At 60.2% G+C, this 109,306-nt stretch carries 115 protein-coding genes and 3 pseudogenes; 56 read left to right on the top strand and 62 right to left on the bottom strand.

What is annotated here, in order from left to right; all coding sequences use genetic code 11:
• Positions 1 to 133: 133 nt before the first annotated feature.
• Positions 134 to 3,145 (top strand): Tn3 family transposase, encoded by a 3,012-nt coding sequence (locus tag B9N72_RS12805; protein ID WP_085276269.1) that lies wholly within the window; start codon positions 134 to 136, stop codon positions 3,143 to 3,145.
• Between the two features lie 10 nt (positions 3,146 to 3,155).
• Positions 3,156 to 3,515 carry a Tn3 family transposase post-transcriptional regulator TnpC gene (tnpC, locus tag B9N72_RS12810; RefSeq protein ID WP_085276270.1) on the top strand — a complete coding sequence of 120 codons (360 nt, stop codon included), beginning with the start codon at positions 3,156 to 3,158 and terminating at the stop codon, positions 3,513 to 3,515.
• Here the strand turns inward: tnpC and B9N72_RS12815 are convergent.
• Both B9N72_RS12815 and merR (B9N72_RS12820) read right to left on the bottom strand, forming a co-directional pair.
• Complete coding sequence (locus B9N72_RS12815) at positions 3,503 to 4,459, bottom strand: site-specific integrase (protein ID WP_143477796.1); 957 nt, start codon at positions 4,457 to 4,459, stop codon at positions 3,503 to 3,505. The two genes, tnpC and B9N72_RS12815, sit on opposite strands and share 13 nt — an antisense overlap.
• Before the next feature lie 53 nt (positions 4,460 to 4,512).
• Positions 4,513 to 4,920 carry an Hg(II)-responsive transcriptional regulator gene (gene merR, locus B9N72_RS12820; RefSeq protein ID WP_085276272.1) on the bottom strand — a complete coding sequence of 136 codons (408 nt, stop codon included), beginning with the start codon at positions 4,918 to 4,920 and terminating at the stop codon, positions 4,513 to 4,515.
• A 71-nt stretch (positions 4,921 to 4,991) separates the two neighbouring features.
• Here merR (B9N72_RS12820) and merT point away from each other — a divergent pair, with 71 nt between their 5' ends.
• From merT to merA, 4 genes are read left to right on the top strand one after another with little or no spacing between them, the layout of a single operon-like run.
• Positions 4,992 to 5,342: a mercuric ion transporter MerT gene (gene merT, locus B9N72_RS12825; RefSeq protein WP_085276273.1), complete on the top strand. Its 351-nt coding sequence runs from the start codon at positions 4,992 to 4,994 to the stop codon at positions 5,340 to 5,342.
• A 13-nt stretch (positions 5,343 to 5,355) separates the two neighbouring features.
• Positions 5,356 to 5,631, top strand: coding sequence for a mercury resistance system periplasmic binding protein MerP (gene merP / locus B9N72_RS12830; RefSeq protein ID WP_085276274.1), 276 nt, complete (start codon positions 5,356 to 5,358; stop codon positions 5,629 to 5,631).
• Between the two features lie 15 nt (positions 5,632 to 5,646).
• Positions 5,647 to 6,069: an organomercurial transporter MerC gene (gene merC / locus B9N72_RS12835; protein ID WP_085276275.1), complete on the top strand. Its 423-nt coding sequence runs from the start codon at positions 5,647 to 5,649 to the stop codon at positions 6,067 to 6,069.
• 36 nt (positions 6,070 to 6,105) lie between these two features.
• Positions 6,106 to 7,794 (top strand): mercury(II) reductase, encoded by a 1,689-nt coding sequence (gene merA, locus B9N72_RS12840; protein WP_085276276.1) that lies wholly within the window; start codon positions 6,106 to 6,108, stop codon positions 7,792 to 7,794.
• A gap of 225 nt (positions 7,795 to 8,019) precedes the next feature.
• Here the strand turns inward: merA and B9N72_RS12845 are convergent, their stop codons facing one another.
• From B9N72_RS12845 to mtnP, 14 genes and pseudogenes are all read right to left on the bottom strand, one after another.
• Entirely contained in the window at positions 8,020 to 8,712 is a 693-nt protein-coding gene (locus B9N72_RS12845; RefSeq protein ID WP_085276277.1) for a hypothetical protein, read from the bottom strand.
• A pseudogene (locus tag B9N72_RS12850) lies at positions 8,709 to 8,903 on the bottom strand (heavy-metal-associated domain-containing protein); the annotation flags it as partial. The pseudogene B9N72_RS12850 and the gene B9N72_RS12845, both read right to left, overlap by 4 nt.
• 417 nt (positions 8,904 to 9,320) lie before the next feature.
• Complete coding sequence (locus tag B9N72_RS12855) at positions 9,321 to 10,334, bottom strand: IS110 family RNA-guided transposase (RefSeq protein WP_085276279.1); 1,014 nt, start codon at positions 10,332 to 10,334, stop codon at positions 9,321 to 9,323.
• A 231-nt stretch (positions 10,335 to 10,565) separates the two neighbouring features.
• Complete coding sequence (locus B9N72_RS12860; RefSeq protein WP_085276280.1) at positions 10,566 to 10,991, bottom strand: hypothetical protein; 426 nt, start codon at positions 10,989 to 10,991, stop codon at positions 10,566 to 10,568.
• Positions 10,992 to 10,999: 8 nt separating this feature from the next.
• Positions 11,000 to 11,695 (bottom strand): cytochrome c biogenesis CcdA family protein, encoded by a 696-nt coding sequence (locus B9N72_RS12865; RefSeq protein ID WP_085276281.1) that lies wholly within the window; start codon positions 11,693 to 11,695, stop codon positions 11,000 to 11,002.
• Positions 11,685 to 11,954 carry a glutaredoxin family protein gene (locus tag B9N72_RS12870; protein ID WP_085276282.1) on the bottom strand — a complete coding sequence of 90 codons (270 nt, stop codon included), beginning with the start codon at positions 11,952 to 11,954 and terminating at the stop codon, positions 11,685 to 11,687. The genes B9N72_RS12865 and B9N72_RS12870 overlap by 11 nt, the downstream gene beginning before the upstream one ends.
• On the bottom strand, positions 11,951 to 12,373 hold the full coding sequence (locus B9N72_RS12875; RefSeq protein WP_085276283.1) for a heavy metal-responsive transcriptional regulator: 423 nt from the start codon (positions 12,371 to 12,373) through the stop codon (positions 11,951 to 11,953). Before B9N72_RS12875 ends, B9N72_RS12870 begins: the two co-directional genes overlap by 4 nt.
• Before the next feature lie 10 nt (positions 12,374 to 12,383).
• Complete coding sequence (locus B9N72_RS12880) at positions 12,384 to 12,647, bottom strand: thioredoxin family protein (RefSeq protein WP_085276284.1); 264 nt, start codon at positions 12,645 to 12,647, stop codon at positions 12,384 to 12,386.
• A gap of 89 nt (positions 12,648 to 12,736) precedes the next feature.
• Positions 12,737 to 13,285 (bottom strand): DoxX family protein, encoded by a 549-nt coding sequence (locus tag B9N72_RS12885; protein WP_085276285.1) that lies wholly within the window; start codon positions 13,283 to 13,285, stop codon positions 12,737 to 12,739.
• The gene (locus B9N72_RS12890) at positions 13,285 to 14,076 is read right to left on the bottom strand and encodes an HvfC/BufC N-terminal domain-containing protein (RefSeq protein WP_085276286.1); all 792 of its coding nucleotides are present in this window, start codon (positions 14,074 to 14,076) and stop codon (positions 13,285 to 13,287) included. Before B9N72_RS12890 ends, B9N72_RS12885 begins: the two co-directional genes overlap by 1 nt.
• Positions 14,051 to 14,914 carry an MNIO family bufferin maturase gene (gene bufB, locus B9N72_RS12895; protein WP_085276287.1) on the bottom strand — a complete coding sequence of 288 codons (864 nt, stop codon included), beginning with the start codon at positions 14,912 to 14,914 and terminating at the stop codon, positions 14,051 to 14,053. The genes B9N72_RS12890 and bufB overlap by 26 nt, the downstream gene beginning before the upstream one ends.
• An 11-nt stretch (positions 14,915 to 14,925) precedes the next feature.
• Positions 14,926 to 15,201 carry a BufA1 family periplasmic bufferin-type metallophore gene (locus B9N72_RS12900; protein ID WP_234985940.1) on the bottom strand — a complete coding sequence of 92 codons (276 nt, stop codon included), beginning with the start codon at positions 15,199 to 15,201 and terminating at the stop codon, positions 14,926 to 14,928.
• Between the two features lie 93 nt (positions 15,202 to 15,294).
• Positions 15,295 to 16,017, bottom strand: a complete 723-nt coding sequence (locus tag B9N72_RS12905) for a TVP38/TMEM64 family protein (RefSeq protein WP_085276288.1) — start codon at positions 16,015 to 16,017, stop codon at positions 15,295 to 15,297.
• A gap of 148 nt (positions 16,018 to 16,165) precedes the next feature.
• Positions 16,166 to 17,038 (bottom strand): S-methyl-5'-thioadenosine phosphorylase, encoded by an 873-nt coding sequence (mtnP, locus tag B9N72_RS12910; protein ID WP_085276289.1) that lies wholly within the window; start codon positions 17,036 to 17,038, stop codon positions 16,166 to 16,168.
• Positions 17,039 to 17,231: 193 nt separating this feature from the next.
• Here mtnP and B9N72_RS12915 point away from each other — a divergent pair, with 193 nt between their 5' ends.
• From B9N72_RS12915 to B9N72_RS12935, 5 genes are all read left to right on the top strand, one after another.
• The gene (locus B9N72_RS12915; protein WP_085276290.1) at positions 17,232 to 18,395 is read left to right on the top strand and encodes an FAD-dependent oxidoreductase; all 1,164 of its coding nucleotides are present in this window, start codon (positions 17,232 to 17,234) and stop codon (positions 18,393 to 18,395) included.
• Positions 18,376 to 19,332, top strand: coding sequence for an HD-GYP domain-containing protein (locus B9N72_RS12920; protein WP_234985941.1), 957 nt, complete (start codon positions 18,376 to 18,378; stop codon positions 19,330 to 19,332). The genes B9N72_RS12915 and B9N72_RS12920 overlap by 20 nt, the downstream gene beginning before the upstream one ends.
• Before the next feature lie 109 nt (positions 19,333 to 19,441).
• Positions 19,442 to 20,056, top strand: a complete 615-nt coding sequence (locus B9N72_RS12925) for an RNA polymerase factor sigma-70 (protein ID WP_085276291.1) — start codon at positions 19,442 to 19,444, stop codon at positions 20,054 to 20,056.
• Positions 20,053 to 20,274: an anti-sigma factor family protein gene (locus B9N72_RS12930; protein WP_200810937.1), complete on the top strand. Its 222-nt coding sequence runs from the start codon at positions 20,053 to 20,055 to the stop codon at positions 20,272 to 20,274. The genes B9N72_RS12925 and B9N72_RS12930 overlap by 4 nt, the downstream gene beginning before the upstream one ends.
• 114 nt (positions 20,275 to 20,388) lie before the next feature.
• A complete protein-coding gene (locus B9N72_RS12935; RefSeq protein ID WP_085276292.1) occupies positions 20,389 to 20,613 on the top strand; it encodes an SHOCT domain-containing protein in 225 nt (74 codons plus the stop codon).
• A gap of 57 nt (positions 20,614 to 20,670) precedes the next feature.
• Here B9N72_RS12935 and B9N72_RS12940 read toward each other — a convergent pair whose 3' ends face one another.
• On the bottom strand, positions 20,671 to 21,123 hold the full coding sequence (locus tag B9N72_RS12940; protein WP_085276293.1) for a hypothetical protein: 453 nt from the start codon (positions 21,121 to 21,123) through the stop codon (positions 20,671 to 20,673).
• Between the two features lie 206 nt (positions 21,124 to 21,329).
• Here B9N72_RS12940 and B9N72_RS12945 point away from each other — a divergent pair, with 206 nt between their 5' ends.
• The 9 genes from B9N72_RS12945 (at position 21,330) to B9N72_RS12985 (ending at position 32,410) form a co-directional block, all read left to right on the top strand.
• Positions 21,330 to 21,968 (top strand): TIGR04282 family arsenosugar biosynthesis glycosyltransferase, encoded by a 639-nt coding sequence (locus B9N72_RS12945; RefSeq protein WP_085276294.1) that lies wholly within the window; start codon positions 21,330 to 21,332, stop codon positions 21,966 to 21,968.
• A 61-nt stretch (positions 21,969 to 22,029) separates the two neighbouring features.
• Positions 22,030 to 23,067: a methyltransferase domain-containing protein gene (locus B9N72_RS12950; protein WP_085276295.1), complete on the top strand. Its 1,038-nt coding sequence runs from the start codon at positions 22,030 to 22,032 to the stop codon at positions 23,065 to 23,067.
• A 34-nt stretch (positions 23,068 to 23,101) separates the two neighbouring features.
• Positions 23,102 to 24,193, top strand: coding sequence for an inorganic phosphate transporter (locus B9N72_RS12955; protein WP_085276296.1), 1,092 nt, complete (start codon positions 23,102 to 23,104; stop codon positions 24,191 to 24,193).
• A gap of 27 nt (positions 24,194 to 24,220) precedes the next feature.
• Positions 24,221 to 25,201: an arsenosugar biosynthesis radical SAM (seleno)protein ArsS gene (gene arsS / locus B9N72_RS12960; RefSeq protein ID WP_085276297.1), complete on the top strand. Its 981-nt coding sequence runs from the start codon at positions 24,221 to 24,223 to the stop codon at positions 25,199 to 25,201.
• Positions 25,198 to 27,339 carry an FAD-dependent oxidoreductase gene (locus B9N72_RS12965; RefSeq protein WP_085276298.1) on the top strand — a complete coding sequence of 714 codons (2,142 nt, stop codon included), beginning with the start codon at positions 25,198 to 25,200 and terminating at the stop codon, positions 27,337 to 27,339. Before arsS ends, B9N72_RS12965 begins: the two co-directional genes overlap by 4 nt.
• Positions 27,336 to 28,013 carry a TIGR04283 family arsenosugar biosynthesis glycosyltransferase gene (locus tag B9N72_RS12970; protein ID WP_085276299.1) on the top strand — a complete coding sequence of 226 codons (678 nt, stop codon included), beginning with the start codon at positions 27,336 to 27,338 and terminating at the stop codon, positions 28,011 to 28,013. Before B9N72_RS12965 ends, B9N72_RS12970 begins: the two co-directional genes overlap by 4 nt.
• A 481-nt stretch (positions 28,014 to 28,494) precedes the next feature.
• The gene (locus tag B9N72_RS12975) at positions 28,495 to 30,039 is read left to right on the top strand and encodes a SulP family inorganic anion transporter (protein WP_456107094.1); all 1,545 of its coding nucleotides are present in this window, start codon (positions 28,495 to 28,497) and stop codon (positions 30,037 to 30,039) included.
• A gap of 10 nt (positions 30,040 to 30,049) precedes the next feature.
• Positions 30,050 to 30,907: a universal stress protein gene (locus B9N72_RS12980; RefSeq protein ID WP_085276301.1), complete on the top strand. Its 858-nt coding sequence runs from the start codon at positions 30,050 to 30,052 to the stop codon at positions 30,905 to 30,907.
• A gap of 243 nt (positions 30,908 to 31,150) precedes the next feature.
• The gene (locus B9N72_RS12985; protein WP_085276302.1) at positions 31,151 to 32,410 is read left to right on the top strand and encodes a putative Na+/H+ antiporter; all 1,260 of its coding nucleotides are present in this window, start codon (positions 31,151 to 31,153) and stop codon (positions 32,408 to 32,410) included.
• 107 nt (positions 32,411 to 32,517) lie between these two features.
• On the opposite strand, the gene B9N72_RS12990 is transcribed toward B9N72_RS12985, so the two are convergent.
• A complete protein-coding gene (locus tag B9N72_RS12990) occupies positions 32,518 to 33,774 on the bottom strand; it encodes an IS4 family transposase (RefSeq protein ID WP_143477797.1) in 1,257 nt (418 codons plus the stop codon).
• A 176-nt stretch (positions 33,775 to 33,950) separates the two neighbouring features.
• On the opposite strand from B9N72_RS12990, the gene B9N72_RS12995 reads away from it, so the two are divergent.
• Positions 33,951 to 34,226, top strand: a complete 276-nt coding sequence (locus B9N72_RS12995; RefSeq protein ID WP_456107095.1) for a hypothetical protein — start codon at positions 33,951 to 33,953, stop codon at positions 34,224 to 34,226.
• Between the two features lie 405 nt (positions 34,227 to 34,631).
• Here B9N72_RS12995 and B9N72_RS13000 read toward each other — a convergent pair whose 3' ends face one another.
• The 6 genes from B9N72_RS13000 to hyfB are packed head-to-tail and all read right to left on the bottom strand — an operon-like array spanning position 34,632 to position 41,841.
• Positions 34,632 to 35,201, bottom strand: coding sequence for an NADH-quinone oxidoreductase subunit B family protein (locus B9N72_RS13000; RefSeq protein WP_085276304.1), 570 nt, complete (start codon positions 35,199 to 35,201; stop codon positions 34,632 to 34,634).
• Entirely contained in the window at positions 35,201 to 36,748 is a 1,548-nt protein-coding gene (locus tag B9N72_RS13005; RefSeq protein ID WP_085276305.1) for a hydrogenase large subunit, read from the bottom strand. The genes B9N72_RS13000 and B9N72_RS13005 overlap by 1 nt, the downstream gene beginning before the upstream one ends.
• Before the next feature lie 3 nt (positions 36,749 to 36,751).
• Positions 36,752 to 38,206 carry a hydrogenase 4 subunit F gene (locus B9N72_RS13010; protein WP_085276306.1) on the bottom strand — a complete coding sequence of 485 codons (1,455 nt, stop codon included), beginning with the start codon at positions 38,204 to 38,206 and terminating at the stop codon, positions 36,752 to 36,754.
• 1 nt (position 38,207) lies between these two features.
• The gene (locus tag B9N72_RS13015; RefSeq protein WP_085276307.1) at positions 38,208 to 38,867 is read right to left on the bottom strand and encodes a formate hydrogenlyase; all 660 of its coding nucleotides are present in this window, start codon (positions 38,865 to 38,867) and stop codon (positions 38,208 to 38,210) included.
• A gap of 2 nt (positions 38,868 to 38,869) precedes the next feature.
• A complete protein-coding gene (locus B9N72_RS13020) occupies positions 38,870 to 39,802 on the bottom strand; it encodes a respiratory chain complex I subunit 1 family protein (RefSeq protein ID WP_200810939.1) in 933 nt (310 codons plus the stop codon).
• Between the two features lie 11 nt (positions 39,803 to 39,813).
• Entirely contained in the window at positions 39,814 to 41,841 is a 2,028-nt protein-coding gene (gene hyfB, locus B9N72_RS13025; RefSeq protein WP_085276309.1) for a hydrogenase 4 subunit B, read from the bottom strand.
• Positions 41,842 to 42,209: 368 nt separating this feature from the next.
• Between hyfB and B9N72_RS13030 the strand changes: the two genes are divergently transcribed.
• The 3 genes from B9N72_RS13030 (at position 42,210) to B9N72_RS21760 (ending at position 45,999) form a co-directional block, all read left to right on the top strand.
• The gene (locus B9N72_RS13030) at positions 42,210 to 45,296 is read left to right on the top strand and encodes a transglycosylase domain-containing protein (protein WP_085276310.1); all 3,087 of its coding nucleotides are present in this window, start codon (positions 42,210 to 42,212) and stop codon (positions 45,294 to 45,296) included.
• Positions 45,297 to 45,406: 110 nt separating this feature from the next.
• Positions 45,407 to 45,616: a DUF2970 domain-containing protein gene (locus B9N72_RS21755; RefSeq protein WP_159453036.1), complete on the top strand. Its 210-nt coding sequence runs from the start codon at positions 45,407 to 45,409 to the stop codon at positions 45,614 to 45,616.
• A gap of 32 nt (positions 45,617 to 45,648) precedes the next feature.
• On the top strand, positions 45,649 to 45,999 hold the full coding sequence (locus B9N72_RS21760; protein WP_085276312.1) for a YkgJ family cysteine cluster protein: 351 nt from the start codon (positions 45,649 to 45,651) through the stop codon (positions 45,997 to 45,999).
• Positions 46,000 to 46,219: 220 nt separating this feature from the next.
• On the opposite strand, the gene B9N72_RS13045 is transcribed toward B9N72_RS21760, so the two are convergent.
• From B9N72_RS13045 to B9N72_RS13070, 6 genes are read right to left on the bottom strand one after another with little or no spacing between them, the layout of a single operon-like run.
• A complete protein-coding gene (locus B9N72_RS13045; protein ID WP_159453037.1) occupies positions 46,220 to 46,993 on the bottom strand; it encodes a class I SAM-dependent methyltransferase in 774 nt (257 codons plus the stop codon).
• A complete protein-coding gene (locus tag B9N72_RS13050; protein WP_085276314.1) occupies positions 46,950 to 47,711 on the bottom strand; it encodes a YoaK family protein in 762 nt (253 codons plus the stop codon). The genes B9N72_RS13045 and B9N72_RS13050 overlap by 44 nt, the downstream gene beginning before the upstream one ends.
• Positions 47,689 to 48,510: a spermine/spermidine synthase domain-containing protein gene (locus B9N72_RS13055; protein WP_085276315.1), complete on the bottom strand. Its 822-nt coding sequence runs from the start codon at positions 48,508 to 48,510 to the stop codon at positions 47,689 to 47,691. Before B9N72_RS13055 ends, B9N72_RS13050 begins: the two co-directional genes overlap by 23 nt.
• Entirely contained in the window at positions 48,507 to 48,806 is a 300-nt protein-coding gene (locus B9N72_RS13060) for a hypothetical protein (protein WP_085276316.1), read from the bottom strand. Before B9N72_RS13060 ends, B9N72_RS13055 begins: the two co-directional genes overlap by 4 nt.
• Positions 48,803 to 49,252, bottom strand: a complete 450-nt coding sequence (locus B9N72_RS13065) for a GNAT family N-acetyltransferase (protein WP_085276317.1) — start codon at positions 49,250 to 49,252, stop codon at positions 48,803 to 48,805. The genes B9N72_RS13060 and B9N72_RS13065 overlap by 4 nt, the downstream gene beginning before the upstream one ends.
• Positions 49,249 to 49,440: a CopG family transcriptional regulator gene (locus B9N72_RS13070; RefSeq protein ID WP_085276341.1), complete on the bottom strand. Its 192-nt coding sequence runs from the start codon at positions 49,438 to 49,440 to the stop codon at positions 49,249 to 49,251. Before B9N72_RS13070 ends, B9N72_RS13065 begins: the two co-directional genes overlap by 4 nt.
• Positions 49,441 to 49,901: 461 nt before the next feature.
• On the opposite strand from B9N72_RS13070, the gene B9N72_RS13075 reads away from it, so the two are divergent.
• Positions 49,902 to 52,178: an NADP-dependent malic enzyme gene (locus B9N72_RS13075; protein WP_085276318.1), complete on the top strand. Its 2,277-nt coding sequence runs from the start codon at positions 49,902 to 49,904 to the stop codon at positions 52,176 to 52,178.
• Positions 52,179 to 52,302: 124 nt separating this feature from the next.
• Here B9N72_RS13075 and B9N72_RS21765 read toward each other — a convergent pair whose 3' ends face one another.
• The 4 genes from B9N72_RS21765 to B9N72_RS13085 are packed head-to-tail and all read right to left on the bottom strand — an operon-like array spanning position 52,303 to position 54,187.
• The gene (locus tag B9N72_RS21765) at positions 52,303 to 52,539 is read right to left on the bottom strand and encodes a WGR domain-containing protein (protein WP_143477800.1); all 237 of its coding nucleotides are present in this window, start codon (positions 52,537 to 52,539) and stop codon (positions 52,303 to 52,305) included.
• Between the two features lie 23 nt (positions 52,540 to 52,562).
• Positions 52,563 to 52,844, bottom strand: a complete 282-nt coding sequence (locus B9N72_RS20840) for a hypothetical protein (protein ID WP_143477801.1) — start codon at positions 52,842 to 52,844, stop codon at positions 52,563 to 52,565.
• Between the two features lie 51 nt (positions 52,845 to 52,895).
• Positions 52,896 to 53,690 carry a fused MFS/spermidine synthase gene (locus tag B9N72_RS13080; protein WP_143477802.1) on the bottom strand — a complete coding sequence of 265 codons (795 nt, stop codon included), beginning with the start codon at positions 53,688 to 53,690 and terminating at the stop codon, positions 52,896 to 52,898.
• A gap of 35 nt (positions 53,691 to 53,725) precedes the next feature.
• Complete coding sequence (locus B9N72_RS13085; protein ID WP_159453038.1) at positions 53,726 to 54,187, bottom strand: GNAT family N-acetyltransferase; 462 nt, start codon at positions 54,185 to 54,187, stop codon at positions 53,726 to 53,728.
• Positions 54,188 to 54,428: 241 nt separating this feature from the next.
• Between B9N72_RS13085 and B9N72_RS13090 the strand changes: the two genes are divergently transcribed.
• Positions 54,429 to 56,192 carry a SulP family inorganic anion transporter gene (locus tag B9N72_RS13090; protein ID WP_234985942.1) on the top strand — a complete coding sequence of 588 codons (1,764 nt, stop codon included), beginning with the start codon at positions 54,429 to 54,431 and terminating at the stop codon, positions 56,190 to 56,192.
• Positions 56,193 to 56,198: 6 nt separating this feature from the next.
• Here the strand turns inward: B9N72_RS13090 and B9N72_RS13095 are convergent, their stop codons facing one another.
• Both B9N72_RS13095 and B9N72_RS13100 read right to left on the bottom strand, forming a co-directional pair.
• The gene (locus B9N72_RS13095) at positions 56,199 to 56,396 is read right to left on the bottom strand and encodes a ribbon-helix-helix protein, CopG family (protein ID WP_085276322.1); all 198 of its coding nucleotides are present in this window, start codon (positions 56,394 to 56,396) and stop codon (positions 56,199 to 56,201) included.
• Between the two features lie 363 nt (positions 56,397 to 56,759).
• The gene (locus B9N72_RS13100) at positions 56,760 to 57,107 is read right to left on the bottom strand and encodes a hypothetical protein (protein WP_085276323.1); all 348 of its coding nucleotides are present in this window, start codon (positions 57,105 to 57,107) and stop codon (positions 56,760 to 56,762) included.
• 88 nt (positions 57,108 to 57,195) lie between these two features.
• Between B9N72_RS13100 and B9N72_RS13105 the strand changes: the two genes are divergently transcribed.
• The 3 genes from B9N72_RS13105 to rpsK all read left to right on the top strand — a co-directional run bounded on the left by B9N72_RS13105 (position 57,196) and on the right by rpsK (position 60,261).
• The gene (locus tag B9N72_RS13105) at positions 57,196 to 58,206 is read left to right on the top strand and encodes a beta-ketoacyl-ACP synthase III (RefSeq protein ID WP_327078290.1); all 1,011 of its coding nucleotides are present in this window, start codon (positions 57,196 to 57,198) and stop codon (positions 58,204 to 58,206) included.
• Positions 58,207 to 58,365: 159 nt separating this feature from the next.
• A complete protein-coding gene (gene fabF / locus B9N72_RS13110; protein WP_085276325.1) occupies positions 58,366 to 59,604 on the top strand; it encodes a beta-ketoacyl-ACP synthase II in 1,239 nt (412 codons plus the stop codon).
• Positions 59,605 to 59,865: 261 nt separating this feature from the next.
• Positions 59,866 to 60,261 (top strand): 30S ribosomal protein S11, encoded by a 396-nt coding sequence (gene rpsK / locus B9N72_RS13115; RefSeq protein ID WP_085276326.1) that lies wholly within the window; start codon positions 59,866 to 59,868, stop codon positions 60,259 to 60,261.
• Positions 60,262 to 60,530: 269 nt separating this feature from the next.
• Here the strand turns inward: rpsK and B9N72_RS13120 are convergent.
• The 4 genes and pseudogenes from B9N72_RS13120 to B9N72_RS13135 form a co-directional block, all read right to left on the bottom strand.
• Positions 60,531 to 61,607: pseudogene (locus B9N72_RS13120) on the bottom strand (IS5 family transposase).
• A gap of 378 nt (positions 61,608 to 61,985) precedes the next feature.
• Positions 61,986 to 62,198, bottom strand: a complete 213-nt coding sequence (locus B9N72_RS21630) for a GDCCVxC domain-containing (seleno)protein (protein WP_085276327.1) — start codon at positions 62,196 to 62,198, stop codon at positions 61,986 to 61,988.
• 7 nt (positions 62,199 to 62,205) lie between these two features.
• Complete coding sequence (merP, locus tag B9N72_RS13130; RefSeq protein WP_085276328.1) at positions 62,206 to 62,481, bottom strand: mercury resistance system periplasmic binding protein MerP; 276 nt, start codon at positions 62,479 to 62,481, stop codon at positions 62,206 to 62,208.
• 12 nt (positions 62,482 to 62,493) lie between these two features.
• Positions 62,494 to 62,841: a mercuric ion transporter MerT gene (locus B9N72_RS13135; protein ID WP_085276329.1), complete on the bottom strand. Its 348-nt coding sequence runs from the start codon at positions 62,839 to 62,841 to the stop codon at positions 62,494 to 62,496.
• Positions 62,842 to 62,917: 76 nt separating this feature from the next.
• On the opposite strand from B9N72_RS13135, the gene merR (B9N72_RS13140) reads away from it, so the two are divergent.
• From merR (B9N72_RS13140) to B9N72_RS13190, 11 genes are all read left to right on the top strand, one after another.
• Positions 62,918 to 63,316, top strand: a complete 399-nt coding sequence (merR, locus tag B9N72_RS13140; protein WP_085276330.1) for an Hg(II)-responsive transcriptional regulator — start codon at positions 62,918 to 62,920, stop codon at positions 63,314 to 63,316.
• A gap of 133 nt (positions 63,317 to 63,449) precedes the next feature.
• Positions 63,450 to 63,845 carry a hypothetical protein gene (locus B9N72_RS13145; RefSeq protein ID WP_085276331.1) on the top strand — a complete coding sequence of 132 codons (396 nt, stop codon included), beginning with the start codon at positions 63,450 to 63,452 and terminating at the stop codon, positions 63,843 to 63,845.
• 18 nt (positions 63,846 to 63,863) lie between these two features.
• Complete coding sequence (locus tag B9N72_RS13150) at positions 63,864 to 64,235, top strand: hypothetical protein (protein ID WP_085276332.1); 372 nt, start codon at positions 63,864 to 63,866, stop codon at positions 64,233 to 64,235.
• A 424-nt stretch (positions 64,236 to 64,659) separates the two neighbouring features.
• Positions 64,660 to 65,655, top strand: coding sequence for a DNA-binding protein (locus B9N72_RS13155; protein ID WP_085276333.1), 996 nt, complete (start codon positions 64,660 to 64,662; stop codon positions 65,653 to 65,655).
• 34 nt (positions 65,656 to 65,689) lie between these two features.
• Positions 65,690 to 66,091 (top strand): antitoxin Xre-like helix-turn-helix domain-containing protein, encoded by a 402-nt coding sequence (locus B9N72_RS13160; RefSeq protein ID WP_085276334.1) that lies wholly within the window; start codon positions 65,690 to 65,692, stop codon positions 66,089 to 66,091.
• Positions 66,092 to 66,152: 61 nt separating this feature from the next.
• Positions 66,153 to 66,599 (top strand): hypothetical protein, encoded by a 447-nt coding sequence (locus B9N72_RS13165; protein WP_085276335.1) that lies wholly within the window; start codon positions 66,153 to 66,155, stop codon positions 66,597 to 66,599.
• A 307-nt stretch (positions 66,600 to 66,906) separates the two neighbouring features.
• Complete coding sequence (ureC, locus tag B9N72_RS13170; protein ID WP_085276781.1) at positions 66,907 to 68,607, top strand: urease subunit alpha; 1,701 nt, start codon at positions 66,907 to 66,909, stop codon at positions 68,605 to 68,607.
• 196 nt (positions 68,608 to 68,803) lie between these two features.
• Positions 68,804 to 69,301 (top strand): urease accessory protein UreE, encoded by a 498-nt coding sequence (gene ureE, locus B9N72_RS13175; RefSeq protein WP_085276782.1) that lies wholly within the window; start codon positions 68,804 to 68,806, stop codon positions 69,299 to 69,301.
• Entirely contained in the window at positions 69,298 to 69,981 is a 684-nt protein-coding gene (locus B9N72_RS13180) for an urease accessory protein UreF (RefSeq protein ID WP_085276783.1), read from the top strand. Before ureE ends, B9N72_RS13180 begins: the two co-directional genes overlap by 4 nt.
• A 41-nt stretch (positions 69,982 to 70,022) precedes the next feature.
• Positions 70,023 to 70,658 (top strand): urease accessory protein UreG, encoded by a 636-nt coding sequence (gene ureG / locus B9N72_RS13185; protein WP_085276784.1) that lies wholly within the window; start codon positions 70,023 to 70,025, stop codon positions 70,656 to 70,658.
• Positions 70,651 to 71,235 (top strand): HupE/UreJ family protein, encoded by a 585-nt coding sequence (locus tag B9N72_RS13190; RefSeq protein ID WP_085276785.1) that lies wholly within the window; start codon positions 70,651 to 70,653, stop codon positions 71,233 to 71,235. Before ureG ends, B9N72_RS13190 begins: the two co-directional genes overlap by 8 nt.
• A 77-nt stretch (positions 71,236 to 71,312) precedes the next feature.
• Here B9N72_RS13190 and B9N72_RS21440 read toward each other — a convergent pair.
• Positions 71,313 to 71,435 (bottom strand): annotated as a pseudogene (locus B9N72_RS21440) (IS30 family transposase); the annotation flags it as partial.
• Between the two features lie 32 nt (positions 71,436 to 71,467).
• On the opposite strand from B9N72_RS21440, the gene B9N72_RS13195 reads away from it, so the two are divergent.
• The gene (locus B9N72_RS13195; RefSeq protein WP_085276786.1) at positions 71,468 to 72,379 is read left to right on the top strand and encodes a TPM domain-containing protein; all 912 of its coding nucleotides are present in this window, start codon (positions 71,468 to 71,470) and stop codon (positions 72,377 to 72,379) included.
• A 312-nt stretch (positions 72,380 to 72,691) separates the two neighbouring features.
• Here B9N72_RS13195 and B9N72_RS13200 read toward each other — a convergent pair whose 3' ends face one another.
• From B9N72_RS13200 to B9N72_RS13220, 5 genes are all read right to left on the bottom strand, one after another.
• The gene (locus tag B9N72_RS13200) at positions 72,692 to 74,047 is read right to left on the bottom strand and encodes an MFS transporter (RefSeq protein ID WP_085276787.1); all 1,356 of its coding nucleotides are present in this window, start codon (positions 74,045 to 74,047) and stop codon (positions 72,692 to 72,694) included.
• Between the two features lie 83 nt (positions 74,048 to 74,130).
• Entirely contained in the window at positions 74,131 to 74,835 is a 705-nt protein-coding gene (locus B9N72_RS13205; RefSeq protein ID WP_085276788.1) for a fumarylacetoacetate hydrolase family protein, read from the bottom strand.
• Between the two features lie 42 nt (positions 74,836 to 74,877).
• Positions 74,878 to 75,534, bottom strand: a complete 657-nt coding sequence (maiA, locus tag B9N72_RS13210) for a maleylacetoacetate isomerase (protein ID WP_085276789.1) — start codon at positions 75,532 to 75,534, stop codon at positions 74,878 to 74,880.
• 12 nt (positions 75,535 to 75,546) lie between these two features.
• Positions 75,547 to 76,740, bottom strand: coding sequence for a 3-hydroxybenzoate 6-monooxygenase (locus B9N72_RS13215; protein ID WP_085276790.1), 1,194 nt, complete (start codon positions 76,738 to 76,740; stop codon positions 75,547 to 75,549).
• Positions 76,741 to 76,777: 37 nt separating this feature from the next.
• Positions 76,778 to 77,821 (bottom strand): cupin domain-containing protein, encoded by a 1,044-nt coding sequence (locus B9N72_RS13220; RefSeq protein WP_085276791.1) that lies wholly within the window; start codon positions 77,819 to 77,821, stop codon positions 76,778 to 76,780.
• Positions 77,822 to 77,995: 174 nt separating this feature from the next.
• Here B9N72_RS13220 and B9N72_RS13225 point away from each other — a divergent pair, with 174 nt between their 5' ends.
• A complete protein-coding gene (locus tag B9N72_RS13225) occupies positions 77,996 to 78,904 on the top strand; it encodes a LysR family transcriptional regulator (protein ID WP_085276792.1) in 909 nt (302 codons plus the stop codon).
• 3 nt (positions 78,905 to 78,907) lie between these two features.
• Here the strand turns inward: B9N72_RS13225 and B9N72_RS13230 are convergent, their stop codons facing one another.
• Positions 78,908 to 79,810 carry a LysR family transcriptional regulator gene (locus B9N72_RS13230; RefSeq protein WP_085276793.1) on the bottom strand — a complete coding sequence of 301 codons (903 nt, stop codon included), beginning with the start codon at positions 79,808 to 79,810 and terminating at the stop codon, positions 78,908 to 78,910.
• Between the two features lie 107 nt (positions 79,811 to 79,917).
• Between B9N72_RS13230 and B9N72_RS13235 the strand changes: the two genes are divergently transcribed.
• Positions 79,918 to 80,625 carry a DsbA family protein gene (locus B9N72_RS13235; RefSeq protein WP_085276794.1) on the top strand — a complete coding sequence of 236 codons (708 nt, stop codon included), beginning with the start codon at positions 79,918 to 79,920 and terminating at the stop codon, positions 80,623 to 80,625.
• A gap of 133 nt (positions 80,626 to 80,758) precedes the next feature.
• A complete protein-coding gene (locus tag B9N72_RS13240) occupies positions 80,759 to 81,370 on the top strand; it encodes an NAD(P)-dependent oxidoreductase (protein WP_085276795.1) in 612 nt (203 codons plus the stop codon).
• A 179-nt stretch (positions 81,371 to 81,549) separates the two neighbouring features.
• Here the strand turns inward: B9N72_RS13240 and B9N72_RS13245 are convergent, their stop codons facing one another.
• Together B9N72_RS13245 and cadR are read right to left on the bottom strand one after the other, a co-directional pair.
• Complete coding sequence (locus tag B9N72_RS13245; protein WP_085276796.1) at positions 81,550 to 83,256, bottom strand: ClcB-like voltage-gated chloride channel protein; 1,707 nt, start codon at positions 83,254 to 83,256, stop codon at positions 81,550 to 81,552.
• A gap of 66 nt (positions 83,257 to 83,322) precedes the next feature.
• Positions 83,323 to 83,811, bottom strand: coding sequence for a Cd(II)/Pb(II)-responsive transcriptional regulator (gene cadR, locus B9N72_RS13250; protein ID WP_085276797.1), 489 nt, complete (start codon positions 83,809 to 83,811; stop codon positions 83,323 to 83,325).
• Between the two features lie 80 nt (positions 83,812 to 83,891).
• On the opposite strand from cadR, the gene B9N72_RS13255 reads away from it, so the two are divergent.
• The 3 genes from B9N72_RS13255 to B9N72_RS21770 all read left to right on the top strand — a co-directional run bounded on the left by B9N72_RS13255 (position 83,892) and on the right by B9N72_RS21770 (position 86,590).
• Entirely contained in the window at positions 83,892 to 86,216 is a 2,325-nt protein-coding gene (locus B9N72_RS13255) for a heavy metal translocating P-type ATPase (RefSeq protein ID WP_085276798.1), read from the top strand.
• 105 nt (positions 86,217 to 86,321) lie between these two features.
• Entirely contained in the window at positions 86,322 to 86,462 is a 141-nt protein-coding gene (locus tag B9N72_RS21445; RefSeq protein WP_234985979.1) for a hypothetical protein, read from the top strand.
• Positions 86,459 to 86,590 carry a double zinc ribbon domain-containing protein gene (locus tag B9N72_RS21770; protein ID WP_407681303.1) on the top strand — a complete coding sequence of 44 codons (132 nt, stop codon included), beginning with the start codon at positions 86,459 to 86,461 and terminating at the stop codon, positions 86,588 to 86,590. The genes B9N72_RS21445 and B9N72_RS21770 overlap by 4 nt, the downstream gene beginning before the upstream one ends.
• Before the next feature lie 152 nt (positions 86,591 to 86,742).
• On the opposite strand, the gene B9N72_RS13265 is transcribed toward B9N72_RS21770, so the two are convergent.
• Entirely contained in the window at positions 86,743 to 87,237 is a 495-nt protein-coding gene (locus tag B9N72_RS13265; RefSeq protein ID WP_327078295.1) for an Lrp/AsnC family transcriptional regulator, read from the bottom strand.
• Positions 87,238 to 87,352: 115 nt separating this feature from the next.
• Here B9N72_RS13265 and B9N72_RS13270 point away from each other — a divergent pair, with 115 nt between their 5' ends.
• Positions 87,353 to 88,384 carry a histone deacetylase family protein gene (locus B9N72_RS13270; protein ID WP_085276800.1) on the top strand — a complete coding sequence of 344 codons (1,032 nt, stop codon included), beginning with the start codon at positions 87,353 to 87,355 and terminating at the stop codon, positions 88,382 to 88,384.
• Positions 88,385 to 88,552: 168 nt separating this feature from the next.
• Positions 88,553 to 89,035 (top strand): GNAT family N-acetyltransferase, encoded by a 483-nt coding sequence (locus tag B9N72_RS13275; protein ID WP_085276801.1) that lies wholly within the window; start codon positions 88,553 to 88,555, stop codon positions 89,033 to 89,035.
• A gap of 182 nt (positions 89,036 to 89,217) precedes the next feature.
• Here the strand turns inward: B9N72_RS13275 and B9N72_RS13280 are convergent, their stop codons facing one another.
• A complete protein-coding gene (locus B9N72_RS13280; RefSeq protein ID WP_085276802.1) occupies positions 89,218 to 90,891 on the bottom strand; it encodes a methyl-accepting chemotaxis protein in 1,674 nt (557 codons plus the stop codon).
• A gap of 512 nt (positions 90,892 to 91,403) precedes the next feature.
• On the opposite strand from B9N72_RS13280, the gene B9N72_RS13285 reads away from it, so the two are divergent.
• From B9N72_RS13285 to B9N72_RS13300, 3 genes are all read left to right on the top strand, one after another.
• Positions 91,404 to 92,438 carry a Glu/Leu/Phe/Val family dehydrogenase gene (locus B9N72_RS13285; protein ID WP_085276803.1) on the top strand — a complete coding sequence of 345 codons (1,035 nt, stop codon included), beginning with the start codon at positions 91,404 to 91,406 and terminating at the stop codon, positions 92,436 to 92,438.
• A 178-nt stretch (positions 92,439 to 92,616) separates the two neighbouring features.
• A complete protein-coding gene (gene murI, locus B9N72_RS13290; protein WP_234985980.1) occupies positions 92,617 to 93,408 on the top strand; it encodes a glutamate racemase in 792 nt (263 codons plus the stop codon).
• Between the two features lie 71 nt (positions 93,409 to 93,479).
• Positions 93,480 to 93,827: a LysR substrate-binding domain-containing protein gene (locus B9N72_RS13300; protein WP_234985981.1), complete on the top strand. Its 348-nt coding sequence runs from the start codon at positions 93,480 to 93,482 to the stop codon at positions 93,825 to 93,827.
• 129 nt (positions 93,828 to 93,956) lie between these two features.
• Here the strand turns inward: B9N72_RS13300 and B9N72_RS13305 are convergent, their stop codons facing one another.
• From B9N72_RS13305 to B9N72_RS13325, 5 genes are all read right to left on the bottom strand, one after another.
• Entirely contained in the window at positions 93,957 to 94,181 is a 225-nt protein-coding gene (locus B9N72_RS13305) for a formate dehydrogenase subunit delta (protein WP_085276806.1), read from the bottom strand.
• A 15-nt stretch (positions 94,182 to 94,196) separates the two neighbouring features.
• Positions 94,197 to 95,042, bottom strand: a complete 846-nt coding sequence (gene fdhD, locus B9N72_RS13310; RefSeq protein WP_085276807.1) for a formate dehydrogenase accessory sulfurtransferase FdhD — start codon at positions 95,040 to 95,042, stop codon at positions 94,197 to 94,199.
• Positions 95,039 to 97,894 carry a formate dehydrogenase subunit alpha gene (gene fdhF / locus B9N72_RS13315; RefSeq protein ID WP_085276808.1) on the bottom strand — a complete coding sequence of 952 codons (2,856 nt, stop codon included), beginning with the start codon at positions 97,892 to 97,894 and terminating at the stop codon, positions 95,039 to 95,041. The genes fdhD and fdhF overlap by 4 nt, the downstream gene beginning before the upstream one ends.
• Before the next feature lie 123 nt (positions 97,895 to 98,017).
• Positions 98,018 to 99,556: a formate dehydrogenase beta subunit gene (locus tag B9N72_RS13320; protein WP_085276809.1), complete on the bottom strand. Its 1,539-nt coding sequence runs from the start codon at positions 99,554 to 99,556 to the stop codon at positions 98,018 to 98,020.
• Positions 99,553 to 100,032, bottom strand: coding sequence for a formate dehydrogenase subunit gamma (locus B9N72_RS13325; RefSeq protein ID WP_085276810.1), 480 nt, complete (start codon positions 100,030 to 100,032; stop codon positions 99,553 to 99,555). Before B9N72_RS13325 ends, B9N72_RS13320 begins: the two co-directional genes overlap by 4 nt.
• Before the next feature lie 313 nt (positions 100,033 to 100,345).
• Between B9N72_RS13325 and B9N72_RS13330 the strand changes: the two genes are divergently transcribed.
• Positions 100,346 to 101,455 carry a substrate-binding domain-containing protein gene (locus B9N72_RS13330; protein ID WP_234985982.1) on the top strand — a complete coding sequence of 370 codons (1,110 nt, stop codon included), beginning with the start codon at positions 100,346 to 100,348 and terminating at the stop codon, positions 101,453 to 101,455.
• A gap of 66 nt (positions 101,456 to 101,521) precedes the next feature.
• On the opposite strand, the gene B9N72_RS13335 is transcribed toward B9N72_RS13330, so the two are convergent.
• From B9N72_RS13335 to B9N72_RS13360, 6 genes are all read right to left on the bottom strand, one after another.
• Positions 101,522 to 102,244, bottom strand: a complete 723-nt coding sequence (locus tag B9N72_RS13335) for an aquaporin (protein WP_085276812.1) — start codon at positions 102,242 to 102,244, stop codon at positions 101,522 to 101,524.
• Between the two features lie 3 nt (positions 102,245 to 102,247).
• Positions 102,248 to 104,086 (bottom strand): arsenical pump-driving ATPase, encoded by a 1,839-nt coding sequence (gene arsA / locus B9N72_RS13340; protein ID WP_234985983.1) that lies wholly within the window; start codon positions 104,084 to 104,086, stop codon positions 102,248 to 102,250.
• A 20-nt stretch (positions 104,087 to 104,106) separates the two neighbouring features.
• Entirely contained in the window at positions 104,107 to 104,469 is a 363-nt protein-coding gene (gene arsD / locus B9N72_RS13345; RefSeq protein ID WP_085276813.1) for an arsenite efflux transporter metallochaperone ArsD, read from the bottom strand.
• A gap of 13 nt (positions 104,470 to 104,482) precedes the next feature.
• Positions 104,483 to 104,962 (bottom strand): arsenate reductase ArsC, encoded by a 480-nt coding sequence (locus B9N72_RS13350; RefSeq protein WP_085276814.1) that lies wholly within the window; start codon positions 104,960 to 104,962, stop codon positions 104,483 to 104,485.
• A gap of 4 nt (positions 104,963 to 104,966) precedes the next feature.
• Positions 104,967 to 105,338, bottom strand: coding sequence for an ArsR/SmtB family transcription factor (locus B9N72_RS13355; RefSeq protein WP_085276815.1), 372 nt, complete (start codon positions 105,336 to 105,338; stop codon positions 104,967 to 104,969).
• Positions 105,339 to 105,598: 260 nt separating this feature from the next.
• Positions 105,599 to 106,852, bottom strand: coding sequence for an Hsp70 family protein (locus tag B9N72_RS13360; protein ID WP_085276816.1), 1,254 nt, complete (start codon positions 106,850 to 106,852; stop codon positions 105,599 to 105,601).
• 435 nt (positions 106,853 to 107,287) lie between these two features.
• On the opposite strand from B9N72_RS13360, the gene B9N72_RS13365 reads away from it, so the two are divergent.
• From B9N72_RS13365 to B9N72_RS13375, 3 genes are all read left to right on the top strand, one after another.
• A complete protein-coding gene (locus B9N72_RS13365; RefSeq protein WP_085276817.1) occupies positions 107,288 to 108,058 on the top strand; it encodes an ABC transporter substrate-binding protein in 771 nt (256 codons plus the stop codon).
• A gap of 164 nt (positions 108,059 to 108,222) precedes the next feature.
• Positions 108,223 to 108,912: an ABC transporter permease gene (locus B9N72_RS13370; protein ID WP_085276818.1), complete on the top strand. Its 690-nt coding sequence runs from the start codon at positions 108,223 to 108,225 to the stop codon at positions 108,910 to 108,912.
• The coding region (locus B9N72_RS13375; RefSeq protein WP_143477830.1) for an ABC transporter permease subunit at positions 108,909 to 109,306 on the top strand (398 nt) is incomplete at its 3' end. The genes B9N72_RS13370 and B9N72_RS13375, both read left to right, overlap by 4 nt.

Here is a 109,306-nt window from a genome sequence, read left to right on the forward strand (position 1 = left end):
GGGGTATGACCGGGATGAAGCCGAATTTCCCCCATGCAACATCATAACCAGTTGATATTGTTTGGTTGTTGTCGCCAGATATGACAACGTGGCATTATGCCAATCGTTTGCTGTTAGTCGCGCTGGAGGCTGTATGGCGTCGGTTGAACGTACTGCATACCCCATCTTCTCTCCCTCCTACGGTCCCAAGGAGTTAAAGCAGCACTTTTCTCCTGAGGAATACGAGGTTGAGTGGGTGAAAACCAAAACCCCATCAGCTTCGTTGCGGCTGGGCCTTGCCGTCCTGCTGAAGAGCTTCCAACACTTGCGATACTTCCCTGCGATTGATGAAATCCCTGTGCCTATCATCGATCATATTCGCGATGCCTTCGGTTACAGCAAGCGTGTGCAAGTTGACTACTCGGGGAAGCACACGCTCTACCGTCATATGGCGGCAGTTCGTGATTATCTGCAGGTCTCCCCAGCCTATGGGCACGCGGCAACAGAGGCTGCACAGAAGTGCGCCTACTCTGCTGCAGAGCTCCTGGACCAGCGGGTTGACATCATCAATGCCGTGATCGAAGGCTTGGTAAGCCAACGCTTTGAGCTGCCGGCGTTTCGTACGCTGGATGAGCTCGCCGAACGTGTGCACGCAGAGCTCCAGGGACGAATTTTCAGTACCGTCTTCGGACGGCTCTCCCCCAGCCACATCACGACCCTTACGACGTTGCTTCAGACCGATAGTCTTCAGCGTCGGCAAAGCGAGTACAACGACCTGAAGAAGTCGGCCAAGCGATCGACTCGCAAGCACCTTGAGATGCTGGTCGATCATCTGGACTGGCTCGAGTCGCTCGGCAAAATGGACGGCATATTCGCCGGGGTGCCGGATACAAAGGTCCGCCACTTTGCAAGCCAAGCGCAGGCTTATGATGTTTCCGAACTACGTGAATGTACCGAGCCCAAGCGGTACACCCTCATGCTGGCACTGATTCACCGGATGCAGGTTCGCGCCCGTGATCAGCTCACCGAGATGTTCCTGCGCCGGGTCACCACGATTCACAAGCGGGCAAAGGAAGAGCTGGAGCAGATCCAGACCAAACAGCGTGGCCAGGTTGAGCGCCTGATTGGCACGCTCGATAGCGTAATGGCCATTCTCGAGCAAGAGCCGGACGACACTAAGGCCGGTGGCCAGATTCGGGAATACCTGGTACCGGTGGGTGGCATCAATCAGATTCGCCTGTCTTGCGCTCAGGTGCAGGCCACCAGCGGCAGCAATTACCTACCCTTGGTCTGGAAACACTTCAAGAGCCATCGTTCGATTTTGTTCCGCCTAGTCAGTCTTATTGAGATTCTCCCCACCAGCCAGGATACGGCCTTAGTGGACGCACTGGATGTCATCCAAACCTATCACGACAAGCACCGGATTGAATGGATCGATGAAAACGTTGACCTGTCGTTTGCATCGGACCGTTGGCGCAAGCTGCTACTCCAGTCGCTAGGGCACGGGGTTGGTGTAAATCGGCGCGTCCTGGAGGTCTGTGTTTTCTCCTATCTGGCGGATGAACTGCGCTCTGGAGACCTCAGCGTGACGGGCTCCGAAGAGTTTGCCGATTATCGCGAGCAGCTGCTGCCTTGGGAGGAGTGTGAGGCGTTGCTGCCGGCCTATTGCGAGAAAATTGGACTGCCGGCCAATGCCGAGTCGTTCGTGAGCGGTCTGCGTGAATGGCTGACCGAGACCGCACAGCAACTCGACGACAAATTTCCCACATGCCGTGGTGACGTGGCGCTCGACGCCAACGGTGAGCCGGTTTTGCGGAAAGTCACCGCCCGGGAAATACCGCCTTCCGCGATTTCGCTGCAGAACGCGCTGACCCAGCGTATGCCGGCACGACACATTCTGGATGTGCTGGCCAATATTGAGCACTGGATGGGTTTTACCCGTCACTTCGGACCACTCTCCGGCAACGAGGCCAAATTAAAGCAGCCGGCCGAGCGCTACCTGATGACCATCTTCGCCATGGGCTGCAATCTTGGCCCTACCCAGGCGGCCCGGCACCTGGCCAACAGTAACGTGACCGCCCACATGCTCTCGTTCGTGAACCGTCGCCACCTCTCGCTGGAGAGCCTGGAGGCCGCTCAACGGGAGCTGAACGAGGTCTACCTGCGGCTCGACCTCCCCAAACTCTGGGGCGATGGCAAGACGGTGGCAGCCGACGGTACCCAGTACGACTTCTACGACGAAAACCTGCTGGCCGGCTACCATTTCCGCTACCGCAAGATGGGGGCTGTCGCCTACCGGCATGTGGCCAACAACTACATTGCCGTGTTCCGGCACTTCATCCCGCCCGGCGTGTGGGAGGCCATCTATGTGATCGAGGGCCTGCTGAAGGCAGGACTGAGCGTCGAGGCGGATACGGTGCACGCGGATACGCAAGGCCAGTCTGCCACCGTTTTCGCCTTCACCCACTTGTTGGGCATCAAGCTGATGCCGCGAATTCGCAACTGGAAAAACCTGACCCTGTACCGGCCCGACAAGGCCACCAAATATCAGCATATCAACCGCCTGTTCGACGAGTCGGCGGATTGGGATCTCATTGAGAAGCATTGGCAGGATTTGATGCAGGTGGCGCTCTCGATCCATGCCGGCAAGATTTCCTCGGCCACACTGCTGCGCAAATTGGGCTCCTACAGCCGCAAGAACCGCCTGTATTTCGCTGCCCAGCAACTTGGCAATGTGGTGCGCACGGGCTTTCTGCTGGAATGGGTTGGCAGTCGTGAGCTGCGCCAGGAGGTGACCGCCAACACCAACAAGATCGAGTCGTACAACGGCTTCGCTAAGTGGCTGTCCTTTGGTGGTGATGTCATTGCCGTCAACGAGCCGGACGAACAGCAGAAGCGCCTTCGTTACAACGACCTGATCGCTTCGGCACTCATTCTGCAGAACACGGTGGACATGATGCGCACGCTCAATGTCCTGGAACGGGAGGGCTGGAAAATTTCTGAAGAAGATGTGTCCTTCCTGAGCCCCTACCAGGTCAGCCATGTGAAGCGCTTTGGTGAGTACAACCTGAAGCTCAAACGGCCCCATGAAGCATGGATTCACGATGACACTTTCCAGCAGGCGGTGGCCATCGCTCGGCGTCAGCGCCACACGACGCCAACGTAAGGGAGATGACATGGATCTGCCAGAACCGACCTTTCAGGTGACGCCCTATGGCGACGTCGATGCCAAGCGACTCGAGTCGTTACGTGACAGCTTTGACACGACATCGTTGCTGAAGCTGGTCGACAGGCTGGATGGACTACAAGCCCGGCTAAAACCTATCGGCGGCATCCGGGACGATCTGCTCCGGCTGCATGGCATGGCCCACACGGTACTGAATGGCAACCCGTTGTCTCGGCCATCAGGTGATCTGGATATCTGGGAGGAAGCCGCCGAACTGGCGAACGAGTTCCGTGACCTAGCGAAGGTTTTCCTGCAGGCAGCCGAGCAAGTGGAGCCGTTGGCTGAGTTGAGGCCAGATCAGGGCGATTGAGACGGCAATGACGGCAGGCTGCGCTCTATGCGCTGACGTGCAAAAGGATCGGCGCCATCGATGTAGCGCATCGCCGACTTCACGTCCTTCCAGCCGACGTACTCCATCAGGGTTTTGACATCCCAGCCGTTGGCATTGGCCCAGCCGGCGAAGCCGCGGCGCAGGGAGTGGCTGCTAAAACCTTCCGGAGCGGACAGATCCGCTTGGGCAAACAGGCTGCGCATCAGCTTAATGAGGCTGTTGATGTGCAGCCCCGTTTCGCGTACGTGCCCCCAGCGATCGATGCCACGAAACACCGCCCCGTTGGTTAGCCCCGCCACCGTGATCCAGTCGGTGTAGGCTGTCACCGGACAGAGCAGCGAGAGCGCCGGCACCTTGTAGGTTTTCCCTTGTAGCTGGCGGTCACCCTTGCTCTGCGGGAGGAAGCAGCGCATGCCCTGTTCGGGTTCCAGCTCGACATACTCGACCTGTAGGCGCACCAGTTCATCCCCGCGGAAACCGCGCCAGAAGCCGAGCAACAGTAGGGCTTTGTCTCGTGTGTGGCGCAATTCCATTGCCAGATCTTGTCGGCTCTTTGCCAAGCCGATCGCCTGATCCAGCCAGTCGACGACCTGGGCCAGGTGGTCGATCTGCAGCGGCTTGGCTTGCTGTTCCTGTGTGGGGTGAAGCGTCTGGATGCCCTTGAGGGCTTTACGCACCACCGGCGCTTTAGTCGGGTCGGGAAAGCCTTGCTCGACGTGCCATTGGGCGATGGCGGCCAAACGTTGTCGTAGGGTGTTGATCGCCAGGGATTCGGCGTAGTCGACTAGATAGCGAGCGATGCTATCGGCGGTCGCCGGCAGAAAACCGCCCCATTCGACTTCGAAGTGGCGGATGGCGGACTGATAGCTGCGCCGGGTGTTCTCTCGGGTGGCCGCGGCAAGGTAATCATCTAGTTTAGTCATAAGGGAGCTCACAGAATTCGGAAAAATAGCACGCTGAGTCGAACTCCCCTCGTTCAACCGCCGTGCAACGCATCGATCAGCGGACAGGACACATGACCCTGCTGCGCGCAGCATTCGCTGACCAGTTTTGACAGCACCATCTCCATCCGCGCGAGGTCGGCTAGGCGGGCGCGCACGTCGGCGAGTCGCACGGCGGCCAATTCAGCCGCCTCACTGCAATGAGTGCCGTCCTCCAACTTCAGCAGTTCACCTATCTCATCCAGGCTGAAGCCCAGGCGCTGGGCCGATTTCACGAACTTCACACGTGCCACGTCCACCTCGCCATAGCGGCGGATACTGCCGTAGGGCCGGTCCGGTTCGAGCAGTAAGCCCTTGCGCTGATAGAACCGGATCGTCTCGACATTGACCCCGGCCGCCTTGGCAAAGGCACCGATGGTCAGGTTCTCCAAATCTTCTTTCATGTCGCTTGACTCCGTACCTGACTACGGAACTAACGTTAAACCATCAAGTAAAAACTCGAAAGGATAATTTCATGTCAGAACCGCAAAGCGGGCGTGGCCCCCTTGTCACCGGCGGGCTGGCCGCCATCCTCGCTTCGACCTGCTGCCTGGGGCCGCTGGTTCTGGTCACCTTGGGGTTCAGCGGGGCCTGGATCGGTAACCTGACCGTGTTGGAGCCGTACCGTCCGCTCTTCATCGGCGCGGCGTTGGTTGCGCTGTTCTTTGCCTGGCGGCGTATCTTCCGACCGGTCGCAGCCTGCAAGCCGGGCGAGGTCTGTGCAATTCCACAGGTGCGCACCACCTACAAGCTCATTTTCTGGATCGTGGCCGCGTTGGTCGTGGTCGCGCTCGGGTTCCCCTACGTGTTGCCTTTCTTCTATTGATCAGGAATCCACCATGAAAAAGCTGCTTGCTGCCATCGCATTTGCTGCCGTCGTAACCCCGGTTTTGGCTGCCACGCAAACTGTCACCCTGGCGGTGCCCGGCATGACCTGCTCCGCCTGCCCGATCACGGTTAAGAAAGCGCTCTCCAAGGTCGAAGGCGTGAGCAAGACCGACGTGAGTTTTGAGAGGCGCGAGGCCGTCGTCACCTTCGATGACGCCAAAACCAGCGTGCAGAAGTTGACCAAGGCAACTGCGGACGCGGGCTACCCGTCCAGCGTCAAACGCTGAGTCTGGAGTGATGCCATGAAACCGATTGCGCGTATCACCGACAAGGCCGGGGCACTCGGTGCCGTCCTCTCGGCGATGGGCTGCGCCGTCTGTTTTCCTGCGCTCGCCAGCCTGGGTGCGGCCATCGGCCTGGGCTTCCTGCAGGAATACGAAGGGCTGTTCATCTCCAAGCTGCTGCCGCTGTTCGCCGCCTTGGCCTTGCTGGCGAATGCGCTGGGCTGGCTGCGCCACCGGCAATGGCACCGCAGCCTGCTCGGCATGATCGGACCGGCCATCGTGTTCGCCGGAACGGTCTGGTTGCTCGGTCACTGGTGGACGGCTCGCCTGGTGTACACCGGCCTGGCGTTGATGGTCGGCATCTCGATCTGGGATCTGGTGTCGCCGGCGCATCGCCGTTGTAGCCCGGACGGCTGCGAGTTGCCCGCGAAGCACGGCTGACCGTCTTGGTCACAACAAATTGAGAGGAACAACTATATGACACAGTTGAAGATCACCGGAATGACCTGCGACTCGTGCGCGACCCACGTCAAAGAGGCGCTGGAAAACGTGCCCGGCGTGCAAGCGGCGGAGGTGTCCTACGCCAAGGGCAGCGCCCGGCTCACCATCGAAGCCGGCACGTCCCCTGATGCCCTGATTGCCGCCGTCGCTGGGCTCGGCTATCGCGCAGCGCTGGCCGACGCTCCAGCTGCTCCGGTGCCAGGTGGACTGTTAGACAGGGTAAAGGAATGGGTCGGCGGGGGCGACAACAAGGCCGGCCACATCGGCGATGGGATGCATATCGCCGTCATCGGCAGCGGCGGGGCCGCGATGGCGGCGGCGCTGAAGGCCGTCGAGCAAGGCGCACGGGTCACGCTGATCGAGCGCGGCACCATCGGCGGCACCTGCGTCAACGTCGGCTGCGTACCGTCCAAGATCATGATCCGTGCTGCCCATATCGCCCATCTGCGCCGGGAAAGCCCGTTCGATGGCGGCATGCCACCCACACCGCCGACGATCCAGCGCGAGCGGCTGCTGGCGCAGCAACAGGCGCGAGTGGATGAACTGCGCCATGCCAAGTACGAAGGCATCCTGGAGAGCACCCCGGCCATCACCGTGCTACACGGCGAGGCCCGTTTCCAGGATGGTCGCCACATTACGGTGCGCATGAGCAACGGCGGCGAGCGCGTGGTAGCGTTCGACCGCTGCCTGATCGCCACCGGCGCCAGCCCCGCGATTCCGCCTATTCCTGGTCTGAAGGACGCCCCCTACTGGACCTCCACCGAGGCGCTGGCCAACGACACGCTCCCCGAGCGACTGGCCGTGATCGGGTCGTCGGTCGTTGCCCTGGAGCTGGCACAAGCCTTTGCCCGGCTGGGTAGCCAAGTCACGATCCTGGCGCGCAGCACGCTGTTCTTCCGCGAGGACCCGGCCATCGGCGAGGCCATAACAGCCGCGTTCCGCGCCGAGGGCATCGAGGTATTGGACCATACCCAGGCGAGCCAGGTCGCCTATGCGGACGGGGAATTCGTGCTGACCACCGAACACCGCGAAGTACGCGCCGACCAGCTGCTGGTCGCCACCGGCCGTGCGCCGAATACTCGCTCCCTGAATCTCGAAGTGGCAGGTGTCGAGGTCAACGCCCAGGGGGCCATCGTCATCGACCGCGGCATGCGCACCAGTGCGCCACACATCTACGCCGCCGGCGACTGCACCGACCAACCGCAATTCGTCTATGTCGCGGCAGCAGCCGGCACCCGTGCGGCGATCAACATGACCGGCGGCGACGTGGCGCTGGACCTGACGGCGATGCCGGCAGTCGTGTTCACCGATCCGCAGGTGGCGACGGTGGGCTACAGCGAAGCAGAAGCGCACCACGACGGCATCGAGACCGACAGCCGGTTACTCACGCTGGACAACGTCCCGCGTGCGCTCGCCAACTTCGACACACGCGGCTTCATCAAGCTGGTGGCCGATGCCGGCAGTGGGCGCTTGATCGGCGTGCAGGCGGTGGCCCCGGGGGCGGGCGAGCTGATTCAGACGGCAGCGCTGGCCATTCGCAGCCGCATGACGGTGCAGGAACTGGCCGACCAGTTATTCCCGTATCTCACGATGGTCGAGGGACTGAAACTCGCGGCGCAGACCTTCAACAAGGATGTGAAGCAGCTATCCTGCTGCGCCGGATGAGGGAAAGGAGGTTTCGATGAACGCCTACACGGTGTCGCGTCTGGCCCAGACGAGCAAAACACGCAGCAGTCCCCGGCTTGGGCCGTAGCAGCGTCTTGCCGTTGCTGCACTCGTAGTAGAAGTGACCGGCGTCCGTGGGCATGGTTTCCATGCTTGGCGAAGCCGCAGTGCGGGCAGGTCAAGACGGACTCAAGAATGACGGGGCCCATCGGGGACGACCCATTCTCAGAAGTGGTGGCGCATGCCCAACAACACCGAGGTGTCGTGGCGGTTGTTGAGGTCGTGCACAACCCCACCCTCAATCACCCATGGTCCGTCGATGTGCTGCAACCCGACCGTGAGTTGCTGGGTCATGTTCGATCCTTTGTGCCGGCGCCCGCCGAGTTCCAGCACCGACATCCACCAGGCGCGCTCGCCAGGATTCAGGCGGTATTGCCACGACAGGTCATAGCGGGCGCTGGCTGGATTACCGTTGCCGCGTCCGACTGCCACCAGGTCGGCGTCGATTTCGTGTCGCTCGCGGAACCAGGTGGCGATCGTGCCGAGCTGCGCTCGCGCATGGCCGTCATGATCCAGCACCGCTCCGCCGAGCAAGGACCAGCGCGCGGTGCCGACATTGGTGTCAGCCGACCAGAGCTGGTGGCGATAGAACGCCATCGGATCGCCGGCACGTTGTCCGCTGCCGCCAGCGATGCGGTATGGAAGGGCGAACATGAGGGTCTGGGTAGCGGACAGACCGTAGGCGAACTCCGTGGTGAGCTGGGTCGTATCCGCGTCGCGGTCGTGTTCCAGCAGCGGCCGCACTACACTGCCTCCCTGTTCCAACGGCAGCGCCACGAAGGCGCGCAGCCCCATGGCCGATGCGGGCAGCGCGGCCGTGCCGACGATCAGCAGCAGGGCAATGGGAATGGCCCTCATGGCCGGCCCTCCTCACTGTGCACGCGAGCGGCGCCTGGAGTAAAGCCGGCGTCGCGGATGATCTTCTTGTACTGCTCGATGTCGGGCTGCTGGCCGGGCTTTAGTTCGATGCGGGCGCGGTGCGCATCGAGATCGACCTCCGCCTTGGCGACTCCCGCCGTCTTGCCGAGGTTCTTTGACAAGCCGTAAACACAAAAGGGACACCCATTAGCCGGCCCAAGTCAAGCGAACGCACAAACCCATGGCGGCGCCAGCCGCCTGTTTTCAATCTCTTCATCCACCGCTTGCAGTTGCCGATCACGCCCGTTTCTTCAAATCATGGCTGCGACGAATCGCGCCAGACACCCATCAGGATCAAGCGAGCGGCAATGAAACTGCCTGTCGCCCTGGCGGCTTCGCCGCCCCAGAAGAACGTTGGTGCCGCAGCGTGTCCAATGGGTTCATCACAGACCCGTGGTTGCCGGTTCCCCGGCGCCAATCCTTGGCTGGCTCACGTTGCGGGCGATCCGCTTGTACTGCAAATCGGTGACGGCGGCACGACATCCCATTCAGACCAAATGGCTGTCACTCCAGTCCCCAAATCCGGGCTTGCCGGCCGCCGTCGTTACTCATGCAAAGCAGCGCGTCACGTCAAACGGTTTGCGCTCCTTCAGAATGTGGAAGCAGGCTCGCGCCAGCTTGTGCGCCAGCGCCTTGATCGCCACCACGTTGTTGGTCTTCGCCTTCTTCCGTTCGTAGAAACGCTTCGCTTCGGCGCAGTAGCGCAGCGCAAAGTTGGCCGCCTCGACGAACGCCCAGGCCAGGTACTTGTTGCCGTTCTTGGTGTTCCCCTCTCCTTTTTTCTTGCCGTTGCTGGTGCGCACGCTGTCGACGCAGCGGGCGTAGGAAGCAAAGTTGCCGGCGGCGGCAAAGCGATCAATCGGTCCCGTTTCGAGCAGGATCGTGGTTGCCAGCACCTGGCCGATGCCCGGCACGCTGGTGAGGAGTCCGTACTCCGTTCGCGCCCCCACCTTTTCTTGCAGACGCTTTTCAAGAAGATCGATTTGCGCGGAAAGCGTGGCAATGACCGCCACGTTGGTTTTGACCGCCAGCGCCACATCTTCCGGCCAGGGCATTCGATCGACGGCATCGGCCGTCAATTGCTTCACTTGATTGCTGCTGATACGGGCACTCTGTTGGCGGGCGGTGATGTTCTCGACAGCAAGGATGTGCGTGGTGCGACTGCGCACCAGTTGCATGCGCTTCCTGGCCAGATCACGCACGGCGCGTTGCTCCGGCGCCAGGATCGTTCCCGTCGGCAGAATCCCCAGCCGCAGCAGGTGTGCAAGGTAGCGCGCATCGGTTTCGTCGCCGCTGTGCTTGAGTCCTTCGTATTTCTTGATTGCCGTGGTGTTGGCCAGATGCACTTTGAAGCCCGCCGCTTGCAAACCATCGACCAGCCAGTACCAGTTGAAGGTCGATTCGACCACGACCCCCGCCAACTCCTCGCGCCAGGGCGAGAGCAATGCCAGAATCTTCGCCAAGTCGTTGGGCAACCGTTTCTCCGCCACGACTCGGTCTTCTTCATCCGTCACGGTCACCACACTGTTGTTCGAGTGCAGGTCAATTCCGCTATATTTCATTTCCGGCCTCCGATGGTTATTGCAAGTTCGCAAACTCACTTTAACCCCGCCGCAACTGCGGCGGCGGGAGGCCGGCTAGATGATTTTCAGGTCAGGCCCTGCACGTCGATGTCCACGACCTGTATCGGTGTGCCCCAGGCCAGCAGCGGTAGCCATAGGGCCAGGCCAGCCAATCCCGCTTTCAATGTCAACTTGCGCATGGGAACCTCCATCGCTTTCACCACCAGTGGTTCAGTAGCCCAGCCAGATGCGTATCGGCAAGGCGAGATAGGCCGTGAGGAAGCCGATGCCCCAGATGGCGAGCGACAGCCAGAACAGGCGCACGCTCAGGCGCTGTGCTCGCTGACAGGCCGCGGCCAGGGTTGGATCGGCCGGGCAGGCTCGACCTGTGCGAAAAGTGGCATAGCCGGCCAACGCCAGAAGCATGGCCGAACCGGCGAACAGCCAGGCTTTGTGCGCAGCCAGGGTGACCAACAGGGGGAGCGCACTGGTCATCGTGGCCACGGTCGCGCCGAGGCCGATGGAAACCAGCAGGATCGGCACCGCACAGCAGACCAAGGTGCCCGACGACGACAGCAGCGCAAGCCAGTGTAGCGTCGTGCCCCGCGCAGTGGATTCCGAGGGGGAGCTGGATGGGTGCGCTTGGCCAGATGTCATGATCGCTCCTATCCCGCCAGCGCCGGCACGAAAACAAAGTAGGCGTTGAGCAGGTAGAGGCCGGTGAACATCAGCAGGATGCCCCCTGCCAGCTCGAAAGATCGCCGGAAACGCCCCAGCGGTCTCAGCTGTTCCATCCACCCCACCGCCGAGGCCGCAAGCGCAAGCGGAATGGCGCGCCCCACGGCAAAACTGGCCAGCATTGCCATCCCCAGAACGGGAGAGCCGCCAGCGGCCGAAGCGCCCAGCAGCACGACCAGCGCCGGCGTGCACGCCGGGTAGACTGCAACCGAGAACGGCACACCCAAGGCGAACGCCCCCCACGCCGTTTTGGCGCGCGCGGCTTTGAATCCGAAGGCAGGCAGGGAAAGCTTGAACCATCCGGTCCACAGCAGACCCAGCCCGATCAGCCACGGCCCGAGAACGAGCCCCCAGTAACGGCCCACCAGCGTCTCTACCCACTGACCGCCGAAACCGGCCAGCAGGCCGAGCAGCGCGTGCGCGCCAATCATGCCGGCGAGGAACATCAGGCCGTAGCGGGCGGCGTCCTTCGGTGACCTGGCACGGATCACATAGGCGAGCGGCACCGGAAGCGCCGCGAGCACCAAGGGATTGAGGCTGAAGAACAGGCCCGCCAGCAGGCTGACGCCGCTTGCGCCCAAGGCGCCCTGCGCCACGGCCTGCCGCAGTGCTTCAAGCTCCATGACCCTGCACTCCCCGGCGATGCCGTAATTCGGTTGCGAGCTGTGTGGGTGTGGGCAGCGTGGTGAACACCAGTTGGCCGTCGATGGCGAGCGCCGGCAGCGTCAACACGCCCAGTTCGACCGCGCGGTCGAGCGAGTCGAGCACGTTGATTTCACACCACTCCACGCCTGTCGCGGCCATTTCGGCGGCAGCCTCGAGATCGGCCTTCGTGGCGGTGCACTTGGTGCAACCCGGCGCATAGAACAGTTCGACTTTCACGACGCACGCTCCATGTCGTCATCGACCTGTTCCAAGGCGGCCAGGATCGGGCAGTCATCGACTGACTGCGTGCCGTCGGCACATTCGGCGATCAGCCGGTCGAGCGCGGCGGACATCACCTGCATGGCGCGAATCTTGGTTGCAAGCTGAAGCTTCTTCTCGATGGCGCGCTGCCGCACATCGTTGCAACAGGCTCTGTCGCTCTGGCGTAGATGCAGCAACTCGCGGATTTCCGTCAGCGTGAAGCCGCAGGCCTGGGCGTGCTGAATGAAGCGGACGCGGCGCACCGCATCCTCCTCATACAGTCGGTAGCCGCTGTCGGTCTTGGCTGCGGGGGCGATCAACCCCTCGCGCTCATAGTAGCGCAGCGCGTCCACGCTGATGTCGCCCGCCTGGGCCAGCTTGCCAATGGTCAACATAGCGCAGCGCTCAAGGCTGACCCAGACCGGCAGCGCGCAGACTCGCTTCGTCTATGCCGCGTCCTGCGCAACAGCCGGCCAGTTGACCATTGATCGCCACGGCCGGTACCGAGCGCACGCCGAGCGCCTTGGCCTGCTTTGCCACGGCGACATCGCGCATGTCGAGCACATCGACCTCGCACGACGGGCAGGCCAGCCCTTGCACCAGGGACACGACGTCTGTGAAGGTCGGGCAACCGGCGCTGAACACTTCCACCTTGCGTTTCATTGACATTTCCAGGCTCCTTCAATCATGGGGTAGGATCACGCGGAGATGCCACGTTCCCCACGCTTGAAGGATAAACCTTGGAGTAAGCTCCAGGGTCAAGTGGATTTTTCCTGCGGATTTTCCTTGTCGCCGGTGAGTGGAAAGCGATCATCGTGGCGCAGCCAACGTGGCATAACCCAGCGCTGTAGGGCGGCATCGATCGACAGTTTGCCCGGGCCGTAAACGGTCAGCGCGAGCAGCATCATGCCCCAGATCTTGTGGTCGACGAAGCCGTTGCCCCAGAAATCGGCCCAGATGCCGTTTGGCCACAGTTCCGGGTACGAGATCACGGCGACGATGTTGTAGACGAACAGGAAGGCTGCAGCCGGTCTGCCCAGCAGGCCAAGCCCGAGCAACCATGGGAACACCAGTTCGATAAAGGTGCCGAGTGGCGCTGCAAACTCCGGCGGCAACAGGGGGACGTGGTATTCGTTTTGGAATAGCGCCAGGGTGCTGTCCGGGTCATCCCACTTCACCACGCCGGCGCGCCAGAAGGCGAGCGCCACCCAGAGACGGAATAGCAGCAAACTTAATGGTGCGGCCTGCTCCAGGCAGCCGACCAGGCGCCCATAGCTGTCGGCAACTGACTGAATCCAGTGTTTCATCATGATCTCCCTTGTTCAATATGAGCATCGATCAGCAGACCGTTCTGCAAGAGCAGGTGCAGGTGCGCCGCCAGGTCGAAGGCAGGGTCCTGCGCATGCGCCTTGTCGATTACCATGCCTAGCGGCATTCCCAACAACAGTCCGGCGATGAAGCAACCTCCGCCGGGTAAGATGGTTTGCATCGCAATCTGCGTGTCGCTGCGCCAGAGCAACACTGTTTGGCCATGCCCGCCCAGTTGCAGCCGATCCTGGCTGTCGGCCTCCTGGCAAAAGCGCCAGATGTCGAGGATCGGATAGCGGCTGTCGATCAGATGAACGCTGGGGTGGAGCACGAACACGGTTCTGGCCAACTCGTCTTCCGACCGCTCGGTCAAGCGCCCCGGTGCAAGCGGCGTGGCCTCCGCCGCCAGGTAAGCCAGCTGGCGCGCCCATTCCAAGCGGGCGATGTCGGCTAGGTACGGCAGTTCGGCGGTTTCCGGTATGGCCGCCAGGAAGTCCGGGAACGCCGCGCCGTAGTCTTGCAGATTGCTGCTTTGCGATGGCACGGCCGCGATATAGCGGGCAGCCACACCATCAAAGCAGTCTTCCCCAACCAGGCGCAGTACCGACGGATAGCTGGTCTTCAGCGCACTGCCCAGCGTGTTGAACACCATATTGCGGTAGATCTGCAGGCGCTCATCGGCAGTCAGACCGTGCGGTGCGACCCACGGCGCGATCCCGGCCGGATCGCCGGTGAACACACTACGGCTGAAGGCGCGCTGCAACTCAAGCAAGGACGGGGCGGTAGTCACGGAGGATCTCCTCGGCCAGTCGGGCTTCGTCCTGCAGGACCGCGAACGCCGGCAGATCCTGATCCCACTCGATCAGCGTCGGCTTGGCGCCCAATAGGCGCACCGCCTCGCGGTATAGCGCCCACACCGCCGCGTCGACGCGGCGACTATGGGTATCGATCAGCAAGGGCACCGGCAAACCCTCTTTGCGGCTGAATCCGGCCAAATGCATCTCGCCAACCGCGTGCGCTGGGATGGCATGCAGATATTCCTGCGGGTCAAAGCCATGGTTGACGCTGTTGACGTAGACGTTGTTGACGTCAAACAGCAGGCCACAACCGCTGCGCTCGGCCAGGGCGACCAGAAATTCCCATTCCGGAATGGTCGAGTGCCGATAACTCAGATAACTCGACACGTTCTCGATCAGAATCTGCCGCCCCAGAAACTCCTGAGTCTCCAGGACGCACTCGATCATCAGATCCAGCGCTTCCTCGGTATAGGGAAGGGGAAGCAGTTCGTTCAGGCTGTGCCCGTCGACTGCGCCCCAACACAAATGTTCCGAGACTTGGCCGGGGTCTATGTGATCGACAAGCCGGCCGAGTTTGGCCAGGTGATCGTGCTGGAGCCCGCTGGCCGATCCCAGGTGCAATCCGACGCCGTGCAGGCTGATGGGGTAGTCGCGCCGCACCCCCTCCAGCACGGACAACAGCTCGCCGCCGGCACCGAAGAAGTTCTCGCTATGCACTTCGAACCACGGCACGGACGGCCGCTCGGCCAGCACTTGGGCAAAGTGTATGGGTCGCAGGCCGATACCGGCGTGCGCCGGAATTTCAGTGTTCGGCAACGTGGCGGCGAGCATCGGCGGCCTCCTTACGATTCTTTCGGCTTGGTCGAACCGCCTTCGATCTTGTTGCACAGGCCGGCCGGCATCGCCACGAACGAATTCGGGTCGCGCGCCTTGGTGGCCTGGCCGGCGCAGGAGTGGCCAGGCGCCTTGCAGTCGTTCTTGTAGGCGGCGTTGACGCCGTAACACTGTTCCATTTTCTTCTCGGGCTGTTCCATCTTCTTCTCTGCGGCCTGGCCGCCTGCGGCCAGACCAATCAAACTCAGTGCCAAGGCAGCCTTGATGACATTTTGCGATTGCATGGTGGTCTCCTGTTGGATGTCCGGAATATTCCGGTGCCGACTTAGTCGCGTGGCCTGCAGGATCCATTACACGGATGCGTCGGCACGCAACTTTTACGACGTACCGTTACTCGAATCCGTCGAGCGCCGTGCCCTGGCGCGCAGCCGGATCAATAGCCATCCGGTCATGGCGACAGCAAGGCTCATCAGCAGCCAGCCTGTGAACGGGATGGTCAGAATGCGGTCGCCCAGAACGGCAAGCAGGATCGTCAACGGGAGAATGCCGAGCGCGGTGGTCCACAGAAAGGTCCACCACGAGAGGCCGGCCAAGGCGGCCGCGTAGTTGATCAGGTTGAAGGCAATCGCCGGCATCAAGCGGCAGGCCAACAGCACGGTGGCACCATGCAGCTGCGACCAGCGCGCTAGTTCACGCCGAGAACCCGGCGTCATCCACCGCTCGACGAACGGCCGGCCCAGTCGCCGGGTGAGCCCGAAGGCGGTTGCCGCCCCCAGCATCGCACCACACCAGGTGATAACCGCGCCCCAAAACGGACCATAAACCATGCCGTTGGCCAGCGCGACCATCTCGGCGGGAAACGGCAGAAAAGAATGCGCCACCATCAGCAGGAGCGACCCCACTACGCCCCATGCGCCCAACGAGCGTACCCACCGTACGATTCCTTGTGCTGTGGCAGGAAAGTCGAACGACAAGCGGTGCGGCACCAGCCATAAGACCAAGAAAACACAGCCACCGACCGCCAGCAGCACGGCAACGATTTCCAGCCGCCGCCATGATGACGGGCGGTGGTCTGTTGGCGTGGTGCGGTCGGGTTTCATTGCGATTTCCTGCGCTGTCACACGCGGCGCGTGTTTTGCTCGCGCCCGGCCGGTTTTTTTGGGGGGCGATGCGGTTGCATCAGCGATCGCGTATCGGTCGCTCAGCCAAGCCGTTTGCTTACAAAACTGGAAAAATTCGGCACGCGACTCACAGATAGTCACGAATCAACACCCCCAAGCGCTCTTGGGTTGCTGGTTCCATCGCCGCCGGTCGCGTGACCAGCCCGGCTGCGAGCGCGTCATGCGCAGCCGAGCGAGGCCAGTCGAGTGCCAGCCACCGTACCGCCTGGCTGACCACACGCTGCGCGTTGGCGGCGTTCTGCATCAGGTTGGCGATGGCCAGTTCGGCGGTGACGTGTGCCTCCCTTGGGTGCCAGCAGTCGTAATCGGTGACCAGGGCCAGCGTGGCATAAGCCATCTCCGCCTCGCGCGCGAGTTTGGCCTCCGGCATGTTGGTCATCCCGATCACGCTGCCGCCGATGCTGCGGTACCACTGCGACTCGGCATAGGTCGAGAACGCAGGGCCTTCGATGCAGACATAGGTGCCACCCCGATGGAGCTGAATGTTGTCGAGACCGGTGTCGTGAACCGCCTGCGCGAGCACATCGGCGAGCACGGAACAGACGGGCGCAGCCATCGAAACATGCGCGACGGCGCCATTGCCGAAGAAAGTGCTGTCACGCCGCCGGGTCAGGTCGATGAACTGGTCGGGCAGCACCATATCCAGCGGGCGCAACGGTTCCTGCAGCGAGCCGACCGCAGAAATCGAGATCAGGTAGCGCACGCCGAGCGCTTTCAGTGCGTAGATATTGGCGCGGTATGGAACTTCGCTTGGCAGGTAGCGGTGGTCGCGACCATGCCGCGCCAGAAACGCGACCGGTGCGCCGTGCAAGACACCGGTCACGATCCGGTCGGACGGCGTGCCGTATGGGGTGGTCAGCTCATATCCCCGCGCCTGTTCGATTCCTTCCATTTGATACAACCCACTACCGCCGATGATGCCGATTCTGGCTTGCGACATGTGATCTCCTCCTGTTTGAGCAACCTTCGGACTGTAGTCGCAGGGAAGGAAGCGGATCTTACAACCCATCTGTAAGAAAGCGAGGCCATGGCACGACTACAGACAGTCCAACAATTGAAGAGATGGCGGCTATGAATAAGACCATGATGCGCGCTCGGCATCGTTCCTGCCCGAATCGGGCAGGCAGGCGGCCATGAAGCGCCTGATCCTGGTCGGCGGCGGGCATGCCCATCTCGGCGTACTGCGCGCGCTGGCAATGCGCCGGCTCCGGGCGGCCGAGGTCCTGCTGGTGACACCTGAGCCGCAGCTGATTTATTCAGGCATGGTGCCGGGCTGGATGGCCGGCCACTACCGGCTGGATCAGTGCGGTATCGACCTGCAGCCACTGGCGCGGGCGGCCGGCGCGCGGCTGATTCTGGCGCCGGTGGCCGGGCTGGATGCAGAGCGCCGCTGTATTGTCTTGCCCGATGGCACGTATCTCGAGTACGACCTGCTGTCGCTCGACGTCGGCAGTGAGACAGACGTCTCCTGGCTGCATGCGGCGCAACGGCGGCTGCTGCCGGTGCGCCCGCTTGGCAGCTTTGTTGCCGCCTGGCCGCAAGTACTCGAACAGGCGGTAAGCCGTGCCGGTTTTCGTCTGGCCGTGGTCGGCGGCGGGGCCGCCGGCGTCGAATTGGCGTTTGCCGCGCGCCAGGGGTTCGTGCGGGGCGGTATCGACGCACAAGTCGACCTGGTGGCGTCCGGCCCGGACTTGTTGGCAGGCCATGCGCCGGCGGTCGTCGCGCGGGCGGAGCGCTGGCTGGTCGCTCGTGGCATCGCCGTGCATCGCTCGCGCGCCGCCGGAACGGCCAGCGGACTGCTGCTGGCCAATGGCGAACACTTGGCGGCGGATCGCATCGTCGCCGCCACCGGCGCCAGGGCGCCATGCTGGCTCGCGCTGTCCAAACTGGCGCTCGATCCAGACGGCTATGTCGCAGTGGACGACGCCCACCGTAGCCGTTCACACGCGCACGTGTTCGCCGCCGGCGACGTCTGTGCGCGCGAAGATGCGGCCGTGGCGCGCTCCGGCGTGCATGCGGTGCATGCCGGTCCGGTACTGGCGTACAACCTGCGCGCCGCGCTGGAAGGTGGCGCCATGCGCGCGTATGTCCCGCGCGCCTGCTCACTCTATCTGATCTCGACCGGTCCCAAGCACGCCATCGCTTCTTGGGGAAGCTGGAGCACCGAGGGCGCCTGGGTCTGGCACTGGAAAGACTGGATCGATCGACGTTTCATCCGCCGTCATCGTATGCCACACGATGTGACGGAGCCATACCACCCTTTACAGGAGTCACCATATGAGCATGAATCTCATTGAGCGGGTCGTTCAGCTGCTGCATCGGGCTGATTGCCCGGAACCGGACGGCGAGGCGGCAATCGGTTTCAGCCAGATGCTGGCGAGCCTGATGGTGATGGCGTGGTTTGTCGAGGCGCGCGACCCGTACACCGGCGGGCATTTGTGGCGCGTCTCGCAGTACGCACGCCTGCTTGCCGAGGCCGCCGGGCTGGAACCGACCGAAGTCGCACGCATCAGCTTGGGCGGGTTCCTGCATGATTTGGGCAAGATCGGAGTACCGGATGCCATATTACGCAAGCCGGCTAGCTTGAGCGACGAAGAATACGCCGTAATCAAGACGCACCCGGAAATGGGCATGCACATGCTTGCGGGGCATCCACTAGCCGGCCTGGTCAAGAACGCCGTCTACCTACATCACGAGCGCCCAGACGGCTTGGGCTATCCACGCGGCTTGAAGCCCGAAAGCATTCCGTTGGAAGCCCGGATCGTAGGGATATGCGACGCCTTCGATGCGATGACCAGCCATCGACCTTACCGTGCCGGCATGCCGCAGGAGTGCACACTGGGCATTGTGAGAGATTACTTGGGACACCAGTTCGACCAAGGTTTCGGCCGCTTGCTGATCGAGCTCGGCGAAGCAGGCCAGCTCGATCATATCCGCGGCCATAGTGACGACGGCATTCCATTGCAGTCTTGCCCGATGTGTGGCCCGACACTTACGATCAGGCGGGAGCAATTGCCGGGCGAGCATGTCTACTGCCGCAATTGCGGCGGTGAATTCGTGCTTGTGGACGGCGATCGTGCGCTCTTGGCCGAGCCTACAGGGCGCTGTGGTACCCCAGCCGAGCTGCAAACGGTTGTCGACGAAGCGCTAATCGCGCGTGCGGTGGAGGCTGCGGTGCGCGCGATGCCGGTGCGAGAGCTCATGCAGCAGCATTACTCGACCGCCGGGGCGTGACGATGCCCCCCTGCTCAAGGCTGCGATACGGTCGCGCATCGTCGGCAATGCATTGGATGTGTTTCCACCTATAGTGGGGCCAAGAACGAAATCGAGAAGAGGTCTGTAAATGAGCCATGAAAACGGCCAAGCCGCGTCGCTGGCATGGGATGCCCTGCACGACAGCAACTTTATCGAGGACTTGCGCCGGCAGATGCTCAAGTTCGCCACCTTGCAACTGGGCGATCGCCACGCGGCAGAAGACGCGGTGCAAGAGGCACTGATCGGTGCGCTGAAGAACGCCGGCTCGTTCGGTGGCAGGGCGGCGCTCAAGACCTGGGTACTGGCGATTCTGAAAAACAAGATCGCCGACATCCTGCGGCGCAATCAGCGCCTAGTCGATGCCAGCCGGCTGCTGCGCGAGGAAGAGGAAGGGGAAGATTTCACCTCGTTGTTCGATCGCAAGGGCTTCTGGCAGCCGGATGAGCGCCCGATCCCGTGGAGTGACCCAGTGGCATCGTTTCATCAGAAGCAGTTCTGGCAGATGTTCGAAGCCTGCCTCGAGCGGCTGCCGCCGCAACAGGCTCGGGTGTTCATGATGCGCGAAGTCGTCGAGCTGGAAAAAGAGGAGATCTGCCAAGCCGTTGGCATCACTGTCAGCAATCTGTTCGTGATGCTGCACCGGGCGCGCTTGCGCTTGCGCGAATGCCTGGAAAACAACTGGTTCGCTCAGGGAGTCCAATGATGTTGAACTGCTTCAATGCCACGCGCTTGCTTTCCGAATCGCTGGAACGCCACCTGGTCATCAAGGAACGGATGGCGCTCAACATGCATACGATGATGTGTTCTGGCTGTCGCAACTTCGGTAAGCAGATGCAGATGCTGCGGCTGATCGCTAAAACCTATGCGCACAAGCCGGACGAGGGTGAGTCGGAGCCAAGCGTTCCATCGCAGGATGTGTAGCATTCGCCGCCCCCAGCTTGCATGGCCATGCAAGGTTTTGAGCTGGATCACGGCCTTTCTGTGATGCCGAGCTATGAAGGTATCAGGTGAATGGAGTAGGAATAGGAGGTTGTGATGATGTCCTGGGGTTGTGGCGCAAGTTGGGGAATGGGATTCGGCTGGATCTTCATGATCCTGTTCTGGGGTCTTGCCGTGTTCGGCATCATCGCGCTGATCTGGCTGCTGGCCGGCCGCGGACTTCGACGGGGCTCAGCGCTCGAAATCTTGCAGAAACGCTATGCGCGCGGGGAAATCAATCAGGAAGAATACGAGCAAAAGCGCCGAGAGCTGCAAGAATAACCATCCTGACCGAGGGGCTGGCGTGGCGTGTGGGCCGGCTTATCCGAGACGACTGGCTTAGGCTGGCGGCTGTCGGTTTGCCCACCACCAAGTCGCAATAGGCACGATGACCCACTGCAGCAGCGGTGCCAGCCCCACTTCGATCACGGGCAATACCGGCATCCATGCGGAATACGCCCAACTCCCGCTGGCCAGATTGACTCGCTCGCTCAGCAGCGAATAGGTAACCGCAAGAACAACCGTTATCACATTGAGCTTTGTCCTCGGCCAGTTGACGGGCTCACCGGCGCCGCTCAGGATCATGGCGAGGATCAAGACCGTCGCTCCGATCATGACATCGCCCACGGTGCAATGCGCGACCGCAAAAGCGATCCACCCCACGCGCGGCGCTGCCCACAGTGTGTAAAGCGGCAACTGCACGATCTCCCAAACCAGACTGCAGAGCGCCAGACGCGGGAGATACCTGCGCAGAATAAACGACCAGGATTCGGGGTGCGCGTACCAGTTCATGGCAGTCTCTCCAGCGACTAAACGAAACGGTCAGTAGTCGTGCACCCCAACCCCTTTCTTACACCCGGATTTCCAGAATCGTCCTGCCAGCAAAATCGCCAAAGCTCGTGCGCACTGATGTAAGAACCTAGCCCTCCCGCACGACTACGGCTCATTGCTTGTCGATCAAGAGACAGGTGAATGAATGCTACGAGGGGAAGCCTACGATGCAACCGGTCAGAACCATCATTTTCGCCAAAGCCCCGCGCCCCGGGCTTGCCAAAACCCGCCTGATCCCGGCACTCAATGCGGAGGGAGCCGCCAACTTGGCGCGGCGCATGCTCGATAGCACGGTGGATAGCGCGCTGGCGGCCGAACTAGGGCCGATCGAGCTGCGGGTGACACCTGCTATCGACACCCCGGAGTGGCATGGTGTCACCCTGCCCAGCGCGGTTGCGATAGGGGAGCAAGGAGCCGGGGACCTGGGCGCTCGCCTTGCACGGGCCGCAGAGCAGGCCGTCGCGCGCGGCGAGACAGTGCTGCTGATCGGCACCGATTGCGTGGAAATGAGCGCGGCGTTGCTGCGCGAAGCGGCCGCTGCGCTGCGCCGGCACGATGCGGTGCTGTATCCCACCGTCGACGGCGGCTACGCCTTGCTCGGGCTCAACCGCTATCACCCGCTGCTGTTCTCCGACATTGCCTGGAGTACCGATACCGTCGCGTTCGATACCACTTGCCGCATCGCGAGGCTGGGTTGGTCGCTGCGGCAAGGCTCCATGCTGCACGACGTCGACGAACCGGCGGATCTGCGGCGGCTGCCCGCTGCTTGGGTGTCACCGGGTGGAGTCATCACGACCTCGGTGTAAGCAAACCGCGCCGGGTGGCGACCAAGGTGCATACCCGTCCGATTCCAAGGGAAGTTGAGTCATGCACGATATCGTCAAAGATTACTACGGCCACCAGTTGCAACACTCCGACGACCTGAAAACTTCCGCCTGTTGTGACCCCTCGCTAACGCCCGCATGGCTGAAGCCGCTCCTGGCCAGGGTCCATCCCGAAGTGACCGCCCGCTACTACGGCTGCGGCCTGGTGTGCCCGCCGCTGCTGGAAGGCTGCCGCGTGCTCGACCTGGGCTGTGGCGCCGGGCGCGATGTCTATGTGCTGGCGCAGCTTGTGGGCGAACACGGTCACGTGCTCGGGGTGGACATGACCGAAGAACAGCTCGCCGTCGCCGAACGCCACCATGCCTACCACAGCGAGCTGTTCGGCTTTGACAACGTGTCGTTTGCACAAGGCTACATCGAGAGTCTCGACGAGATCGGTCTTGCGAGCGCCAGCTTCGACGTGATCGTCTCGAACTGCGTGGTCAACCTGTCGCCGGACAAGCAGGCGGTGCTGCGCGAAGTCTATCGGCTGCTGAAACCGGGCGGGGAATTCTATTTCTCCGACGTCTACGCCGACCGGCGTGTGCCCGAGTCGGTGCGCAACGACCCGGTACTGTACGGCGAATGCCTGGGCGGGGCGCTGTACTGGAACGACTTTCTCCGGCTGGCCCAGCGCCACGGCTTTGCCGACCCGCGCCTGGTGACGGACCGCCCGCTGGTGATTGACGATGCGCAACTGGCCGAAAAAGCAGGGAGCATCCGCTTTTATTCGGCCACCTACCGCCTGTTCAAGCTGGACGGACTAGAAAACGCCTGCGAGGACTACGGGCAGGCGGTGATCTATCGCGGCACGGTGCCCCACCACCCGCACCGCTTCATGCTCGACAAGCATCATGACATCGAGGCTGGTCGCGTGTTCCCCGTGTGCGGCAATACTTGGCGCATGCTGCACGACAGCCGCTTCGGCCCGCACTTCGACTTCATCGGCGACTTCACGCAGCACTACGGCCTGTTCGAAGGATGCGGGAGCACTCTGCCATTCAGCCGGGAGTCCGTGCCCGTCAGCAGCGCCTGCTGCTGAACGGGCCACACCTTAGCGGCCAAAGGAAGACGAAATGGAATATCTGTTGATAGGCGCCGCCTTGCTCGTGGCTTTCAGTAACGGCGCCAACGACAACTTCAAGGGATTCGCCACCGTTTGGGGCTCGGATACCTTGAGTTATCGTAGCGCGCTCATTCTCGCTACCGTGGCCACGGTGGCCGGCAGCGCGGTGTCGCTGCTGCTGGCCGACACTCTGGTACAGCAGTTCTCCGGTAAGGGACTGGTGCCCGATGCCGTCGCCAGCGCACCGCTGTTCCTTGCGAGTGTCGGCGCCGGCACGGCATTGACGGTATTCATCGCCACCCGCGCCGGCTTGCCGATTTCCACCACCCATGCGCTGATCGGCGGCTTGATCGGAGCGGCGCTCGGCCAGCACGGCGGCGAGATCCATTACGCCAAACTGGCAGGCAGTTTCTTGTTGCCGCTGGTGACGAGCCCGCTGATCGCCGCCGCGCTCGGCCTGGTGATCTATCCCTTGGCGCGCCGGCGAGCGATGCAGAACCACTGCGCGTGCGTGCTGCCGCCCGTTTCGCTGGCGGAGCCGGCGGAAAACGGCGCCGTGCTGATGCAAGCTGCCGCGCCGGGTCTCATCATCGCGCCGCAAGCGCAGTGCGACACGCTGCCACAGCCGATGGCGCGCTTCTCGCTCGCCCGCCTGGCCGATCAGGTGCACACCCTGTCCGGCGCGCTGATCTGTTTTGCCCGCGGGGTGAACGACACGCCGAAGCTGGCCGCCTTGCTGCTGGCCTCGCATCTGTTCCAGGCGTCGGTCTCGGTGCTGGCGATCGCCGCGATCATGGCGGCCGGTGGGCTGCTCTACGCCCGTCGGGTTGCCGTCACGATGAGCCAGCGTGTGACGCGGATGGATAGCGCGCAGGGTCTGACCGCTAACCTGATCACCGCGGCCTTGGTGCTGCTTGCCAGCAAGCTCGGCCTGCCGGTGTCCACCACCCATGTCGCAGTCGGCGCGATCGCGGGCGTCGGTGCGGGCGCTCGCAGCATCGATTGGTCGACGGTGAACAACATCGTGCTGTCCTGGTTAGCCACCCTGCCGTTGGCCGCCGTGCTCGCTTGGCTGGCAACGCTGGCCGTGCGCACGCTGTAACAAAGAACAAAGAGAGGAGCACACTGAATGCATGCCACGCTGCCACTGCTGCAGAAAACTGACTTTCCCGCCATCCGCCGCACCACGCTAGACACCTTGCAGGTCAACCTGGGCTACAAGTGCAACCAGACTTGCGTGCACTGCCACGTGAACGCCGGCCCGAACCGCACCGAAATGATGAACCGGGACACTGTGGAACTGGTGCTGGCCGTGCTCAAAGCGCGCCGGCTGACCACGCTCGACCTGACCGGCGGCGCACCGGAGCTCAATCCGCATTTCCGTGATTTGGTACGCCACGCGCGCGCGCTCGGGGTCAAGGTGATCGACCGCTGCAACCTGACCATCCTGTTCGAGCCGGGCCAGGAGGATCTGGCCGATTTCCTGGCGCGCGAACAGGTAGAAGTGGTCGCCTCGATGCCGTGTTACGAAAAAGACAACGTCGACCGTCAGCGCGGCAACGGCGTGTTCGACAAGAGCATCGCGGCACTGCAAGAACTCAACGCACGCGGTTACGCCCGGCCCGGCAGCGGGCTTGCGCTCAACCTGGTCTACAACCCGCAAGGCCCGGTGTTGCCGCCGGATCAATCGAAGCTGCAGGCGGCCTATCGGCATGAGCTGTCCGAGCACTTCGGCATCCTGTTCAACCAGCTGTTCGTACTCGCCAACATGCCGATCCAGCGCTTCGGCAGCACGCTGGTTTCCAAGGGGCAGTTTGCCGGTTACATGCAACTGCTGCGCGACCACTATTGCCCGGCCAACCTGGACAATGTGATGTGCCGCCGCCTCATCAGCGTTGATTGGCAAGGGTTCCTGTACGACTGTGACTTCAACCAGATGCTGCACTTGCCGATGAAATGGCATGGCGTCCCCCATCCGCACTTGCTCGACTTGCTGGGGCAGGACCTGGTCGGACAGCCTATCGTGGTGGCCGACCACTGCTACGGCTGCACGGCGGGACAGGGCAGCAGCTGCGGCGGCGCCCTGGAGAATCGGGAGCACGTTGGATGAAGCCGACCAAGCTCGCCTTGTTGATTGTGCTGCTGGCTCTGCTGGCCGCCTTTTGGTGGCTGGATCTCGGCCATTATCTGAGCCTCGATTACCTCAAAGCCAGTCAAGCAACATTCCGGACGTTTTTTGGCCGACATCCATGGCTAACGCCGCTACTGTATGTAGCACTCTATGTGGCAGTCACCGGCCTGTCCCTGCCTGGCGCTGCCGTGCTGACGCTGGCCGGCGGCGCGCTGTTCGGTCTGGTGGAAGGCACGCTGTTGGTGTCTTTCGCCTCCAGCATCGGCGCCTTGTTGGCGTTTTTGCTGGCGCGCTACTTGTTTCGCGACAGCGTGCGGCAACGGTTCGGTACCAAGCTGGCGGTGGTCGAACAGGGCTTTGCGCGCGAAGGGCCGTTCTACCTGTTCGCCTTGCGGCTAGTGCCGCTGTTTCCGTTTTTCCTGGTCAACCTGGTGGCCGGCCTATTGCCGATCCGAGCCTGGACATTCTACTGGGTGAGCCAGATCGGCATGCTGGCGGGAACGCTGGCATACGTGAACGCCGGCACCCAGTTGGCAACGCTCTCCAGCGTGCGCGGGATCCTGTCGCCTGGCGTGCTGCTGTCCTTTGCCGCGCTTGGCATATTGCCGTTACTGGCTCGCAAGACACTATCCTGGTTCCGGCAGCAGCATGTCTATCGCAGATGGAGCAAGCCGCGCCGCTTCGACCGCAATCTGATCGTGATAGGCGGTGGTGCCGCTGGCCTGGTTTCTGCTTATATCGGTGCAGCGACCAAGGCCAAGGTGACATTGATCGAATGTCACAAGATGGGCGGGGACTGTCTGAATTATGGCTGTGTGCCGTCCAAGGCGCTGATCCGCTCCGCCAAGTTCCTGCACCAATGCCGCAATGCCTCAGCGCTAGGCATCCAAGCCGTCGAAACGAAATTCGATTTTGCCGAGGTTATGGGCCGGGTCGCCCGGGTGGTCAAAACCGTGGAGCCGCATGATTCGGTCGAACGTTACCGGCAACTGGGCGTCGAGGTCATCCACGGGCATGCGAACATCACTTCGCCATGGCAGGTCGAGGTCAACGGTCGCACGCTCACGAGCCGCGCGATCGTGCTCGCCACTGGCTCGCGCCCGGTCGTACCCACCATTCCCGGACTGCAGGAAGTGGGTTTTCTCACCTCGGAGACCTTATGGTCGCTGACCGAGCGGCCCGGTCGTCTGGTCGTGCTCGGCGGAGGGCCGATCGGCTGCGAGCTGGCGCAGGCTTTCGCCCGTTTCGGCAGCCAGGTCACCCAGGTCGTAAAGGAGGCGCGCCTGCTGAAGCGCGAGGACGAAGAGGTTTCACAATACGCGCGCGCGGCACTTGAACGCGATGGTGTGTCGGTTCTGACCGACCATCGGACGTTGCGAGTTGAATGCAACGGCAACAGCAAGCGGATGTGGCTGCGGCACGAAAACGAGGACGTCGCGATCGAATTCGACGTCGTTCTGTGTGCAGTTGGCCGGCAAGCGCGAACGGAAGGTTTCGGCCTGGAGGAGTTGGGTATTCCGATGACCGGGCGCAAGACCATCGAAACCGACGCCTATTTACAGACTCTGTATCCCAGTATTTACGCCTGCGGTGACGTAGCCGGGCCTTACCAATTCACCCATACCGCTGCCCATCAAGCCTGGTACGCGAGCATCAATGCCCTGTTCGGACGTTTCAAACGCTTCAAGGTCGATTATTCGGCGATACCTTGGGTCACGTTCACCGACCCGGAGATTGCCAAGGTCGGGTTGTCCGAGCAGGAGGCGTGCGAACAAGGCATCGCTTACGAAGTGACACGCTACAACATCGAAGACTTGGACCGGGCGATTGCGGATGAGGCTGCGGCAGGCTTCATCAAGGTGCTGACGCCGCCCGGCAAGGACCGCATCCTCGGCGTGGTCATCGTCGGCGCTCAGGCCGGCGAACTGCTCGCCGAATTCGTACTGGCGATGCAGCATGGACTCGGGCTAAACAAGATCCTCAGCACGATCCATCCTTATCCGACCTTGGCCGAGGCCAATAAACACGCGGCTGGCGAATGGCGGCGAGCGCACGTCCCGCAGAGACTGCTGGCCTGGGCCGAGCATTACCATGCTTGGCAGAGGTGGGGAGTATGAAACATCTATCAATCATCGTGCCCACCCTGAACGAGGCCGAACGAATTGAACATACGTTGTCGGCGCTGCAGGAATTACGCTTTCACGGTGCGGAGGTGATCGTGGTCGATGGCGGGAGCCGTGACGACACCGTGGCTCTCGCAGTGCCATGGGTGGATCGGCTGCTGCACTCACCCTGCGGCCGGGCGAACCAAATGAATGCTGGCGCCGCCGCGGCCGAAGGTGAAGTGCTCCTGTTTCTGCATGCCGATACGCTTCTGCCCAGTCGGGCAGACCGGCTGATTTTGGCGGCGCTTACCAAGAGCGGCCAGGTCTGGGGGCGCTTTGACGTGCATATTGCAGGCCGGCCAGGCATGCTGAGACTCATCGCCCACATGATGAACTGGCGTTCCCGATTAACGGGTATCGCGACCGGCGATCAGGCAATGTTCGTTCGACGTGATGTATTCGCTGAGATCGGAGGCGTCCCGGAACAGCCGTTGATGGAGGATATCGAACTATCGGTCCTCCTCAAGCGCATATCGCCACCGTTGTGCCTGCGATCGACCGTGGTGACTTCCGGACGGCGTTGGGAAACGCGCGGCATTTGGCGCACCATTTTGCTGATGTGGTTGCTTAGATTAGCCTATTTTCTGGGGGTGCCGCCGGAAGTGCTGGCTCGGTGTTATCGATGAGGAGAGGTTACAACTGTACTGTGAGTCGCCGTGCAACCCAAGGCTATCAAGGCTGATTACCAAGGTGGGGATGTTGAGGCTAGCGCATGAGCATTCTGACCAAGCCAGTTCTACAAATCGGGAAATGTGATCGCACTGGTTTCTCTTTCGATTCGGTCCATGGTTTGCATGAGCTCTCCCAGTAGCCGATGCATATCCCTGAGTTGATGCGATTCTTTTTTGACCTTATGTAGCTTAGCAGTTAGACTCCGTGCTCTTTCGTAAACTATTCAGCCACAGAATCTACAGTCCGATGTAGTTCGCTGCCTTACCCCTCTCTTGATTTCCCTACCGTTCCGGTAGGCGAATTCGCACGTCCGTCCCTTTCGGACACCCCCTTGTTTGTCATTTGTCGTTGCTTCAGACCGCTGAGCGGTCACTGTTGTGCTGCCCAATGTACGGTTCACCGTATCGATGGGGCTATGCTGCACGCCTTTTCGGCATGTCGGTTCAACAGGCAATCCCAACAATCCATGGCCCAGGCCATTCAAATGGAGAAGATATGTCTGTCAGTCACTTACGCCAGGAGTGGTTTTCCAATATTCGCGGCGACGTCTTGGCCGGTCTGGTCGTCGCGCTCGCGCTGATCCCCGAAGCCATTGCGTTCTCGATCATCGCCGGGGTCGATCCCAAGATCGGCCTGTACGCGTCGTTCTGCATCGCCGTGGTTATCGCCTTTGCCGGCGGCCGCCCGGGCATGATTTCGGCAGCCACCGGGGCGATGGCGCTGGTGATGGTGACACTGGTCAAGGACCACGGCCTGCAATACCTGCTGGCGGCCACGCTGCTGACCGGCCTGCTGCAAATCCTCGCCGGGGTGTTAAAGCTTGGTTCCCTGATGCGCTTTGTCTCTCGCTCGGTGGTGACCGGATTCATCAATGCATTGGGGATACTGATCTTCATGGCACAGTTGCCGGAGCTGACTAACGTCCCGTGGGTGGTCTATGCGATGACCGCGGCGGGCTTGGGCATCATCTATCTGTTTCCACTTCTTACGAAAGCCGTTCCCTCGCCGCTGATCTGCATCATTGTGCTGACCGCCGTCTCGATGGCACTGGGCCTCGACATCCGTACGGTAGGTGATATGGGAGCGCTGCCGGATAGTTTGCCGGTGTTGCTGCTGCCCAACGTGCCGCTTAACCTCGAGACACTGGCGATCATTTTCCCGTATTCCGCAACCTTGGCGGTGGTCGGTCTGCTGGAATCGATGATGACGGCCACCATCGTGGACGATTTTACCGACACCCCAAGTGACAAGAACCGCGAGGCGATGGGCCAGGGGATCGCCAACATTGCCTCCGGCATGCTGGGTGGCATGGCCGGTTGCGCCATGATCGGCCAATCGGTGATCAACGTGAAATCAGGTGGCCGCGGTCGTCTGTCGACGTTGGTCGCGGGCGTGGTGCTGTTGATCATGGTGGTATTTCTTGGCCCGTGGGTAAAGCAGATCCCGATGGCGGCGCTGGTGGCCGTGATGATCATGGTGTCGATCGGCACCTTCAGTTGGGAGTCGCTGCGCAACCTGCGTACCCACCCGCTCAGTTCTAGCATTGTGATGGCCGCAACCGTCGTGGTGGTGGTGGCCACGCATGACCTGGCCAAGGGTGTTTTGGTCGGCGTGTTGCTGAGTGGACTGTTCTTCGCCCAGAAGGTTGGCCGGATTCTCCATATCGGCTCGGCACTGGAAGACGAAGGACGGTGCCGACGTTACACCGTGACCGGCCAGGTATTCTTTGCCTCGACTGACCGCTTTTCGGCAGCCTTTGACTTCAAAGAGGCGATCGACAAGGTCATCGTCGATGTCAGCCACGCCCATTTCTGGGACATTTCGGCAATCAGCGCCCTTGACCGCATTGTGCTCAAGTACCGCCGGGAAGGCGCCGAGGTGGTGATTCTAGGCTTGAACGAAGCCAGTGCAACCATGGTGGACAAGTTTGCCGTACACGATAAACCGGATGCCGTTGAACGCCTGATGGGCGGCCACTGAGGAGATAACCATGACGACACGAGTCTTGGCATGCATTGATCATTCCCGCTATCAGTCCAGCGTATGTCAGTACGCCGCCTGGGCGGCCGCTCGCCTGATAGCGCCACTGCATTTGCTGCACGTACTGGATCAGCGCATGGCGGTGAGTGGCACCAAGGACTATTCCGGCAGCATCGGCCTGGGGGCGCAGGATGCGCTCCTTGCGGAACTGGCCAGCCTTGATGAACAGCGGAGCAAGTTGGCCCAGGAGCAGGGTAGACGCTTGCTGGAAGCGGGGAAAATCCAGGTTGCAACTGCCGGTTACATGACATCTGATGCTCGTCAGTGCCATGGGGGATTGCTGGAAACGCTGTCAGAGATGGAACCGAATGTCCGGTTGTTCGTGCTTGGCCGGCGTGGCGAAGCCGCCGAGTTGGCACCGGACCACATCGGCAGCAATCTGGAACGTGCCATCCGCGCGCTGCACCGTCCGATTCTCGTTGCACCTGAAACGTTCAACGCGCCACAGTCGGCGATGATCGCCTTCGACGGCAGCACCTCCACCCGCAAGGGGGTCGAGATGATCGCGGCGAGCCCGCTATTCAAAGGACTGGCATGTCACGTGGTCATGGCTGGGGCTGAAACCCCGGCCAACCAGGAGACGCTGGGCTGGGCTGGCACGATACTGATGCAGGGAGGCGTTAACGTCACCACCGCCCTGATCGCGGGCGAAGCCGAGATGGTACTCAGTACCTATCTGCGTGCGTTCGACTTGGACATGCTGGTGATGGGCGCCTACGGCCATTCCCGTATCCGCCACCTGCTGATCGGCAGCACAACGACCAACATGATCCGCACGGCACCGGTTCCGGTGTTGCTGTTGCGGTAACCATTTCACTCTGGGCCGCGAGGCCAAGGGCAAACAGAGCAGTAGCAACAAGCGACCTTGGGGGGCTTCGGCCCCCGTTTTTTAAAAAAACAGCGCTCTGCCGACTCATGGCAAAGCTGACGTCCAGCTTCGATGAGCAAGCAACTGCTAAAGTCTCGTCATGACCATCTGGTCCTCTGAAACAACAAGCACCAGGCATTGGATTAATGAACTATTTCAATTCGACATCCAAAGGGGGAGTCTGTGACACCTAGCATCATCCAGATCATCGGCGCAATGCTATTCGCCGTTGCCATCCTGCATACGTTCTCGACCAAGTTTTTTGAGCGGCTGGCACATACCCGCCCCACCCACGCCGGGCTGTGGCATCTGCTGGGCGAAGTCGAAGTCGTGTTCGGCTTCTGGGCCATGATCCTGATCTTGTGCATGTTCGCCGTCGAGGGCCGCGCAGCGGCAACCCAGTACCTGGATTCGCGTAACTTTACGGAGCCCATGTTCGTCTTCGCCATCATGGTGATCGCCGGGACCAAGCCTATCTTGCAGTTCGCCAGGTTCTGCGTACGTACAGTCGCCCAGTTCATTCCGTTGCCTAGTTCAATGGCGTTCTATTTCGCGATTCTCGCCCTGGTTCCCTTGCTGGGTTCGTTCATCACCGAGCCCGCGGCCATGACCCTCGCGGCCTTGATCCTGCGCGATAGCTACTTTTCCAAGGGGCTGTCGACCCGGCTCCGCTACACCACGCTGGGGGTCTTGTTTGTCAATATATCCATCGGCGGTACCCTGACGCCCTTCGCGGCGCCACCGGTCCTCATGGTGGCCGGTAAATGGGGGTGGGATATCTGGTTCATGATCACCGCTTTGGGCTGGAAAGCCGCCATCGCCGTCATCGTCAACGCCTTGAGTGCGACGTGGCTGTTCCGGCAGGAGTTGTCGCGGGTTTCATCCGGCCGCGATGCTTCTGAAGACAACAGCGTACCGGCGATCATGGTCGCGTTGCATCTGCTCTTTCTGGTGGGGGTGGTCGCCTTTGCCCACCATCCCGCCGCTTTCCTCGGCCTGTTCCTGTTTTTCCTGGGGGTTGCACATGCCTACCAGGATTACCAGGATCGTTTGATCCTGCGTGAAGGTTTACTGGTCGCCTTCTTTCTGGCGGGGCTGGTGGTGCTGGGCGGGCAGCAGCAGTGGTGGCTGCGGCCGGTATTGTTGGCGATGAGCAGCGATGCCGTATTCTTTGGCGCGACGTTTTTGACGGCGATCACAGATAATGCCGCGCTGACCTATCTTGGCTCACTGGTCGAGGGATTGTCCGACTCGTTCAAGTATGCGCTGGTGACGGGGGCCGTCACGGGGGGAGGGTTGACGATCATCGCCAATGCGCCGAACCCCGCCGGTGTGGCGATCCTGCGTGGCAACTTTGAGGATGAGGCGATTCATCCGATGGGGTTGCTTGTCGCAGCAATCCCACCGACCATCGTTGCCATTCTGGCGTTCCGCTTGCTTTGACAATGCAGAGAGAGGCGCGGCGGAGAATTGTGGCCTCGCTTGGCGTGCAAAAGAATGGGAGGGGGATCCCAATGCCGCGAAATTAAGCGATTCCATTATCGGAACAATTACTTATAGGCCCGGTGTGGGTGAGGTTTCTCTCGATCCGGCTTGCGTAGCGTGCCGCATCGCCCAAGCCGGCGGCGGGTGATCTTCTTGGCGATGAGCACCAGCAGAAGTTGGCATAGCGAGGTGCGCTGTTCCGGACTGGCCAGCAAACGTGGCAAGTGCAGGCGAATCAGGTGGCTGGCGTGCGTCAGGTTGACGCTGAAGGTATGTATTTCCGTCTCTCCCCGTTGCGACAGGGCGTCCATGGCGGCCAGTGTCGCCAGGTTGTGTAGCAGAATGGTAGCGTGGAATTCCTGCCGAATTGCCAGCGGGGTTTCGCCACCAAATTGCTCCAGCTTCAGCCGGGATTTGAGATGGCGGAAGGCTTCCTCGATTCGCCAGCGGCGATGATACAACTCGGCGAAGTCGGCGGCGGGATAGGCCGTGTCGTCCAGCAGATTGGTTGCCAGCACCTCGATCTGCCCACTGGGCAGCAGAACACGAACCAGCCGAAGCGAGAAGGGTTTGATCGGCAAGTCGTGCTGTTTGAAGGTCGGATGTTGCTCCTTGCCGGGATTGATGGCCACGATTGCGGAGACGCGACCGGAGGCGACAAAGCTTTTGACCGCCGTGTTGAATGAGGTGGTGAGCCGCATGCAGAAGGTATGGCCACGTTGGTTGAGCAGGGCAAACAACCAGTAGGCCGGGTAGCCACGATCCAGGACCAGCAGGTCGTCGCATTTCACCTGCTCCAGCTGCTCGACCAGCATGTCGCGCTCGCCTTTTGCGTCCGACGCGATGTCGGCGCGCAGCATCAGGCCGGTGGCGGTATCGCACAAACCCGCGCCGCGTGCCAGGCTGTAAAGCCCGCCCGGATAGTGATAGCAATTGAACCCCTTGTCTTCCGAGCGCGTATCGGGGTGTGTGGCCGGCAGCATCAGGGTGGTGGAATCGGCGGCCAGAACGCGATAGCCGTGCCATCGTGCCGTGGTGGGTGCGTCGGCGACGATGAGCTGGTTGAGCTCGGTAAATGCGGAAGCCTTCAGCTTCTTGCGCGCCATGCGAAACGCGTCGTCTCGAGCGATCCGGCCATCCGGAAGGTCGGTATGGGCGAAGAATTGATCCAGTTCGACCTGGAGTGAGCGCATCAAGGTGGTCAGCAAAACGCCGACGACGCGTTCGAAGGTAAAGAGGCTGCGGCGGGTGAAGTCGACTTCTTTACGGCGATGGCGATGAATAAAATCCTCGGAAGCTATGGTTTGAGTAATTTTATAGATCGATTGGGAATATAGGGGCCGAGGTGTTCATCGCTTTTGGGTATTAAGTCTTTGAATTAATGTTGACATTTTACCGCGAAACCAGCTCGGCTTGGCTTAATTTCGCGGCATTGACCCCCCACCCCCTGAAAAGACGGTAATCCAACAGCCAATCCTACTCCATTCGCTGATTTTACATTTTTGGGGGATGGGCAAAATTAGCCAACTTCGACACACGCGGCTTTATCAAGCTGGTCATCGAGGAAGGAAGCGGACGACTCATCGGCGTACAGGCTGTGGCCCCGGAGGCGGGCGAGCTGATCCAGACGGCGGTGCTCGCCATCCGCAACCGAATGACGGTGCAGGAACTGGCTGACCAGTTGTTTCCCTACCTGACGACGGTCGAAGGTCTGAAGCTCGCGGCGCAAACTTTCAGCAAGGACGTGAAGCAGCTTTCGTGCTGCGCCGGGTAAAGAAAAGGAGGTGTTCGATGAACGCCTACACGGTGTCCCGACTGGCCAACCGGGTAGTAGCAATCCTCAATCCCCTGCTTGGCTTTTTTGGCTAGATCCAGAAGCTCCTGCTTTTCATCAACGGTGGCTTAGAATAAATCCGACACGTGCCGATTGGAAAATGGCCAACAGATGTCATGGAGTTCCGAGCTGGAGGTTAGCCATGCATACGCCAGTCGATTACACAAAATCGAGCTCAATTATTCATCGTCTTGGACATAAAAAGGGCTTCATAGGGGGTGACATTATCCATCTCGTTCGAGTCAGCCATGTAATGGCTCATATTATTGGGAAAAGATACGAAACTAGTAAGCCATCGATTCCCGAGCGGGGAAAATATGAGCACAGGAAACCAATAACTGTGCGCTAGTTGTATCTAGGTGAGAACTGGCCATCCATGAGCCGATTTCTCTTAGATTGATCAGGGGGACGGCGCTGCACTGCGGTTAAAATCCCTCGCAAAATCTCAATCGGTTCAGGTGGGCAACCTGGCACGGCGACATCGACAGGTAAAACATTCGATACGCCTCCGCACGATGCATAGCTCTCTCCGAATATGCCACCGTTGCAACCACAATCACCAATGGCAACCACCAATTTGGGTTCGGGTATCGCCTCGTAGGTTCGGCGTAAAGCTGTCTCCATGTGACGCGAGACCGGACCAGTCACCAACAGCATATCGGCATGTCGTGGACTGGCCACGAACTTGATGCCCAAACCTTCGATGTTGTAGCAGGGGTTGTTAAGTGCTTGAATCTCTAGTTCGCAACCATTGCATGAGCCGGCATCCACTTGGCGGATCATCAGTGCTTGGCCGATGATTTGAAGGATTGCGGACTGAATGTGCTCAGCCTCAACACGGAGGGTATTGTCGACTTCGGGCGGATCCTCGCTACGGATACCAATGCGACCGATTTGTTTGAGAACGTACCACATCAGAGGTCATGTCCCGAGTAACTGAGATTGAACGATTTGTTGATGAGCGGAAAATCAGGCACGATGTTACCGATAATGGCGTGTTCCAGTGCTGGCCAGTTGTGCCAGGACGGATCATGGCAATGACATCTCCGGATTTCCCCATTATAGAGTTCGAGTGCAATCAGAACGTCGCCGCGCCATCCTTCTACCCAGCCTATTCCATAACCATGCAAATGGGCAAACTCATGCTTCGTCTGATGCATGATTTGAGGTAGGTGTTCGCAGATTTTCCGGATCAGCCGTAGAGATTCATAAATTTCTTCAAATCGAGTGATGGCACGTGCGGCGACATCGCCATTGCGGTGGGTGACCATTTGTACATCGAGTTGGTCATATGGCAACCACGGCTGGTCGGCGCGCAAATCATAGGATTGAGCGCTGGCTCTTCCCGCAAGGCCACATACCCCCAGTTCCGCCGCTAACGATGGAGGAACCCGGCCTGCGCCAATGAAGCGATCCTGTAGTCCGCCATGCTCTTCGTAAATAGAATGCAACAAATGCACGTCTCGTTCGACTTCATCACATTGACGTAACAATTCGTCGTGAGAGGCCTTGCTGAATGAGACATCGGCGCCACCTGGTACGATGCAATCCATCATGAACCGATGCCCGAATAGCTTCTTGTTTTGTCGAAGCCACGTCTCTTTCAGCAAGGAGAACTGGGAGAGTCCAAAAGCAAACCCTGCATCGTTACCGAGCGCGCCGAGATCCCCCAAATGATTTGCTATCCGTTCCCGTTCCAGCAGCAACGCGCGAACCCACTGAATTGATTCTGTCGTCTTGACTCCGACAACCGACTCCAGCGCCATGCAGTAGGCCCACGCATAGGCGACGGTGGAATCACCCGAGATGCGCCCGGCAAGACGATGTCCCAGCAAGGGCGGGGTCTGTTCGAACCGTTTCTCCACCCCTTTGTGGGTGTAACCGAGGCGCTCCTCCAAACGTAGAACTTTTTCCCCAACGACGGAGAAGCGGAAATGTCCTGGTTCGATGATGCCTGCATGTACCGGACCTACTGGGATCTCGTGTACGCCATCACCCTCGACCTGCGTGAATGCATATTCTTCGGCGGGATACTCAGGAAAATGTTCATCTCCCGTCGCCCCCTCGTGCAGTGGAAAGTAGTTGGCTGGCCAAGCATTGTGGCGTAACCACGGTCGAGTATCGGACACCCCCGTGGCATGCACCCCGAGCAGATCCGCCATTGCGCGCTGCATACGGGACGCGGCCGGAAATACGGTGGAAAGATCGGGGAAACCCGTTTCACTCTCCCCTAGGGGCAATGCTAGCCAAACCAGGCCTTCCTGAACGGCGTAGGCCGCAGAGATTACGAAGTGTCCGTCCCGTGAGCGTTGGTCAGTTCCCCAGACCGACAGTAACCGCCCCCCTGTTTCCTTCACTGCCATTGCGGCACCAACCCATTGTTTCAAATCGACTGATGCGCGCCACATAGGCAGCGGCGCCGGTAACCGTTCAAACTGCCCTTCGACTCCGCACAGTTTCATCACTTAGCCTCCAATCATGCGTGCGGCTTGTTGATACCACGCAACCAAGTAGGGCGGTATATAAAGGCCGAGCATTAACCCCAGCCCCAGATGCATGAATACGGGGATCAGTGCAGGGGGGTGTTGGAGTGGCTTTGCTGTAGTTTCACCGAATACCATCGGCTGCACCCGTTGGAAAACCGCCGCGAAGGCGACACCGAGGGCGAGTAACAGGAGCGGCGTCGCCCAAGGTAATTCGCGCATGGCGGTGGTCAGGATCAAAAATTCGCTGGCAAACACGCCGAACGGTGGCATGCCAAGAATGGCCAGGGAGCCCAGCATCAAGCCCCAACCGACCGTGGGGCTGATGCTCAGAAGCCCCGTAATCCGGCTCATTGTCTGCGTGCCCGCCTTCTGCACAGCATGGCCAACGGCAAAGAAGATGGCCGACTTGATTAGCGAGTGAACGGTCATGTGCAATAGCCCTGCGAAGTTGGCGATGGGGCCTCCGATTCCAAACGCAAACGTGATGAGGCCCATGTGCTCGATAGACGAATAGGCAAACATACGTTTGACGTCTTTTTGCCGCGAGAGGAAGAATGCCGCAATCAATACCGACAGCAGGCCAAACCCAATCATCATGTTGCCGGCCATGTGGTTTTGAAGGGCGCCATCTACCAGTACCTTGCAGCGCAGAACGGCATAGAGTGCGACGTTCAACAATAGGCCAGACAGTACGGCGGAGATGGGGGTCGGGCCTTCCGCATGGGCGTCGGGCAACCAGTTATGCAGGGGAACCAAGCCAACCTTGGTGCCATAGCCGACCAGCAGGAACACGAAGGCCAAGGACAGGATGGTCGGCTCCATGTGTGTTTTTACTTGTTCCAAGTTGGTCCAGAGCAACGCTCCTGTACCCGCACCAATCACACGGTCGGCCGCCAAGTATAGAAGGATAGTGCCAAACAGTGCTTGGGCGATACCAACACCACACAGGATGAAATACTTCCAGGCCGCTTCCAGGCTCGCGGCGGTACGATATATGCTCACCAATAGCACCGTGGCAAGTGTTGCCCCCTCCATCGCTACCCACAAGAGCCCCATATTATTGGTGGTAAGTGCCAACAGCATGGCGCAGGTAAACAATTGGTACATGCTATGATAGAGCCGCATGCGGCGTGGAGTCATCTTGCCGTGGTCGCTTTCAATGCGCATGTAAGGGCCGGAGAAAAGTGACGTGGTCCATGCAACAAAAGCGGTCAATGTAACCAGGAAAACATTGAGAGGATCGATGAAGAACTGCCGCTCAAGCGCATAAAGGGGACCATCGGCAATGACCTTGGAGGTAAGCATCGCGGCCGCAATAAAGGTTGCAAAGCTGAAAGCTGAATTTACTTCGGGTGCGCGCTCACGTCCGCCATATAGTGCGAGTACGCCTGCACCGGCAAAAGGAATGATAAGCATCAGTAGCAGCCAATTCATCTTAATCTTCCTTCAATTTCTCCAGATGGCTAATGTCCAGGCTGTCGAAGCGCTCACGAATTTGAAACATGAACACACCAAGAATCAGAATACCCATTAGAACATCAAGGGCAATCCCTAGCTCAACGACCATCGGCATGCCATATACGGCGGCTGTGGCCGAGAAGAAAAGGCCATTTTCCATCGACAGGAATCCGATTACTTGAGGAACCGCTTTCGCACGAGTTATCATCATCATGAACGAGAGCAATACACAGGCCAGTGCGATCCCCAGCGTGCTGCGCGCAATGGATGTGGATAAGCTGGATATTGGCGCTGCCAGATTGAAGGAAAAGATCACCAGGATGATGCCGATCATCATAGTGGTCGGAATGTTGATCAAAGTTTCCGTATCCCATCTCACGTTCAGATGATTAATCAGCCGGTGTAGCAAGGTAGGTATTACCATGACCTTCAATACCTGAGTCAGCGCTGCCGAGTAATACAAATGAGGTTGATTTGTCGAATAACCCAGCAATATCGTTGCCGCGACCAGTGTGACGCCCTGAAATGTGAATAGGCGGATGAGCGACAGAATGCGCCGCTGGGACAGCATGGCGAAAGACAGAATCAGCAGGATTGAAGCCAGCAGATTGATCAGTTGACCGACCAAGTTTGGCATGATTACGCCCCTAACAGGAAATGAACCAGCATCCCCATCACGGCAAGCATAAAAGCTGTGGCGAGGAATTCCGGCACGCGAAAGATGCGCATCTTGGCGCTCAGTGTTTCAATCACGGCAACCAGTGCGCCACCAATGGCAAGCTTCACGACCAGCACTGGCAACGCCATCATCAAGGCAAGCGGTGAAGCACTTGTCGACACACCCCATGGAAAGAAGATCGCCAAGCCAATGCAGGAATAAGCAAATAGTTTCAGGCTTGCCGCCCATTCCATTAAGGCAAGATGGCGGCCGGAATATTCAAGTATTAGTGCTTCATGAATCATGGTCAGTTCTAGATGGGTAGCCGGGTTGTCGACCGGGATACGGGCATTTTCTGCCAGTGAAACCATCACAAATGCGATACCAGCAAAAGCAAGACTGGGATAGATGGCAAAACTATTGTGACTCATGCTCGTGACCATACTGGTCAAGGACGTTGAGCGCGTGATCAACGATGAAGTAAATAGGACAGTCAGCAAGGCCGGCTCGGCTAGAAACCCTATCAGCATTTCTCGCCTCGCTCCCAGTGACCCAAACGCCGTACCAATGTCCATTGCCGCGAGAGAGATGAACGTGCGAGCAATAGCGAACAAACCAACCAAGGCAATCGCATCTGCCGCCGGTGCGAGAGGAAGGTCGGTTGACAGCATCGGGATAATGGCGCTGGCCAGCGTCATACAGCCAAATACCAGGTAAGGCACCATACGAAACAACGGTGAAGCATGATCGGCGATCACCGACTCTTTGAAAAAAAGCTTATGCAGCACCTTGTATGGCTGTATCAAGTCCGGAGCGCTACGATTCTGCAGTAATGCGCGCCATTGGTTCAGCCAGCCGGTCAGGAGTGGTGCAAGCAACAAAGCCATAACCACATCGAGCAACTGAGACAGCATTCCATATTGGTTCATTGTTTTGCCATTAGAAGCAGCGCAACCAAAGTGAGGAAGCTGTACAGCAGGTAAACCGCAATCCGGCCCTTCTGAAGCATTCCCACCCACTGTGAAATGCGCTCGACCCAGCGCGCAATCGGAAGATATAACCAGTACCAAAGAGGGTCTTCGACCAAGACCCGGTAACGTGGCTGGGCATCAAATGGTGACGGTAACTCACGCTCCATGCGGAAGAACGGCTCAAATATCTGCCGAATCGGTTGCCCAAAGCCTTCCGCGGTATCTTGCATACGTGCGTTCTGCAAGGGGTAACCACAGTCCCATGGAGCCGATCGACGTAACCGACCATGATAGAACAAGCGGACTAATATGTAGGCGAGCGTGCAGCTCGCAGCCACCCCTAGTAGGAAAATAACCGGTCCATAACTGGCTCGCGCAACGGAAATCGGAGCCAAGAGCCACCATGCGTTAGCCGCAATAGATGGCGAGAGGTCGAATAAGCTGAGTTGTTTTATTACAGGGCTGATTGCCTTTAAGATCTGTGAAGGCATAAGCCCAAGCAATATGGAGATGGCAACAAGCCACAGCATGCCTATTTTCTCCAACGTACCGGCATCATGTGCCTGCGCCAACTTTTCTTCACGTGGCCGCCCCAGGAAGATCACGCCAAAAAACTTGACCATGGTGTATCCGGCCAACGCCGCGATCAGCGCAATGGCAGCGGCAACCACCGGAATCAGCATGTTGAGGAAACTATTTGGAAGCCCGGGGGTGAACAGGAAGCTTTGCAGCAGTAGCCATTCGGAAACAAACCCGCCGAGTGGAGGCAAGCCGGCGCTGGCCAGTGCGCCAATCAACGACAACCATGCTACCCAAGGCGTGTAACGGATCAGCCCTCCGAGTCGCCCGAGGTTACGCTCTCCGGTCGCGTGCAGCACTGAACCCGTACAGACAAACAACAGGCTTTTGAAGGCCGCGTGGCTAGCCACATGATAGAGGGCAGCAGCCAGTGCCAGCGCAGCCAAGGCGGACATGTGATACGCATAGAACAGCAGACTGAGGCCCATGCCGACCATGATCAGGCCGATGTTCTCGATCGACGAGTAGGCCAACAAACGCTTCATATCGACCTGCACCGCACTGAACACCACCCCGAACAGCGCGGTAAGCAGTCCGACACTCAGCAGCAATACCCCCCACCACCACAACTGAACGGACAACAGGTCAAAAGTCACACGCAACAGGCCGTAAACGGCTGTCTTCAACATCACCCCACTCATCAATGCGGAAACCGGGGATGGCGCAGCCGGGTGCGCTTCCGGTAGCCAGACATGCAGTGGCAAGATGCCTGCCTTTGCACCGAAACCGAATAGCGCCAGCAAGAATGCTATGGAGGCCCAAAAAGGCGACAGATGCTGTGCGCGCATGTTGTTGAAGGTGTAGTCACCACTATTGGCCTGTAAGACCCCGAAGCACAGGAGAATCGCGATAGCACCAACGTGTGCCAGTAGTAGATAGAGATAGCCAGCCTGCCGTATTTCGGCGATGCGATGATTGGCGGTGACCAGAAAGAATGACGATAGCGCCATCGTCTCCCACATCACCATGAAGACATAGGCGTCGTCAGCCAAAACCACCAACGCCATACTGGCAAGAAATAGGTGGTACTGAAGACACAGTAGGCCTGGTGGTGTGCCTTCTCCCTTGCGAAAATAACCGGCGGCAAACAGTGAAACACCTGTTGTCACTCCCCCTAACACCATCAGGAACAGCGCTGACAGGCTATCCAACCGAAGATGGAAATTTAGTCCAGGCAAGCCGAACGGTAACTCGGCGACTTCGGCAGCCCCTCCCATTGCGCTGGCCGCCGCCACACAAAGTACCAGCGACGCGGCAGCCCCCATTGGGAAGAACACCTTTGCCACCAGCGCAAATCGATGTAAGGCAAGCACACCGAACGTTCCAATGGCCAACCAAACGGTCAGGACAACCAGCATCCAGTCCAGCGGCAGAAGGCCTGACCACCAATCGACTAATTGCATATCATCTTCTGCTTATCTCCGGTTTTCGCTGTAACCGGGTGGGTTAGGAGTCGGCGTAAGCCGCATGCCGAATCCCGTTGCCATGGGTGTGTGAGCGGTAGATTCTGGATCATGGATCAATCATACGATTGGCCATACATGCAATTTAAATGATAATACAGTTACCATTATTTGCAACCAGTCGCGACGAGACTGACGACTGCAAAAGACCTTCTATTCTTAATATTGAGTACTGCTGCGTACGCACGCATAACCGAACCTGAACTTGGATACACTGGCTGCAAAGGGGGATGGGAAGCCGCCGCAGGAGTGCGTAGCGTACTGCTGCGAAGCAGTCTTGATCAGTCTAGCAACGGTGAATCCTAACCATGGCCGCCTCAGAAGAAGAGCTGCAGGTACAGAAACCATCATCAATTTCCGCAAAACGAGTAGTCTCCGTTACCCTGTTGGTAACGATACCAATCGTTGTCTTTCTGGTGCTCGACGAATTCCACAGTTCGCGGTGGCAGGCGAAATTTCTTACCCGTCTGGGTCAAGAGCTGACCTTTCAAGTCGCCCCCGGGAAGAGCAACTCAATCCGCTACCCTACGAGGGGCGGACCGTATGATCAGCGCCTCGGCTACGCCAACCTGCCGAACTATGTGGAACGGTTGCAGGCGCGGGGCTTTACCGTGGCGGCCCAGGCACAGCAGTCCTCCTGCATGGCGCAACTGTTCGACCAGGGCCTGTTCATGCCCTATCGTGAAAAAGATCAGGCCGGGCTTAAGCTAATCGATAGCCACCATTTGCCTATCTATGCTTCGTACGCTCCGCAGCGTATTTACCCCAACTTCCAGTCCTTGCCGCGCCCGCTGGTCAACGCGCTACTCTACATCGAAAACCACAGCTTGCTCGACGAAGGGGCACCTCAGCGCAATCCGGCAATTGAGTGGTCTCGCTTTGGCCGGGCGTTAAGCGACGAAGCGATACACCTAGTGTATTCAGGCTACCACCCAGCAGGTGGTAGCACGTTGGCTACCCAGATCGAGAAATACCGCCATTCGCCGGATGGTCGTACCAACTCGCCGAGAGAGAAGATGCGTCAGATGGTTTCGGCCTCGGTACGGGCTTACCTGCAAGGAGAAGACACCACCGTCGTGAGGCAGCAGCTAGTGGTCAATTACCTCAATACGGTGCCACTTGCCGCGCGTGCCGGCTTCGGGGAAATCGCCGGGGTCGGCGATGGGCTCTGGGCTTGGTACGGGCGGGATTTCAAACAGGTGAACCGGCTACTCAACGATGACCCTGCAGGTCCGTTGCAAGAGCGTGCTCTGGTGTTCAAGGAGGTGCTCAGCCTGATGATTTCGCAGCGCCGCCCGTCCTACTACCTGAGCGGTGACATGAAGGCGCTCGAGTCCCTGACCAATTCTTACCTGCGCTTGATGGCTAAAGACAATGTAATTACTCCCGCGCTGCGTGACGCTGCACTCAAGCAGTCACTCCGTCAGCAGAAAGAACGCGTGCGATTGCCAACCCAACCTCCGATCGAACGAAAGGGGGTCAACGCCGTACGTATCAAGCTCGCCGCGCTCCTCGGCGTTCCGCAGATGTACGACCTGGATCGTCTGGATCTGACAGTCAATAGTACGCTTGACTCCAGATTGCAGCAGGAGGTGACGGCAGAGCTAATCAAGTTGCGTGACCCGGACTATGCCTATTCCGTCGGCCTTAATGATCAGCACTTGCTCGAACACGGCGACCCGCACGGTGTTACCTACAGCTTTACGTTGATTGAAAGCACGCCGCAAGGTAACAAGGTGCGGGTACAGGCTGACAATTTCGACCAGCCGTTCGATATCAACGATGGCACCAAGCTTGACCTCGGCTCAACTGCCAAGCTGCGCACGCTCCTCAACTATCTGGAAATCATCGCCGACCTGCACAAGCAATACGGCAGCCTTGGCAAGGAGGCACTGACAAAGATCCAGGCAGAACCACATGAGTCAATTATCAGGCGTTGGGTGATCGATTATCTCGCACAGGCTTCCGACCGTAGCCTTACAGCCATGCTGGAAGCTTCGCTGCAGCGTCAATACTCTGCCAACCCGGGAGAAAGCTTCTTTACCGGCGGTGGGTTGCATACGTTCGAGAACTTTGACAAAGCCGACAACTTCCGAACCCTCACCGTGCGTGAAGCCGTGCGTCGCTCGGTAAACCTGGTGTTCATCCGGCTCATGCGTGACGTGGTGCATTACTACATGGAGCCAGCGTCCGGTTCGAGTGAGCAACTGCTGGAAAACGTGGACAACCCGCAGCGTCAAGAGTATTTGCGGCGATTCGCTGACCGTGAAGGTCGCACTTTTCTGTCGGCGTTTTACCACAAATACCAAGGCAAGAGTATCGAGGAGTCAGAAGCCCGCCTGATGGAAGGCATCCATCCGAGCCCGAAGCGGCTCGCGGTAATTTTCCGCAGCATTGCACCGAATGCAAGTCTGGACCAGTTCGTTGTCTTCATGTCGACCTACCTGCCGACGGCCGGCGGTGATCACGAAATGCTCGCCAAATTGTATGATGACTACTCGCCGCAACGTTTCAATCTCCAGGATCGCGGTTACTTGGCCGGGATCCACCCGCTTGAGCTCTGGCTCTTGGCCTATCTACGTGCTCACCCGACCGCGGGCTATTCCGAAATCGTCAGAGCCAGCGTCGAGGAGCGCCAGGAGGTTTACCAGTGGCTGTTCAAAAGCAGGCGAAAGCACGCACAGGACAAACGCATCAAGGAATTATTGGAAGCAGACGGCTTCAAACAGGTACATAAAGCGTGGAAACGGCTAGGCTACCCATTCGATTCACTGGTGCCATCCTATGCAACGGCAATTGGAGCCTCTGCCGACCGCCCGGCAGCCTTGGCCGCATTGATGGGAATTGTCGTCAACGATGGCGTACACTTGCCGATCTCACACATTGACAGCCTGCATTTCGCCGCTAACACGCCCTATGACACCTTGTTGTTCAATGCCCTAAACAAGGGTGAGCGAGTGTTGCCGCCCGAGATTCCACAACTGGTTCGCCAAGTGCTGTCTGAAGTGGTCGACCAAGGGACCGCCCGTCGACTCGCCGGAGCCTTCAATCTGCCGAATGGCGCTCATGTGATGGTCGGCGGCAAGACGGGTACCGGTGACAACCGCTTCAAGACTTTTGCTAAGGGCGGGGGGCTGATATCGGAGCGAGTGGTCAGCCGCTCTGGGGCGTTTGTGTTCTATCTCGGAGACCACTATTTTGGCACGCTGGTTGCCTATGTGGCCGGGCCGCAAGCCGCCGATTACAAGTTCACCAGCGCCTTGCCGGTACAGATCCTGAAAGTGCTCGCTCCAACATTGAAGCAGCGGCTCAACCTTGGAGTGGACTCACAGCTCGCCTTGATGACCCTTAAAAAGCCAATCAGTAACGCTTCCGGTATTGCCATGGTGAAATAAAAGACAGTGCTAGCAAAATACCGGCCTACGAAACATAACGGAAAGATTTTCGGCTTTTTGTGTGCTAATCCTATCGCTGCGTAAAATGTGATAGTTATCAAGGAATTCTCGTGGAAAGCTTATGGGTCAGCTTGGGAAATATCTTTCATTCTGTAAGGACAATATTGCGTGCACTTACGGGGGTTGGCAGAAGCAAAGATCACCGCAAATCGATTGAGGGGCTTAACTTCAAGCACATCTTGATTGCCGGTATAATTGTAGTGGTTTTGCTTGTCTCCGGACTAACGGCCCTTGCCAGATTCATCGCAAGTCTAGGTTAAATCTAGTCTATTTTTTCAAGGGATATCATTTAATGACAATCAATAGTCAAAAAATACGCTTCTTCCGGTCACAGATTCCGTCCTTCGAGTGTGAACCGGGCTGCCATGACTGCTGCGGACCGGTAACGACCTCCACTGACGAGATGGCAAGACTTCCAATTAAGAGCGACCGTGATCATGAGATTGCGCTTGCGAATTTGAGCTGCCCACACCTTGGCAACGGATGCGAAGTGTATGCTGAACGTCCGTTGATTTGCCGCCTATTCGGTACGACACCAAGACTCGTCTGCCCGAAAGGGAATCGTCCAGTGAAGATGATTCACCCACAAATTGAAGAGCGAATTCATCAATTTTTTGTAGAGACACGCCACGTATTGGTTTGATGCCTCATCTTTTCTGAGGGCTTGTCGAAGATACCGCTTCTTGCAGATTTAGCATCGTCTCTCGGGCCGGCTAGAACAACCAATTTCTTGAAATTAAAAAAATGGGAGGCAGAGCCTCCCTAAAAGTCGCATGAATTATCTTTCGCCACCAGTCAAACGCCTGATCGCTACCAGACTTTACTCTTGGCCATCAAATGCATGCCTTTCCGGCAATCACCATTTATTGAACATTCTGTAGCTGGCTTTGTTGGCACAACTGTTGCATCTGCTCCAGATAGAAAAACAGATCTAACCCGATTTTCTTCTGTACTTCCTGAGCTCTTTTTTTCATATCAAGTAGATCGAGCATAGGCATACCTTTTAACGCTAGCGAGATCAAATTTGACCCGCCTTTCGTCAGCATCCGATAGGCCTGGCGTTCAAAAGTATCTCTTAGATATACACGGCAGGCTGCAGTACGTTTCAAGTCTCCGGTAAAGTTGGCGACTACGATGCCTTTTTCGCGCAATGCCAAATGGCAACCGTCATAGAAAAATTGCCGCCTCAAAGGTGCAGACACGGTTTTTTTGCTATAGACGTCCAAAAGGATCGCATCGACAGCATTGCTCTTGTGGCTTAGATAGATGCCTGCATCGGCGTTAATCACGCGGAGATTGTCAAGATTGCTTGACGCAGCTTCTTCATTTCGCATTGCCAAGGTGTTCTTGTCCACTTCCAGCATCGTGACAATGGCATCAGGAAAGCATTGCGTACAAAATATTGGTAAAAAACTATTATTTCCACCGACTATCAAGATATCCTTGGGTTCGGAAATAAATAGTGAGAAGCTCATCATCGCTTCGGCGCAGGCCTGTATTTGAGGATTGATTAGATTCATTGCAATTGAGTACCAAGACCTATTTGAATAATGAAATGAATAATTTCCGACATAAACATACTGCGTTTGGATCTCAACGACGACGATATAACAGACGCCAACGATAACGAAAGTCATCCAGGATAGGTACTGTCGCCAGAACCATCAGCCATACCGACAGCGGAATCGTGGCAATAAATCCTATTCTCTTGAATCCAACCGCCCCAACGATACCTCCGACGCAGAAACTGCTTAGCAGAATAGTATGCAGCTTTAACTTGTCTCGATTAGCCAGTACTGCTGGCTGTGGCGTGGACTTGCGATTAACGTAGAATAGTTTCCCAAGTTCGATTCCGATGTCGGTCGATAGCCCTGTGACATGAGTGGTACGTATAACGGCGCCGGAGATTTTGGTAATGATGGCATTCTGTAAGCCCATGATGTAACAGAGCAGCAGCACTGTCGCTGGCGCTAAGAACTCGCGGACCTCCGCCAAATATGCACCAGCCAGACCGAACAAGAGAAGGAGAGCCGCTTCCAGCAACAAGCTGAGCGCATAGCGGCTTCGTAATGATCGCCGCTTGGCCCAGTTGATCAGGAGCGCTGTAGTGGCCGCCCCTGCCAAGAAGGCCAGAACAGATACGAATCCAGCGAGCACCACCCATGATTCTCCCAGGGCGGTTGCATCCGCCATGCTTGAGACAATCCCCGTCATATGTGATGTGTACTGTCCTATGGCAAGAAAGCCACCTGCATTCATTGCTCCAGCAATAAAAGCCAAGGAGTAGCCTAAATGGCGATCTGCCTGCAGATCTCGCTTATGACCGGTTAGTCTACGAAGATATTTGATAGCCATGGTTTTTCTGCCTAGACAAGAAATAACCGTTGCGAAGACTTGCCGTGAGCATGCGCGCGGTGGTCTGCAAGGAAATCGGGTGATGCTTCTCCAGATATCGTGCCTGCGCTAATAACTGCTTTTCTGAAAAACGTAGGCCATTCCCCTTCATCGCGAAGACGATCTTGTTAGTGCAATCTTCCGATTGAACAACTACGGTATTGTCATTAAAGCTGTGCCGTATGCGGGAGACATAACTCCCAATTTGTCGATCGCCCCCACACATATTTACAACCATGACCCCTTGTGCATCCAAGGCGTCGAAGCAATCGTCATAGAAACGCTGAGTGCACAGTGACTTTGCCTGACCGTCAATATCATAACCATCCACCATCAGGATATCGATCTCTGCTGAGGAGTTAGTGATATGCTCTGCCCCGTCTCCGCAATGGATGTGGAAACGTGCGCTATCGGCAGGTATCGCAAACTCATTCCGAAATCCAATAACTTCTTGACTGATTTCGATAATGGAAATGTCTGCATCCGGCAGGTAACGATGGCAATACTTTGCCAGTGAGCCACCGCCCAGCCCAATCATGGTGATGCGTCTCGGTTTGGGGTTGAATAGCAAGCATCCCATCATCGTGCGGGTATACCCCAGAACCAGACTGTCCGGTTGTGCCGGGTCCATACGACTCTGCACGGTAGAAATATCGAAGGAGAGAGACAGCTTGCCACCCTCTTCATAGAGGAAAGGCTTGCCGGTTAGGCTGCCCGCCAGCAAATCTGCAAATCGGTGAAGAGGTGGAAAGTGACTCATGTAGCATCCGGCTTGCGTCGTAGAAAATACAAGAAAGACTGCTGTTTCTGGAGAGAAACAGACTTCGGCGTGAAACCGAGAGCACCGTCAAGAATTTCCTGCCCAAGCTCTTCGATTTTTGTCAGCGATCCTTGTACCACCAACTCGATCTCTTCGGGACGTTCCCGAACAATCCAGTAAGGCAAATTCATTTGGTGGCAAAGTGCATTGAGACGCACGGTCCAGTGCTCGCCCTGACGGCCGCCAGTGACCCTCAACGATTCGGTCACCTCAATGGGGAGCGACTTCGACGTCATGAGGCCCACCGTTTGACCCGCCGTGGCAGTTCGGTACAGAACACCATGATGTCCTCGCGTTTTTCCCACTGCTGGTCCAGCCAGAACAAGGAGCGCGCGGCATCCTCCTGTTCGATCTGAACATGCATTTTGTGAATATTGAGCGATGCCAGCTGCTCTTTCACTTTCCTCAGTAGCGACGAAGCAACATTCGCACGGAGGCAAGAAGCGGCAATCTCAAGGTGATATAGATAACCACGCCAGCCATCATGGCCACAGAACACGGCGCCAATGACGTGTGCATTTTCTTGGGCGATCCAGCAGAGGGTGGGGTTGCGCGACAGCAATCGCCATAACTCCATGCCTATCCAGTGGCGCAACTCCTCGGTTTTTGGGTTTTGCATCAGAGCAAGACAAGCATCTATGTCACGGATGGTCATGGCGCGCAAAGAAATGTCGGGACTCATCCGTCCACCTTCCCGTCCGCAAAAACCTGGTCCTTCCATGTCTCCCCCAGCCGGCATTCGATGAAATCGCGCATCATCCGGCGGATGACCTGGGAAGGGGTCATGTCTTCTTCCATGCACAGCTGCTCGAAAGCGGCCTTCTTTTTCGGATCGACCAGGACAGACAGCCGAGAGGTTCGATTTTCCATGCAAAGCCTCAAAACAATTAACATCCTATGTTAATCATGTATGTGTTCACAGATCATATCATGTTCATACTATGCAAGTTAATAGCTCTTTCGCAAGGACGGTGAGCACTGCATCGCCGGGGAGGTCGACGCTTCACCCAGCGAGGATGGGCATGGGCAACACCCACATTGGTATTGGAACATGCCGCGCTTGATCTGTGCATCGAACGCGTCCACAATGCTACTTACATTACCATTACATGATAATGTTGTGCATATGCACGGGAGAGGCATGCCATGGTCACTGACACCTAATGACTGGGCAACATCCGTCACAGAGACGGGTTGTCAGCCTTTCTTCGAACAAGATACGAGACCACTGACAGATTGGATGCCAGGGCCTTTTCTCCGGTCGATGTTGAGACGTTGCAGTTGGCAACCAACACGCCGAAATGAGTACGCCGCCTAAGGAGTCGCTGCAAATGGACGAGCAAATACGCCAAAGTGCGCTCGAGTATCATCAATACCCCACCCCAGGCAAAATTCAGGTCGCCCCCACCAAGCCGCTGGCTACTCAGCGCGACCTTGCCTTGGCGTACTCTCCTGGCGTCGCCGCCGCCTGCAATGCTGTTGTGGAGGATCCCCTTAACGTCTACAAGTACACGGCTCGTGGCAATCTGGTTGCCGTCATCTCCAACGGTACCGCCGTTCTTGGCTTGGGCAACATCGGTCCGCTGGCCGGTAAGCCGGTCATGGAGGGCAAGGGCGTTCTGTTCAAGAAGTTCGCTGGCATCGACGTGTTCGACATTGAGTTGAATGAGAATGATCCGGATAAGTTGGTCGACATCATCTGTTCAATGGAACCGACCTTCGGTGGCATCAATCTGGAGGACATCAAGGCGCCGGAGTGCTTTTATATCGAGAGGAAGTGTCGCGAGCGCATGGGCATTCCGGTGTTCCATGACGACCAGCATGGCACCGCCATCATCACTAGCGCCGCTGTTCTTAACGGCCTACGCGTTATCAACAAGAACATTGAGGAAGTGCGCCTGGTGACATCCGGTGCCGGCGCTGCGGCGATTGCTTGCCTGGATCTGCTGGTAGCACTGGGAGTGAAGCGCGAAAACATTACTGTCTGTGATTCGAAGGGGGTGATCTTTGAAAATCGCGACGAAACGATGGATGCGTCCAAGAGGCGTTATGCAATCAAGGACAATGGCCAGCGCAAGTTGGCCGACGCGATAGTCGGTTCTGACATCTTCCTCGGCCTGTCCGGGCCCAAGTTGGTCACCCAAGACATGGTCAAGTCCATGGCCCGTGACCCCCTTATCCTGGCGCTAGCCAACCCAGAACCGGAAATCCTGCCGCCGCTGGCAAAGGCCGCCCGGCCCGATGCCATTACCTGCACTGGCCGCTCGGATTACCCGAACCAGGTGAATAATGTCCTGTGCTTCCCCTTTATTTTCCGGGGAGCATTGGACGTCGGTGCGACCACCATCAACGAGGAAATGAAACTGGCCTGCGTGCGTGCGATCGCCGACCTCGCGATGGCAGAGCAGAACGATGTCGTGGCAACGGCTTACGGTGGCGAACAATTGTCGTTTGGCCCGGAATACCTGATACCTAAACCGTTCGATCCACGGTTGATAGTAAAGATCGCCCCGGCGGTGGCCAAGGCCGCGATGGATTCTGGTGTCGCCTCACGCCCAATCACCGATATGAATGCTTACATCGAGCAGTTGGCCCAGTTTGTCTACAAGACCAATTTGTTCATGAAGCCTGTCTTTACCGCCGCCAAACAAAACATGAAGCGCGTTGTCTTGGCTGAAGGCGAAGATGAACGGGTGTTGCACGCCACGCAGGAGATAGTGTCGCAAGGCCTTGCCCATCCAGTCTTGATTGGTCGTCCGGCCGTGATCGGAAAGCGCATTGCCAAACTGGGATTGAAACTGGAAGTTGGAAAGGGTTTTGAAGTCGTCAATAACGAATCCGATCCACGCTTTGGTGATTACTGGAAGGATTATTATGCGCTGACCAAGCGTAAAGGCGTCAGCCAAGAGCAGGCACGTCGCCGGGTGATTGGTAACAGCACACTAATTGGTGCACTGATGGTTCACCGTGGCGAGGCTGACGCGCTGATTTGTGGCACCTATGGCTCTTATCGCCAGCACTTTGACATCGTGGAGACCGTACTGGGCTACGCCGGCAAGGATAAAGTTGCCGCAGCGATGAATGCACTGATCCTGCCGGCCGGCAACATTTTCATTACGGACACTTATGTCAATGCTGACCCGAACGCAGAACAGTTGGCCACGATTACTGCTCTAGCAGTCGATTCAATGAAGCGGTTTGGTCTTGAACCGAAAGCTGCGTTGCTGTCTAACTCGAGCTTTGGCAGTCTGGGAACTATTTCTGCGTCTAAGATGCGTGAAGCTCTGGCGTTGATCCAAACAGCCCTGCCTGGTTTGGAAGTCGATGGAGAAATGCAGGGAGACGCAGCTCTAGTAGAAACGATTCGTCAGCAGATCATGCCCGAGACGACGCTCAAGGGCTCGTCTAACCTCTTAATCATGCCAAACGTGGAAGCCGCAAATATTAGTTACAACCTGCTGCGGGTCTCGGCGGCCGATGGCGTGACGATCGGCCCGATTCTGATGGGCATGGCGAAGCCAGTTCATATCCTCACGCCCATTTCTTCTGTTCGCCGCATCATCAATATGGTTGCACTGGCCTGTGTTGACGCACAGCTAGTGAAATAACAAGCCCAGAGGAGGAGCATATAATAAAATTCAAATAAAAATTCGCTGCGATAACATTTATTGAAGAATGTTGTCGCAGCATTTTCTCCCAATCAATGGGGACGTATGAGTTTATCGCCGTGCCTTATGGGCTTGCCAAATGATACCCATCTCGCAATCTCATTCTCATAAGTGAATCTAGCCGCCTGTTTGCCGCAGCCTCGTTTTCAGCCCAGTCATAGCATTCCTCCCCGTTCAATGAGTTTTTTACTCCCCACACCCTAAAAACATACCAATCCCCAAAGAGATCCTGCTGGATCCAGGTCATGTAATATTTGGTGCCCTTCTCCCAGCGAGCTATGTTTTTTGACTTAATATACATACAAAATAACGTTGAACTTAAAATTACGCCTCAACGGCAAGGGTTTTGGCTTCATCCTTAGATAGCTTAACCTTGTGAGCATTCGCTATTTTGGTTGCCGGTATTGCCCCATGTATTAGCCAGTCGAGAAGAGCAGCAATATCACCAGAGCATTTCACAACAACCACCGATCTATCTGGTGCATGTTGTGCATCCGCCAAGATGAACCCATCATGAAAGGCTTTCCTGGCAAGAGCGTAGGGAAACCAGCATTTATCTAGCATTCCTGTTATTGTTATCTTGTAAAGCTGGGAATCGGCACTCATACTAATCTGATAACGACCTTAATGGGTTGGACGGTATTGAGCAAAATACTATTACTGCACGACGGAGAGATTGATCGACTTGTTCCGGATTATCTGTTTGGCAATATACAGGAAGCGAAGGTCATGCATCATTTCCAGCTTCTCCGCACGCTCGATCAGGGCTTCTTCATTCAAAAACAACCCACTCCCTTTTCTGGCAAATATAACCCTATTGAAGCAATCCTCCGAAAGAACGATTGTAACAGCCCCTTCGAAAGACTTTCTGATTCGCTCAACATAGGCGCTAAATTTTGCATCCTCCCTGCAAAGATTCGCCACCATAACGCCGCCGTCTTCAAGGCATTCATAGCAGTCGTCGTAGAATGACTGACTGCTAAGCTGAGACGGAACACAACTCCCCTCGAAACCGTCGACAATCAACACATCCAGCGAACCGCTCTGATGGTGTACATAGGCCGCCCCATCCATGCAGAGCACTTCAAAGCGACTATTATTGGGCGGCACCTGAAACTTTTCACGCAACGCAATTACATCAGGATTAATCTCGGCGATCGTGACATGGCAATCGGGAAGGTGCCGGTAACAATACTTAGGCATCGAGCCACCTCCCAGTCCGATCATGCCTATTCGTTTTGGGGAGGCATTGAGCAGCAAAAAGCCCATCATTGTTCTTGTATAACTTAGCACCAATCGGTCTGGTTCTTTAAATGACATCTGACTCTGTATCGCACACAGGTCAAAATGCAAAGACAATGAATCATTGTGTTCAAAAACAAAAGGCGCCCCTGGTGCGCTTTGGTTTTTAATCATTGCACTAATAAAATCTTTCAGCGCGAAGTCTTTCATTTTCCTTAATCTTTCTTGCCTGGCCTACAATATTATTATTGCCAGCTAGCCGGATTGTTCCACCACTTCACACGTGTGCTGATTTCTTGACTATAAATATCAACACTATCACCTTTGTTGAATCCTTGCTGCGCCCAGAACAACTGTCCCGCAATATTATTGGCTGAGACAAAAACCTTGACTCGTGCAACCTTTTGGTTGGCGAGTCGATCAATGGCATGCTTGACAAGTACAGCGCCGACACCCTGTCGTCGGCTCATTGGATCAATGGCCAAGTGATATAGATACCCTGTTAAACCGTCATGGCCACACAGGATGCAGCCAATCAGCCCCCCCTGGCTAACGGCAACCCAGCTCATCCCGTGGTTACGCTTTAAAAAGCGGAGTATTGAGGCAGGGCCTTCCTGCTCCCTCAGCACCAATCCTTCGCACCGGTTCCATAAAGTCAAGCAGGCCGGGTAATCGGCGCCACACATCTCTCGTACAACAACGTCCATTTGTGTCCTCTTCCGCCAACTAGAACGTTCGCCTTCAGAACCAAACGGCCGCAATGTCGGCCGAACAAGCATCTTACCCAGCGAGTCGACTCGGCATGGGGGACATCAGTAGATCCTCCTGTGCCGCAGGAGCGCCTCCGCTTTGGCTCGAAGACGTATCTACATGCTGGCAGTGCATTTTGTTATAATTGTATTATAATACTGTATGTGTTTAAAATACATAGCATGCACATGACTAAGTGTGACAAAACTGTTGCGGGGCAGGATGATTACAATTCTTGAAGCCAAACGGGCGGGGCAATTCGGGCGGGGCAAGTTATTGCCCAACATCATTGCCGGCGTCATCGTCGGCGTGGTGGCGCTCCCGCTCGCAATGGCCTTTGCGATCGCTTCCGGCGCCCGTCCTGAACAGGGGCTCTACACCGCCATCATCGGCGGCTTTATGGTGTCTGCATTAGGGGGCAGCCGGGTTCAAATCGCAGGTCCTACCGGTGCATTTATTGCCATCTTGTCGGGCGTGACGGCAAGGTATGGCATCGATGGACTGCAGATTGCAACGTTGATGGCCGGGCTGATGCTGGTGCTGATGGGGATGGCCAAGCTAGGTGGAGTGATTAAATTCATACCCGCCCCCGTAATCGTCGGGTTTACCACGGGGATCGGAGTCATTATTTGGGTTGGACAGTGGCGTGACTTTTTGGGCCTGCCAAAGATTTCTGGCGACCATTTCCACGAGAAGCTTTGGCAGTTACTACTGGCGCTGCCGCATCTGCATATTGCCACGACTGGGGTAGCCCTTTTCAGCCTGCTGCTGGTGATGTTCTCCTCCCGAATCCGTGGCTTGCAACGTGTTCCCGGGCCGCTGGTGGCCATGGTGGCGGCCACTTTTTTGCAGTCGATCTTTCACTTTAAAGGCGTTGCAACGATTGGAAGCGCCTTTGACGGCATACCACAAGGTTTGCCAAATTTTTCCTTTCCCTCCGTGACACCCGAACGCGTCATTGAGTTGATGGGGCCTGCGTTTACCATTGCCATGCTGGGGGCGATCGAGTCGCTCCTCTCCGCCGTAGTTGCAGATGGGATGACAGGGGTTAGGCACGACTCGAACCAGGAGCTGATTGGCCAAGGACTGGCCAACATCGTAGCCCCCCTGTTTGGCGGTTTTGCGGCAACCGGAGCCATCGCACGGACAGCCACTAACATCCGCAATGGTGGTACGAGCCCCTTGGCGGGCATCACCCACACGCTGACCCTGGCGCTGATTGTCCTGTTCTTTGCACCCATGGCTGCCAACATCCCACTTGCATCTCTTGCTGCCATCCTCTTTGTGGTCGCTTACAACATGAGCGAACTGAAGCACTTCACCCATATCGTTAAGCGTGCCCCTCGGGCGGATGTGGTGATCCTGCTGATTACTTTCCTGCTAACCGTGTTCACGGACCTGGTGGTCGCTGTTAACATCGGCGTAATACTGGCAATCCTGCAGTTCTTGCGTCGAATGGCGGCGGCGGTAGAAGTACAACAGATGGGGGAAGAGAAGCTTAAAAGAGAACTGCTCGATCAAGGATTGACCAACTTACCGGCCGGAGTTTTGGTCTACGAAATTGACGGGCCGTTCTTTTTTGGGGCTGTAGAAAACTTTGAACGAGCCCTACTGCAAACTCACACCGACCCTCGCATCTTGATCTTGCGGCTACGTAGGGTGCCTTTTATGGACATCACGGGCTTGCAAACTCTCGATGAAGTGATTGGCAAGCTGAAGAAGCGGCATGTACGCGTCATGATATGCGAAGCCAACCATAGAGTCAGAGCCAAGCTTTGGAAAGTCGGCATCCTGGAGTTCATCAAACCCGAAGATTATGCCGACGAATTTTCAACATTACTGAAACATGCAAGTACGATAGCCCTGTTCGGGGACTCACTATCCTGTCACGTTCATTTGAGTGAGCATGCAGCAAACGTCCTCAAGGTCAGCAGCAGATACCTCCGTTCTGATCGAGAGTAGCTTGCGTCACTTCGACTCAATCAACTTATTGGCATTGTAACGACTCTTGGTTGCGTATTCGACTTGATGCTGTTCGAGATAGTTACGAATCAGCTGGCGAACAACCTGAGACGGCGTAAGATCTTGTGCTGCACAGAGTTCTTCGAAGGCTTTCTTCTTGACCGGATCAATGAGCACCGTCAGGCGAGCAGTCTTGGTTTCCATGTTGGGATAAGGTTCCTAGTTCGAAATATACACATTATATGTGCATCTAGAACACATTTCAGCTTTGAATTGCAGGGGAAGGTACGCCTTGAAAGCATTGGAAGTTGAAGTTCCCAGGTAGGAATCCTTACAGGAATCCGGGCAGTCCACAGTGCTAACCGGTTGGACGATCACGTCCGCCGAGGCGTGGCCAGAGGCCACAAAGGCACGGACCTGCGGGCTAAACGAGGTGGCGAGCCGCATACAGAAGGCCCGGTCACGCTGGTTGAGCAGGGCAAACAGCCATTAGGCGGGATAGCCACGATCCAGCACTAACAAGTCGTCGCGGTTCATGCTGTCCAATTGTTCGACCAGCATCTCGCGCTACCCTTTGGCGTCGGCGGCGATGTCGGCGCGCCGCATCAGGCCGGTTGCGGTGTCGCATAAACCGGCGCCGCGTGCCAGGCTGTAGACCCCGTTGGGGTGGTGATAGCAGTTGAACCCCTTCTCCTCCGAGCGCGTATCGGGGTGAGTTGCGGGGAGTTTCAGGGTGGTGGAATCGGCCGCCAGGAAGCGGTCGCCGTGCCATCGAGCGTGGGTTGGCACCTCGGCCACGATCTGTTGGTTGAGTTCGGTAAACGCGGAGGCGTTCAGCCACTTGCGTGCCATCCGCCCATCTGGAAGGGAGGCATTGGCGAAGAACTGATCCAGTTCGACCTGGAGGGAGCGCATCAAAGTAGCCAACAGGACGCCGACCACTCGTTCGAAGGTGAAAATGCTGCGCCGGGTGAAATCGACTGCCTTGTGCCGGTGGCGCTGGATGACACTATTTGAAATAACTCCATTACCGATTCCAAGAGGGCGCATTGTTATGTTTGCTTGCATCACCGGGGTAGGTAGTTATCTACCAGGGCAACCCGTAAGTAATTATTCACTTATTCGACGAGGTATCGATACTACTGACGAGTGGATCGTCTCTCGAACGGGTATAAAGTCACGTCACCTAGCAGAGATAGGCTGTACATCTAGTGACCTGGCACTAGAGGCAAGCCATCGAGCGTTGCTCTCGGCAGGAATTCATTCTGGAGAACTTGACCTGATCATTCTTGCGACCTCGACGCCAGATTTTATCTTCCCAAGTACCGCCTGCCTACTACAGGCAAAACTTGGTAATCATGGAGCTATGGCTTTCGATGTTCAGGCTGTATGCAGTGGCTTTGTTTACGCTTTAAGCATCGCGGAAAAATTTATTCGTTCTGGCAGTCATAAAAAAGTTCTAGTGGTAGGTGCCGAAGTATTTTCACGGACTCTAGACTGGGAGGATCGTGCTACATGCGTACTATTTGGTGATGGTGCCGGCGCGGTTGTTCTCGAAGCTTCCGAGAATCCAGGCATTATTGCTACTGCGTCACATGCTGATGGCTCGTATCATAAAATATTATCAGCCCCAGGCAATGTCAGCAATGGAAAAATTATCGGTGATCCATTTTTGCGCATGGATGGGCCAGCTGTATTCAAGTTTGCGGTCAACGCATTAGCCGACGTGGCTATTGAGTGTCTTGAAATGGCAGGACTTTCATCAATTGACGTTGACTGGCTAATTCCTCACCAAGCGAATACCAGAATTATTGAATCGACAGCAAAGAAACTCGGGCTTCCAATGGAGAATGTCATTGTGACAGTTGATCGTCATGGTAATACATCCTCTGCATCCATACCCTTAGCTCTTGATGTAGCGGTTCGTGATGGGCGCATTCAGCGAGGACAGAAAGTCATGTTTGTTGGTGTTGGCGGAGGTTTCACTTGGGGAGCTGTATTGCTTGAGTTTTAATGGTTTATCGATTAGTGAAAGCGTTCAAAATTCCAGAGATTTTGACTGGCAAGATCGTCAATTTTTGCTAAGTCATTGAGAGCCTCATTAATCGCAAGAGAAAATATTTTTCAGAGTTTTCTATGAATATCACTTATCTTACCCTGATTGGAGAATAAATTGGCACGTCGCAGAGTTGTAATAACCGGATTGGGGATTATTTCCCCAGTCGGCAATACTGTCGAACAAGCCTGGCAAAATATACTTGCTGGGCAATCCGGGATTGATCGGATAACACGTTTCGACACTTCCGCTCTTCCGGTGCAGATTGCAGGTGAAGTCAAAGATTTTGATATCACCCAGTACTTATCAACGAAAGATGCCCGCCGCATGGATACTTTTATCCATTACGGTATGGCTGCGGGCATTCAGGCGATCAAAGATGCTGGGATTGAAGCTCAACCATTCAATGCCGAACGTATTGGTGTATCGATTGGTTCCGGTATTGGTGGTTTGCCTATGATTGAAACCACTCGTGATGAATTCGTAGCGGCTGGGGTACGAAAAATCTCTCCATTCTTTGTTCCTGGTTCAATCATAAATATGATATCAGGCAACCTATCGATCATGTATGGATTTAAAGGGCCTAGTATCGCGTTAGTCAGCGCTTGCTCGACAGGCACGCACTGCATTGGTGATGCCGGTCGCTTAATCGAATATGGTGACGTTGACATCATGATAGCTGGCGGGGCTGAATGTACTATTTCCCCGCTGGGAATTGGTGGGTTCAGTGCTGCACGTGCACTCTCTACTCGCAATGATGACCCGAAAACGGCAAGTCGTCCTTGGGATAGGGATCGTGATGGTTTCGTACTAGGAGAGGGAGCTGGGGTCGTGGTACTTGAAGAATACGAGCATGCCAAAGCGCGTGGCGCCAAAATATATGCCGAGTTGGCTGGTTTCGGAATGAGTGCTGACGCAAGCCACATGACGGCTCCTTGCGAAAATGGAGATGGAGCAGCGCGATGTATTAACAACGCATTGCATAATGCTCGACTGAATCCACAGGACGTACAGTATGTCAACGCTCACGGTACTTCAACGCCACTCGGTGACAGGGCGGAAACTATTGCACTCAAACGTGCATTTGATGGCCACGCAAAGAGGTTGGTTATTAATTCGACCAAGTCAATGACAGGGCATTTGTTAGGTGCGGCTGGTGGTATTGAGTCAGTATTTTCAACTCTTGCTGTTTACAATCAGGTTTCACCTCCTACCATCAACATCTTTAATCAGGACAAATTGTGTGATCTTGATTGCTGCGCAAATGAGGCGCGAAAAATGAAAATTGATGTCGCCATTTCCAACTCCTTTGGTTTCGGAGGGACAAATGCAACCATTGCCATCAAGCGAGTTTAGTAGGCTACATAAAATTGCGCCAAAAAACTATGCAATGCAACCCGCGAAGTAAGCGTCTGTGGAGAGAAATTTAGTGGCAGTAGCCATGTTCACCATTGACATAGTTTGGTGAGTAAAATATGGCGAGCTGGACTATTTTGATGCGATAGATGATTTTTATATATCAATTCTTGATGGTCATTCAACTCCGTTAAATACATCTAGATTGGCGTATAATATTACAATAGGTACGCCCATGCAAAATATAATGGAATACAGATAATGGCTAAATCAAAGTCGACTGTTCGAGTAAGTAAAAAAATTCGTAAGATGATAAGCGATGGGGTTGTGCACGTACATGCATCATTCAACAACACGATCATTACGATCACCGATAGACACGGCAATGCACTGTCTTGGGCAACTTCTGGCAGCGTTGGCTTTAAGGGTTCGCGTAAGAGCACGTCCTTTGCTGCGCAAATTGCGGCCGAACATGCCGGTAACGTTGCCAAAGAATATGGTGTGAAAAACCTCGCTGTTCGTATCAGAGGCCCTGGCCCAGGTCGTGAATCTGCTGTCCGTTCGCTTAATAAGCAAGGTTTCAGCATAATCAGTATCTCTGACGTAACGCCGGTGCCACATAACGGTTGTCGCCCGCCCAAAAAACGTCGTATTTAATAGCACTATGCCATATTGAGCTTAGGGTGTTTTTCCCCTCAGTTCCAGAGATTGGTCTTCAGAGCGCTTGTATTCATACTTTCTGAGCGTACCTTGTACTGCTGAATAAGAAGCATCAACTGCGTCTTAGATGAGTAGGCAATAACAAAAAAATGTAGCTCTGTTTGAATAGACTGTTGGGCACCTCGAATTATCCAATTCTTGGCGGAGCGTGACGTACAAACCCGCCACTTGAGGCAAGGCCAATGCGTTTTAGCACCAGTTATTGCTTAATTTTTGCGCCCCGGTGGCCATTTGAGCCACCGCAGGCGCCATTTGGGCGTTAAGGCCGTCACGCCTGCCGTTTTCAGGAAGCACAGCCGGCGCAGGTTGTAGCTGGCCACCTTCCAGTTCAGATGCAAGGTCGCGCTGGCCAGACCAATGCTGCGCAGGACCTTGCCGCCTTGCTGTTCGAGGGCGCCAAAGACATGCTCAATACGGGCGCGGGTCTTGGCGATGCGGCGGTTTCTCCCTTCCCGGCACTCGGACAGCGGGCACTTTTTCTGGGCTTTGCGCTGGATGTGAAGACGCCAGCTCTGGCCGGTCAGGCGGGCTTCACGCTGCTGACCGACGTAGCCTTTGTCGGCCCAGACATCACGGGCCGTATTGCCCGGATCGAGCACCGCCTCGAAGTGTAGGGTGTCGTGCTCGCTGGCAGTGGCAACCACGATGCGCCGGATCAGCTTGTAGCGCTTGTCGGTGCTGGCGGATAGCTTATAGCCGAAGTAGGACTTGCCATGCTTCTTGGTCCATTTGGCGTTGGTGTCTTTCTGCCGACGCTTGGCTGGCGGCCAGTCGGCCGGAGTGGCCTGCTGCTGAACGAGCTCTTTCTCTTCGGCGGTAATCCCCTGGCGCGGCACGGGGACGATGCTGGCATTGATCATCTGGCCACCGCGGGCGATATAGCCATGCTAATTGAGCTGCCGATTAACGGCAGCAAAGATGGTTTCGCTGGCGTTGGCGGCGATCAGGCGTTCCTTGAAGATCCAGATTGTGGTGCGATCCGGGATCTGGCTGCTGTCACGCAAGCCGACGAAACGCTGAAAGCTCAGGCGATCCAGCAGCTGGAATTCCATCTGTTCGTCACTGAGATTGAACAGTTGCTGAATCAGCAGGATCCTCACCATCAGTTCGGTGGGAAACGGCGGGCGTCCACCTCGTTCACGACTGGGGCGAGGTGCGGCACGGTCGATCTCGGCGGCCAAGGCGGCAAAGTCGACATGCTCTTGCAGGGTACGCAGTACATCTCCGAGCCTGTCGAGCTTGGCTTCTCGTTCTTGTCCGGCAAAAAGGCTGTTCTTGATCATGCGAGAACGGTCCGAAGGGGCATGTCTCCATCATGCCATGAACTGGAGTTTTTCGAGGTGCCCTTCAGGGTCTGAGCCTGCGATAACGAGCGACGATATCCTTCCAGCTCAAGGCGTCCAGCCAAGCTGGCTTGGTGGAATCCCGGCAGCAGAGCTGGTTCGTTTATTGCTGGGCCAATTTCCAGACGAATAATGACCTGGTGCGGTTCTTGACGAGAAATGTTGCCGTGGACGTTCCTGCAGCATCCTCGTGCATCCTTCCTCCTGTGATGCCATTCCCGCCGGGGATACCGACTCATAGTTCGGACGCCGCCGGCTGTTTCATCCGCCTTGCCGTTATCAAAGATGGCTCGGGGTGCCGGCGGCGTGGTTTGACAACTACCCACAGCACCCGCGCTGCGCCTGGATCGGCGGACATTTCACCGAGCCGAACGAACAGAACACACAGCAGTCACCCGGATGGGGGCGTAGCAAGGCCTTGCAGCTGCTGCACTCGTAGAAGAACTGGCAGGCCTCCATGGGCATGGTTTCTCGTTTGGCGAAGCCACAGTGGGGGCAGGTCAGCACGGATTCGAGAACGATAGCACTCATCGCAGTCTCACTTCTGCAGGGTGGAGGGATAGCCCGCGTTCGTGGTCGCTCTGGTCAGCACCTCCGGCTGGGTCTTGTCGGGGTCGAAGGTCACGATGGCCGTCTTCTTGTCGCTATCCACTTTGACGTCACTCACCCCGGACACCTTCTCCAGTGACTTTTTGACCGTGATGGGGCAGAGACTGCACGTCATGTTCTTCACCTCGAGCGTGACGGTCTTCGGGGGCGCGGCCAATGCTGCAACGGGAAGGGCAATAAGTGCAGCAGTCAGACGATTGAGCATGGGAAGCTCCTTTCAGTAGAACAGCGGTACCAAGGACGGCACGGCGAGTAGGCCGAGCAGCAACACGGAGATAATCCAGAATGTGAGCCGCTGCCGTCTGATCGTGCGTGGATTAGCGCAAGGCGTCTTCGGGTCGCAGGCCCGCGGCATCTGATAGAGCCTGCGCCAGGCGAGCCCGAGAAACAGCAGCGTCAACCCGATGAAAATGGGCCGGTACGGTTCCATCGCCGTCAGGCTGCCGACCCACGTCCCGCCGATGCCCAGCGCCAGCAGCACGAGCGGCCCGATGCAGCACACCGACCCACCGATAGCGGCCAGTACCCCGGCGATGAGGGGACCTTTCCCATTGCTCGGTGCCATGCCTGTTTCCTTCAAACTCACCTTGATAGTGTTACTATAAATTCCGTACTAAGGTACGGAATCAAGGGGTATTTTGATGGTAGCAGACCTGACGATCGGCAAGTTGGCGGATGCGGCAGGAGTCAATGTCGAGACGATCCGTTATTACCAGCGGCGTGGTCTGCTGGATGAACCTGCCAAGCCGCAGGGAGGTCATCGGCGCTACACGACAGATCAGGTGAAACGGATACGCTTCATCAAGCGGGCACAAGCACTGGGCTTCACGCTGACCGAAGTCAGCGGGCTCCTTCAGTTGAATGGGGGGTGCGCCTGTGCGGAAACGCAGGCACTGGCTCTCCGTAAGCTGGCGCTGATCGAACAGAAGATCGCCGACCTGGCCGCCATGCGGGATGTCTTGGGCGGGCTGGTACAACAGTGCCATGCGGGCGATGGCGAGACCTCATGCCCGATCATCGATGTGCTGGCACGAGAGTGAGTACAGGTAGACGATTTTCAGCTCGCTGTTGACTAACCACATGGACCTCGCCCAATTCGGCATGACTCCGTCCCGAAAACAGAGTGTCAAAACGGCATAGCCGCTTTAACCAATCAAGACGAAAGAACACGTAATGAACGAAACAGCCATCACTACTGTCGTCAACCATAACGAATGCTATGCACTGAAAAATGGGACCTTGGTGGAAATTGCATGCCCCATCGAGATTTACCCAGAACATGCGGATGCACACACCAATATCGTCGCCAATGGCTACGGCCTGGAACTGACGACGGAGCCGGAAACGGGGTGGGCCCAGTCCAGCATTTGCCTGTACCGTGCTTTTGACCGCGCCCTGCAGAAAGGTAAACCGTTATATTACATTGAGATTTTTGGTCAGAGTTCCTTGTTTGCCACACTGGTCGCTAATACCTTCCTTGAGCTACTGGAAGTGCTCCGTGTGGCCCAGCCCTTGACCGATCTCATCGGTAAGGAGCTAACCGCAGGCATTCATGACCTTTCGCAATAAGCAGGAAAAGCGGCATCCATGGGCTATAAATTTGAGCACTCTGACTGGGCAGCGGCTGACGGCTGGATCAAGTCGTCCAAGCGATTGCCCGACATGGGCGAGGAAGTATGGGTAGCCCGCTGGCTAACCGGCATCCACATGAAATACGAGGTGATCAAGGATCAGATGCTTAACCCGAGTATTTTTTTGCAGGATGCGTCGAGCCATGGGCTGACGTTTTACTGGCAGCCGGTAATCGGTGCCTCGGCGCCAGCGAGTCCACCCTTGCCAGACTCGTTGCCCAAGACATGGGCTGAGCAGTATCTGGAGTGGCTGAACTGCGATGAAGCGAGCGCTCTCGCCAATACCATGGAGATAGTGCGGCGCTTGATGGCCCGACTGGAGAAATAGCTATGCATGCCCATTGTCCGCGGAGCTGTTCCGGTGGCGGAGCGAATCGGCAAAGTGCGTTGTCGGTGGGCCAGTTGATGAGGCTCAGCATAGATGCCCAGAAGAGGGTCGAAGAAGCGGCTGGTGCCATGCGGTGCAGCTACTGCGGCTGTGTCCACATCGCCGATGGCGATACCCGTCAGGCTATCGGAACACTGGATGGAGGCGTATCGGGATCGGGCTGGTATTCGACCATGTGACATAGTTACGAACTAGGCAGTACACCGCCATGCGGTGGGGAGCCAGGTAGTTTTTAGGCTAAGGCGTGATAAGTCCTGATTATCACGCCTTATTTTGTGCCAGAATCACCTTGAAATTGCCGGGCTATTGGTATGTATTTACATGGTACGTACCACAGTACGAAATTCGAGTCAGAGGTGGCATCATGGCCAGAGCCGGCATCTACAAGTCCGAAGTCCAAAAAGCGCGTGATGCCTTGCTGGCACAAGGCATCAACCCCTCAATCGACGCGGTGCGCGCCGAGCTAGGCAATACCGGCTCGAAGACCACGATCCACCGCTATCTGAAAGAGCTCGAGGAGGAGGAAGGCGCCGGCTTCGGCCGCGGCGTCGCCGTCAGTGAGGCCATCCAGGACCTGGTCGGGCGGCTCGCCGCACGGCTGCACGAAGAGGCCGAGGCGCGCGTCAGCGAGCTTCAAGCTCGCCATGTCGAGCAGCTCGCGCAGCACGACAAGGCGGTGGCCAAGCTGAAACAGGAAATAGAAGGGCTCAGCAGCCACTTGCAGCGTACCGAAGCCACCCTGCAGACCGAGCAAGCGGCGCACGAGCAAACCCGCCAAGCACAGCAGGCCGCCACACTGTTGAATGCCCAACTCGAACAACAGGTAGCCGACCTCAAGGAGCGACTGGCCGAAAACGCAGCACATCGGCAATCGCTCGAAGACAAGCACCGCCACGCGCGCGAAGCGCTCGAACACTACCGCGAGTCGGTCAAGGAGCAGCGCGAGCAGGAGCAGCGCCGGCACGAACAGCAGGTGCAGCAGCTGCAGGCCGAACTGCGTACGCTGAACCAGACGCTGATCGTGAAGCAGAACGAGCTGACTCACGCCTACCAGGACGCGGCCCGTACCGGTGCCGAGCTGGTGGCCACCCGCAAGGAGCTACGCCGCAGCGAGCAGGCAGCGGAGAACGCTGGCAAGGCACGCGACGTGCTTCAGGGGCACGCCACTCATCTGGAGACGAGTGTTGCTACACTGAACGAACGTCTACAGCAGCTCAGTGCCAGTCGCGACGAGCTGTGGCAACTACTCCAAGGCAAATCTGAATCGGTCATCCCTAACACGCAGGGCAACGAGGGTGAGATCACTATGGATCTGTTTAACGGCGCGGACCGCGCCATCGATCCAAACGGTAAGCCGTAAAAAAAAAAAACGACATGATCGAAGGGAGACGAGAATGCAAGGGACGGTGTGTGAACTGGTGAAGGCGGGGCCCGCGATGCAGGTAGCTGCTATTCGCCAAGGTTTGTCCACGGCGGACTTGGCCGCCGTGCAGGAAGACTTGGGGTTGCCGCTCGAGGAGCTGTGCGTGGTCATTGGCGTGGCGGAGCGAACATTCACACGCCAACTTACCAAAGAAGGACGGCTTGATTCAGCCGCCAGCGAGCGGCTGTTACGCTTGGTGACACTGGTGGGCGAAATGCAAACAGCGCTGGGTAGCAAGGAACGGGCTGTCGAATGGCTGACGTGCCATCACGACGAGCTGGAATGCCGGCCGATCACGCTGGTGGATACGGCGATCGGCACCGCACAAGTGCGGCGGATCATCCGTGCAATAGAACATGGACTGCCGGTGTGATCGGCGGAGCCAAGTCCATGCCCCGGCAGGGGCAAGCTGATGACCCTATCTGGATATGCCGATGCTGATCTTTTTGGACACCGAGTTCACCGACTTCATCGACTGTGAGCTGATCAGCATCGGCATGGTTGGCGAAGACGGCAGGCACGAACTGTACCTGGAAGTGCAGGATTTCGACCGATCGAAGTGCAATGCCTTCGTCCAATCGGCCGTATGGTCGCAGCTCGGCCGCATCGAGGAGGCCATCGTACGCAAGGTGGACGTGCAAGCCCGGTTGCGAGACTGGTTTGCCACGCTGCCGCGCAGCGTGACGATCGCCTGTGACTCTCAGCATGATCGCGACCTGCTGGCCGATGCGTTAGATGGCGAGTGGCCGAACAACCTAGCCGGATGGTTCGACCTGCGGCCCCTGATTGACACCGGGGTCTTCGACCGAGCGGTTGCGAATACCACACGAAGGCACGCCCCTGGCACCATGCTTTGTACGACGCCCAAGCCCATCGGGTAGGCTGGTTGGCCTGGATGGATCAGCGCCGGCGCGATAAATGAAAGCGTGACGGCGGTTCTTCGACTGCTAACCGCATTATTTATTCGCTACAACTGCAAAAAATCTATGGGTTTTGCTGAATATTTAATACGTTCGAACTCAAGTTGCACATCGAAACCCACCCCCACGATAAGCCCTGATCTGCTGTCCTAGCATATTTCATGTAAATCCATATAAATCAATGATTTACTGTGTTTCGTGGGGGAATTTTGGCTTCATCCCGGTGATACCCCGTGTACGGCTTCCAGGGCAAGGTGATGGGGGCACTATGAAAATCAGCAGACAAGCCTACGCCGAGATGTTCGGCCCCACCGTCGGCGACAAGGTGCGTCTCGCCGACACCGAGCTGTGGGCCACGGTGGAGCAGGACTACACCGTCTACGGGGAAGAGGTCAAATTCGGCGGCGGCAAGGTGATCCGCGACGGCATGGGCCAGGGGCAAAGGTTGGCCGAAGACGTGGCCGACACCGTCATCACCAACGCCCTGATCCTCGACCACTGGGGCATCGTCAAGGCCGACCTCGCGTTGAAGAACGGCCGCATCGCCGCCATCGGCAAGGCCGGCAACCCGGACATCCAGCCCGGCGTCGACATCGTCATCGGCGCCGCCACCGAAATCATCGCCGGCGAAGGCATGATCGTCACCGCCGGCGGCATCGACACCCACATCCACTTCATCTGCCCGCAGCAGATTGAAGAAGCGCTGATGTCCGGCGTCACCACCATGATTGGCGGCGGCACCGGCCCGGCCACCGGCACCAATGCCACCACCTGCACGCCGGGGCCGTGGCACATGGCGCAGATGCTCAAGGCCGCCGAAGCCTTCCCGATGAACCTCGGCTTCACCGGCAAGGGCAATGCCAGTCTGCCGGAACCGCTCAGGGAACAGGTGCGTGCCGGGGCCATCGGCCTCAAGCTGCACGAAGACTGGGGAACCACCCCGGCGGCGATCGACAACTGCCTCACCGTGGCCGACGAGATGGACGTGCAGGTGGCCATCCACACCGACACGCTCAATGAATCCGGCTTCGTCGAAGCCACGCTGGCGGCGTTCAAGGGCCGCACCATCCACACCTACCACACCGAGGGCGCCGGTGGCGGCCACGCGCCGGACATCATCAAGGCCTGCGGCGAACTCAACGTGCTGCCGAGCTCTACCAACCCGACGCGGCCGTACACCGTCAACACCATCGACGAACACCTCGACATGCTGATGGTGTGCCACCACCTCGACCCCGCCATCGCCGAGGACGTGGCCTTCGCCGAGAGCCGCATTCGGCGCGAGACCATCGCCGCCGAAGACATCCTGCACGACCTGGGCGCTTTTGCCATGATGTCGTCGGATTCCCAGGCCATGGGCCGCGTCGGCGAAACCATCCTGCGTTGCTGGCAGACCGCCGATAAGATGAAGCGCCAGCGCGGCCCGCTGGACGGCGACGCCTCCGGCAACGACAACGCCCGCATCAAGCGTTACCTCGCCAAATACACCATCAACCCGGCCATCACCCATGGCATTGCGCACGAAGTCGGCAGTATCGAAGTCGGCAAGCTGGCCGACCTGGTGCTGTGGAAACCGATGTTCTTCGGCGTCAAGCCGAGCCTGATCCTCAAGGGCGGCATCATCGCCGCCGCCGCGATGGGCGACGCCAACGCCAGTATCCCGACGCCGCAGCCGGTGCACTCCCGGCCGATGTTCGGCAGCTACGGCGGAGCCATCGCCGCGGGCAGCGTTACCTTCGTCTCGCAGGCGGCGCTTTCGGCCAACGTGGGGGAGACCTTGGGGCTCAAGAAGCGGCTAGTGGCGGTCAAGGGCTGCCGCACCGTCAAGAAGACCGACCTGATCCACAACGACTACCTGCCCAAGATCGAGGTCGACCCGCAGAACTATCAGGTCAAGGCCGACGGCCAACTGCTGTGGTGCGAGCCGGCCGACGTGCTGCCGATGGCGCAGCGCTACTTTCTGTTCTGATGTATCGGGAGCCTCAAAAAACCGTCGTGAGCGGTTCGAGTGCAAGGCACCCGGAGCGCAGCGACTGAGATAGTACAAATGGTACAGCGAGGGAGCCTGTGGCTGGGCGAGTTGCAAGGCAACTCGCCCAGCCAACCGCGCAATACCGCAATCGACCCGCGCAACAGGTTTTTCGAGGTTACCTGAGGAGACGATCATGCTGGTTATCACCCGACGCGCCGACGACCCCAGCCACTGGGACGCCGAACTCGTCATGAGCTTCGAGCTGCGCAGCAAGAGCCGGCTGCGCACCACCGCGAGTAGCGGCGAGGACGTCGGGCTGTTCCTGGAGGCCGGCCAGCCGCTGCGCCACGGCGAAGTGCTGCAGGCCGAGGACGGCCGCCGCGTGCGCATCGTCGCCGCGCCCGAGGCACTGCTGCACGTGACCTGCGCCAACCCGCGCGAGCTGTGCCGCGCCGCCTACCACCTGGGCAACCGCCACGTCCACCTGGAAGTGGGCGAGGGCTGGTTGCGTCTGCTGGACGACGAGGTGCTGGCGCAGATGCTGCTGCAACTCGGTGCCCTGGTCGAACGCCTCTCGGCGCCGTTCAACCCCGAGCACGGTGCCTACGGCGGTGGCCATCATCACTCGCACGGCAAGGAAGCGGCCTTTCAGTACGCACCCAAGCTGCACCAGTACGGGCAGGGCACATGAACGGTGGACTCGTGTTGCTGCAACTGCTGCGCCTGGCCAGCCCCGGGCTGCCGATCGGCGCCTACAGCTACTCGCAGGGTCTGGAAAGTGCGCTCGATCTCGGCTTGGTGACTGATGCCGAGAGCGCTCGCTGCTGGCTTTACGACGTGCTGCACGGGCCGCTCAGCTGCTTCGAGGCCGCGCTGCTGGCGCAAGCCTGCCGTGCGCTGGTCGCCGGCGACGAGGCACGGCTTGTCGCCATCAACCAGCGCCTGCTCGCCAGCCGCGACAGCCGCGAACTGCGGCAGGAAACCGAGCAGATGGGCTACTCGCTGCGCCAGCTGCTCGCCACCCTGCCGGAGAGCCAAAGCCGACCCTGGCCGTCCATCCTGGCCGACGCCCCCGTGGCGGTGCCGGTGGCGTGGGCGGTGGCGGCACGCACGCTGGGGTTGGCCGAAGACCCCGCCGTGTCCGGCTACCTGTGGGGCTGGCTGGAGAACCAGATCATGGTGCTGCTCAAGGCGATGCCGATGGGGCAGACCGCGGGCCAACAACTGCTGTCGGCCCTGCTGCCGGAACTGGCCGTCGCCGTGAAAACGGCATGCGAACTAACCGACGACGAACTGAGCAATTTCGCCCCGGGCCTCGCCTGGGTGGCGATGAAACACGAAACGCAGTACAGCCGGCTGTTCCGCTCGTGATGCGGATTGGGAACGGCCCGGTAAATCTTAAGGATAACATCATGCAAAAAGCCCCGCTGCGCGTCGGGATCGGCGGTCCGGTCGGTTCCGGCAAGACCCATCTCACCTGGGCGCTGTGCAAGGCGCTACGCGATATCTATAATGTCGCCGCCGTTACCAATGACATCTATACCCAGGAAGACGCCCAATTCCTGGTGAAGAATGAAGCGCTGTCGCCCGACCGGATCATCGGCGTGGAAACCGGCGGCTGCCCGCATACGGCGATCCGCGAAGACGCCTCGATCAACCTCGAAGCCGTGGCGCGGCTCAACGCCCGCCACCCCGGTCTCGACGTGATCTTCATCGAGAGCGGCGGCGATAATCTGGCCGCCACCTTCAGCCCGGAACTGTCCGACCTGACGATCTACGTCATCGACGTCTCGGCCGGCGACAAGATTCCGCGCAAGGGCGGGCCGGGCATCTGCAAGTCCGATCTCCTGGTGATCAACAAGATCGATCTCGCGCCGCTGGTCGGTGCCTCGCTCGAGGTGATGGACCGCGACGCCAAAAAGATGCGCGGCGAGCGGCCGTTCGTGTTCTCCAATCTCAAGAGCGGTCAGGGGCTGCAGGACATCATTCGCTTCATCGAAGACAAAGGCATGTTGACACTTAACAAGGAAGGAACCACCCATGCGTAAACACACCCTCATTCCGGCGGCACTGCTGCTGGCCCTGAGCACCGCCGCCCAGGCACACACCGGCCACGGTGCCAGCGGTCTGGAAAGCGGCTTTGTCCACCCGTTCTCGGGCCTGGACCACCTGCTGACGATGCTGGCCGTTGGCCTCTGGTCGTGGCAGATCGGCGGCACCGCGCGCTGGCAAGGCCCGCTGACCTTCATGCTGATGCTGGCCGTGGGCGGCGCGCTGGGCTGGGCCGGCCTTGCCGTGCCGGGGCTGGAAACCGGCATCGCCGCCTCGGTGGTGGCCACCGGCCTGCTGGTCGCCTTCGCCACGCAACCCGGCCGCACCGCCGCACTCGCCGTGATCGGTGTCTTCGCCGTGCTGCACGGCATGGCGCATGGCCTGGAAATGCCGGGCAACGCCTCGGGCCTGGCTTACGCCGCCGGCTTCGTGCTGGCCTCCGGCCTGCTGCACGCCGCCGGTCTGCTCTTGGGCGCCGGCCAGGCGCGCGTACGCGCCAGCCGCCTCTTGGTGCGCGGTGCCGGCGTGGCGATCTCGGCCACCGGCGTGGCTCTCTTGGGTGGCTGGGTCTGAGTCTGAGTCTGGTCAAACCGGAACACAAACGCCCCATGAAAATGGGGCGTTTTGTTTTATAACTGGAAGGGGCGGATTCAACCGGCAGCTGCAATATTTTGGTGAAATCGTTCGGATGGTGTGTCGTAGTTTAGTGTTTTCCTTGGGCGCTCATTCAATTTCCGCATCACTGCATTGAGCTTGGCTTGCGACAGGCCTGACGTCAGGCCGTTAGCCTTTTTAAGGAAAGATCATGGCAATTTTCAGAGTGTTTGCACTTGTCTTCACATTTTTTGTCGCTGCTTCAGTCCAGGCAGAAGATAAAGCAAGCTCGCCTGCCATTATCGACTCCGCACATGTGCTGACGAGTGATCAAGTTTCCGAACTTGACACGCTTATATCTCATCACAACCGGTCAAGCCCCGAATACATTCGCCTGATCGTAGTGCCCCGACTCCCACCGAATACCACCATTGAAGACTACTCAAATTCAATCCTTCAGAACGATCTTTCCACCCCTGGTGCAAGCCCATATCGCGCACTATTCGTTGTGGATATGGATGACAGGAAGTTCATTATTGATACGACGCCCTCCGTCAGGTCGACCCTGCCCGATGAATTTGTTCATGAAATAATCGGAAACGTCATTGAGCCACAATTCCGAGCAGGACAGTTTTTTTCTGGAATTAAAGGTGGCCTAATCGCAATCGCTTCGAAGTTGAATGATGACAGGCGCGTAATGGAAAATTCAGTAGCAAAAATTACCAAATTGTCATGCTCGGGCGGTGGCTGCATGGCCGCCATCGAATCCACTGACAGACGCATAATGTTGATCTGGGGCTCTTTAATAGGTAATTCCGAAGATGGATTCATGGCCGCCTGGATTGATGCGCAGGATGGTGATGCAAAGTATGGACATGAATACAGCCTCATCAGCTCCAACGGTAACACTCTGGAAATTGGTGTTTTGGAGAGCCCAGAGTTTACAAAAAAAGAAAACATCAAAAAAAGCAACGGGCGACGAATTATAACCGCCACCAGAGATGCAAGTGGGGTGTATTCGTTCATCCCCTTGGAGCTAATGGGTATAGGTAAGATTCTAATGAAGAAATCACCGGTAGAGCCCGATAAATTCTTAGTCGGTGGACCCACTCTGAATCCGTAGAGTGAACACAGAACTCAAAGCCGACGTCTTACGAGGGAGCCGACCCGCCCCCCCCTAAACAGCCCTCCCCGAAACTTGGTAAAGCTCGTTTTGCACAGAGTCACGGCGCTCAGAGCCACGCCAGTTTGTAATGGTTTTAGCAGCATGGTGTTCTCGGTGTTTGCCAATCAAGCCATGCCCGGGTGCGGACACCCGGGCATGAGAAGGATCACTAGCGTCAAGTTCAGACGGTCTCAGTGATCTGGGGCTTGAAGGTCGAGCAAGCCTCACCGGCCGGAGATGGCGCTACGGCAGGGTAAGCGGCTTCTCGCATCACGAGGCCAGTGAGCTGGCGGTAGTGGTTTGCACTGCGGCATGCGCCTCGACCCGGCTCTTGACCCGCCCCAGCGAGCCGATCGCCACCGCCGCGATCAGCGCCGGCACCGCCAGCAGGCTCAGGATCACGCCCATGTCGAGCTGCATCGACATCAGCCAGCCGCCGGACAGCGACCCCACCACCGAGCCGCAACGGCCCACGGCGTTGGCGTAGCTCACCCCGGTAGCGCGGTTGCTGGTCGGATAGAACGCCGCGGCCAGGGCGTTGGCCCCCACCTGCGAGCCGCTGACGCAGAAGCCCACACCGAATACCGCCAGGACCAGCAGCCAGAGCTGACCGGCGCTGGCACCGCACAGGGTCACGAAGACGGCGCCGATCACGTAGGTAATCGCCAGGGTACGGCAGGCGCCGAATCGGTCCATCAGGCGCCCCAGCAGAATGGCCCCGAGGGTGCCGCCGATCTGGAAGGTGGCGGTGACCCACGAGGCGCGGCTCAGGCTGGCGCCGGTGTTGTGCAGCAGGGTCGGCAGCCAGCTCGAGATCAGGTAGATGATCAACAGGCTCATGAAGAAGCTCACCCACAGCAGCACGGTGCCGAAGGCGAACGGGGCGCGGAACAGCTCGCGGATGGGCGCCTGGTCGCTGGCTTCATGCGCGGTCAATTCCGGGTGGGACGACTGCCCCAGCGACAGGCGCGCTACCACGGCGTCGATCGTGGCCTGCGGACGGCGCTTCAACACCAGGAATCGCAGTGATTCCGGCAGGCTGCGCAGCAGTAACGGCACCAGCAGCAGGGGCAGTACACCGCCGAGGAACAGCACGCCGCGCCAGCCGAAGCTGGCCAGAATCTGCGCCGAGGCCAGACCGCCCAGTGCCGAACCCACGGTGAAGCCGCAGAACATCAGCGTGACCAGGCTGGAGCGCCGCGTGCCCGGGCAATACTCGGAGGTCAGCGTGATGGCGTTGGGCATGGCGCCGCCCAGGCCCAGGCCGGTGAGAAAGCGCAGCACGATGAGCCAGGTGAGGTCCGGCGCTGCGGTCGAGGCCAGGCTGGCCAGACCGAAGAAGGTCACGGACAGCACCAGGATGGTCTTGCGCCCGACCCGGTCAGCCAGCGGGCCGAACAGCAGGGCGCCGGCCATCAGGCCGAACAGGCCGGCGCCGAACAGCGGAGCGAGCGCCGCCGCCGTCAAATGCCATTCCTCGCGGATGGCGGGGGCGATGAAGCCGATGGCGGCGGTGTCGAAGCCGTCGACCGCCACCACCAGAAAACAGAGCCAGAGAATGCCGCGTTGCAGCCGAGAAAACGGCAGGGCATCGATGAAGTGCTGGACGTCCAGAGAGGCGCGCATGGGTTATCTCCTATGTAGTGTGCTGGGCGGCGTGTCGTGCACGCCGCTTCCGTTTTGTTGTGGTGCGAATGCGGGATGACGGATCAGTCCACCTTGACGGTGATCGGGGCCAGGCCGTCGACGCGGGCCACCATGGTTTGGCCGCGCTCGACCGCGCCGACGCCTTCCGGTGTGCCGGTGAAGATCAGGTCGCCCGGCTGCAGCTCGAACAGGGTGGACAGGTTGGCGATGGTCTCGCTCACTGACCAGATCAGGTGGGTCAGGTCGCTCTTCTGACGGGTTTCGCCGTCGACGGTCAGCACGATCTCGCCGCGGGTGATCTCGCCGACCCGGTCGCGTGCGCTGAGGACGCCGATCGGGGCGGAGTAGTCAAACGCCTTGCCCACTTCCCACGGGCGGCCCATCTCGCGCATCTTCATCTGCAGGTCACGGCGGGTCATGTCGAGGCCGACGGCGTAGCCGAAGATGTGGTTGATCGCATCTTCCACGGCAATGTTCTTGCCGCCCTTGCCGATGGCTACCACCAGCTCGATCTCGTAGTGGTAGTTGCTGGTCTGGGCCGGGTAGGGGATGGTCACGGTTTCACCGGCGGCCACCGGCACGACCGATTCCGGATCGTTCGGCTTGCAGAAGAAGAACGGCGGCTCGCGGTCGGGATCGAAACCCATCTCGCGGGCGTGGGCGGCGTAGTTGCGGCCGACACAGTAGACGCGACGGACCGGGAACTGGTCGGAGGTGCCGGCCACTGGCAGGCTGACGGTGGCAACGGGGGCAAACAGGTAGTTCATGGTGGTCTCTTCCTGATTTCGTGTGGGTGGGGGTAATCGGGTTCAAGCCGTGGCCGGCTGCGGCGCGTCGGGCTGCACCGCCGGGGCGGCGCGGCGGAACGCGTCGAGCTCGGCGCAGGCGCGGTCCACGGCGACGATGTTCGGGTAGGGCGACAGGTCCACGCCGAAGCGGCGTGCGCTCTCGACCTGCGGCACCAAGTACACGTCGGCCAGCGTCGGCGTGTGGCCGAAGCAGAAGTCGCCACGTTTGCCGTCGGCCGCGAGCAGGGCTTCCAGAGCGCCGAAACCGGCCTCGATCCAGGTCGCGCACCAGGCGAGTACTGCGGTTTCGTCGCAACCCAACTGATGGCGCAGGTACTCCAGCACGCGGCGGTTGTTGAGCGGATGGATGTCGCAGCCGACCAGCGCCGCCAAGGCGCGTACGCGGGCGCGGTCGTCGGCATTCACCGGCAACAGTGCCGGAGTCGGGTAGCGCTCTTCCAGCCACTCGATGATGGCGGGCGACTGGATCAGCGTGTGCCCGCCCTCCACCAGCGCCGGCACCAGCCCCTGCGGGTTGAGCGCCTTGAACGCCTCGCCCAGGTGCTGCTCGCTGCGCAGGTCGACCGGCAGATACTCATAGTCGAGACCCTTCAGGTTCAGCGCGATGCGCAGGCGGTATGAAGTGCCGCTGCGGAAGAAGTTGTAGAGCTTCAGCATGTCGTTCCCCCCTCAGCCGTGTGCCAGGCAGTTGTCGGCGTTCCAGCCGTACAGCCATTCCATGGCGTCGTAGAAGCGTTCCGCACTGCGGCCTTTCCACAGCTCGTTGCGCACCAGCCGCTCCACGCCCTTGGCGTGGAAGAGGCGGCCCATTTCGCGGGCGGAGAGCACGATGCGCGCGGTGCGGGCGATGCGGGAGCGCTGGTAGAGCTCGAACGCCTTGATGAAGTCGTTGCCGTTGACGCGCAGCGCTTCGCCCAGCGTCACGGCGTCTTCCAGCGCCATGCAGGCGCCCTGGGCCAGGTATTGCAGCGTCGGGTGAGCGGCATCGCCCAGCAGCGTGACGCGGCCGAAGGACCAGATGTCGATCGGTTCGCGGTCGGCGGTGGCCCAGCGCTTCCAGTTCTTGGGCAGCTCGATCAACTGGCGCGCCTTGGGGCAGATGCCCTGGAAGTAGCTCTGTACCTCTTCCGGGCTGCCTTCGGTGACGCCCCATTCTTCCTTGTCGCGGCTGTGGAAGGTCACCACCACGTTGTACTGCTCGCCGCCGCGCAGCGGGTAGTGCACCAGGTGACAGTTCGGGCCGACCCAGATGCTGGCGGCGTTCCACTGCAGGTTTTCCGGGAAATCCTTCTTGTCGATCACGGCGCGGTACACCACGTGGCCGGAGACGCGCGGGGGATCGTTGACGAACTGCTTGCGCACCACCGACTTGACGCCGTCGGCACCGATCAGGGCGATGCCGCGATAGGCGTTGCCGTGCTGGTCGTAGACGGTGACGCCATCCGCATCCTGTTCCACGCGCTCGACATGCGTCCCGGTCAGAAACTCGACGCGGCCGGTTTCCTGGGCGCCTTCCAGCAGCGACAGATGCACGTCGACGCGGTGGATCACGGCGTAGGGGTTGCCGAAGCGCTGGCGGAACGCCTCGCCGGTGGGGATGCGGCCGACCAGGGTTTCGTCGAGCGCGTCGTGCATCACCATTTCGTCGGTGTAGACGGCGCGGCTGCGTGCCTTGTCGCCGATGCCCAGCGCATCGAAAGCGTGGAACGCGTTGGGGCCGAGCTGGATGCCGGCGCCGATCTCGCCGATCTGCGGCGCCTGCTCCAGCACTTTGACGCTGAAGCCTTGGCGCACCAGGGCCAGGGCGGCGGCCAGGCCGCCGATGCCGCCACCGGCGACGATAACGGGTAGGGTCTGTGTCATGTCTGTCTCCTCAGGGTGTCTGACTCGGCTGAAAGCGTCAGCCACGGTGGCGGACTTCGTAGAGTCCCAGCTTCTTGTGCAGGGGGGCTTCGTCGGCGATGAAGACGAAGGCCGGGGTGTCGGCAGAACCGTTCTGCAGCGTCACCGGGGCGAAACCCGGGGCGCAGCAGGTGTCGGCTTCGGCCAACGTGAAGGTCTTGCCGTCGATCTCGGCCGTGGCGGCGCCTTCGATGAGGTGGAACACCGCGGCGGGCGAACGCGCCGGCAGCGCGAGCGTTTCGCCCGGGCGCAGCATCAGCGCCGAGAAGCCGAGGATGTTCTGGCAATCGCCGCCGGTTTCCGGATTGACGTAGGCCACCTGCACCGCTTCGCCGGCTGGCTGCCGCTCGGCCAGGGCGAGCAGGGCAACGCGCACATCGGCCCAGGGATAGCGCAGCATCGGGTAGCGCGGCGCGTTACGGCTGAAAATCGGGGAGGGCGCCACGCCGCCGCGCAGGTAGGCGCGCTCGCTGCCTTCGCCGCTGATGGTTTGCGGGACGCCTTCCTCGACGTAGGAGGCTTCCATGTAATAGACCAGCGGCAGGTCGAGCACATCGAGCCACACCACCGGGGCATCGCCGTCATGGCCGTGCTCATGCCACAGGCCGGTCGGGGTGAGGATCAGGTCGCCGCGCTGCATCGGGCATTTTTCGCCGTCCACCGTGGTGTAGGCGCCTTCGCCCTCGACGATCATGCGCACCGCGTTCGGGGTGTGGCGGTGCGACGGCGCGATCTCGCCCGGCAGCAGCAACTGCATGCCGAGGTAGATGGCGGAGCTCGCCTGCATCTTCTCCAGGCCGTGGCCGGGGTTGGCCAGCACCAGCACGCGGCGTTCGGCTTTTTCGATTGGGGTGAGTTCGCCGGCCTGCATCAGCAGCGGGCGCAGTGCCTCGTAGTGCCAGCAGGTAGGCTGAGTGCGCGGACGCGGCTGGCCCGGGGGCAGCACGGCGCGCAGGCTGGGCCACAGCGGCACCAGGTTCTGGGCGCCGAGGGCAGCGCGGTAATCGGCGGGCAGATCGTCGAGTCGACCGAGTTCCAACATGAGCTGTCTCCATACGTGTGGGCCTGGCGCCAAGTCGGATTCGAAACTCCTGATCCAACTCAAGGCGTTCAAGGCCTTGTTGTGATGGCTCTCAATGTAGTGAGCGGTCGACATTCGGTCCATGCAATGGTATCAATGGACGTCATTCGAAAAACGAATAGTTCCGGAGGGGAAATGCAGACAGCGGACGTGCGCCTGCTGCAGGTGTTCGACGAGATTTACAAGACGCGCAGCGTCACGCGCGCCGCGGACAATCTGGGTCTGGGACAGCCGGCCGTCAGTATCGCGCTGGCGAAGCTGCGCGAGCATTTCGACGACCCGCTGTTCGTGCGCATCGCCAACGGCATGGAGCCGACACCGATGGCGCGCGAGCTGGAGCGCGCGGTGCGCCAGGCGCTGGATGCGCTGGACCTGGTGTTCGGCCACCGCATCGATTTCGATCCGGCCAGTTCCGAGCGCACCTTCTGTATCAGCATGACTGACATCAGCCAGCTGGTGCTGCTGCCCAAACTGTGGGCGCATCTGCGCAAGACCTCACCCGGCGTGCACATCGACATCGTGCCGCTGTCGGCTGAAACGCCGCGCATGCTGGAAACGGGCGAGGCGGATCTGGCGCTGGGCTTCATGCCGCAGCTGGAAGCCGGCTTCTACCAGCAATCGCTGTTCCGCCAGCGCTACGTGTGCGTGGCCAGCACCGACCACCCGCGCATCCGGGACGAGCTGACCCTGGCGCAGTTCGAAACCGAAGAGCACGCCGTGGTCACCTCCTCAGGCACCGGCCACCTGATCCTGGATCGGGAAATCGCCCGCCAGGGCATCACCCGCCACATCGCGCTGCGCGTGCCGAACTACCTGGGCATCGCCTTCGTCGTCGAGCAGACCGACATGCTGGTGATGATTCCCGAGCGGCTGGCGCAGGTATTGGAAGGGCGTGGCCGTTTCAAGGTGTTCCCGGTGCCGTTCGAGCTGCCTGACTACGCCGTCAAGCAGCACTGGCACGAGCGCTACCATCACGATCCGGGCAACCGCTGGCTCAGGCGGGTGATTTCCGAGCTGTTGTCGGCCGCGACGCCCGCAGCCTGAATCTCAACTTTCCTGCCACATCGCGTCGCCGGCAAACGACTCCGCCAGGAAATCCAGCATGGTGCGCAGTGTCGCCGGCATGTGCCGGCGCGAGGCATAGACCGCGTAGATGCCCATGTCGCGCGGTTGGTAGTCGCCAAGCACGGCCACCAGCTCGCCCGTATCGAGCAAGGGCGCGGCCGCCTGCAGCGGCTGCATGGTGATGCCGACGCCCTGGCGCGCCGCTTCCAGTAGGGCGGCGGTTTCGTTGGCGCTGACGTTGCCGCCCACCGGCACCGAGACCGGCTGCCCGTCGCGGGAAAACGCCCACAGGCTCTTGCCGAAGTAGGAATAGGTCAGGCAGTTGTGCAGCGCCAGCTGCTCGGCGCGCTGCGGCGTGCCGTGCTGTTGCAGATAGCCGGGCGAGGCGCACACCACCGAGCGGCACAGCCCCAGCTTGCGCGCGATCAGGTTGGGATCGAGGTCGTTGGTGATGCGGATGGCCAGATCGATCCCTTCCTCCACCAGGTTCACCGAGCGGTTCAGCAGCTGCATGTCGACCGCAGTGGCGGGATAGCGCTTGACGTAATCCGCCACCGCCCGCGCCAGGTAAGACTGCCCCAGCCACACGCTGCAGGTCAGGCGCAGGATGCCGCGCGGCGCGGCCTCGGGGGCGGTGACGGCGGCCTGTATCTCGTCCTCCAGCGCCAGCATCTGGCGGCAACGCGGCAGCATTTCGCTGCCGGCCGAGGTCAGGCTCAGCTTGCGCGTGGTCCGGTGCAGCAAGCGGGCGCCTGCCCACTCCTCCAGTTCCGCCAGGTAGCGCGACACCATGGCACGCGACATGTCCAGGCTGTCGGCGGCGTGGGACAGGCTGCCGCGTTCCGCCACTTCGACGAATACGCGCATGGCTTTCAATCGATCCATGATTTGCTCGATTCATGCAACAAACTGATCGCCATTATGCGGTTTTTTGTACCGTTCCGAACCATTACCATGCAGCCCATACCGATATTCGCCGCAAGGACATACTCATGAGCACGACCGTACTGCATTACCTCTACGACCCGCTGTGCGGCTGGTGCTACGGCGCCGCGCCGCTGGTCGAAGCCGCCCGCGCCATCCCGGGACTGCGCGTGGAGCTGCACGGTGGCGGCATGATGAGTGGTGCCAACCGCCAGCCGGTGAGCGCGGCGCTGCGCAACTACGTGATGCCGCACGACCACCGCATCGCCGCCCTGACCGGGCAAGCGTTCGGCGAGGCTTACTTCGACGGCCTGTTGCGTGACACGGGTGCGGTATTCGACTCCACGCCGCCGACCACGGCCATTCTCGCCGCCGAAGCGCTCGGCGGCCGCGGCGCCGATTTGCTCAAGCGCATCCAGATCGCCCACTACGTCGAAGGGCGCCGCATTGCCGACACCGACGTGCTGGGCCAGCTGGCGATCGACATCGGCCTCGACCCGGCAGACTTCGCCGCCGAGTTCGCCCGCCAGGAAGGCGCAGCGACCCAGGCCCATATCGCCGCCAGCCGTCACTTGCTGGGTCAGGTCGGCGGGCGGGGCTTCCCGACCTTCGCGTTGCAACAAGGCGATGTGCTGACGCAGCTCGATGCCGGCCGCTTCTTCGGCCAACCTTCCGCCTGGCGGAGCTACCTCGAACGGCAGGGACGGCCAACGTTGGCCGAAGCCCCCGCGGCGGAGGCCCAGCCAGGCTGTGCCAACGGCAGCTGTGCCATTTGAGCGGATTCGAGCTCGCCGCAGGATAGGTGAAGCGCAGCGCAAGCCATCGAGGCTACCAGCGGAACCTTCTCGTTAGTTACCCCCTTTTCGCCGTGTCCGACGTGACACGGCATGACCCCTCAAGGAGAACACCATGAACGTCGTCATCATCGGCATCAGCGGCCGCGTCGGCTCGCGTCTCGCCACCGAACTGCTGCAACGCGGCCACCAGGTCACCGGCATCGCCCGCGATATCGGCAAGGTGGAGCCCCGTGCCGGCGTGACGCTGAAGCAGGCCGACGCTACCGATCCGGCCACCCTGGCTCCGCTCCTGGCCGGCCACGATGCCGTGATCAGCGCCTCGATGTTCCTGTCGAGCAACGCCGCCAGCCTGATTTCGGCGGTCAAGCAAGCCGGCGTGCCGCGCCTCTTGGTGGTCGGCGGCGCCGGCAGCCTGGACGTCGCTCCCGGCGTGCAGTTGATCGACACCCCGGAATTCCCCGCGATCTACAAGGCCGAGGCGAGTGCCGGTCGCGACTTCCTGAATGCCCTGCGCGGCGAATCGGCGCTGGACTGGACTTTCCTGTCCCCGTCCGCGCTGTTCGAACCGGGCGAGCGCACCGGCCAGTTCCGCATCGGTGCCGATGAACTCCTGATCGACGCCCAGGGCAAGAGCTGGATTTCGATGGAAGACTACGCCATCGCGCTGGCCGACGAACTGGAAACGCCGAGTCACTCGCGCCGCCGCTTCACCGTCGGCTACTGATCCGTTGGCCGACCGAGTTCTGGCAGCAAAGAGAAAGCCTTGGATCATGCCCAAGGCTTTTTTGCCGCGGAGGCGTGGGAAGCGGACTTGTGTGGCGAAAGGAGCACCGCGTGGCGGAGCGACGACGAGTCGACGTCATGGTCAGGGTGAAATCCTGGCTGTCTCACTTTGCCGAAAAGCTAGCGCCGCGCCAGGATCTGCAGCCTGCCAAGCACCTGGCGCTTGCTGACCACGCCGAGAAAGCGCCGGGCGTCCAGGTTGTCTACCACCGGTATGCGCTCCAGCGGGCACGTGGCGAACAGGGTCCAGGCATCCTTGAGGCTCGCTTGAGCCGGTAAGAGCTCGAAGGCCGTCTCGATGAGCTCTGCGATCGCGTCGCTCTGCCGTTCGGGATGATCGCACAGCAAGGCGGTCAGGCGGTGGATCGAGACCACGCCGACGAAGCGGCCGGCGCTGTCGATGACGTAGAGGTAACGCGTCCGGGTCTGCTGAAAACACGTGTTGGCCTGGGCGACGGTCGTCGACGGCGCCAGATGGGTGGTCACGGGCTCCAGGAGCGACATCAGCTCGGTATCGTGCAGCTCATCGACCCGCGCCAGGTGCGCATGGCGCCGGTTCAGCACGTCGTAGAGCGAATTCGTCCGGATCTTCCGCGAAACGGCGTACGCCAGGATGCTCCCGGCCATGAGCGGCAACAGCAGGCCCGCGTTCATGGTCATTTCGAACACCATCAGTACCGCCATGAGCGGGGCGTGACTCACCGCCGCCATGAAGGCCCCCATGCCAATCAGAGCGATCAGGGTGCCATCGCCCTGGGGCAGCACCGGGTACATCGCCACGGCACCGGCGACAATCGCCCCCAGCGCCGCCCCGATGAACAGCGACGGGGTGAAGATACCGCCCACCGCGCCGGACCCCACGATCAATGCCGTCGCCGCGATTTTCGCCAGCAGCGCCCACGGCACCGGTTCGGACAGCGGATGCCCCTGCAGAATATCGATGATCGGCGCATAGCCATTGCCGCACACCTCGGGGATGAACACGGCGATGGCCCCCATCAATAGACCGCCCAAGGTCATCTTCCACGGCGTCGCGATGGCCAGCCGCTGGAAAGCCTGCTTGCTGTTGTCGAGCACCAGCAGGAACAGCGGCGCCAACAAGCCGGCCAGCAGGCCGATCGGCAAGATCAGCAAGTAGACGCCCAGGCTCGGCACGGCAACGCCCGAGGCGAGGGCGAACGGCGCGTCGTGATGGCCGAAGGCGAGAATCGTCAGCGAGGCGGTGACCGCCGAGGCGAACAACGGCACCAGCAAATCCACGGTGAGGGCGCCCAACACGATTTCGGCAACGAACATGGCCCCCGCCAGCGGCGTGTGGTAGACGGAGGCCAGGCCCGCCGCCGCGCCGCAGGCGGTCATCAGGCGCAGCTGACGCTCGCTGGCCCAGCGCCGCCCGGTCAGCGACCCCGTCACCGCCGCGAGCTGCACCATGGCCCCTTCGCGGCCGATGGAGCCGGCGGAAACGATGGACGCCAGCGAAGACAGGCTGCGCAGCAGGGAGGGCCACAGCGGAAGACGACCGTTTCCGTCCGATACCGCATCCATGTACTCGCCATGCGACGCGCCATGCTTGCGCTGCGCGTACAGCAGGATCAGGCCGGCCAGCCCCCCGCCAAGGGCCGGAACGAACAAGCGCCAGCGCCAGTCGAGCTGCGCCATGATCACGGTGATATCCTGTGCCGAGCCGAACAGCACGCGATCGCCGACATCGATGGCGTGTCGGAACAGGCTGGTCACGCCGGCGGCGAGCATGCCAATCGGTACCGCCAGCAGCAGATTCACGGCGTTAATGTCGAGCCGTCCAATCGAGCGGGAAATGGGCAACATGTAATATGACCAGGCATCTGAGGAAGTGGTTGAGGTGCTGACAGTGGAGCGACGGGGCTGTCCGTATCAGTGTTTGCGCGAGGCAGGAATCGACTCGTGACCGCAGCGACTGCCCGCAACATGGCTCGGCGCTGCTGCAGGAGCATGCCACTCAGCATCGGCCGGCTGGTCAAGTTCACGCAGGATGCCGCAGTCGCGGGTGGCTTGAGCCGTCTGGCAGTGGCCCCGTAGCTCTGCCAATTGCTCTTCGAGCGCCTTGAGCTCGCTTATGCGCGCCTGCACGTGGTGCAGATGGGCATCGATCAGCTCATTGATCGACTCGCAACTGGCGTCGGGTTCAACACGCGCCTGCAGCAGCACGCGAATCTCCTCATGGGTCATATCCAGGGCTCGGCAGCGCCGAATGAACAGCAGTCGCTCCAGGTGGCTGTGGTCGTAGTGCCGGTAGTTGTTGACGCTGTCGCGTAGCGCGGCCGGGAGGAGTCCTTCGCGCTCGTAATAACGCACCGTCTCGACCGGGCAGCCCACCTGTTTTGCCAATTCACCGATTTTCATCTGTTGCCCTTCGCTGCTTGACCCTGTAGCAACTACAGGGTGTTCAATGTGAAGCATACGATGAAAAACGGAGTTTCACCATGGCCGGCTGCTGCGACCACGACCACGATAAACACCCTGCCCAAGGTGAGGGGCCTACCGTCCTGCCTCGCCGCGATGCAAGCCCGAAATATCGTGTGGTGTCGGTGGCGTCCCATAGCCATGAGCATGGCCATAACCATGCTCATGATCCTCATGATCATGCCGGTGGCCAGTGTTGTGCTCCCGTCCCCATGGCTTTTGGTGCTTTGGCTACGCCTGAGGTCGTTGCGGACGGTATTCGAACCTCCATGCGTATCATGCAGATGGATTGCCCCACCGAAGAGGCACTTATCCGCAAGAGGCTGGGTGGGATGGCGTCGGTCAGGAGCCTGGAGTTCAACCTGATGCAGCGCGTGCTGACGGTGGTACACGCCCCCGATGCACTGGGTCCGATCCTGGACGCGGTGCGCTCGCTCGGCTTCCAGCCGGAGGTGCCGGACGACAGAGGGCGACTCGCCGCCGCAGTCGAACCGAAGAAGCCCTGGTGGCCACTAGCGCTGGCCGGCATTGCCGCGCTCGCCTCGGAAGCGGCGAATTGGAGCGGTGCGCCGGACTGGATGGCCGCCGCCTTGGCGATCATCGCTGTCCTGCCCTGCGGCCTGACCACCTATCGGAAAGGGTGGGTGGCGATTCGTCACCGCAACCTGAACATCAACGCCCTCATGAGCATCGCCGTGACCGGCGCACTGTTGTTGGGGCAGTGGCCCGAGGCGGCCATGGTGATGGTGCTGTTCACGCTCGCCGAGCTGATCGAGGCCAAGTCGCTTGACCGTGCCCGCAACGCAATTGAGGGCTTGCTGACGCTCACTCCAGAGAAAGCTACCGTTCAGCAGGCTGATGGTTCGTGGAGGGAAGTCGACTCCGCGACGGTGACAGTCGGCCGCCTCGTGCGAGTGAAGCCGGGGGAACGCATCGGCCTGGATGGCGAGATCGTCAACGGCCGCTCAACGGTGAACCAGGCGCCGATCACCGGCGAGAGCCTGCCGGTGGACAAGGCCGAGGGTGATGCCGTGTTTGCCGGCACCATCAACCAGTCCGGCTCGTTCGACTACCGGGTGACGGCGACGGCCGGCAACACCACGCTGGCGCGCATCATCCACGCCGTCGAACAAGCACAAGGCTCAAAAGCACCGACACAGCGCTTCGTCGACCAGTTCGCCCGCGTCTATACCCCGACCGTGTTCGCCATTGCCCTGACCGTAGCCATGCTGCCGCCCTGGCTGCTGGGCGGCAGCTGGCACGACTGGATCTACAAGGCACTGGTCTTGCTGGTGATCGCCTGCCCCTGCGCGCTGGTGATTTCCACCCCGGTCACCATCGTCAGCGGCCTGGCCGCCGCCGCCCGTCATGGCATTCTGATCAAGGGTGGCAGCTATCTGGAGCAAGGCCGCCTGCTGAAATGGCTGGCGCTCGACAAGACCGGCACCATTACCCATGGCCAACCGCAACAAACCGACTTCGAGCTGCTTGTTGACGTCACAGCGGAACATTGCCGCCGCCTGGCGGCCAGTCTCGCCGGGCGTTCCGATCACCCCGTATCGCAAGCCATCGCCCGCGCGGTCGATGGCGAGGTGGGCGTGCATGATCCGGTTGAGGCCTTCGAGGCGCTGCCTGGTCGCGGTGTACGCGGGGTCATTGGCGGCAAGACGTATTTGTTGGGCAACCATCGCCTGGTGCATGAGCTCGAGCGCTGCTCCCCGTCGATTGAGGCGCGTCTCGACGAGCTGGAACGCCAGGGCAAAAGCGTCGTCATGCTCATCGACGAACACCGGGTACTGGCTTTGTTCGCTGTGGCCGACACGGTCAAGCATTCCAGTCGCGACGCCATCGCCGAACTGCACGAATTAGGCGTCAAGACGGTCATGCTGACCGGCGACAACCCTCACACAGCAGAAGCGATTGCGAAGACAGTGGGCATCGACCAGGCTCGCGGCAACCAGATGCCCGAAGACAAGCGGAAAGCCGTCGAATCCTTCGAAAAAGAAGGCCCGGTGGGCATGGTGGGCGACGGCATCAACGACGCCCCGGCCCTGGCTCGTGCCCACATTGGCTTTGCCATGGGCGCGATGGGCACCGACACGGCGATCGAAACCGCCGACGTCGCCTTGATGGATGACGACTTGCGCAAAATTCCAACCTTTATCCGCCTGTCGCAAGCCACTCGCGCCGTGCTGCTCCAGAACATCACGCTGGCGCTGGGGATCAAGGGCGTATTCCTGGCGCTGACCTTGGGCGGCCTGGGAACGATGTGGATGGCGGTGTTCGCCGACGTGGGCGCGAGCCTGCTGGTTGTCGGGAATGGCTTGAGGCTGCTGCGAAAGTAGCTTGCCGCCTTCAGGTGAAGGGTAAACAGGATAGAGAGGTTGTCATGAGCATCTGGGACAAAATGTTTGGCGGCCACCATGGCGGTGGCCACCACGGAGGTCGCCATGAAGGGAATCATCACGGCGAACACCACGGCAGTCACCATAGTGGAAACTACGGTAATGGCGCACCACCGGGGACTGGCTATGGCAACGGTTTGCAGCCAAATGGAGGTGGAATTGGCTGCCCAAGTTGCCGCGTCATGAATGCGGTCGGGTCTCGGTTCTGCCAGCAATGCGGCACACCGCTCATTCCAGCCGCTTGCCATCAGTGTGGTACCGCATTGCAAGCGGGAGCGAGGTTTTGCGGGCAATGTGGCAAAGCGGCGGCCTGACTCCGTGGCAACGGCCGTAGCATTGGCTTGTACTGCGAATACGCTCATGCACGGCCTGTCTCTGGTTGAGCTGGCATCCAGGCGACTTGGAGCATGCGCTCGTGTGTCTCATTCCCGGCATTCATGTCGAGCAGTCAATCACCACCGACGAGTCAGACCGGCACCGGCAGGCGGCTGGACGATTTGATTTCCCGCAGCGCGAGGCTCGACTGGATCGAGTGAACACCCGGCATTTTGCGCAGCACGTTCTCGACGAAATCGCTGTAGCCATCCAGGTTCTCCGCCACCACCTGCAGCAAGTAGTCGGCCGCCCCTGTGATCTTGTGGCAGGCCAATACCTCAGGACGATCCCGTATCGCTTCCTCGAAGCGATTGGGCGCCTCGTCGGCATGCACGGCAAAGCTCACACTGACGAAGGCCAGTACGTCGTAGCCCAGTTTGCGGCGATCGAGGTTGGCCTGGTAGTCCTTGATATATCCCTCGTCCTCCAACCGTTTGAGCCGGCGCCAGCACGGTGTCACGCTCAGCGACAGCTGTTCGGCCAACTTCGGGTTGGATAGGGCGCCATCCTGCTGCAGCAGGCGCAAGATGGTCCGATCCGTGCCGTCCAACTCATGCCTTGGTTTGTTTGCACTCATTTTGCCCATCTGGTGAGTCGATCTTTCTCAAATACTAGCCAGTCGAGAGTCGACAAAGCAAAACAAATCCCGCTGGAAGATCACATACTGTTCCCGTCATCTTCTTCACCGGACACCCCACATCATGCTGACCATCTACAGCCCCGCCCACCGGCTGCATCACGCCACCGAACTGAAAGACGGCTTGATCAAGCCGTGCTTCGAGATGCCCAGCCGGGCCGATACCATCCTCGCCCGCGTACAGGCGGTCGGCCTCGGCGAGGTGATCACCCCGCGTGATTACGACACCTCCCGCTACGCTCGCGTCCACAGCGAGCGCTACGTACGCTTCCTCGAAAACGCCTGGGCCGAGTGGAGTGCACTGGGCCGCACCCACGATGCCTTGCCGCTGATCTGGCCGGTACGCGATCTGCGCAGCGACATCGAGCCCGAGCACATTGACGGCAAGCTGGGCCTCTACGCCATGGACGCCGGCGTGGCGATCACCGCCGGCACCTGGGAAGCGGTACGCACCAGCGCCAACCTGGCCCTGACCGGCATGGCCGCGCTGGAAGCGGGCGAAGACAGCGCCTTCGCATTGTGTCGCCCGCCTGGCCACCACGCTGCCGCCGAGTACATGGGCGGCTACTGCTATCTGAACAACGCCGCCATCGCCGCCCAGGCCTGCCTCGACGGCGGCGCCAAACGCGTGGCGGTGCTCGACGTCGATTACCACCACGGCAACGGCACCCAGAGCATCTTCTACCACCGCGCCGACGCGATGTTCGTGTCGCTGCACGGCGACCCGAAACAGTCCTACCCCTATTTCCTGGGTCACAAGGACGAGCAGGGCGCCGGCGCCGGGCTGGGCTTCAACCACAACTACCCGCTGCCGCACGGCACAGCCTGGGACGCTTATGGCGCGGCGCTCGCCCACGCCTGCCGCACCATCGCCGCCTATGCGCCGGATGCTGTCGTGGTGTCGCTGGGGGTGGATACCTTCAAGGATGACCCGATCAGCCACTTCCAGCTCGATAACGAGGACTTCCTGCGTATCGGCGAAACCGTCGCTGGCATCGGCCGGCCGACTCTGTTCGTGATGGAAGGGGGCTATATGGTCGACGACATCGGCATCAATGCGGTGAACGTGCTGCGGGGTTTCGAGGCGGCGCGCTGAGCCTGCCGAGCTGCCAGCGGCCGGAGCGAGGGTGATGCATAAACGTCATCAACTAGTGAAATAAATGCACTTTGCCCATTGTGACAGCGCCAGTAGTATCGTCCATCCAATGACAGACCACGCGGCAACCGCACTCAACCCAGGCCATTAACGAACATGAGAGTCCCCATGAACATCACCATTCGCCCCGCCCATAGAGAAGATGCCGCGCTGATTCTGCGCTTCATCACCGAGCTGGCCATTTACGAGAAAGCGGGTGATCAAGTGGCCGCCACCGTGGCGTCCATCGAAGCCAGCCTGTTCGGCGAAGACTCGCCGGCACGCGCACTGATCTGCGAAGTGAATGGCGAGGCGGCAGGCTATGCCGTCTACTTCTTCAATTACTCCACCTGGCAGGCGAAAAAGGGGTTGTACCTCGAGGATTTGTATATTTCGCCAGCCATGCGCGGTGTCGGTGCCGGCAAGTACATGCTGCAGCATCTGGCGGCTATTGCAGTGGAAAACCGCTGCGGCCGTTTCGAGTGGAGCGTACTGGACTGGAATCAGCCCGCCATCGATTTCTACCTGTCGATCGGCGCCGCGCCGCAAGACGAGTGGGTGCGCTACCGCATGTCGGGCTCCCCGCTGCGCGACTTTGCCGCCAGCACCTGAGATGGTCACAGGCCTACCGGGAATGCCACGTATTAATGGCGTGAACCTGGCTCGCTTATCACGAAGGCAGAGCCTTTGGAGCCGGTGAGGGCGTAGGGATGTCAACCCAAAGCAAAGAGGGTGCCCAAGGCACCCTCTTTGCTTGATTTAGAACGGAGCACGGTCAAGCCGCAAGCCGTTTTTCAGCCTTGCAGCAGCGCCTCGTGCTGCAGTCCGAACATCAGGCCACCCCAGTGCCGGCCCTGGTGGTAGATCGGTACCGAAACCAGCGCGAAGATGTCGCCGACGTCGCGCACGTAGGCCTGGAACAGGAACTCGCTCTTGTCGGTGCTGGTTCGATGCAGCATCGGGTTGCCCTTGTGGAAGCGCTTGTCGCGGCTCACCAGCGTGTTGCGCGCCACGTCGTCGGTCTGCGGCTGGCAGTATTTGCTGACGTGGGTGGGCGGGTAGGCCTCGTCGCCGACGCAGATCACCGCCAGGTCGCAGCCCGGCATGCTGGCGGCCAGCCGGTCGAAGTAGGGGCGGAAGAGCTGCTCGTAGGCCTTGTCGTAACAGGTGTGGTACTGCTGCGGGCTGGTGCCGGGAATCGGCTTGAAGGCCTTGTCGAACAGATCGAGCCCCTGGGCGGCGAGCTGGTCGAGCATCGCTTCGCACTCCACTTTGCTCTGGCGTAGCAGGGCGGTGATGCGGTCGAACGCGGCGTCGGCCACCTGGAACAGGCCGAGCTTGGCCATGACCTGTTCGGCCGAGCCGATCAGCTCCCGAGAGGGGCCGATGCTGCCCTCCATCAACGCGGACATCTGTTCCGACAGCTGATGCATGCGCCCGACGTTACCATGGATGTCGCGGTTGTTCTCGCTCAGCGTGCTCATGGCGCCCTGGATGGCACCGATCTCGCGGTTGACCTGCTGGCTGCCCTGGACGAACTGGTTGAGCTGGCTCGTAGCGTCATCCAGCACATCGCTGGCCTTGAGGATGCTCTCGGCGATCGACTGTGCCGCCCCTGCCGTCTGCCGCGATTGCTCGTGGATTTCCTGCACCTTGCCGCTGACGCTGGAAGCGAGGTTATTGGTGCGTTCGGCGAGCTGGCGCACTTCGTCCGCCACCACCGCAAAACCGCGCCCAGCCTCGCCGGCGCGCGCCGCTTCGATGGCGGCGTTGAGCGCCAGCAGGTTAGTTTGGTCGGAAATGCCGCGAATCTGGGCCACGCTAGAGATGATCGCCTCGGTGTCTTCCAGCAGTTTGTCGATGCTCCGGGTGAAGCCGGTCATGATCTGGGCGGCTTCACGTGCATTCTGGTTGGCCACCGCCATTTCCTGGCTGGTGATTTCGGCCCCCTGAGTCAGTTCGCTGGCTACCCCGGAGATGACGCTGACGCTGGCACTGACGTTTTCCATTTCGGCGCTGCTGCGCTCGGTTCTGGCGAAGATGCCTTCAGCCAAGGTTTCCTGCTCGCGTGCCTTGTTGTCGGCATCCTTGATCTGCTTGCCGATCTGTGCCGCCTTGATCGACAGCACGATGTTGTTGTGGCGTACACCCACCATGGTCTCGCACACCGTGCCCCGGTACTTGTTGGCCGATTCCACCGAGGTGCGTAGCGCACCACCCACCGCAGGGTACTGGTAGGTCAGGTTGCGGGCATGCTTTTGCTGCACATGGTGGATCGCCCCTTCGAAACGGCTGAGCGGCCTGAACACCTGGCTCACCAACCAGGTGGTGCTGGCCGCCAGCAGCACGATGGCCGTGCTGGTAAACTCTGCGGCTGCCATGCCCGCACCCTGGTCGAGCAGCAGCAGGCTCCCCAGCACCGTCACGGCGAGTTGGCTCAGTACTACCCCAATGAAAATACGTTTCATGCATTTCCCTTTTTTGTCGTTCTTTTTTCAGCAACGCCAGCAGAGCCTCGCTGCCATGCCTTAGCTCCCGCCAGTAGCGTGGAATTGGGGGTGCCGCCTATCGGCAGGGCTTTCTTGTGCTTCTTTGTCTCTGCCTTTTCTGTCACGGCCACTCTTCAGGCTGGCATCGCTATATCATAATGAAAACTAAATGTAATTGCCGATCGAATTATTGCCGGTTGTCGGGTTGCAAATGCAAGGCAATATTTCGCGGAGTCTGCACGATCATTATGAAAATTGATTGATCTCGATACGTGCCGAAAATCTCCCGATGACGACACCTGATGGGCTGGCACAACACCTTGCGATGCACCATCTCCCGCAGAGCCTTCCTCGGTCGACGCAGTGGTACACAGGCGCGTCGCGATTGGGTATGCTGTTACCGTTCGGTGACAAAATTGCCGGGCAGGCGGGCCGCACCCACCGCAACACAACAAGGGTGCCCGATAACCACACGTTATGGAGCAGATACCGTGAGCATTTTTGAATTGCCCGATTTCGACGGGCATGAGCAGGTCGTTTTCGCCTCCGATTCCCAATCCGGTCTCAAAGCCATCATCGCCATCCACAACACGCACCGCGGCCCGGCCATGGGCGGCTGTCGCATGTGGGCTTACCCCGATAGCACCGTCGCGGCGACCGATGCACTGCGCCTGGCGCGTGGCATGACCTACAAGAACGCCATGGCTGGCCTGCCCATCGGCGGCGGCAAAGCGGTAATCATCGGCGACGCCCGCACCAGCAAGTCGCCCGAACTGTTCCGTGCCCTGGGCCGCGCCATCGACCAGTTGGGTGGCCGCTACATCACGGCAGAGGACGTGGGCACCAGCCCGGCCGACATGACCTTCGTGCGTGAGCAGACCCGCTATGTGGCCGGCCTGTCGGGCGATCTGGGCGGTACTGGCGATCCGTCGCCGGCAACGGCGCTGGGCGTGTTCGTGGGTATCGAAGCGGCAGTGCGTCATCGCCTCGGCGTCGATTCGGTCAATGGCCTGACGGTGGCCGTGCAAGGGCTTGGGCATGTCGGGTATGATCTCGCCCGTCGCCTGCACGAGGCGGGAGCCCGGCTGATCGTGGCCGATATCGACCGTGCCAACGGCGAGCGTGCTGCGGCAGAATTCGGCGCCAGCGTCGTATCTCCCGACGAGATTGTCGACGCCCAGGCTGATGTGTTCGCCCCCTGCGCCCTGGGCGCGGTGTTGAACCGGCAGACCCTGCCACGGCTCAAATGCTCCGTCGTCGCAGGCGCGGCCAACAATCAGCTCGCCACCGATGACATCGGCGAAATGCTGCGCGATGCCGGCGTGTTGTACGCTCCGGATTACGTCATCAACGCCGGCGGCATCATCAAGGTCTGCGCCGAGTACCTGCAAGAACCGGTGGACAGCGTGGAAGATCGTGTGCGCGCCATCTCCGGGACGCTGGACGAAGTGTTCCAGATGGCCGAGCGTGACGGTATCGCCACCAGCCGCGCAGCGGACACGCTGGCGCGCACGCGATTCGCCTGAAGGCAAGGCGCCTTGCGCCGGGGTGGCGACACCACCCCGTGCCGGTCAACACGCCGCTTTCCCCCAGGGGAGGCGGCGTTTTCGATCGCTCCGGCGACAACCAACCACAACGAAATGATACCCGTCGGGCGACGACGGCCATGATGACGCAACAAAGGGTAGGGCAACGATGATAGGCATGTTCGATTCCGGTCTGGGCGGACTCTCGGTGTGGCGCGAGCTGACCCGGCTGCTGCCGCAGGAGCCGGTGATCTATCTCGCCGACCGCGCCTACTGCCCTTATGGCGGCCGCAGCCACGAGGATATTCTGGCCCGGTCGGAAAAAATCACCCGCTACCTGGTCGACCAGGGGGCAAGGCTGATCGTCATTGCCTGCAACACGGCCACCAGCGCCGCCGCGCGTGAATTGCGCCGGCGCCACCCCGAGTTGCCCATCGTCGGCATGGAGCCGGCGGTCAAGCCTGCGGCCCTGCACTCGCGCAGCGGGCAGATCGCCGTGCTGGCGACCCGCGCCACCTTGAAGGGTGACAAGTTCCTGGAGCTGAAGGCGCAATACGATGACAGTGTCGACATATTGCCGCTACCGGGCGATGGCTTCGTCGAACTGGTGGAGAGTGGCGACCTCGCCAGCGAACAGGCGCAGCGTGTGGTGGAGCGTCAGTTGCACCCCCTGCGGGCGCACACCGTCGACCAGGTGGTGCTGGGCTGCACTCATTACCCGTTTCTCTCCCCTCTGATCGAGCGGGCGCTGCCCGCCGGCGTCAAGCTGATCGATCCGGCACGGGCGGTAAGCCTGCAGGCCGAACGCCTTTTGCAGCGGCACGGCCTCTCCAGCCCCCCGGGCACCGTGCCGGACTATCGTTTCGTCACTACCGGTGAAGCGCCCGGCATGCACCATTTTCTGCGTCAGGTCCTGGGGCATCACGCCGAGGTGGATACGGTGGATCTCGATCGCCTCACCGCCCGTTGAGGCGGTTTGAGCCGCCACTATAAAAACGGCCAGAAGGTCCACCGCAGTTTCAGCTGGTCATTTTTTCTCAGGTGCCCCAGCAGCTCGCCCTGAGCTCCGACCACCGGCAGCCGCTCGCCGTGGTGGGCAGTCATCAATTCCAGGCTTTCAACAATTATCCCTTGGTGCTTCAGGCCGCCATGAGCGGACAGGGCGTGGCCTTGGGCTGGCTGCCACTGGTGCAGGATCTGCTGGCAGGCGGACAACTGGTCAGCCTGGCCGATGCGCCGGTCACGACGCCGCGCGGCTATTTTCTGGTGCTGCGGGAGTCGACCCGATTGACCGGCGTGATCGGGCGTTTCCGACGCTGGGCGCGTGAGGTGTGTGCGAATGCGCCCCAAGAGCAGGGTGGAGCGGGAGGCACATCCGCCATAGGGTGATGACAAGGGGGCAGGCGGGGAGCGGGTTCGCGAAATCGGGCGGTGCCGTTGGCGTGGTCGACACGCCGCATCAAAACGGCCCGGCAACCGTCTTCGGGTACCGGGCGTTGGTGCTACCCGCGCAGGCGATCAGACCTTCCAGTCGTCATCGGCCTGCAGCGCTTCGAGCACGATCCCGCTCAACTCGGCACCGTCGCCATGCTGCAGGTACTGCTGCAGTTCGCGGCGCATGCGCGGTTCCCAGAAGCGTTTGATGTGCTGCGAAATACCCGCGAGGGCTTCCTGGCGATCCGGCATGGCCTCGAAGAAGCTGCCGATCTGGTTGGCCATGCGGGTCAGGTGATGTGTATCCATGGTGCGTTCTCGGTTTCAATCGGAGGAGCGTGGGAGCGGGGCGGCGATACGGTCGGCATGGCTGTAGGCGACCCAGCGCTCGGGGCGGGCAAAGCCGATCAGGCACAGGCCGGCCTGTTGGGCGAGATCCATCGCGAGCCGGGTCGGGGCCGAAATCGCCACCAGGGTGGCGAAGCCGGCGGTCACGGTTTTCTGCACCATTTCCATGCTGGCGCGGCTGGTGACCACCACGAAGCCATCGCGCTCGGCGGGGCGCGAGGCCAGTGCCGCACCGATCAGTTTGTCGAGGGCGTTGTGGCGGCCGACGTCTTCGCGCAGCAAACGCAGCTCGCCGCGGTCGTCGCACCAGGCGGCGGCGTGCGTCGCCCCGGTGACTTGCTGCAGCGCCTGATGCCGGCGCAACCCGGCCAGGGCACGCCGCACCGCCTCGGCATCCAGCGTTCGCGGCTGCGACAGGGGGCGCAACGGACGAATGGCGTGCGCCAGGCTTTCGGTGCCGCATAGCCCGCAGCCGGTGCGGCCGGTGAGGTTGCGGCGCATTTCCTTGAGCCGGGCAAAGCAGCCGGCGGCAATCTCGAGCTTGACCGTGATGCCGTCGCAGCCCGTCTCCACCAGGATGTCGAACACTTCTTTCGGCGAGTCGACGATGCCCTCGCTGATGGCAAAACCCAGCGCGAAGTCTTCCAGGTCGAGCGGAGTCGCCAGCATCACCGCGTGCGAGATGCCGTTGAACTCCAGCGCCACCGGCACTTCTTCGGCCAAGGTGTCGAGGCTGTCGGCCACCACCCCGTTTTGCCAGGTTTGCACCTGGCGGGTGGTGGCGCCACCCGGGCTGGGAGAGGACTCGGGCGCTCCCATCATGCCTTGCCTTCTCCGGCCTGCTCGAGCAGTTCGAGCTGGGTCTGGTTGAAGCGCTGGTAGCTTTGCTGCCACTCGGAAGGCTGCGTCACCGGCAGCACCTGCACTGCAGTGACCTTGTATTCCGGACAGTTGGTGGCCCAGTCCGAATTGTCGGTGGTAATCACGTTGGCACCGGATTCCGGGAAGTGGAAGGTGGTGTACACCACGCCCGGCTGCATGCGCTCGCTGACCTTGGCGTGCAGCACCGTTTCGCCGGCACGGCTGGTCACCGCCACGCTGTCGCCATCCTTGATGCCGCGCTCCTCGGCGTCGTGCGGATGAATCTCCAGCACGTCTTCCGGATGCCACATGCTGTTGGCAGTGCGGCGCGTCTGCGCGCCCACGTTGTACTGCGACAGGATGCGGCCGGTGGTGAGGATCAGCGGGAAGCGCCGGTTCACCTTTTCATCGCTGGCGATGTACTGGGTGACGAAGAACTTGCCCTTGCCGCGCACGAAACCGTCGATGTGCATGGTCTGGGTGCCATCCGGTGCGTCGTCGTTGCACGGCCACTGCACGCTGCCGTGCTTGTCGATCTTCTCGTAGCTGACACCGGCAAAGCTCGGTGTCAGGCGGGCGATTTCGTCCATGATCTGCGACGGATGGGTGTAGTCCATCTTCAGGCCCAGGGCGTTGGCCAAGAGTTGGGTGACTTCCCAGTCGGCGTACTTGGCCAAGGGCTTCATCACCTGGCGTACGCGCGAGATGCGGCGCTCGGCGTTGGTGAAGGTGCCGTCTTTTTCCAGGAACGAGGAGCCGGGCAGGAACACGTGGGCGTACTTGGCGGTTTCGTTGAGGAAGATGTCCTGCACCACGATGCATTCCATCGCCGACAGCGCGGCGGTGACGTGCTGGGTGTTGGGGTCGGACTGCACGATGTCCTCGCCTTCGCAGTACAGGCCCATGAAGCTGCCGGCCAGCGCGGCGTCGAACATGTTCGGGATGCGCAGCCCCGGTTCCGGGTCCAGCTCCACGCCCCACGCCTGCTCGAACAGCTGGCGGGTGGTGGTGTCGGAAATGTGGCGGTAGCCCGGCAGTTCGTGCGGGAAGGAACCCATGTCGCACGAGCCCTGCACGTTGTTCTGGCCGCGCAGCGGGTTGACGCCGACGCCTTCGCGGCCGATGTTGCCGGTGGCCATCGCCAGGTTGGCGATGCCGATCACCATGGTGGAACCCTGGCTGTGCTCGGTGACGCCGAGGCCGTAGTAGATCGCCGCGTTGCCGCCGGTGGCGTAGAGGCGGGCAGCGCCGCGCACCTGCTCGGCCGGCACGCCGGTGATCTCGGCGGTGGCTTCCGGCGAGTTTTCCGGCTTGGCGACGAAGTCTTTCCAGTCGTGGAAGGATTTTTCTTCGCAGCGCTCGGCGATGAAGTCGTCGGCCAGCAGCCCTTCGGTGACGATAACGTGCGCCAGCGCGGTGATCATCGCCACGTTGGTGCCGGGTTTCAGCGGCAGGTGGTAGTCGGCCTTGATGTGCGGGCTGTTGATCAGATCGATCTTGCGCGGGTCGATCACGATCAATTTGGCGCCCTCGCGCAGCCGTTTTTTCATGCGCGAGCCGAACACCGGGTGGGCATCGGTGGGGTTGGCGCCGATCACCAGGATCACGTCGGAGTGCTCGATCGACTTGAAGGTCTGGGTGCCGGCCGAGGTGCCGTAGGTCTGGCCCAGGCCGTAGCCGGTGGGCGAATGGCAGACACGGGCGCAGGTGTCGACGTTGTTGTTACCGAAGCCGGCGCGGATCAGCTTCTGCACCAGATAGGTTTCTTCGTTGGTGCAGCGGCTGGAGGTGATGCCGCCGATCGAATCCTTGCCGTACTTGGCCTGCAGGCGCTTGAACTCGCTGGCGGCGTAGGCAATGGCCTCTTCCCAGCTGACTTCGCGCCACGGATCGGTGATCTTGCTGCGGATCATCGGCTTGGTGATGCGGTCCGGGTGGGTGGCGTAGCCCCAGGCGAAGCGGCCCTTGACGCAGGCGTGGCCTTCGTTGGCCTTGCCGTCTTTCCACGGCGTCATGCGTACCACCTGGTTGCCCTTCATCTCGGCCTTGAAGCCGCAGCCGACGCCGCAGTAGGCACAGGTGGTGATCTTGCTGTGCTCGGGCTGGCCGAACTGGATCACCGATTTTTCCTGCAGCGTGGCGGTGGGGCAGGCGTCGACGCAGGCGCCGCAGGAGACGCATTCGGACTCCATGAAGGCCTCGCTCTGTCCCGGCGAGACGCGGGAATCGAAACCGCGGCCGGAGATGGTCAGCGCGAAGGTGCCCTGGGTTTCCTCGCAAGCGCGCACGCAGCGGTTGCAGACGATGCACTTGGACGGGTCGTAGCTGAAGTAGGGGTTGGACTCGTCCTTCGGGCTGTCCAGGTGGTTTTCACCGGCCAGGCCGTAGCGCACTTCGCGCAGGCCGGTGACGCCGGCCATGTCCTGCAGCTCGCAGTCGCCGTTGGCCGAACAGGTCAGGCAGTCGAGCGGATGGTCCGAAATGTACAGCTCCATCACCCCCTTGCGCAGGCTCTGCAGCTTGTCGCTCTGGGTGCGCACCACCATGCCGGCCTCGGCCGGGGTGGTACAGGAGGCGGGAAAGCCGCGCCGACCTTCGATCTCGACCAGGCACAAGCGGCAGGAGCCGAACGGCTCCAGGCTGTCGGTGGCGCACAGCTTGGGCACCATGGTGCCGGCTTCGGCGGCGGCGCGCATCAGCGAGGTGCCTTCCGGCACGGTGACTTGCTGGCCGTCGATTTCCAGGGTGACCATGCGCTCGGAGACGCGGGCCGGGGTGCCGAAGTCGGTGTCGTGAATCGTGTTCAAATCCATATCATTTTCTCCCTGGTGCGGGTGAAGAAATCGTCGCGAGCGTCGCAAGGCGGGTCGGAGAAGCGCGGCCGTACACGTGGTACGCCGAGCCTCGCCGGGCCGGTATTGCGCTGTGCAGCAGATTTATTCGCCTGCACCTCCGAAGTCTTCCGGGAAATGGTTGAGTGCCGACAGCACCGGGTAGGGTGTCATGCCGCCCATCGCGCACAGCGAGCCGTGCAGCATGGTGTCGCACAGGTCGCGCAGCAGGCCGATCTGCTGCGGACGTTTTTCATCTTTCTGGATGCGCTGGATTACCTCGACGCCGCGCGTCGAGCCGATGCGGCAGGGGGTGCACTTGCCGCAGGATTCGATGGCGCAGAACTCCATCGCGTAGCGCGCCTGCTCGGCCATGTCGACGGTGTCGTCGAAGGCCACGATGCCACCGTGGCCGACCACGGCGCCGAGCGCGGCGAAGGCTTCGTAATCCAGCGGGGTGTCGAACTGCGACTCCGGCAGGTAGGCGCCGAGCGGACCGCCCACCTGCACCGCGCGGATCGGCCGGCCGGAGGCACTGCCGCCGCCAAAATTCTGCAGTAATTCACGCAAGGTCAGGCCGAAGGCTTTTTCCACCAGCCCGCCGTATTTCAGGTTGCCGGCGAGCTGGAACGGCAGCGTGCCCTTGGAGCGGCCCATGCCGTAGTTGGCGTAGAACGCTGCACCCCGCGCCAGGATCACCGGCACGCTGGCCAGCGAGATGACGTTGTTGATCACGGTAGGTTGGCCGAACAAGCCCGAGAGCGCCGGCAGCGGCGGCTTGGCGCGCACCACACCGCGCTTGCCCTCGATGCTCTCCAGCATCGCGGTTTCTTCGCCGCAGACGTAGGCACCGGCGGCCTTGCGCACTTCGAGCTGGAAGCGCTTGCCGGAAGCGAGGATGTTCTCACCGAGGAAGCCGGCGTCTTCGGCCAACCTGATCGCCTGGTTCAGCACGTCGAACGAATGCGGGTACTCGGAGCGCACGTAGATGTAGCCCTGGGTCGCGCCCACGGCGATACCGGCGATGGTCATGCCCTCGATCAGCATGAACGGGTCGTCTTCCATCACCATCCGGTCCGAATAGGTCCCGGAGTCGCCCTCGTCGGCATTGCACACCACGTACTTCTGGGCGGCTTCGGCCTGCGCTACGGTGCGCCACTTGATGCCGGTCGGGAACGCCGCGCCGCCACGGCCGCGCAGGCCGGAGTCGAGCACTTCCTGCACGATCGCCGCGCTGTCCATGCTCAGCGCGCGCTTGAGGCCGGCAAAGCCTTCATGCGCCTGATAATCGGCCAGCGACAGCGGGTCGGTGATGCCGACGCGGGCGAAGGTCAGGCGTTCCTGGTTCTTGAGATAGGGGATTTCCTCGGTCAGGCCGTGGCCGAGCGGGTGCTCCGCGCCCTGAATCAGCGCGTCGAACAGCTCTGCCACGTCGTCGGCCTCGACCGGGCCGTAGGCCACGCGGCCGCGTGCGGTCTGCACCTCGGCCAGCGGTTCGAGCCAGAACAAGCCGCGCGAGCCATTGCGCACCAGTTCGATGTCGACGCCACGGCGCTGGGCTTCGGCGGCGAGGGCGGCGGCAGTGTCGTCCGCGCCCAGGGCGAGGGCGGCGGAATCTCTCGGGACAAACAGGCGGATGCTCATTGGGCCTCCTTCACGCTGGCCAGGAGGCGGTCGAGCTTGGCGGCGTCGACGCGCGAGACCATCTTGTCGTTCAGCTGGATGTTCGGACCGGTGGAGCACAGGCCCAGGCAGTACACCGGCTCGAGCCCGATGCGTTGATCGGCGCTCTGGCCGTGCAGGCTACAGCCCAGCACCTGTTCGGCGTGCGCGGTCAGCTCGCGGCTGCCGCGCGCCTGACAGGCCTCGGCCTGACAGATCTGCAGCGTGTGCTGCGCCGGCGGCGTGGTGCGGAAATGGTGGTAGAACGTGATGACACCGTGCACTTCGGCGCGCGACTGGTTGAGTGCCTTGGCGATGTCGGCCACCGCCCAGTCAGGGATGAAGCCCAGCGCATCCTGCACGTCGTGCAGAATCGGCAGCAAGGCGCCGGGCTGGTTCTGGTGCGTCTGGAGGATGGCCTGGAGCGACGCCTGCGCCAGGTCTTGTTCGGTCGTCATTGGATATCCCCTGTTGAAAACCTGTTCCCGATCTTGCTGCGCGCCCCTGATCGGGGCTCATGTGCTGCTCTTCACCCCGCCGAGGGGGGGCTTGCGACAGATCGTGAGCCGGTTTTGAGAGCCTGCCCTCAATCATTCTCGGACATCTTTGATTGTCACGCCGAAAAGCGCGGACGATCTGTCCCAATCCGACCATAAATGACTGAGAACACGCCATTCCATATGCTTCCAAAAACATAATGAAAGCCGTAATGAGCCGCAGTGTGCTAGGTTATGGGGTGCTTTTCAATATGAACCGGATTGCCGGATGATTATGCAATCAAAACATAATGTGACACAGCGCCTGCGGGTGCGAAGCCAGTTGGTATGGGAACTCGCCGCCGACAGCGGCGACGCGATTCCATTCCGGTTGATCGAGTTGCTGACCGCGGTGCAGACGCACGGCAGCCTGCTGACCGCCGCCAAGTCCTGCGACACCTCGTACCGCCATGCCTGGGGCTTGGTGCAGCAGGCGCAGGACGCCCTCGGGGTGCCACTGCTGGAAATGGCGCGCGGCAAGGGGGCGCGGCTGACGCCGCTGGGGGAGAAACTGGTGTGGGCCAACCGCCGCATCAAGGCGCGCATCGGGCCCTTGCTGGAAACGCTGGCCTCGGAAATCGAGACCGAGCTGCGTCACGCACTGCAGGCGGTTGGCGCACCGCTGCGGCTGCACGCCAGCCATGGTTTTGCCGTGGAAATGCTGGTGCGGACCCTGAGCGCCGCCGGCATGGCCATCGACCTCAAGTACCGCAGCAGCCAGGACGCCGTGGCGGCGCTGCATGCGGGGGAGTGCGACCTGGCCGGTTTTCACGTGCCGCTGGGCGAATTCCAGAGCACGATCGCCGCCAGCTACGCCGAGCATTTCGACCGCCACGAGCAGCGCGTCATCCATATCGTGACACGGCGCCAGGGGTTGATGGTGGTACGCGGCAACCCGCGCAAGATCTACGAAATCGCCGACCTGGGGCGGCCGGAGGTGCGCTTCGTCAACCGCCAGCCGGGTTCGGGCACGCGGCTGCTGCTCGACAAGCTGCTGCAGAAAGCCGGCGTGTCGCCGCTCCAGGTGCACGGCTATGAGCAGGCGGAACTGACCCATGCGGCGGTGGCAGCGTTCATCGCCAGCGGCATGGCCGACGTCGGGCTCGGCATCGAGACGGCCGCACGGCGTTTCGACCTGGACTTCCTGCCGCTACAGACCGAGCGCTATTTCTTCCTGGTGCGGCGCGCCACGCTGGACCATCCCGCGCTACAGAGCATGATCGCCGCCTTGCAAAGTGCCGAATTCCGCCACGACATCGGTCAACTGCCGGGCTACGATGGCGCCCAGTCCGGCGCCATCCTCAGCGTGGACGAGGCGTTCCCGGAACTGGCGGCGCCGCACTGAGACCGAGGACGTGCCCGCCGGGCTCGGGGCGCTACGACAACCCTCGTCCGTCGCCAGCCGAAGGGATCAGTCGTGCAGTGGCCTGGCCGCGCGGTCCTCGGCGGCGTTGGCCATCAGGTCCAGCGCCAGCGGCGACTTGTCGCGCAGCAGCCAGCCGAAGAACACGGTGGCGGCCAGCGCGCCGGCCAGTTGCGCCACGATGAAGCCCGGTGTGTCGATCGGGCGGATGCCGGAAAACGTACCGGTGGCGGCGCGCGCCAGCGTCACCGCCGGGTTGGCGAACGAGGTGGACGCGGTAAACCAGTAGGCGCCGACGATGTACGACGCCACGGCGTAGGGCACCGCATCCGGCCGACTGCGCGAACAGCCGAAGATCACCGCCAGCAGGCCGAAGGTGGCGACGAACTCGCTCCACCATTGCGACGGCCCAGTGCGGATGTGCTGCGAGGCGAAGAACAATGGCTCGCCGAACATGCCGTGCGCCGCAGCCACGCCGCAAAACGCGCCGATCAGCTGCACCAGCGCGTAGAGCAGGGCCTCGCGACCGGACAGTTCGCAGCGCAGCGCCGCCGCCAGCGATACCACGGGGTTGAAGTGGGCGCCCGAGACGCCGCCGAAGGTCAGAATCAGCGCGACCAAACCGCCGCCGGTGGCAATCGCGTTGGCCAGCAGCGCCACACCAAGATTCCCGCCGGACAGGCGCTCGGCCATGATGCCGGAGCCGACGACCGTGGCCAGCAGCAAGGCCGTCCCCAGCCACTCGGCCACTAAACGACGCGGTAAATCCATTGCTTACTTCTCCTCCTGCTTGCGGGGCACGCGCGGTTCGGCGTTGTAGGTTTCATCGTTCATGGTGATGTTCTCTCCCGATGCCGTTCCGTGACGGGTCAGCCGTTGCAGCCGTTCGACGCCGACCGGCTCGTCAGGCTGCAGCGGCACGACCGCCCAGCGCTGGGCGTGGCGGGAGGCGACGGCATCGATCTGCGCCAGTTCAGTGGCAGCCCGGCGCCGCAGCAAGGGCGACCCCGGCTTGGCCATGGCCAGACTGTTGTTGACGACCCAGGCCCACGGCTCGATGCCGGCTCGGCGCAGGTCGGCCTGCAGGTTGGCGGCCTCGAGCACGGGCGTGGTTTCGGCCAGGGTCACGATCAGCACCTTGGTCTGGGCCGGGTCCTGCAGCTGCATCATCGGCGTGGTGAAATGCATGCCGCTGGCCCCCATCTGGCGGGCCACTTCGCGGTGGTAAGCCCCGGTGGCGTCAAGCAGCAGCAGGGTATGACCAGTGGGGGCGGTATCCATCACCACGAACTTCCGCCCGGCCTCGCGGATCACGCGCGAGAACGCCTGAAACACGGCAACCTCTTCAGTGCACGGCGAGCGCAGGTCTTCTTCCAGCATGGCGCGCCCCTGCTCATCCAGGTTCTTGCCCTTGGTGGCCAGCACCTGCTGACGATAGCGCTCGGTTTCCGTGCGCGGATCGATGCGGCTGACGCTCAGGTTGGCGAGCGAGCCCTCCAGCGTTTCCGCGAGATGGGCGGCCGGGTCGGAGGTGGTCAGGTGCACCGGATGGCCACGACTGGCCAGCTCGACCGCCACCGCGGCCGCCAGCGTGGTTTTGCCGACGCCGCCCTTGCCCATCAGCATGATCAGGCCGTGCCCGTCACCGATCAGGCCATCGACCAGCGTGGCCAGATCGGGCGCATCGGATAGGGCCACGGCGTCGACGCTGTCGCCAGCGGAAACTTCCGGGGTCGACAGCATCTGGCGAAGCGCCGACAGCCCGACCAGGTTGAACGGCATCAGGGGGACGTGGTCCGTGGGGAGGTCGCGCAGCACCAGTGGCAGTTCCGCCAGGGCCGCTTGTTCGCGCCGCCAGACGGCGACCGCCAGCGCGTCGCCCGACGTTTCCGATTGCGGCAGGATGCCGTTGATCACCAGGTATTGCTGGGTCAGCCCGATCGCTGCCAGCTCCTCGTGAGTGCGTTCCACCTCGCGCAAGGTCGCGCGCTGCGCGCGGGCGACCAGGATCAGGCGGGTACGGCGGGCGTCCGACAAGGCCGCCACGGCCCCCTGGTACTGGCTGCGCTGCTTTTCCAGTCCGGCCAGCGGGCCGAGGCAGGATGCATCGCCTTTGCCTTGCTCCAGAAAGCCGCTCCAGGCGCCCGGCAGTTGCAGCAGGCGGATGGTGTGCCCGGTCGGCGCGGTGTCGAACACGATGTGGTCGTAGTCGGCCTGCAGCGCCGCATCGGTCAGCAGGGCGGTGAATTCGTCGAAAGCGGCAATTTCGGTGGTGCAGGCGCCGGACAGCTGCTCCTCGATGCCCTTGACCACCGTCTCCGGCAAAACGCCGCGCACCGGGCCGACGATGCGGTCGCGGTAGGCCTGGGCGGCGGCCTGCGGATCGATTTCCAGCGCACGCAATCCCGGCACCGCGTCGATTGGCGTTACCGTGTTGCCGATGGTGACGCCAAACACCTGGCCGACGTTGGACGCCGGGTCGGTGCTGACCAGTAGCACCCGCTTGCCTTGGTCGGCCAGCCGGATCGCGGTGGCGCACGCCAGCGAGGTCTTGCCGACGCCGCCTTTGCCGGTGAAGAACAAAAACGGAGGGAGATGATCGAGGAACAGCATGAGTGTCCTTTCTCGCGGGTTCAGCAGCAGCCGCTGCCGGAGCAGCAGCCCGATGCCGGTTTCGCTTCCACCGCGAGCTGGCTGATGCCGGCCCAGCGCGCCAGTTCGGCGCGGCGCGGATAACGGCCGGCCAGCGCCAGTTCGCCATCCACCAGGATCAGCGGCAGTCCCTCCTGGCCCGAGCGCTCCAGGAACGCTTTGGCGGCGGCGTTCTCGGCGAAGACGAGCGGTTGCTGCGCCAGGTTGAAACGGTCGATCTGGCCGCCGTTCTGCTTCAGCCAGTCCACGTCGGCGGCAAAGGCCACCAGCGCCTGGTCGACGTCCACGCCGCAGACGCCCGAACTGCAGCACAGCGCGGGGTCGAATACCTGAATCGTTGCCATGGGTGAATCTCCTTTACGCGGTAAGGGTGGCGATCTTGTCCATCTCGGCCTTCAGCGCCGCCTTGTCCTGCTGCAGCTCCGCCAGCGGCAGTGCCAGGAGGGCCTCGATGCGGGCGCGCAGGATGCGGTAGGCGGTCATGAAGGCGGCGTCGATCTCTTCATCGGTGCCGGTGGCGTGGGCCGGGTCTTCCACGCCCCAGTGGGTGCGCAGTACCGGGCCGAGGTAGGCCGGGCAGGTTTCGCCGGCGGCGCTGGCGCAGACCGTGATCACGATGTCCGGGGTGGCCGGCAGCGCGTCCCAGGACTTGCTGCAATAGCCTTCGGTCGAGATGCCCTCGCGCGCCAGCAGGGCGAGCGAGCGGGGGTGGACCTGGCCGGTCGGCCGGCTGCCGGCGCTCATCGCATGCCAGCCTTCCGGCGCCAGGTGATTGAAGGTGGCTTCGCCCAGAATGGAGCGGCAGGAGTTGCCGGTACACAGGAACAGGACATTCATCGGTTCAGCTTTCGGACGGCGTGGTGGAAATCGGCGGAAGCGCCGCCTCCGGGCAGCATGCTCCCGGCGTTTGGTCGAAGCATTGCTCCGGGTGGCCGGCGCAGCATTCTTCTGTCAGGTAGGCGATCAATTCGAGCATCTGGGGCAGGTTGGCCCGGTAGCGCTGGAAGCGGCCTTCCTGCTCCACCGTGACCAGTCCGGCATGGTTCATGCCCTTCAAGTGAAAAGACACGTTATTGGGCGGCAGGTCGAGCGTGGCGGCGATCTGCCCGGCGACCATGCCGTCCTGGCCGCACTTGACCAGCAGGCGGTAGATGTCGAGACGGACCCCGGAAGACAGGGATTCGAAGAGCTTGGTGGCGGTGTGCTTTTCCATAAATCAATACTACAAGAATTATTGAAATATAGTCCAGCTCAATGCCCCATGCCCATCCCCGGGCAAGCCCGCAGGGGGAGGGCGGCGCAGAAGCCGGATTGGCCGCGCCGTCGAGGGGATCTAAGGCTGAGCGCTGCTTTGCGGCCTCGCTAGTGCCAAATCGGTCAAAGCGGCTTTTGCCGCGACGGGGCCGTCAATCGGGTGGGGAAACCTGTCCTGCTCAGGAACGCCCGCCGCCGGCGCCGGTCGCGAGATGTCGCTCAGGCAAAGCGCCGTGCCGCGTCCAACGCCAATCCGCAGCCGATGCTGCCGTACAGGTCGCCTTCCACCGCCCGTGCCGTCGGCAGGACGGCGGCGATGCGTTGGCGCAGCAGCGGCACGCCGCTGGCGCCACCGGTAAAGAACACGGTATCGACGTCATCGGCCTTGACGTTGGCGTCCACCAACAGGCGGCGCACGGTGTTCTCGATGGTGTCGATCTGTTGGGCGATGGACTGGTCGAACTGGGCCCGGGTGATGTCGTGCCGCAGGCCGGCTTCGATCTCGTCGAGCGGCAGGGTGACCAGCTCGCTCGACGACAGCCCGATCTTGGCCGCTTCCACCTGGATCGCCAGCCAGTGGCCGGCGCGCTTGTTGACCAGCGAAAACAGCCGGTCGAGCTTGTCGCTTTCCAGTGCCTCGTTGTACACGTCCTTCAGGCTCGCCAGGGCCTGACGGGTGTAGGCGAAGTTGATGGTGTGCCAGGTGGCGAGATTGAAGTAGTAGCTGGACGGCATCTCGGCACCGCTTTTCAGGCGGCTCTTGAGCCCGAGGAGCGGCATCACCGCATACAGGCTGAGCTGCTTGTCGAAATCGGTACCGCCGATGTGCACGCCGCAGTTGGCCAGGATGTCGTCGCGCCGGTCCAGCTTGCCGGCGCGCTCCGGCGAGACGCGGATCAGCGTGAAGTCCGAGGTGCCGCCGCCGATGTCCACCACCAGCACCAGTTCCTCGCGTTCGACGCGGCTCTCGTAGTCGAAGGCGGCCGCAATCGGTTCGAACTGGAATTCGATGTCGCTGAAACCGGCGCGGCGCGCGATCTCGCCCAGCGTGTCTTCGGCCAACCTGTCGGCCTTGGGATCGTCGTCGACGAAAAACACCGGGCGGCCGAACACCGCCTGGCGGAAGTGGCGCGCGGCCTGGCGCTCGGCGCGGGTCTTGAGGCCGTCGATGAACATCGCCAGCAAATCGAGGAAGCGCAGCACGCGCCCTTGCACCTCGGTCTGGCCGTTCATCAGGCTGGTACCGAGGATGCTCTTGAGCGAGCGCATCAGCCGGCCTTCATAGCCTTCGAGGTACTCGCCGAGTGCGGCGCGGCCCACGGCCACCGTGTCTTCGTCGGCGTTGAAGAACACCACCGACGGCAGGGTCGCCTTGCCGTCTTCCAGCGCCAGTAGGCTGGGTTGGCCGGGGCGGTGCCACCCGACGGTCGAATTGGACGTGCCAAAATCCACGCCGCAGGCGTTGGTCGTCATACTGCTCTTACTCCGCTTTGCTTCTGGAAGGCGCGCGAGTATAGCGGAAAGTGGGCCATCCCGCTTGTCCGCATTCTGTTGTCAGGCTGATTTCGTAATCGCGACAGTCACGTACAGATGCGGGAAGTGGCGTGTCGGTCTTCATCTCCGGCCGTTGTCATATAAAAACGGATCATGTATTTGTTTTTAAACGATATATTGGCAATTTGTTCTGGTTTTGTGCGGCGCAGCGGCGAGGGCCATGGTGCAGGGAGGGCGATTGCTGGCGCGCCGATTTACTGAAATGATCGTCGCGCGGTCGAGGTTCGGGACCGGCGAGAGGCGATGCCGCCCCGCGCCCTCGACCGCGAAACCCACCTTCACCCCACATGCTTGCGGCGTGCCCGCCACCACGGTTGCCGCGAAATAAGAGCCAAGATTGGCCGAGGAGAAATCATGAAGAAACTGGCTGTATGCTTGATGCTGTCGCTGGCGTCCGTCGGCGCTTCTGCAAAAGACTGGAAAGTCATCCGCTTCGGCGTTGATGCCAGCTATGCTCCGTTCGAATCGAAAGCCGCCGACGGCAAGCTGGTCGGCTTCGACGTTGATCTGGGCAACGCCATCTGCGAGAAACTGAAAGCCAAATGCGTGTGGGTCGAGAACGACTTCGACGGCATGATCCCGGCGCTCAAGGCCAAGAAGTTCGACGGCATCCTGTCGTCTCTCTCGGTCACCGAGAAGCGTGCCGAACAGATCGCCTTCTCCGACAAGATGTTCAACGCCCCGGTGCGCATGGTCGCCAAGAAGGGCAGCAACCTGCAGCCCACTGCCGAATCGTTGAAGAGCAAGCGTATCGGCGTCGAGCAGGGCACCACCCAGGAAACCTACGCCAAAGCCTACTGGGAGCCCAAGGGCGTGAACGTGGTGCCGTATCAGAACCAGAGCCTGGTGCTGGCCGACCTCAGTTCGGGCCGCCTGGATGCCGCCCTCCAGGATGCAGTGCAGGCGGACATCGGCTTCCTGAAGACCCCGCAGGGCCGTGATTTCGCCTTTGCCGGCCCCGAGCTGAAAGATCCGAAAACGCTGGGCACCGGTACCGCGATCGGCCTGCGCAAGGAAGACAGCGATCTGCGCCAGCAGGTCAACAAGGCACTCGCCGAGATTCACAAGGACGGCACCTTCGACCGCCTTGCCAAGAAGTACTTCTCCTTCGACATCTACAACTGATCGGTACTGATTCGGTCCTGCCCCCAACGGGCAGGACTGGGACGTGCATGCTCCGGAGACAGCCGTGGTTACGGTGTCTCCGGCGTGCGTCTTTGTGATTGTGAAGCCGAGGCGGGGCACACCCACTTGCCGATACACCGCCGGGGCTTCTGAAGGAGAATGCCATGTTTCTGGAAGGCTTTGGCCCACTGATTCTTGAGGGAACGCTCCAGACCATCAAGCTGGCACTGGTGTCGATGCTGTTGTCCGTCCTGATCGGACTGGCCGGCGCGTCGGCCAAACTGTCCAGCCATCGACTGCTGCGACACGTCGCCACCGCCTACACCACGCTGATCCGCAGCGTGCCCGACCTGGTCATCATGCTGCTGCTGTTCTACAGCCTGCAGATGCTGCTCAACCAGGCCACCGAGTGGGTTGGCATCGAGCAGATCGACATCGATCCCTTCCTCGCCGGGGTGGTGACGCTGGGCTTCATCTACGGCGCCTATTTCACCGAGACCTTCCGCGGCGCCTTCCAGGCCGTGCCGCGCGGCCAGCTCGAGGCCGCCACCGCCTACGGCATGAAGCCGTGGCTGGTATTCCGCCGCGTGCTGTTCCCGCAGATGATGCGCTTCGCGCTGCCGGGCATCGGCAACAACTGGCAGGTGATGATCAAGGCCACCGCCCTGGTGTCCATCATCGGACTGGCCGACATCGTCAAGGCGACCCAGGACGCCGGCAAGAGCTCGATGAAACTGTTCTACTTCAGCATCGTAGGCGGGCTGATCTACCTCGCCATCACCACGGTATCGAACGGCGCCCTGCTCTGGCTGGAGCGCCGCTACTCGGTCGGCGTCAGAAAGGCTGAGCTATGAACGAGATCCTGCAGCAATACTGGCAAGCCTATCTGTGGAGCGACGGCTATCACATCACCGGCGTCGCCATGACCCTGTGGCTGCTGGTGGCCTCGATCGGCATCGGCTTCGTGCTGGCGGTGCCGCTGGCGGTGGCGCGCGTGTCGCCCAACCCGCTGATCCGCGGCCCGGTGTGGTTCTACACCTACGTGTTCCGCGGCACGCCGCTCTACATCCAGCTCCTGGTGTTCTACACCGGCATCTACAGCATCGAGTCGGTGCGCGCCCAGCCGCTGCTGGACGCCTTCTTCCGCGAAGGCATCAACTGCACGCTGCTGGCGTTCGCGCTCAACACCTGCGCCTACACCGTGGAAATCTTCGCCGGCGCGATCCGCGCCACGCCGTACGGCGAGAT

It is taken from the genome of Pseudogulbenkiania subflava DSM 22618 (assembly GCF_900177275.1).
Taxonomy (GTDB): Bacteria; Pseudomonadota; Gammaproteobacteria; order Burkholderiales; family Chromobacteriaceae; genus Pseudogulbenkiania; species Pseudogulbenkiania subflava.

Coding starts and splice junctions, on each gene's coding strand:
- B9N72_RS12805 (WP_085276269.1), top strand. CDS start 134: ATGGCGTCGGTTGAACGTACTGCATACCCCATCTTCTCTCCCTCCTAC.
- tnpC (WP_085276270.1), top strand. CDS start 3,156: ATGGATCTGCCAGAACCGACCTTTCAGGTGACGCCCTATGGCGACGTC.
- B9N72_RS12815 (WP_143477796.1), bottom strand. CDS start 4,459: ATGACTAAACTAGATGATTACCTTGCCGCGGCCACCCGAGAGAACACC.
- merR (WP_085276272.1), bottom strand. CDS start 4,920: ATGAAAGAAGATTTGGAGAACCTGACCATCGGTGCCTTTGCCAAGGCG.
- merT (WP_085276273.1), top strand. CDS start 4,992: ATGTCAGAACCGCAAAGCGGGCGTGGCCCCCTTGTCACCGGCGGGCTG.
- merP (WP_085276274.1), top strand. CDS start 5,356: ATGAAAAAGCTGCTTGCTGCCATCGCATTTGCTGCCGTCGTAACCCCG.
- merC (WP_085276275.1), top strand. CDS start 5,647: ATGAAACCGATTGCGCGTATCACCGACAAGGCCGGGGCACTCGGTGCC.
- merA (WP_085276276.1), top strand. CDS start 6,106: ATGACACAGTTGAAGATCACCGGAATGACCTGCGACTCGTGCGCGACC.
- B9N72_RS12845 (WP_085276277.1), bottom strand. CDS start 8,712: ATGAGGGCCATTCCCATTGCCCTGCTGCTGATCGTCGGCACGGCCGCG.
- B9N72_RS12855 (WP_085276279.1), bottom strand. CDS start 10,334: ATGAAATATAGCGGAATTGACCTGCACTCGAACAACAGTGTGGTGACC.
- B9N72_RS12860 (WP_085276280.1), bottom strand. CDS start 10,991: ATGACATCTGGCCAAGCGCACCCATCCAGCTCCCCCTCGGAATCCACT.
- B9N72_RS12865 (WP_085276281.1), bottom strand. CDS start 11,695: ATGGAGCTTGAAGCACTGCGGCAGGCCGTGGCGCAGGGCGCCTTGGGC.
- B9N72_RS12875 (WP_085276283.1), bottom strand. CDS start 12,373: ATGTTGACCATTGGCAAGCTGGCCCAGGCGGGCGACATCAGCGTGGAC.
- B9N72_RS12880 (WP_085276284.1), bottom strand. CDS start 12,647: ATGTCAATGAAACGCAAGGTGGAAGTGTTCAGCGCCGGTTGCCCGACC.
- B9N72_RS12885 (WP_085276285.1), bottom strand. CDS start 13,285: ATGAAACACTGGATTCAGTCAGTTGCCGACAGCTATGGGCGCCTGGTC.
- bufB (WP_085276287.1), bottom strand. CDS start 14,914: ATGCTCGCCGCCACGTTGCCGAACACTGAAATTCCGGCGCACGCCGGT.
- B9N72_RS12900 (WP_234985940.1), bottom strand. CDS start 15,201: ATGCAATCGCAAAATGTCATCAAGGCTGCCTTGGCACTGAGTTTGATT.
- B9N72_RS12905 (WP_085276288.1), bottom strand. CDS start 16,017: ATGAAACCCGACCGCACCACGCCAACAGACCACCGCCCGTCATCATGG.
- mtnP (WP_085276289.1), bottom strand. CDS start 17,038: ATGTCGCAAGCCAGAATCGGCATCATCGGCGGTAGTGGGTTGTATCAA.
- B9N72_RS12915 (WP_085276290.1), top strand. CDS start 17,232: ATGAAGCGCCTGATCCTGGTCGGCGGCGGGCATGCCCATCTCGGCGTA.
- B9N72_RS12920 (WP_234985941.1), top strand. CDS start 18,376: ATGAGCATGAATCTCATTGAGCGGGTCGTTCAGCTGCTGCATCGGGCT.
- B9N72_RS12925 (WP_085276291.1), top strand. CDS start 19,442: ATGAGCCATGAAAACGGCCAAGCCGCGTCGCTGGCATGGGATGCCCTG.
- B9N72_RS12930 (WP_200810937.1), top strand. CDS start 20,053: ATGATGTTGAACTGCTTCAATGCCACGCGCTTGCTTTCCGAATCGCTG.
- B9N72_RS12935 (WP_085276292.1), top strand. CDS start 20,389: ATGATGTCCTGGGGTTGTGGCGCAAGTTGGGGAATGGGATTCGGCTGG.
- B9N72_RS12940 (WP_085276293.1), bottom strand. CDS start 21,123: ATGAACTGGTACGCGCACCCCGAATCCTGGTCGTTTATTCTGCGCAGG.
- B9N72_RS12945 (WP_085276294.1), top strand. CDS start 21,330: ATGCAACCGGTCAGAACCATCATTTTCGCCAAAGCCCCGCGCCCCGGG.
- B9N72_RS12950 (WP_085276295.1), top strand. CDS start 22,030: ATGCACGATATCGTCAAAGATTACTACGGCCACCAGTTGCAACACTCC.
- B9N72_RS12955 (WP_085276296.1), top strand. CDS start 23,102: ATGGAATATCTGTTGATAGGCGCCGCCTTGCTCGTGGCTTTCAGTAAC.
- arsS (WP_085276297.1), top strand. CDS start 24,221: ATGCATGCCACGCTGCCACTGCTGCAGAAAACTGACTTTCCCGCCATC.
- B9N72_RS12965 (WP_085276298.1), top strand. CDS start 25,198: ATGAAGCCGACCAAGCTCGCCTTGTTGATTGTGCTGCTGGCTCTGCTG.
- B9N72_RS12970 (WP_085276299.1), top strand. CDS start 27,336: ATGAAACATCTATCAATCATCGTGCCCACCCTGAACGAGGCCGAACGA.
- B9N72_RS12975 (WP_456107094.1), top strand. CDS start 28,495: ATGTCGGTTCAACAGGCAATCCCAACAATCCATGGCCCAGGCCATTCA.
- B9N72_RS12980 (WP_085276301.1), top strand. CDS start 30,050: ATGACGACACGAGTCTTGGCATGCATTGATCATTCCCGCTATCAGTCC.
- B9N72_RS13000 (WP_085276304.1), bottom strand. CDS start 35,201: ATGTGGTACGTTCTCAAACAAATCGGTCGCATTGGTATCCGTAGCGAG.
- B9N72_RS13005 (WP_085276305.1), bottom strand. CDS start 36,748: ATGAAACTGTGCGGAGTCGAAGGGCAGTTTGAACGGTTACCGGCGCCG.
- B9N72_RS13010 (WP_085276306.1), bottom strand. CDS start 38,206: ATGAATTGGCTGCTACTGATGCTTATCATTCCTTTTGCCGGTGCAGGC.
- B9N72_RS13015 (WP_085276307.1), bottom strand. CDS start 38,867: ATGCCAAACTTGGTCGGTCAACTGATCAATCTGCTGGCTTCAATCCTG.
- B9N72_RS13020 (WP_200810939.1), bottom strand. CDS start 39,802: ATGCTGTCTCAGTTGCTCGATGTGGTTATGGCTTTGTTGCTTGCACCA.
- hyfB (WP_085276309.1), bottom strand. CDS start 41,841: ATGCAATTAGTCGATTGGTGGTCAGGCCTTCTGCCGCTGGACTGGATG.
- B9N72_RS13030 (WP_085276310.1), top strand. CDS start 42,210: ATGGCCGCCTCAGAAGAAGAGCTGCAGGTACAGAAACCATCATCAATT.
- B9N72_RS21760 (WP_085276312.1), top strand. CDS start 45,649: ATGACAATCAATAGTCAAAAAATACGCTTCTTCCGGTCACAGATTCCG.
- B9N72_RS13045 (WP_159453037.1), bottom strand. CDS start 46,993: ATGACTTTCGTTATCGTTGGCGTCTGTTATATCGTCGTCGTTGAGATC.
- B9N72_RS13050 (WP_085276314.1), bottom strand. CDS start 47,711: ATGGCTATCAAATATCTTCGTAGACTAACCGGTCATAAGCGAGATCTG.
- B9N72_RS13055 (WP_085276315.1), bottom strand. CDS start 48,510: ATGAGTCACTTTCCACCTCTTCACCGATTTGCAGATTTGCTGGCGGGC.
- B9N72_RS13060 (WP_085276316.1), bottom strand. CDS start 48,806: ATGACGTCGAAGTCGCTCCCCATTGAGGTGACCGAATCGTTGAGGGTC.
- B9N72_RS13065 (WP_085276317.1), bottom strand. CDS start 49,252: ATGAGTCCCGACATTTCTTTGCGCGCCATGACCATCCGTGACATAGAT.
- B9N72_RS13070 (WP_085276341.1), bottom strand. CDS start 49,440: ATGGAAAATCGAACCTCTCGGCTGTCTGTCCTGGTCGATCCGAAAAAG.
- B9N72_RS13075 (WP_085276318.1), top strand. CDS start 49,902: ATGGACGAGCAAATACGCCAAAGTGCGCTCGAGTATCATCAATACCCC.
- B9N72_RS21765 (WP_143477800.1), bottom strand. CDS start 52,539: ATGTATATTAAGTCAAAAAACATAGCTCGCTGGGAGAAGGGCACCAAA.
- B9N72_RS20840 (WP_143477801.1), bottom strand. CDS start 52,844: ATGAGTGCCGATTCCCAGCTTTACAAGATAACAATAACAGGAATGCTA.
- B9N72_RS13080 (WP_143477802.1), bottom strand. CDS start 53,690: ATGAAAGACTTCGCGCTGAAAGATTTTATTAGTGCAATGATTAAAAAC.
- B9N72_RS13085 (WP_159453038.1), bottom strand. CDS start 54,187: ATGGACGTTGTTGTACGAGAGATGTGTGGCGCCGATTACCCGGCCTGC.
- B9N72_RS13095 (WP_085276322.1), bottom strand. CDS start 56,396: ATGGAAACCAAGACTGCTCGCCTGACGGTGCTCATTGATCCGGTCAAG.
- B9N72_RS13100 (WP_085276323.1), bottom strand. CDS start 57,107: ATGCGCTCCCTCCAGGTCGAACTGGATCAGTTCTTCGCCAATGCCTCC.
- B9N72_RS13105 (WP_327078290.1), top strand. CDS start 57,196: ATGACACTATTTGAAATAACTCCATTACCGATTCCAAGAGGGCGCATT.
- rpsK (WP_085276326.1), top strand. CDS start 59,866: ATGGCTAAATCAAAGTCGACTGTTCGAGTAAGTAAAAAAATTCGTAAG.
- B9N72_RS21630 (WP_085276327.1), bottom strand. CDS start 62,198: ATGAGTGCTATCGTTCTCGAATCCGTGCTGACCTGCCCCCACTGTGGC.
- merP (WP_085276328.1), bottom strand. CDS start 62,481: ATGCTCAATCGTCTGACTGCTGCACTTATTGCCCTTCCCGTTGCAGCA.
- B9N72_RS13135 (WP_085276329.1), bottom strand. CDS start 62,841: ATGGCACCGAGCAATGGGAAAGGTCCCCTCATCGCCGGGGTACTGGCC.
- merR (WP_085276330.1), top strand. CDS start 62,918: ATGGTAGCAGACCTGACGATCGGCAAGTTGGCGGATGCGGCAGGAGTC.
- B9N72_RS13145 (WP_085276331.1), top strand. CDS start 63,450: ATGAACGAAACAGCCATCACTACTGTCGTCAACCATAACGAATGCTAT.
- B9N72_RS13150 (WP_085276332.1), top strand. CDS start 63,864: ATGGGCTATAAATTTGAGCACTCTGACTGGGCAGCGGCTGACGGCTGG.
- B9N72_RS13155 (WP_085276333.1), top strand. CDS start 64,660: ATGGCCAGAGCCGGCATCTACAAGTCCGAAGTCCAAAAAGCGCGTGAT.
- B9N72_RS13160 (WP_085276334.1), top strand. CDS start 65,690: ATGCAAGGGACGGTGTGTGAACTGGTGAAGGCGGGGCCCGCGATGCAG.
- B9N72_RS13165 (WP_085276335.1), top strand. CDS start 66,153: ATGCTGATCTTTTTGGACACCGAGTTCACCGACTTCATCGACTGTGAG.
- ureC (WP_085276781.1), top strand. CDS start 66,907: ATGAAAATCAGCAGACAAGCCTACGCCGAGATGTTCGGCCCCACCGTC.
- ureE (WP_085276782.1), top strand. CDS start 68,804: ATGCTGGTTATCACCCGACGCGCCGACGACCCCAGCCACTGGGACGCC.
- B9N72_RS13180 (WP_085276783.1), top strand. CDS start 69,298: ATGAACGGTGGACTCGTGTTGCTGCAACTGCTGCGCCTGGCCAGCCCC.
- ureG (WP_085276784.1), top strand. CDS start 70,023: ATGCAAAAAGCCCCGCTGCGCGTCGGGATCGGCGGTCCGGTCGGTTCC.
- B9N72_RS13190 (WP_085276785.1), top strand. CDS start 70,651: ATGCGTAAACACACCCTCATTCCGGCGGCACTGCTGCTGGCCCTGAGC.
- B9N72_RS13195 (WP_085276786.1), top strand. CDS start 71,468: ATGGCAATTTTCAGAGTGTTTGCACTTGTCTTCACATTTTTTGTCGCT.
- B9N72_RS13200 (WP_085276787.1), bottom strand. CDS start 74,047: ATGCGCGCCTCTCTGGACGTCCAGCACTTCATCGATGCCCTGCCGTTT.
- B9N72_RS13205 (WP_085276788.1), bottom strand. CDS start 74,835: ATGAACTACCTGTTTGCCCCCGTTGCCACCGTCAGCCTGCCAGTGGCC.
- maiA (WP_085276789.1), bottom strand. CDS start 75,534: ATGCTGAAGCTCTACAACTTCTTCCGCAGCGGCACTTCATACCGCCTG.
- B9N72_RS13215 (WP_085276790.1), bottom strand. CDS start 76,740: ATGACACAGACCCTACCCGTTATCGTCGCCGGTGGCGGCATCGGCGGC.
- B9N72_RS13220 (WP_085276791.1), bottom strand. CDS start 77,821: ATGTTGGAACTCGGTCGACTCGACGATCTGCCCGCCGATTACCGCGCT.
- B9N72_RS13225 (WP_085276792.1), top strand. CDS start 77,996: ATGCAGACAGCGGACGTGCGCCTGCTGCAGGTGTTCGACGAGATTTAC.
- B9N72_RS13230 (WP_085276793.1), bottom strand. CDS start 79,810: ATGGATCGATTGAAAGCCATGCGCGTATTCGTCGAAGTGGCGGAACGC.
- B9N72_RS13235 (WP_085276794.1), top strand. CDS start 79,918: ATGAGCACGACCGTACTGCATTACCTCTACGACCCGCTGTGCGGCTGG.
- B9N72_RS13240 (WP_085276795.1), top strand. CDS start 80,759: ATGAACGTCGTCATCATCGGCATCAGCGGCCGCGTCGGCTCGCGTCTC.
- B9N72_RS13245 (WP_085276796.1), bottom strand. CDS start 83,256: ATGTTGCCCATTTCCCGCTCGATTGGACGGCTCGACATTAACGCCGTG.
- cadR (WP_085276797.1), bottom strand. CDS start 83,811: ATGAAAATCGGTGAATTGGCAAAACAGGTGGGCTGCCCGGTCGAGACG.
- B9N72_RS13255 (WP_085276798.1), top strand. CDS start 83,892: ATGGCCGGCTGCTGCGACCACGACCACGATAAACACCCTGCCCAAGGT.
- B9N72_RS21445 (WP_234985979.1), top strand. CDS start 86,322: ATGAAGGGAATCATCACGGCGAACACCACGGCAGTCACCATAGTGGAA.
- B9N72_RS21770 (WP_407681303.1), top strand. CDS start 86,459: ATGAATGCGGTCGGGTCTCGGTTCTGCCAGCAATGCGGCACACCGCTC.
- B9N72_RS13265 (WP_327078295.1), bottom strand. CDS start 87,237: ATGGGCAAAATGAGTGCAAACAAACCAAGGCATGAGTTGGACGGCACG.
- B9N72_RS13270 (WP_085276800.1), top strand. CDS start 87,353: ATGCTGACCATCTACAGCCCCGCCCACCGGCTGCATCACGCCACCGAA.
- B9N72_RS13275 (WP_085276801.1), top strand. CDS start 88,553: ATGAACATCACCATTCGCCCCGCCCATAGAGAAGATGCCGCGCTGATT.
- B9N72_RS13280 (WP_085276802.1), bottom strand. CDS start 90,891: ATGAAACGTATTTTCATTGGGGTAGTACTGAGCCAACTCGCCGTGACG.
- murI (WP_234985980.1), top strand. CDS start 92,617: ATGTTCGATTCCGGTCTGGGCGGACTCTCGGTGTGGCGCGAGCTGACC.
- B9N72_RS13305 (WP_085276806.1), bottom strand. CDS start 94,181: ATGGATACACATCACCTGACCCGCATGGCCAACCAGATCGGCAGCTTC.
- fdhD (WP_085276807.1), bottom strand. CDS start 95,042: ATGATGGGAGCGCCCGAGTCCTCTCCCAGCCCGGGTGGCGCCACCACC.
- fdhF (WP_085276808.1), bottom strand. CDS start 97,894: ATGGATTTGAACACGATTCACGACACCGACTTCGGCACCCCGGCCCGC.
- B9N72_RS13320 (WP_085276809.1), bottom strand. CDS start 99,556: ATGAGCATCCGCCTGTTTGTCCCGAGAGATTCCGCCGCCCTCGCCCTG.
- B9N72_RS13325 (WP_085276810.1), bottom strand. CDS start 100,032: ATGACGACCGAACAAGACCTGGCGCAGGCGTCGCTCCAGGCCATCCTC.
- B9N72_RS13330 (WP_234985982.1), top strand. CDS start 100,346: ATGCAATCAAAACATAATGTGACACAGCGCCTGCGGGTGCGAAGCCAG.
- B9N72_RS13335 (WP_085276812.1), bottom strand. CDS start 102,244: ATGGATTTACCGCGTCGTTTAGTGGCCGAGTGGCTGGGGACGGCCTTG.
- arsA (WP_234985983.1), bottom strand. CDS start 104,086: ATGCTGTTCCTCGATCATCTCCCTCCGTTTTTGTTCTTCACCGGCAAA.
- arsD (WP_085276813.1), bottom strand. CDS start 104,469: ATGGCAACGATTCAGGTATTCGACCCCGCGCTGTGCTGCAGTTCGGGC.
- B9N72_RS13350 (WP_085276814.1), bottom strand. CDS start 104,962: ATGAATGTCCTGTTCCTGTGTACCGGCAACTCCTGCCGCTCCATTCTG.
- B9N72_RS13355 (WP_085276815.1), bottom strand. CDS start 105,338: ATGGAAAAGCACACCGCCACCAAGCTCTTCGAATCCCTGTCTTCCGGG.
- B9N72_RS13360 (WP_085276816.1), bottom strand. CDS start 106,852: ATGACGACCAACGCCTGCGGCGTGGATTTTGGCACGTCCAATTCGACC.
- B9N72_RS13365 (WP_085276817.1), top strand. CDS start 107,288: ATGAAGAAACTGGCTGTATGCTTGATGCTGTCGCTGGCGTCCGTCGGC.
- B9N72_RS13370 (WP_085276818.1), top strand. CDS start 108,223: ATGTTTCTGGAAGGCTTTGGCCCACTGATTCTTGAGGGAACGCTCCAG.